The 115,343-nt window shown below is 40.9% G+C and carries 100 protein-coding genes, 1 other RNA gene and 5 pseudogenes (2 of these 106 cut by a window edge); 33 read left to right on the forward strand and 73 right to left on the reverse strand.

The window, feature by feature from the left end:
• From F957_RS00840 to soxR, 4 genes are all read right to left on the reverse strand, one after another.
• On the reverse strand, nt 1–31 hold the 5' end (the start) of the coding sequence (locus F957_RS00840; protein ID WP_016541872.1) for an RHS repeat-associated core domain-containing protein. 4,895 nt of this gene lie to the left of the window's left edge; the window shows 31 of its 4,926 coding nt (coding positions 1–31); the start codon lies at nt 29–31; its stop codon lies off the left edge, out of view.
• Between the two features lie 15 nt (nt 32–46).
• The gene (locus F957_RS00835; protein ID WP_016541873.1) at nt 47–3,217 is read right to left on the reverse strand and encodes a type VI secretion system Vgr family protein; all 3,171 of its coding nucleotides are present in this window, start codon (nt 3,215–3,217) and stop codon (nt 47–49) included.
• Nucleotides 3,218–3,528: 311 nt separating this feature from the next.
• A complete protein-coding gene (locus F957_RS00830; RefSeq protein ID WP_016541874.1) occupies nt 3,529–5,769 on the reverse strand; it encodes a TonB-dependent siderophore receptor in 2,241 nt (746 codons plus the stop codon).
• A gap of 278 nt (nt 5,770–6,047) precedes the next feature.
• Nucleotides 6,048–6,530, reverse strand: coding sequence for a redox-sensitive transcriptional activator SoxR (soxR, locus tag F957_RS00825; protein WP_005205283.1), 483 nt, complete (start codon nt 6,528–6,530; stop codon nt 6,048–6,050).
• 309 nt (nt 6,531–6,839) lie between these two features.
• Between soxR and F957_RS00820 the strand changes: the two genes are divergently transcribed.
• The 4 genes from F957_RS00820 to adeC are packed head-to-tail and all read left to right on the forward strand — an operon-like array spanning nt 6,840 to nt 12,897.
• Nucleotides 6,840–7,268: a DoxX family protein gene (locus F957_RS00820; protein WP_016541875.1), complete on the forward strand. Its 429-nt coding sequence runs from the start codon at nt 6,840–6,842 to the stop codon at nt 7,266–7,268.
• Nucleotides 7,265–8,368 carry an efflux RND transporter periplasmic adaptor subunit gene (locus F957_RS00815; protein WP_016541876.1) on the forward strand — a complete coding sequence of 368 codons (1,104 nt, stop codon included), beginning with the start codon at nt 7,265–7,267 and terminating at the stop codon, nt 8,366–8,368. Before F957_RS00820 ends, F957_RS00815 begins: the two co-directional genes overlap by 4 nt.
• Nucleotides 8,369–8,380: 12 nt before the next feature.
• Nucleotides 8,381–11,464 carry a MexW/MexI family multidrug efflux RND transporter permease subunit gene (locus tag F957_RS00810; protein WP_016541877.1) on the forward strand — a complete coding sequence of 1,028 codons (3,084 nt, stop codon included), beginning with the start codon at nt 8,381–8,383 and terminating at the stop codon, nt 11,462–11,464.
• Nucleotides 11,461–12,897 carry an AdeC/AdeK/OprM family multidrug efflux complex outer membrane factor gene (gene adeC, locus F957_RS00805; protein WP_016541878.1) on the forward strand — a complete coding sequence of 479 codons (1,437 nt, stop codon included), beginning with the start codon at nt 11,461–11,463 and terminating at the stop codon, nt 12,895–12,897. Before F957_RS00810 ends, adeC begins: the two co-directional genes overlap by 4 nt.
• A 242-nt stretch (nt 12,898–13,139) precedes the next feature.
• On the opposite strand, the gene F957_RS00800 is transcribed toward adeC, so the two are convergent.
• Genes F957_RS00800 through F957_RS00790 form a run of 3 tightly spaced genes read right to left on the reverse strand, consistent with a single transcriptional unit; the run spans nt 13,140 to nt 16,442 of the window.
• The gene (locus tag F957_RS00800) at nt 13,140–14,066 is read right to left on the reverse strand and encodes an alpha/beta hydrolase (protein WP_016541879.1); all 927 of its coding nucleotides are present in this window, start codon (nt 14,064–14,066) and stop codon (nt 13,140–13,142) included.
• Nucleotides 14,067–14,102: 36 nt separating this feature from the next.
• Nucleotides 14,103–15,590, reverse strand: coding sequence for a flavin-containing monooxygenase (locus tag F957_RS00795; protein ID WP_016541880.1), 1,488 nt, complete (start codon nt 15,588–15,590; stop codon nt 14,103–14,105).
• A gap of 12 nt (nt 15,591–15,602) precedes the next feature.
• Entirely contained in the window at nt 15,603–16,442 is an 840-nt protein-coding gene (locus tag F957_RS00790; protein WP_016541881.1) for an SDR family oxidoreductase, read from the reverse strand.
• A 127-nt stretch (nt 16,443–16,569) separates the two neighbouring features.
• Here F957_RS00790 and F957_RS00785 point away from each other — a divergent pair, with 127 nt between their 5' ends.
• Entirely contained in the window at nt 16,570–17,196 is a 627-nt protein-coding gene (locus F957_RS00785; RefSeq protein ID WP_016541882.1) for a TetR/AcrR family transcriptional regulator, read from the forward strand.
• Between the two features lie 20 nt (nt 17,197–17,216).
• On the opposite strand, the gene F957_RS00780 is transcribed toward F957_RS00785, so the two are convergent.
• The 5 genes from F957_RS00780 to F957_RS00760 form a co-directional block, all read right to left on the reverse strand.
• On the reverse strand, nt 17,217–18,092 hold the full coding sequence (locus F957_RS00780; RefSeq protein ID WP_016541883.1) for a metal-dependent hydrolase: 876 nt from the start codon (nt 18,090–18,092) through the stop codon (nt 17,217–17,219).
• A gap of 32 nt (nt 18,093–18,124) precedes the next feature.
• On the reverse strand, nt 18,125–19,354 hold the full coding sequence (locus F957_RS00775; RefSeq protein WP_016541884.1) for an NADH:flavin oxidoreductase/NADH oxidase family protein: 1,230 nt from the start codon (nt 19,352–19,354) through the stop codon (nt 18,125–18,127).
• Between the two features lie 74 nt (nt 19,355–19,428).
• On the reverse strand, nt 19,429–20,289 hold the full coding sequence (locus tag F957_RS00770; RefSeq protein ID WP_016541886.1) for a metal-dependent hydrolase: 861 nt from the start codon (nt 20,287–20,289) through the stop codon (nt 19,429–19,431).
• A 14-nt stretch (nt 20,290–20,303) separates the two neighbouring features.
• Nucleotides 20,304–21,050 (reverse strand): acetoacetate decarboxylase family protein, encoded by a 747-nt coding sequence (locus F957_RS00765; RefSeq protein WP_016541887.1) that lies wholly within the window; start codon nt 21,048–21,050, stop codon nt 20,304–20,306.
• Nucleotides 21,047–21,850 carry an SDR family NAD(P)-dependent oxidoreductase gene (locus F957_RS00760; RefSeq protein ID WP_016660703.1) on the reverse strand — a complete coding sequence of 268 codons (804 nt, stop codon included), beginning with the start codon at nt 21,848–21,850 and terminating at the stop codon, nt 21,047–21,049. The genes F957_RS00765 and F957_RS00760 overlap by 4 nt, the downstream gene beginning before the upstream one ends.
• Before the next feature lie 110 nt (nt 21,851–21,960).
• Here F957_RS00760 and F957_RS00755 point away from each other — a divergent pair, with 110 nt between their 5' ends.
• The gene (locus tag F957_RS00755; RefSeq protein WP_016541889.1) at nt 21,961–23,010 is read left to right on the forward strand and encodes a helix-turn-helix transcriptional regulator; all 1,050 of its coding nucleotides are present in this window, start codon (nt 21,961–21,963) and stop codon (nt 23,008–23,010) included.
• Between the two features lie 52 nt (nt 23,011–23,062).
• Here F957_RS00755 and F957_RS00750 read toward each other — a convergent pair whose 3' ends face one another.
• Nucleotides 23,063–23,944, reverse strand: coding sequence for a dihydrodipicolinate synthase family protein (locus tag F957_RS00750; protein ID WP_016541890.1), 882 nt, complete (start codon nt 23,942–23,944; stop codon nt 23,063–23,065).
• Nucleotides 23,945–23,949: 5 nt separating this feature from the next.
• On the reverse strand, nt 23,950–24,729 hold the full coding sequence (locus tag F957_RS00745; protein WP_005273522.1) for an aldolase: 780 nt from the start codon (nt 24,727–24,729) through the stop codon (nt 23,950–23,952).
• Nucleotides 24,730–24,767: 38 nt separating this feature from the next.
• Between F957_RS00745 and pdxR the strand changes: the two genes are divergently transcribed.
• Complete coding sequence (gene pdxR / locus F957_RS00740; protein ID WP_016541891.1) at nt 24,768–26,273, forward strand: MocR-like pyridoxine biosynthesis transcription factor PdxR; 1,506 nt, start codon at nt 24,768–24,770, stop codon at nt 26,271–26,273.
• A gap of 12 nt (nt 26,274–26,285) precedes the next feature.
• Here pdxR and F957_RS00735 read toward each other — a convergent pair whose 3' ends face one another.
• From F957_RS00735 to F957_RS00720, 4 genes are all read right to left on the reverse strand, one after another.
• A complete protein-coding gene (locus tag F957_RS00735; RefSeq protein ID WP_016541892.1) occupies nt 26,286–26,960 on the reverse strand; it encodes an SDR family NAD(P)-dependent oxidoreductase in 675 nt (224 codons plus the stop codon).
• A 1-nt stretch (nt 26,961) separates the two neighbouring features.
• Entirely contained in the window at nt 26,962–27,729 is a 768-nt protein-coding gene (locus F957_RS00730; RefSeq protein ID WP_016541893.1) for an SDR family NAD(P)-dependent oxidoreductase, read from the reverse strand.
• Nucleotides 27,726–28,406, reverse strand: coding sequence for a glutathione S-transferase family protein (locus F957_RS00725; RefSeq protein ID WP_016541894.1), 681 nt, complete (start codon nt 28,404–28,406; stop codon nt 27,726–27,728). Before F957_RS00725 ends, F957_RS00730 begins: the two co-directional genes overlap by 4 nt.
• A gap of 128 nt (nt 28,407–28,534) precedes the next feature.
• Nucleotides 28,535–29,401: a metal-dependent hydrolase gene (locus F957_RS00720; RefSeq protein ID WP_016541895.1), complete on the reverse strand. Its 867-nt coding sequence runs from the start codon at nt 29,399–29,401 to the stop codon at nt 28,535–28,537.
• Between the two features lie 163 nt (nt 29,402–29,564).
• Here F957_RS00720 and F957_RS00715 point away from each other — a divergent pair, with 163 nt between their 5' ends.
• Nucleotides 29,565–30,029: a winged helix-turn-helix transcriptional regulator gene (locus F957_RS00715; protein ID WP_016541896.1), complete on the forward strand. Its 465-nt coding sequence runs from the start codon at nt 29,565–29,567 to the stop codon at nt 30,027–30,029.
• A gap of 12 nt (nt 30,030–30,041) precedes the next feature.
• Here the strand turns inward: F957_RS00715 and F957_RS21405 are convergent.
• The 10 genes and pseudogenes from F957_RS21405 to F957_RS00675 all read right to left on the reverse strand — a co-directional run.
• Nucleotides 30,042–30,374: pseudogene (locus F957_RS21405) on the reverse strand (5-methylcytosine restriction system specificity protein McrC); the annotation flags it as partial.
• A gap of 77 nt (nt 30,375–30,451) precedes the next feature.
• The gene (locus F957_RS22155) at nt 30,452–30,817 is read right to left on the reverse strand and encodes a phosphotransferase (protein WP_081401632.1); all 366 of its coding nucleotides are present in this window, start codon (nt 30,815–30,817) and stop codon (nt 30,452–30,454) included.
• On the reverse strand, nt 30,745–31,137 hold the full coding sequence (locus tag F957_RS00705) for an aminoglycoside phosphotransferase APH(3') (protein ID WP_016541899.1): 393 nt from the start codon (nt 31,135–31,137) through the stop codon (nt 30,745–30,747). Before F957_RS00705 ends, F957_RS22155 begins: the two co-directional genes overlap by 73 nt.
• A 428-nt stretch (nt 31,138–31,565) precedes the next feature.
• Nucleotides 31,566–31,724, reverse strand: a complete 159-nt coding sequence (locus tag F957_RS21745) for a hypothetical protein (protein WP_016541901.1) — start codon at nt 31,722–31,724, stop codon at nt 31,566–31,568.
• The gene (locus tag F957_RS00700) at nt 31,724–34,006 is read right to left on the reverse strand and encodes a GmrSD restriction endonuclease domain-containing protein (protein WP_016541902.1); all 2,283 of its coding nucleotides are present in this window, start codon (nt 34,004–34,006) and stop codon (nt 31,724–31,726) included. The genes F957_RS21745 and F957_RS00700 overlap by 1 nt, the downstream gene beginning before the upstream one ends.
• A 5-nt stretch (nt 34,007–34,011) precedes the next feature.
• On the reverse strand, nt 34,012–35,940 hold the full coding sequence (locus F957_RS00695) for a DUF262 domain-containing protein (protein WP_016541903.1): 1,929 nt from the start codon (nt 35,938–35,940) through the stop codon (nt 34,012–34,014).
• Nucleotides 35,941–35,970: 30 nt separating this feature from the next.
• Nucleotides 35,971–37,146 (reverse strand): DUF4268 domain-containing protein, encoded by a 1,176-nt coding sequence (locus F957_RS00690; protein ID WP_016541904.1) that lies wholly within the window; start codon nt 37,144–37,146, stop codon nt 35,971–35,973.
• A 345-nt stretch (nt 37,147–37,491) separates the two neighbouring features.
• A pseudogene (locus F957_RS00685) lies at nt 37,492–37,761 on the reverse strand (Arm DNA-binding domain-containing protein); the annotation flags it as partial.
• Nucleotides 37,762–38,071: 310 nt separating this feature from the next.
• Complete coding sequence (locus F957_RS00680; protein WP_016660706.1) at nt 38,072–39,424, reverse strand: hypothetical protein; 1,353 nt, start codon at nt 39,422–39,424, stop codon at nt 38,072–38,074.
• A 247-nt stretch (nt 39,425–39,671) separates the two neighbouring features.
• Nucleotides 39,672–40,277, reverse strand: a complete 606-nt coding sequence (locus tag F957_RS00675) for a TetR/AcrR family transcriptional regulator (RefSeq protein WP_016541907.1) — start codon at nt 40,275–40,277, stop codon at nt 39,672–39,674.
• A gap of 413 nt (nt 40,278–40,690) precedes the next feature.
• On the opposite strand from F957_RS00675, the gene F957_RS00670 reads away from it, so the two are divergent.
• From F957_RS00670 to F957_RS00655, 4 genes are all read left to right on the forward strand, one after another.
• The gene (locus F957_RS00670; RefSeq protein WP_016541908.1) at nt 40,691–42,226 is read left to right on the forward strand and encodes a flavin-containing monooxygenase; all 1,536 of its coding nucleotides are present in this window, start codon (nt 40,691–40,693) and stop codon (nt 42,224–42,226) included.
• A gap of 69 nt (nt 42,227–42,295) precedes the next feature.
• Nucleotides 42,296–43,222: an alpha/beta hydrolase gene (locus F957_RS00665; RefSeq protein ID WP_016541909.1), complete on the forward strand. Its 927-nt coding sequence runs from the start codon at nt 42,296–42,298 to the stop codon at nt 43,220–43,222.
• A 195-nt stretch (nt 43,223–43,417) separates the two neighbouring features.
• Nucleotides 43,418–44,293, forward strand: coding sequence for a phytanoyl-CoA dioxygenase family protein (locus tag F957_RS00660; protein ID WP_016541910.1), 876 nt, complete (start codon nt 43,418–43,420; stop codon nt 44,291–44,293).
• A gap of 418 nt (nt 44,294–44,711) precedes the next feature.
• Nucleotides 44,712–46,721 (forward strand): esterase/lipase family protein, encoded by a 2,010-nt coding sequence (locus tag F957_RS00655; protein WP_016660707.1) that lies wholly within the window; start codon nt 44,712–44,714, stop codon nt 46,719–46,721.
• Between the two features lie 222 nt (nt 46,722–46,943).
• Here F957_RS00655 and F957_RS00650 read toward each other — a convergent pair whose 3' ends face one another.
• A complete protein-coding gene (locus F957_RS00650) occupies nt 46,944–47,540 on the reverse strand; it encodes a TetR/AcrR family transcriptional regulator (RefSeq protein WP_016660708.1) in 597 nt (198 codons plus the stop codon).
• A gap of 81 nt (nt 47,541–47,621) precedes the next feature.
• Here F957_RS00650 and F957_RS00645 point away from each other — a divergent pair, with 81 nt between their 5' ends.
• Entirely contained in the window at nt 47,622–48,374 is a 753-nt protein-coding gene (locus F957_RS00645; RefSeq protein ID WP_016541913.1) for a hypothetical protein, read from the forward strand.
• Nucleotides 48,375–48,448: 74 nt separating this feature from the next.
• Complete coding sequence (locus F957_RS00640) at nt 48,449–49,822, forward strand: NAD(P)/FAD-dependent oxidoreductase (RefSeq protein WP_016541914.1); 1,374 nt, start codon at nt 48,449–48,451, stop codon at nt 49,820–49,822.
• A gap of 128 nt (nt 49,823–49,950) precedes the next feature.
• On the opposite strand, the pseudogene F957_RS22025 reads toward F957_RS00640, so the two are convergent.
• Nucleotides 49,951–50,250 (reverse strand): annotated as a pseudogene (locus F957_RS22025) (hypothetical protein).
• Nucleotides 50,251–50,437: 187 nt separating this feature from the next.
• Here F957_RS22025 and F957_RS00635 point away from each other — a divergent pair.
• The 3 genes from F957_RS00635 to F957_RS00625 all read left to right on the forward strand — a co-directional run bounded on the left by F957_RS00635 (nt 50,438) and on the right by F957_RS00625 (nt 52,286).
• Nucleotides 50,438–51,004, forward strand: a complete 567-nt coding sequence (locus F957_RS00635) for a nuclear transport factor 2-like protein (protein ID WP_016541915.1) — start codon at nt 50,438–50,440, stop codon at nt 51,002–51,004.
• A 76-nt stretch (nt 51,005–51,080) separates the two neighbouring features.
• Nucleotides 51,081–51,575 carry a chalcone isomerase family protein gene (locus tag F957_RS00630; protein WP_016541916.1) on the forward strand — a complete coding sequence of 165 codons (495 nt, stop codon included), beginning with the start codon at nt 51,081–51,083 and terminating at the stop codon, nt 51,573–51,575.
• A gap of 15 nt (nt 51,576–51,590) precedes the next feature.
• The gene (locus F957_RS00625) at nt 51,591–52,286 is read left to right on the forward strand and encodes a response regulator transcription factor (protein ID WP_005294193.1); all 696 of its coding nucleotides are present in this window, start codon (nt 51,591–51,593) and stop codon (nt 52,284–52,286) included.
• Here the strand turns inward: F957_RS00625 and F957_RS00620 are convergent.
• From F957_RS00620 to F957_RS00550, 17 genes and pseudogenes are all read right to left on the reverse strand, one after another.
• Nucleotides 52,283–53,608, reverse strand: a complete 1,326-nt coding sequence (locus F957_RS00620; RefSeq protein WP_016541917.1) for a sensor histidine kinase — start codon at nt 53,606–53,608, stop codon at nt 52,283–52,285. The genes F957_RS00625 and F957_RS00620 overlap by 4 nt on opposite strands.
• A 31-nt stretch (nt 53,609–53,639) precedes the next feature.
• Nucleotides 53,640–54,689: an SAM-dependent methyltransferase gene (locus F957_RS00615; protein WP_016541918.1), complete on the reverse strand. Its 1,050-nt coding sequence runs from the start codon at nt 54,687–54,689 to the stop codon at nt 53,640–53,642.
• A 4-nt stretch (nt 54,690–54,693) separates the two neighbouring features.
• Nucleotides 54,694–55,476, reverse strand: a complete 783-nt coding sequence (locus tag F957_RS00610; RefSeq protein ID WP_016541919.1) for a DUF1295 domain-containing protein — start codon at nt 55,474–55,476, stop codon at nt 54,694–54,696.
• A 34-nt stretch (nt 55,477–55,510) separates the two neighbouring features.
• A complete protein-coding gene (locus F957_RS00605; protein ID WP_016541920.1) occupies nt 55,511–56,710 on the reverse strand; it encodes an SAM-dependent methyltransferase in 1,200 nt (399 codons plus the stop codon).
• Nucleotides 56,685–57,500, reverse strand: a complete 816-nt coding sequence (locus F957_RS00600; RefSeq protein WP_016541921.1) for a DUF1365 domain-containing protein — start codon at nt 57,498–57,500, stop codon at nt 56,685–56,687. Before F957_RS00600 ends, F957_RS00605 begins: the two co-directional genes overlap by 26 nt.
• Nucleotides 57,501–57,510: 10 nt before the next feature.
• A complete protein-coding gene (locus tag F957_RS00595) occupies nt 57,511–58,788 on the reverse strand; it encodes an NAD(P)/FAD-dependent oxidoreductase (RefSeq protein WP_016541922.1) in 1,278 nt (425 codons plus the stop codon).
• Nucleotides 58,785–59,774: an acyl-CoA desaturase gene (locus tag F957_RS00590; protein WP_016541923.1), complete on the reverse strand. Its 990-nt coding sequence runs from the start codon at nt 59,772–59,774 to the stop codon at nt 58,785–58,787. The genes F957_RS00595 and F957_RS00590 overlap by 4 nt, the downstream gene beginning before the upstream one ends.
• Before the next feature lie 482 nt (nt 59,775–60,256).
• On the reverse strand, nt 60,257–60,796 hold the full coding sequence (locus F957_RS00585; RefSeq protein WP_378319684.1) for a lipocalin family protein: 540 nt from the start codon (nt 60,794–60,796) through the stop codon (nt 60,257–60,259).
• A gap of 844 nt (nt 60,797–61,640) precedes the next feature.
• A complete protein-coding gene (cpaB, locus tag F957_RS00580; protein WP_016541925.1) occupies nt 61,641–62,270 on the reverse strand; it encodes a metalloprotease secretion chaperone CpaB in 630 nt (209 codons plus the stop codon).
• A 15-nt stretch (nt 62,271–62,285) separates the two neighbouring features.
• Nucleotides 62,286–64,064: a metalloendopeptidase CpaA gene (gene cpaA / locus F957_RS00575; protein WP_016541926.1), complete on the reverse strand. Its 1,779-nt coding sequence runs from the start codon at nt 64,062–64,064 to the stop codon at nt 62,286–62,288.
• An 810-nt stretch (nt 64,065–64,874) separates the two neighbouring features.
• Complete coding sequence (locus F957_RS21750; protein WP_016541927.1) at nt 64,875–65,024, reverse strand: hypothetical protein; 150 nt, start codon at nt 65,022–65,024, stop codon at nt 64,875–64,877.
• Between the two features lie 117 nt (nt 65,025–65,141).
• Nucleotides 65,142–65,571: pseudogene (locus tag F957_RS00570) on the reverse strand (NAD(P)H-dependent oxidoreductase); the annotation flags it as partial.
• Nucleotides 65,558–66,406: pseudogene (locus F957_RS00565) on the reverse strand (tyrosine-type recombinase/integrase); the annotation flags it as partial. The pseudogenes F957_RS00565 and F957_RS00570, both read right to left, overlap by 14 nt.
• 181 nt (nt 66,407–66,587) lie before the next feature.
• Nucleotides 66,588–66,946, reverse strand: a transfer-messenger RNA (tmRNA) gene (gene ssrA, locus F957_RS21420).
• A gap of 160 nt (nt 66,947–67,106) precedes the next feature.
• Nucleotides 67,107–69,101, reverse strand: coding sequence for a gamma-glutamyltransferase (gene ggt / locus F957_RS00560; protein WP_016541930.1), 1,995 nt, complete (start codon nt 69,099–69,101; stop codon nt 67,107–67,109).
• 307 nt (nt 69,102–69,408) lie between these two features.
• Nucleotides 69,409–70,935: a DHA2 family efflux MFS transporter permease subunit gene (locus F957_RS00555; protein ID WP_016541931.1), complete on the reverse strand. Its 1,527-nt coding sequence runs from the start codon at nt 70,933–70,935 to the stop codon at nt 69,409–69,411.
• A 6-nt stretch (nt 70,936–70,941) separates the two neighbouring features.
• On the reverse strand, nt 70,942–72,090 hold the full coding sequence (locus tag F957_RS00550; protein WP_016541932.1) for an HlyD family efflux transporter periplasmic adaptor subunit: 1,149 nt from the start codon (nt 72,088–72,090) through the stop codon (nt 70,942–70,944).
• 473 nt (nt 72,091–72,563) lie between these two features.
• Between F957_RS00550 and F957_RS00545 the strand changes: the two genes are divergently transcribed.
• Nucleotides 72,564–73,550, forward strand: coding sequence for an AraC family transcriptional regulator (locus F957_RS00545; RefSeq protein WP_016541933.1), 987 nt, complete (start codon nt 72,564–72,566; stop codon nt 73,548–73,550).
• A gap of 48 nt (nt 73,551–73,598) precedes the next feature.
• Here F957_RS00545 and F957_RS00540 read toward each other — a convergent pair whose 3' ends face one another.
• The 6 genes from F957_RS00540 to F957_RS00515 all read right to left on the reverse strand — a co-directional run bounded on the left by F957_RS00540 (nt 73,599) and on the right by F957_RS00515 (nt 79,704).
• Nucleotides 73,599–74,933 carry an MFS transporter gene (locus F957_RS00540; protein WP_016541934.1) on the reverse strand — a complete coding sequence of 445 codons (1,335 nt, stop codon included), beginning with the start codon at nt 74,931–74,933 and terminating at the stop codon, nt 73,599–73,601.
• Between the two features lie 181 nt (nt 74,934–75,114).
• Nucleotides 75,115–76,164 carry an anthranilate 1,2-dioxygenase electron transfer component AntC gene (antC, locus tag F957_RS00535; RefSeq protein WP_155762628.1) on the reverse strand — a complete coding sequence of 350 codons (1,050 nt, stop codon included), beginning with the start codon at nt 76,162–76,164 and terminating at the stop codon, nt 75,115–75,117.
• Nucleotides 76,165–76,170: 6 nt separating this feature from the next.
• Complete coding sequence (gene antB / locus F957_RS00530) at nt 76,171–76,662, reverse strand: anthranilate 1,2-dioxygenase small subunit (RefSeq protein WP_016541936.1); 492 nt, start codon at nt 76,660–76,662, stop codon at nt 76,171–76,173.
• 3 nt (nt 76,663–76,665) lie between these two features.
• Entirely contained in the window at nt 76,666–78,081 is a 1,416-nt protein-coding gene (antA, locus tag F957_RS00525) for an anthranilate 1,2-dioxygenase large subunit (protein WP_016541937.1), read from the reverse strand.
• A 201-nt stretch (nt 78,082–78,282) separates the two neighbouring features.
• Nucleotides 78,283–79,080 (reverse strand): class I SAM-dependent methyltransferase, encoded by a 798-nt coding sequence (locus F957_RS00520; RefSeq protein ID WP_016541938.1) that lies wholly within the window; start codon nt 79,078–79,080, stop codon nt 78,283–78,285.
• Nucleotides 79,081–79,206: 126 nt separating this feature from the next.
• Nucleotides 79,207–79,704, reverse strand: coding sequence for a thioesterase family protein (locus tag F957_RS00515; protein ID WP_016541939.1), 498 nt, complete (start codon nt 79,702–79,704; stop codon nt 79,207–79,209).
• Nucleotides 79,705–79,874: 170 nt separating this feature from the next.
• Between F957_RS00515 and hemB the strand changes: the two genes are divergently transcribed.
• Both hemB and thiO read left to right on the forward strand, forming a co-directional pair.
• Entirely contained in the window at nt 79,875–80,888 is a 1,014-nt protein-coding gene (hemB, locus tag F957_RS00510) for a porphobilinogen synthase (protein ID WP_016541940.1), read from the forward strand.
• Between the two features lie 59 nt (nt 80,889–80,947).
• Nucleotides 80,948–82,069, forward strand: coding sequence for a glycine oxidase ThiO (thiO, locus tag F957_RS00505; protein WP_016541941.1), 1,122 nt, complete (start codon nt 80,948–80,950; stop codon nt 82,067–82,069).
• Here thiO and F957_RS00500 read toward each other — a convergent pair.
• The 5 genes from F957_RS00500 to F957_RS00480 form a co-directional block, all read right to left on the reverse strand.
• Nucleotides 82,055–82,960 carry a TIGR01777 family oxidoreductase gene (locus tag F957_RS00500; protein WP_016541942.1) on the reverse strand — a complete coding sequence of 302 codons (906 nt, stop codon included), beginning with the start codon at nt 82,958–82,960 and terminating at the stop codon, nt 82,055–82,057. The two genes, thiO and F957_RS00500, sit on opposite strands and share 15 nt — an antisense overlap.
• A gap of 85 nt (nt 82,961–83,045) precedes the next feature.
• On the reverse strand, nt 83,046–83,492 hold the full coding sequence (locus F957_RS00495; RefSeq protein ID WP_016541943.1) for an ABZJ_00895 family protein: 447 nt from the start codon (nt 83,490–83,492) through the stop codon (nt 83,046–83,048).
• A gap of 289 nt (nt 83,493–83,781) precedes the next feature.
• On the reverse strand, nt 83,782–84,231 hold the full coding sequence (locus F957_RS00490) for a GNAT family N-acetyltransferase (protein WP_016541944.1): 450 nt from the start codon (nt 84,229–84,231) through the stop codon (nt 83,782–83,784).
• 400 nt (nt 84,232–84,631) lie between these two features.
• Nucleotides 84,632–85,978, reverse strand: a complete 1,347-nt coding sequence (locus F957_RS00485) for a WG repeat-containing protein (RefSeq protein WP_016541945.1) — start codon at nt 85,976–85,978, stop codon at nt 84,632–84,634.
• Between the two features lie 113 nt (nt 85,979–86,091).
• The gene (locus tag F957_RS00480) at nt 86,092–86,874 is read right to left on the reverse strand and encodes a crotonase/enoyl-CoA hydratase family protein (protein ID WP_016541946.1); all 783 of its coding nucleotides are present in this window, start codon (nt 86,872–86,874) and stop codon (nt 86,092–86,094) included.
• A 164-nt stretch (nt 86,875–87,038) separates the two neighbouring features.
• Here F957_RS00480 and F957_RS00475 point away from each other — a divergent pair, with 164 nt between their 5' ends.
• The 4 genes from F957_RS00475 (at nt 87,039) to F957_RS00460 (ending at nt 92,935) form a co-directional block, all read left to right on the forward strand.
• Complete coding sequence (locus tag F957_RS00475; protein WP_016541947.1) at nt 87,039–88,289, forward strand: exonuclease SbcCD subunit D; 1,251 nt, start codon at nt 87,039–87,041, stop codon at nt 88,287–88,289.
• A gap of 9 nt (nt 88,290–88,298) precedes the next feature.
• Entirely contained in the window at nt 88,299–91,895 is a 3,597-nt protein-coding gene (locus tag F957_RS00470) for an AAA family ATPase (protein ID WP_016541948.1), read from the forward strand.
• A 27-nt stretch (nt 91,896–91,922) separates the two neighbouring features.
• Nucleotides 91,923–92,195, forward strand: a complete 273-nt coding sequence (locus tag F957_RS00465; RefSeq protein ID WP_016660710.1) for a hypothetical protein — start codon at nt 91,923–91,925, stop codon at nt 92,193–92,195.
• A gap of 71 nt (nt 92,196–92,266) precedes the next feature.
• On the forward strand, nt 92,267–92,935 hold the full coding sequence (locus F957_RS00460) for an HAD family hydrolase (protein ID WP_016541949.1): 669 nt from the start codon (nt 92,267–92,269) through the stop codon (nt 92,933–92,935).
• Nucleotides 92,936–93,069: 134 nt separating this feature from the next.
• Here the strand turns inward: F957_RS00460 and F957_RS00455 are convergent, their stop codons facing one another.
• From F957_RS00455 to F957_RS00445, 3 genes are all read right to left on the reverse strand, one after another.
• Nucleotides 93,070–93,465: a hypothetical protein gene (locus tag F957_RS00455; RefSeq protein ID WP_016541950.1), complete on the reverse strand. Its 396-nt coding sequence runs from the start codon at nt 93,463–93,465 to the stop codon at nt 93,070–93,072.
• Between the two features lie 163 nt (nt 93,466–93,628).
• Entirely contained in the window at nt 93,629–94,384 is a 756-nt protein-coding gene (locus F957_RS00450) for a hypothetical protein (protein ID WP_016541951.1), read from the reverse strand.
• 172 nt (nt 94,385–94,556) lie between these two features.
• Nucleotides 94,557–95,258, reverse strand: coding sequence for a YggS family pyridoxal phosphate-dependent enzyme (locus tag F957_RS00445; RefSeq protein WP_016541952.1), 702 nt, complete (start codon nt 95,256–95,258; stop codon nt 94,557–94,559).
• A 125-nt stretch (nt 95,259–95,383) separates the two neighbouring features.
• Between F957_RS00445 and F957_RS00440 the strand changes: the two genes are divergently transcribed.
• The gene (locus tag F957_RS00440; protein WP_004655144.1) at nt 95,384–96,421 is read left to right on the forward strand and encodes a type IV pilus twitching motility protein PilT; all 1,038 of its coding nucleotides are present in this window, start codon (nt 95,384–95,386) and stop codon (nt 96,419–96,421) included.
• A gap of 24 nt (nt 96,422–96,445) precedes the next feature.
• Nucleotides 96,446–97,564 carry a PilT/PilU family type 4a pilus ATPase gene (locus F957_RS00435; RefSeq protein WP_004805191.1) on the forward strand — a complete coding sequence of 373 codons (1,119 nt, stop codon included), beginning with the start codon at nt 96,446–96,448 and terminating at the stop codon, nt 97,562–97,564.
• A gap of 96 nt (nt 97,565–97,660) precedes the next feature.
• Here F957_RS00435 and fur read toward each other — a convergent pair whose 3' ends face one another.
• Nucleotides 97,661–98,098: a ferric iron uptake transcriptional regulator gene (gene fur, locus F957_RS00430; RefSeq protein ID WP_004655147.1), complete on the reverse strand. Its 438-nt coding sequence runs from the start codon at nt 98,096–98,098 to the stop codon at nt 97,661–97,663.
• Between the two features lie 111 nt (nt 98,099–98,209).
• Here fur and F957_RS00425 point away from each other — a divergent pair, with 111 nt between their 5' ends.
• Nucleotides 98,210–98,608, forward strand: coding sequence for an outer membrane protein assembly factor BamE (locus F957_RS00425; RefSeq protein ID WP_004655148.1), 399 nt, complete (start codon nt 98,210–98,212; stop codon nt 98,606–98,608).
• A gap of 53 nt (nt 98,609–98,661) precedes the next feature.
• Here the strand turns inward: F957_RS00425 and F957_RS00420 are convergent, their stop codons facing one another.
• The 10 genes from F957_RS00420 to F957_RS00375 form a co-directional block, all read right to left on the reverse strand.
• Nucleotides 98,662–98,985: an RnfH family protein gene (locus tag F957_RS00420; RefSeq protein WP_016541953.1), complete on the reverse strand. Its 324-nt coding sequence runs from the start codon at nt 98,983–98,985 to the stop codon at nt 98,662–98,664.
• Complete coding sequence (locus tag F957_RS00415; protein WP_016541954.1) at nt 98,985–100,067, reverse strand: SLC5/6 family protein; 1,083 nt, start codon at nt 100,065–100,067, stop codon at nt 98,985–98,987. Before F957_RS00415 ends, F957_RS00420 begins: the two co-directional genes overlap by 1 nt.
• Before the next feature lie 244 nt (nt 100,068–100,311).
• Nucleotides 100,312–100,767: a bacteriohemerythrin gene (locus tag F957_RS00410; protein ID WP_004655155.1), complete on the reverse strand. Its 456-nt coding sequence runs from the start codon at nt 100,765–100,767 to the stop codon at nt 100,312–100,314.
• Nucleotides 100,768–101,052: 285 nt separating this feature from the next.
• Nucleotides 101,053–101,901, reverse strand: a complete 849-nt coding sequence (locus tag F957_RS00405; protein WP_032860846.1) for a class II glutamine amidotransferase — start codon at nt 101,899–101,901, stop codon at nt 101,053–101,055.
• A 99-nt stretch (nt 101,902–102,000) separates the two neighbouring features.
• Complete coding sequence (locus F957_RS00400) at nt 102,001–102,777, reverse strand: GNAT family N-acetyltransferase (RefSeq protein WP_016541957.1); 777 nt, start codon at nt 102,775–102,777, stop codon at nt 102,001–102,003.
• Nucleotides 102,778–102,903: 126 nt separating this feature from the next.
• Nucleotides 102,904–103,803, reverse strand: a complete 900-nt coding sequence (gene argB, locus F957_RS00395; RefSeq protein ID WP_004655163.1) for an acetylglutamate kinase — start codon at nt 103,801–103,803, stop codon at nt 102,904–102,906.
• Nucleotides 103,804–103,816: 13 nt separating this feature from the next.
• Nucleotides 103,817–105,238, reverse strand: coding sequence for a phosphomannomutase/phosphoglucomutase (locus F957_RS00390; RefSeq protein WP_016541958.1), 1,422 nt, complete (start codon nt 105,236–105,238; stop codon nt 103,817–103,819).
• A gap of 194 nt (nt 105,239–105,432) precedes the next feature.
• The gene (gene dut, locus F957_RS00385; RefSeq protein WP_005205429.1) at nt 105,433–105,885 is read right to left on the reverse strand and encodes a dUTP diphosphatase; all 453 of its coding nucleotides are present in this window, start codon (nt 105,883–105,885) and stop codon (nt 105,433–105,435) included.
• A gap of 23 nt (nt 105,886–105,908) precedes the next feature.
• Nucleotides 105,909–107,948, reverse strand: a complete 2,040-nt coding sequence (rep, locus tag F957_RS00380; RefSeq protein WP_016541959.1) for a DNA helicase Rep — start codon at nt 107,946–107,948, stop codon at nt 105,909–105,911.
• A 197-nt stretch (nt 107,949–108,145) separates the two neighbouring features.
• Nucleotides 108,146–108,799, reverse strand: a complete 654-nt coding sequence (locus F957_RS00375; protein WP_016541960.1) for an OmpA family protein — start codon at nt 108,797–108,799, stop codon at nt 108,146–108,148.
• 390 nt (nt 108,800–109,189) lie between these two features.
• On the opposite strand from F957_RS00375, the gene F957_RS00370 reads away from it, so the two are divergent.
• The 6 genes from F957_RS00370 to F957_RS00345 all read left to right on the forward strand — a co-directional run bounded on the left by F957_RS00370 (nt 109,190) and on the right by F957_RS00345 (nt 113,599).
• Nucleotides 109,190–110,104: an acyltransferase gene (locus F957_RS00370; RefSeq protein ID WP_016541961.1), complete on the forward strand. Its 915-nt coding sequence runs from the start codon at nt 109,190–109,192 to the stop codon at nt 110,102–110,104.
• Between the two features lie 27 nt (nt 110,105–110,131).
• On the forward strand, nt 110,132–111,190 hold the full coding sequence (locus F957_RS00365) for a hypothetical protein (RefSeq protein ID WP_016541962.1): 1,059 nt from the start codon (nt 110,132–110,134) through the stop codon (nt 111,188–111,190).
• Between the two features lie 117 nt (nt 111,191–111,307).
• On the forward strand, nt 111,308–112,027 hold the full coding sequence (minC, locus tag F957_RS00360; protein WP_004655177.1) for a septum site-determining protein MinC: 720 nt from the start codon (nt 111,308–111,310) through the stop codon (nt 112,025–112,027).
• A gap of 73 nt (nt 112,028–112,100) precedes the next feature.
• A complete protein-coding gene (gene minD, locus F957_RS00355) occupies nt 112,101–112,913 on the forward strand; it encodes a septum site-determining protein MinD (RefSeq protein WP_016541963.1) in 813 nt (270 codons plus the stop codon).
• A gap of 2 nt (nt 112,914–112,915) precedes the next feature.
• Nucleotides 112,916–113,188: a cell division topological specificity factor MinE gene (minE, locus tag F957_RS00350; protein WP_004655180.1), complete on the forward strand. Its 273-nt coding sequence runs from the start codon at nt 112,916–112,918 to the stop codon at nt 113,186–113,188.
• A gap of 123 nt (nt 113,189–113,311) precedes the next feature.
• Nucleotides 113,312–113,599 (forward strand): PA4642 family protein, encoded by a 288-nt coding sequence (locus tag F957_RS00345; protein WP_005150979.1) that lies wholly within the window; start codon nt 113,312–113,314, stop codon nt 113,597–113,599.
• Nucleotides 113,600–113,674: 75 nt separating this feature from the next.
• On the opposite strand, the gene F957_RS00340 is transcribed toward F957_RS00345, so the two are convergent.
• A protein-coding gene (locus F957_RS00340; protein WP_016541964.1) for a DNA translocase FtsK crosses the window boundary here: on the reverse strand, nt 113,675–115,343 show its 3' portion. The gene runs 1,415 nt beyond the window's last position; 1,669 of the gene's 3,084 nt are visible here — the last part of the coding sequence; its start codon lies off the right edge, out of view; the stop codon is at nt 113,675–113,677.

Here is a 115,343-nt window from a genome sequence, read left to right on the forward strand (position 1 = left end):
GTTTTACAACTTCTGTTTTTGGTTGAGCCATTGTATTTTTTCTCTATTAGTTCTTATCAAATGGGCTTTTTAAATATTGCGGTAAAACATTTGTTGTTATGCCGCTGATATTTGAAGGATTAACTTCACTTTTTTGCGAAGCAACAAATCCCCCACCTAAACTAGCTAGGCTACCATTTGATTTTGTATTCGGTAATAAACTTGAAATTTTCTCTGATACCACACCCTGTAATTGATTATTGAGCATTGGTAGCAAAGTTTTAGCACCATCAGATTTAATTTTTTGTGCTAATTGAATATTCTTCATTAAGGTTTTGGGGTCAGTAAGTTGCTTGGTAAAACCACCTAATGCAGTTTGAGCTTTTTTACTCACACTGGCTAAAAGTGATTCAGATTGTTCTAAATCTTCATCATTTTTATTAGGCCATTCAACTTCACGTTTAAAATCACTCGACTTATCCCAAGGATCACGTTGATCATCTTCAAATACAACTTTTACTGCACCTGTTGCCAAGCCTGAAACTCGAGCAAAGCCTTTATCATCCAGATTACCTTTAACGACTTTCCCTAAAGTATCTGTCACGGTGTAGCCTGCACCTTTTACAAATTCGCCATGTGCATAATCATGGATAAGTTCCAAAACACCTTGAGCACGTTTTGGTGGTGGTGGCAAACTGGATTGAGTACTGACACTTGAGCCACTCATAAACAAATGCTGCCCCGCCTTCACCTCAAACTTGCCACCCGTCACAGGAAAAATACCTGAGCCATTCAGTTTGATTTGAGAACCACCCGCGGTAATTACAATTTCTTTCGGACTGCTAATCTGAATCTGACTTTCAGTGGAAATGATCTGGATGCCTTGTTTGGCGAGCAAATCCAGTCCATCTGACTGAGCCTGAACCTCAAACTTGCCTTTGGCAGCCACCTGCTTAATTCCATTCTGAGCAGCAAACAGGCTAATTCGATTTTGAGCATGGCCAATCAGATTCTTCTGCGTACTCAGGTTAATACTATCGCCTGCAATCTGATTGATTTGCCCATCTGCAGACACATGAATATCTTCATTGCTGCTTAAACCAATGCCTGCTGGCGAATGAAGCAACAACAACGCTTTATTAAATTTGGCAATCTTTGCTTCAATCTGTTCTGCAAACTCTTTTAACTGTTCTAAAGACTCAATTTCATCGGTCTGTTGATTCTTGGCGACTTCACTTAAAGCCTTGGCATTGTTCTGATTGCCTTCTAGCTGTTGCTTGGCGGGTTCGGCATCGAGATGCTCTCCTTGCGCCTGATCCTGCTTTTGGGTACTGAGCAGTAAACCATTGCCTGCACGCACTGCACCCCATTGATCGGTCCGTAGCTCAAAACCCTCACCCCGATCTTCACTTTCAGCCTTATCTTTTGGATGGCTGAGTTTACCCAGATTCAGTTGGCTGGCGGCATGGCTGCTTTGCAGTTGCGCACTGATTTGTCCTGTGGTGTCATCAAAGCGTAACTGGTTAAAGCCTTCACCTTGATACTCTTTGGATTTGATCCCTGCCAGTTTTTTGGTATCAGGTAGTTTACCGGCATGGTCAAACTTGGTCGGGCTACGCTGTGCTTCATGAATCCGCCCAACCACAAAGGGCCGATCAATATCGCCATCAAAGAAATCAATCACTACGATTTCACCAATCCTAGGCAAGAATCGTGCACCGTAGCCTTCACCAGCCCACGGCGTTAATACATCGACCCATGCAGAGTCAGTATCGTTGTCATTGGCACCGGCACCGCTATCATGACTGTGGTCATCTGCTCGGGTAAACAGGAAGCGAACTTTAATCCGTCCCCATTCATCCACATAAATTTCGTCACCGCTTGGCCCCACCACTTTGGCACGTTGTGGGTGTGTCGCAGGTCGATGTTGTAACGGGTTATATTCAGGAACTAGACCAATATTGCGTCGTTGTAATATCAATTGATTGGCTTGGCGTTCATCCGAAACCGCATGCTGAAAAGGGCTGCTTTGCCAATTGCTTTGTTGAAGCAAAGCTGCGACTTGATCCGTTAAATCTTTAGGCAGGTTATTTTGGTTATAGAACGTTTTTGAACTGATCAGAAACTCTTTATCTGCACCCTGATGCTGATCAATTTCAGGATGTTCATTGAGTTCAAACCAATAACCCACTGGAGTATCGCGAACGGTTGATGTCGCAACAAACTGCTTGGCCTGTGAGTCATAATACTGACTTAAGTTCTGATTCAGTTTTTCAATTTGAGCATTACCCGCTTTGGTCGCGCCATCCTCACCTTTTAAATCCTGAATCCAAGCAGGTGAAAAATGCCATGCCTGTTCTAAAGCAAGCTGCTGATTATCGTGTTGATCACTCTGATAATGTTTACTCTGAACACTGCCTGCCCCTTCTTCTTGTTCTAAGGCATCCGCTTGCCAACGCTGTACATGTACCGCACTTGGTTGCAGGGAACGCTGTGCCACAAATGCAGTGATGCTATCTTGTATTTCAGTCGCACTACTACGATGAAAACGAATATTACGGCGCTCTAGGGCCTTATATTGATTATTGTCATCAATGAGTCTGAGTTTCTGCGGCTGAATCTGTTCACTTGAACTAGATACTTTCAGCTGTGCTTCATCAATTAAAGTACTAATGCCTTCCGAAGCCAAAAGCCTTTGAATAAAGTCAAAATCTCGTTCATTATGTTGCATGATGAACGGTCTGACATCGTAGTCCTTAGTGAGTCCGCTTTTATCAAGAGTCAGGCTGGAAGCAAATAAGGGACTGCGTTGCTGCCATTCAGAAAAAATGGTCTGCACAACATCCACGACAGATTTCGCCATAAAAACACGGCTGTTACGACGATGCTTCCACAAGGCGGTCGGGTCTTGTACACCTAAACGATAAATGGTCAGCGAACCATCACTGGCCCCAATATCAGCTTGGGTAATAATGCCTGAGATACGCGCCAGTTCCGCTTTATCGGTCACGATATCAATGGCCACCTGACTGCCAATAAAACTTTTTAAAGGAATAACCGCATTGGTTGAAAGACAGAGTAATTGTAGATCAATGCCATGATTGAGCTGATGCAGACCATCAATACGTTGTAAGAAAACTTGATTATTTAAAGATGTGTTGGAAAATTGGGCGTGAATCGCACGTTTTTGTGCTGTCAGGCCCAAGCTTTCTAAAGCTTGAAAGATATTATTCGCCATCTTTTTTTATAGATTATCTACTTAAATTTAGCGCATTTTACTCAAAATATCGTTTTAATGTCCATACAGAACCGTCTATTTATGACAATTTGCGTCACTTTTTTGTTCGCTTTATATTACTGAATCAGGGCGATTAAATTTATACTTTTGAGTTAGATTGTTTTTTACTTAAAATACTTTGATTCACTTTAACTATTTTTATAATAAGCGTTGCTGCAACTTGCACCTATAGCATCTCAAAAATCTTTTGAATAAAAGCCTATTCTGATGGTTAGGCCTTTATTCACGATTAAAAGTTTATTTTCTGTTGCTTAAAATTTGGCACGTAGCGATAAAGTTACATTCCGTGGTTCACCCCAATAAACACCATTGTAGAAACCGACCTGTTGATAATATTTTTCATCAAATAAGTTATTCACTTGTAGGTTTGTACTGAATGATTCGTTAAAGGTATAGCCCATATTGGCACTCGCCAAGAAGTAAGCATCTTGTCGCACATAACCATCAGAGTTTTTAGGTGCACTGCTCGACTTACTTACGACCTCACTTTGCCAATTCACACCAAAGCCAATATTGAACTTATTTGCGCCGTCCCAGAGCTGTTCAGGGAGTTTGAAATTGGTGTAGATTTTGACTTGATTCTGAGGAAGGGTTGTTGAAGCCTTCACAGTTTCTGAACTAATACTGTTCACATAGGTATAACCCGCCGTAATATTCCATGTCGGTGTAATCCGTCCAATCGCTTCCAGCTCAAAGCCTTCAATTTTTAGGCCTTCACCCGAAGCTTTCATTGGATCACCGCCATCATCGGTTTTGATACCCGCTGCAATCGCCTCTTCATCACGAACTGCAACATTCTCCTTTTTCGACCAGAATGCAGCAGCGGTTGCCAAAAGTTGGTCATCCAATAAACTGGCTTTTAAACCCGCCTCATAGCTTTTACCTGTTTCAGGATCTAGGAAACTGTTATTGCGGTCTTTCTGGCTGCTTGGATTAAACATATCGGTATAACTGGCATAAGCAGTGACAATATCGTTAATCGCGTAAGTGGTACCAAAGTAAGGTGTGAAAGCATCGGTTTTCACATCACTCTTGGTACCATTCGTTGCCGAATAATCACTATAACGTCCCCCGACAATCAATTTTAGATCATCTGTTAGGTTTAGCTTTAAGGTACTGTATGCACCATAATTACGTTGTTTCGCATCTTTAGTCGAAGGAATAACCGTGTAGCCTGGTTTAGGTGTTGTATTACCATCCCATGTCCGCCAATCATTGATCACACAGGTATCACCAATATTATTAGAAGGTAGCGTTACCCCATCCACTTTCTTGGTACAGGTCAATTGATTACTGGCAATACCATCAATGAATCCACCCGGACTATCTGTAGAACGATCAAAGCCATTTCCACCAATCACCAATTCATGCTCACGATTAAATAATTTAAACGGCCCACTGGCGAACAACTCTAAGCTGGTCTTTTTAGATTCAGATGTTGGATATACTGTTGACCAAACCCCAACGCCTGTTCCATCATTTTGGTTAGGAAAACCAGAACCGCCATAAGACATCAACCAGAAACTTTTGGACAATGAATGTGAGGCTGCCGCCTTGATCATCCAGTCATTTTCAAATTTATAGGTCAAATCAGCAAATACGGTTTTGTCACTTTGGCTAATGGTATTCCAGCGATTGGCCAAGCTGAAATTGCGCGGTAAATTGGCCAGCGAGCCATCTTGATTCCAGTATGGTACAGTTCCCCACGTTGAACCACGTGGTTGGTTGTCTTGATATTGAAAACCAATACTGCCTGTTAATTTGTCCGTGATATCAGCTTCAACCATTGCCATCGCCGCCAAGGTTTCCAGAGAGTAATAATCCATATAGGATTCTCCCTCTCGACGTGCGGCCATCACACGGCTGCGCACACTGCCATCAGCCGTCAAAGGAATTGAAACATCAGCCTCATTGCGAATGGTATTCCAGCGACTAAATGAGGTGGCAACCGAGCCAGTCAGATCTTTTGCAGGCCGTTTACGAATCATATTGATGGTAGCAGATGGATTTCCCGTAGATCCTGTTAAACCTGTTGCCCCCTTCACGACTTCAATACGGTCAAAGAAAAAACTATCAACACGCGGGCTATTCTCTCCAATTGGCATGCCATCAATTTGACGGTTGCTAATCGCATACCCCCGCGCAGAATAGTTTGAGCGTTCACTATCATTTTTAGTAACTGTGACCCCTGGCGTGGCCGCAAGCACATCATCAATAATATTGAGATTACGTTGCTCAATCTGTTCCCGCGTAATGACACTGACGGATTGTGGTGTTTCTTTTAAGGAAAGTTTTAGCTTGGAGGATGTGCGAGATGATTTCGCTTGAAAGCTTTCGCTACCTTCCGTTTTTTCATCCTCGGCTGCAACTTTAATGGTTGGGAGTACGCTTGCGCCCTGTTCTTGCGCCCAAGTGTTATGTGAAAATGCCCCGAAAATCAGAATCGATTTTATCGCAATATTTAAAGCAGATTGTTTAAGCTGATTGTTCATAATGCTGCAATTAATTAAATAAGAATCATTATTATTATCAATATCAATACAAAAATAAATACAGAATTCACAATTGCTTAATATTTATTTGATTTCAGGTAAAAATTGGCTCAAGCCTCGATGGCTGTCATTAATCATTTGATTGATAGATCAAGAAATATACATAAATAGCGTACTTGCATTTTTTCAAGCACGACAACGCGCAACACAAAAGTAGCTTGAAAGTCTTAAATGGAGCCAAGCTTAAATTCTATTTATAATTATTATTTTTCAATCACTTAAAATTCTATTATTGAATCATCCTCGCGCTCTAAAATACGCGGACCTGAGCCCTGCTCTGCCAGAATATCTTCTGGATTACGCAAACGGCATTGTTCCAAAGATAAACACCCACAGCCAATACACCAGTCCATTTCATCCCTTAAACGAGTCAGCTTCTGGATTCGCTCATCCAAGTCCTTACGCCAACAGGTGGATAATTCTGCCCACTGCTCAGCCGTTAACTTGCTGCCTATCGGGTAAACACTCAACGCCTTTTTAATCTCCTCCAATGAAATCCCAACTTTTTGCGCGACTTTAATAATTCCGATATAGCGCAGCACAGCCAAAGGATAACGACGTTGATTGCCATTGGTGCGAATACTTTTAATCAGTCCTTTAGACTCATAAAAATGTAGGGTGGAAACGGCGACGCCACTTCGTTTAGCCACCTCTCCAACGGTTAGCATTCGATTGATATCAATTTTTCGTTCGAGTGTCATGACTCAATATCTCAAGATTACTTTAGGTTTTATAGTTCACAGCAACGTGATTTGTCAATTTGATCCCGAACATTATGCTAAAACAGTAAGAATAAACATTAAAAAACAAATGCATAAATCCACATCAATTACGCGTTATCTCATTTTCAACATCCCCTTTTCCACGTTTTAATTTTACAGCACAACCCATTGACCTCAATATAACTTGAGGTTTTAGACTGCTGAACACTGCATCCCCCAAATGCAATTAAGCAATTCATTTTTAATGTTTTTCAGCAGTCTGTCTGAATCTACTCAGGAAATACGCCTATGCCGTACTTCATTAAATCAAGTTTAGAAAGCCAATGGTTATGGATCATTAGCCGATGCTTTTTGGCACTGTTATTTTTTAGCTCAGGTCTCAGCAAAGTGCTGGATGTCGATGCAGGCTTTCAAGAAATGCAAGCGGCAGGTTTAGAACCCGCTTGGCTGTTTAATTATGCCTCGGCACTGATTTTACTGGTGGGCAGTTACAGTGTTTTATTTGATCGCTACCTCTGGTTAGGTGCTGCACTGCTGTCTGTTTTTCTAGTGATTACGATTGTACTGGTACATCGCTTTTGGAATATGTCAGGGGTACAAGCACAAATCTCGCTGTATTTTGCACTTGAACATATTTCAGTGATTGGAGGTTTAATCGGCATTGCGATTGCCAGCCATTTTCGTCAACAGCTTCAAGATGTTGGAGTGATCGCATGAGAACCAAACTGCGTATTGTGCTGATCATCAGCATGTTAATCATCATTGCTGTAGCTGCTTATTTTTATTTTAAATCCCGCACAGCCGAGCATGTTTCCAGCTATCGTTATCCACCGGTCAAGGTCGCGCTGACCACCGTCAAGCAACAAGTCACGCCCCGTATTCTGTCCAGTATTGGCGAGTTAGAAGCAGTACGGCAAGTGCAAGTGTCTGCGGAAACCACAGGCGTGATTGAACAGATTTATTTTCAGTCTGGACAATACGTCAAAAAAGGACAATTACTGGTTCAACTAAAAACCAATGTCGAGCAAGGCAATTTAGGGCGGCTACAAGCCAAACTCAAACAGGCCGAAATGGCCTATCACCGTACCAAACAACTGATTGATAGCAATGCCATTTCACGCGCTGAAATGGATACGGCATTGGCGGATCGAGATATGACCCGTGCTGAAATCCAGCAACTACAAGCCCTGATTGAACAGAAATCCATCCGTGCGCCCTTCTCTGGTGTAATCGGGATTCGCCAAGTGCATCAAGGGCAATATCTGGAAGCAGGCAGCAGTATTGCCAATCTGGTCGATACACAGCAACTGCTTGCCAATTTCACACTGGATGAACAACTGGCTGCACGCTTAAAAACCGGCCAAGCCGTTCAACTGAAAATAGATGCCTTTCCTGAACAAAGTTTTTCTGCGGTGGTGAGTGCGATTGATCCGATGGTGAGTAAATCCAGAACCATGATGGGACAGGCACTGCTCAATAATCAGCATCAACAGTTAAAACCTGGCATGTATGCAAAACTGGACATACAAGAGACCAATTTACCGAGTCTGGTAATCCCTGAAACAGCGATCACCTATACCGCCTATGGCAATACCGTGTTTCTGGTCAAAAAAGACCACAACACTTTGACAGTTCAACGTGTTGCGGTCGAGCTCGGTGAACGCTATCAAGGTTGGGTTGAAGTGCAATCTGGTGTGAAAGCAGGTGACCAAGTGGTGGTTTCAGGTCAAGTTCGACTTAGTGATGGTATGCAAGTTGAACCCACAGAAAATACCTTGCAGCAGTCGCCCTCCTCCCCAAGCAAAGCCAAAGTGTAAGGGGAAGCACAGATGAAATTTACCGATCTTTTTGTAAAACGCCCTGTATTGGCTCTGGTGGTCAGTACCCTGATTTTATTGGCGGGTCTATTCTCACTGAATAAACTGCCGATTCGCCAATATCCCTTATTAGAAAGTTCAACCATCAGCATCAGCACCGAATATCCAGGCGCTTCGGCTGAGCTAATGCAAGGTTTTGTCACACAACCGATTGCCCAAGCAGTCTCTTCAGTTGAAGGCATTGATTACCTCAGTTCATCCTCGGTGCAAGGTCGCAGTGTAATTACCCTGCGTATGCAACTCAACCGAGATTCCACCCAGGCCCTGACCGAAGTCATGGCCAAGGTCAATCAAGTTCGCTACAAATTGCCCGAACAGGCATTCGACCCCGTGATTGAACGCTCCTCTGGTGAATCAACCGATGTGGCCTATATCGGCTTTTCCAGTGAACAACTTTCTATGCCTGAGCTAACCGACTATCTGTCCCGAGTGGTTGAACCGATGCTATCCACCATTGAAGGTGTGGCAAAAGTACAAACCTACGGCAGCCAGCGTCTGGCAATGCGGATCTGGCTGGATGCAGACCGCTTGGCCAGTCGGGGTGTCACCGCCGCCGATGTCGCCAATGCCATTCGTCAAAATAACTACCAAGCCGCGCCGGGCCAAATCAAAGGTGAATTGGTGGTTTCCAATGTCAATGTGTCAACCGAGCTAACCAGTATTCAAGACTTCAAAAATCTGGTGATTCGTAATGATGGGCAGAACCTGATTCGTTTGCAGGATGTCGCTACGGTTGAACTTGGTGCAGCATCCACCGAAACCAGTGCCTCGATGGATGGTCAGGCTGCAATTTTCATTGGTCTGCAAGCCACCCCAACAGGCAATCCACTGGTGATTGTACAAGGCATCAAAGATAAATTACCTGAGATCCAGAAAACCTTACCACCCAGTGTCAAAGCCAATCTGGCTTATGAAACCGCACGTTTTATTGATGCTTCGATTGATGAAGTGCTACATACCTTTATCGAAGCGCTGATTATTGTCATTGCCGTGATCTATCTCTGTCTTGGTTCGCTGCGTAGTGTCTTGATTCCTGTGGTGACAATTCCACTGTCAATGCTTGGCGCTTTAGGCTTGATGCTGATTTTTGGTTTTAGTATTAACTTACTGACCTTATTGGCGATGGTACTGGCAATTGGACTGGTGGTGGATGATGCGATTGTGGTGGTGGAGAATGTACACCGTCATATTGAAGAAGGCTTGTCACCTATTGCTGCCGCACTGGTGGGTGCACGCGAAGTGGCAGGTCCCGTGATCGCCATGACCATTACCCTAGCTGCGGTCTATGCACCGATTGGTCTGATGGGCGGATTAACGGGCTCATTATTTAAGGAGTTTGCCTTAACACTCGCAGGTGCTGTTCTGGTTTCTGGACTTATTGCCCTGACGCTCTCCCCTGTAATGAGTTCCTATCTGCTGCAATCCAAGCAGGATGAAGGCCGCATGGCCAAAGCTGCTGAATGGTTTTTTGAACGTTTAACCCACGCGTACCATAAGCTATTGCAATTTTCATTACAGCATCGCTGGATTACCGTGGTCTTTGCAGTTGCTGTTTTTGCCAGCCTGCCTCTGCTCTATCAACTACCACAGAAAGAGTTGGCGCCACTGGAAGATCAAGCCAGTGTCCTCACTGCAATTAAAGCACCTCAGCATGCCAACCTGAACTACGCCGAACATTTCAATGCCGAATTGGATAAAGTGTTCTGGACGCTACCTGAAACCAGTACCACTTGGATTATTAATGGAACCGATGGCCCAGCAGCCAGTTTTGGCGGTACCACCTTATCCACTTGGGCTGAACGTAGCCGTTCTGCAGATGAGATTCAACAGGAACTACAAAGCAAAGTGGGCGCTGTAGAAGGAAGCAGTATTTTTGTCTTCCAAAATCCAGCCTTGCCTGGTTCAACAGGTGGACTGCCTATTCAGATGGTGCTGCGTAGTGCGCAAGACTATGCCACCATTTATCAAACCATGGAAAATATCAAACAAAAAGCCCGTGAAAGTGGTTTGTTTGTGGTGGTAGACAGTGATCTTGATTTCAATAATCCGATGCTGAAAATTGAAGTCGATCGTGCCAAGGCCAATAGCTTGGGCATTCGGATGCAAGATATTGGCGAGGCGCTCGCCACGCTCGTGGGTGAAAACTATGTCAATCGTTTCAGTATGCTGGGCCGTGCTTATGATGTCATTCCGCAAAGCATCAAAAACCAGCGTCTGACTGCGCAAGCATTGACCCAGCAATTTGTACGCACCGATCAAGGAACACTGATTCCCCTGTCTACTGTTGTGCATTTAAACGAAACCGTTGAACCGAATAAGCTGACCCAGTTCAACCAACAAAATGCAGCAACCTTCCAAGCCATTCCTGCACCTGGGGTTTCACTTGGTCAAGCCTTGGCCTTCCTAGAACAAGTCACTGCTGAGTTGCCCACAGGGTTTAGCCATGACTGGCAAGCCGATGCCCGCCAATATATGCAAGAAGGCAATACCTTGTTATTTGCATTTTTGGCTGCCTTGGTGGTGATTTATCTGGTCTTGGCCGCGCAATATGAAAGTCTGGTCGACCCGTTCATTATCTTAATTACCGTGCCCCTGTCGATTTGCGGTGCTTTGATTCCTTTGGCTTTAGGTTATGCCACTGTCAATATCTACACCCAAATTGGACTGGTGACCCTGATTGGTCTGATTAGTAAACATGGCATTCTCATGGTTGAATTTGCCAATGAATTGCAACTGCATGAAGGGTTGGATAAACGGGCCGCCATTCTCAAAGCAGCACAAATTCGCTTACGCCCGATTCTGATGACCACGGCAGCAATGGTATTTGGTCTTATTCCACTGCTGTTTGCGACAGGTGCGGGCGCACATAGCCGTTTTGGTCTTGGTGTCGTGATCGTGTGCGGCATGTTGATTGGTACCTTCTTTACCCTGTTTGTATTGCCCACCATTTATAGTCTGCTGGCACGTCAACATAACCAAAGTTCGGCTCGTGTACAGGAACTACAGAAAATTAATGCGATGGAGTACGAAGCATGAATAACGATCTAGTCTTTGCCAAAAGCTCCCAGCATCATTCATACAAGCAGGTGATAAGTACTGGACTCATCCTGGCAGCATTGGCTCTGTCACTCAGTGGCTGCCAAAATCTTCAACCACAACCACCCATTGTCAGTGCCGATATTCCGATCAGTTATGATCATTCGATTCAAGGCAACTCCATTGCTAGTCAAGGCTATCAACAGTTTCTTGCCGATCCACGTTTAGTGCAGGTGATTGAACTAGCCCTCAGTCATAATCGTGATTTACGCAGCGCAAGTCTGAATATTCAGCGCGCACAGCAATATTATCAGATCAGAAAAAATGATCAGTTTCCAATGATTGCTGGTCGTGCCGATCTGCTTCGCCAAGTCTCTCCAACCCTTGATCCCCATAATCCAAGTTCAAGCTTGCAAGTCGGCTTAGGCCTTACCGCTTATGAGCTGGATTTTTGGGGACGGGTTCGCAATCTGAAAGAAGCAGCATTGGATCGTTATCTGGCGACCCAAAGTGCGCGTGATGCCATGCAAATCAGTTTAGTCAGTCAAGTCAGCCAAGCATGGTTAGATTATGCCTTTAGCAATGCGCAGCTCAAACTTGCTCAACAAACACTGGCGGCACAATTGAATGCTTATCAGCTCAATCAAAAGCGTTTCAATGCGGGCACTGACAGTGAAATTCCCTTGCGTCAGGCACAGATCTCGGTCGAAACTGCACGTCATGATGCGGCCAACTCTCAAACTCAGCTGGCACAGGCGCAGAATTTACTTAACCTGTTGGTCGGTCAGCCGCTTCCAGTGCATCTCTTGCCACAACAACCGGTTCAAAACATCAGCACCACCACAGTATTAAGCACCGGTTTAAGCAGTGATTTACTGAATAATCGCCCTGACCTCAAACTGGCTGAATATCAATTGCACGAAGCAGGTGCCAATATTTCGATTGCTAAAGCGGCACTATTTCCCAGCATTCGTTTAACGGGTTCAGCAGGCTATGCATCGACTCAACTCAGTGATCTATTTAAATCAGGCAATGGCATCTGGTCGATTGGTCCTAGTCTGGATCTGCCAATCTTTGACTGGGGCACCCGTCAGGCCAATCTCAAAATTTCAAAAATCGAGCAGCAAATTGCGCTGTCGAATTATGAAAAATCCATTCAATCAGCCTTTAGAGAAGTCAACGACAGCCTTGCTACGCGTGCCTATATGGACGAACGAATTTCAGCACAACGGCGTTTGGTCAATGCGACACAAACCACCTATCGGCTCTCAAACACCCGTTTTCGTGCAGGGATTGATAGCTATTTAACTGTCTTGGATGCACAACGCGCTCATTATGCTGCTGAGCAAAGTTTACTAGTGCTAGAACAGGCACGACTGAATAATCAGATTGAACTCTATAAAGTCTTGGGTGGAGGTCTCGCACAACAATAACGATAGGATGTTTCAAGGGTAGCTTAGGCTATTCTTGAAACACTATATATGTTCTCAAATAAGCAACATGTTTAAGCGTTGGCCTGAATAAAAAGGTGCAGCAAAGTGATGCGTTTTAAATCTGTTCGAGTGACATACTTGTTTTTATTTTTAAAATGATGATGGCTTTAATCTCAATCAAAAATATAGGCTTTAAAATTAAAATGAACCGTTGTTAAAAATTTAAGTTAAAAGCGAAACCATTATTTCTCCTTGATTAAGACCTTCTGCATAAAGCTCCCAATTTCATCTAGGGCCTGTTCAGACTTGTGAATAAAGCGATTAAACATCTGAAAGTTATGCCACATATTTTCATAAATATGCAGATGAACCTGCACACCCGATTGCTGGGCACGTTCAGCTAAATGGGCCGCATCATCCACGAGAATCTCTTCACTGCCTGCTTGAATCAACATCGGTGGAAGACCGCTTAAATCAGCAAAAATAGGTGAAATGCGTGGATCATTGGATTGGAGTTGCCCACGATATCCATCGCCACCACGTTTCAAGACATAGCTTTTAATCATTGGATCTCGTTTGGCATTGTTATAAACAGAAGCCGAACTTAAGCTGATATCGACATAAGGCGAGATCATCACCATTCCAGCAGGTAAAGCATCTCCTGCCGATCTCAGTTCAACGGCTAAAGCTAAGGCCAAAGCACAACCACCGGAATCTCCGCCTAAAATAATCTGTTCAGGCTTCCAACCATCATTCAATAAATGTTGATAGACCGACTTCACATCATTCAATGCCGCTGGGTAAGGATGTTCAGGCGCACGTCGATAATCCAGCATATATACGATGAGCTTGCCCCGTGCAGCGAACTCGGTCGATAAAGCGCGATGCGTCCGAGACGAACCTGCAAAGAATGCCCCACCATGACAGTGTAATAACACTCCTTGAGTTTCATCTTCAGGCGTTGCCACTTCGGCGAAAACAATACGTTGATCCCGTGCATCTCTCAATTTAATCTGTTTGACCCAAACATCGGCTCTAGGTTTAAAAATAGTTGAGCCGACTTCCATTGCAGTACGCAACACTGGAAATGGTAAAGCCAGACCACTGGCCAGTTTAAAACTCAGTCGCAAACTCATTTTTACGCCTGTTTCAATCATCTTTTGCTGCATCATGTGCTCCTATTCATGACATCACCGAGTCATCCTTTAACTGGCTTTTTTATCAGTTTCAGACTTAGTAAAACCAAGAACATAGTCGTTAAGATCACAATGTGCTAAGCGAGATCGCATTTCAAAAGTCGTCCACGGCCATAAGGTACTATTACGTCCATTGCGATCGATAAAATAGCTGCTGCATCCGCCGGTATTCCAGACTGTATTTTTTAATGCGGCTTGGATTTCATCATTGTACTGTTCCAATACCTCAGCACGAATTTCAACAGTTTCAATCTGTTGTGCCTGTACTTTTTTCAGCATATCCAAGATATACGTCAATTGTGCCTCAATGATGATCAGTGCGGATGAACTCACGGCAATATTAGGACCAAACATCACAAAAGCATTCGGACAACCTTCAACCACGGTACCGAGATAACCTTTAGCACTGCCCTGCCAGACTTCGTCCATACTTTTGCCATGCTTATTGCGAATCTGCTTGGCAATCGGTGGATTACTCACTTCAAAGCCTGTGCCAAAAATAATCGCATCGACCTCATGTTCTGATCCATCACTGGCAATCAAAGTATTGCCACGCACTTCTTCTACTCCACAGCGCAACACCTCGACATTCGGCTTTGCCAATGCGGGATACCATTGATTGGACTGTAACACCCGTTTGCAACCAATGGTAAAGTCAGGCAGCAGCTTTGCTCGTAACTCGGGATCTTTCACCCCTAAACGAATATTCAATTTGGCTAAGCGTTCAATCTGGCTGACCAATTTTGGATGATGCATACTAGAATTTAACGATTCGAATACGCCATAAACACCATAACGGGTCAAACGCTGAGTGACTGGAAGCACTTTAAACAGCGCCTGAGCAAGTTTTGGTAGGCTTTGATCCATTTTTGGCAATACCCATTGTGGGGTACGCTGTAGCAAAGTGAGTTTCTCCACTTGAGCTTGAATCTCAGGTACAAATTGAATTGCCGAAGCGCCTGCCCCAACAACAGCAACCTTTTTACCGTTTAAGTCAAAAGCATGGTTCCATTCTGCCGAGTGGAACTGGGCCCCTTTAAAGGTCTCCAAACCTTTAATTTTCGGCAATACAGGTTGATGCATTGGTCCACCTGCCATAATCGCAAAACGGGCATGGATGAGACCTTGATTGGTTTTCACCACCCAATGCTTGGCCTGATCATCCCAAGCACTTTCCAGCATTTCATAGCCAAAGCGGACATACTTTTTCACATCGAATTGCTGTGCAACATGTTGTATATAGGTCTTAATTTCTTGCTGCTGTGCAAACACCCGACTCCATTGTGGATTTGGTGCAAAAGAATAGGAATACAACGCTGATGGGACATCGCAAGCACAACCTGGGTAGGTGTTGGCACGCCAGACACCACCAATTTCATCAGCTTTTTCCAAGATTACGATATCTGTAAAACCCGCTTGCTGTAATTTAATCGCGGCGCCAATCCCTGCAAAGCCAGCCCCAATAATCACCACATGAAATTTTTCGATCTTCGCCATGAGTTGTAATCCTTATTTTGTCTGTGCCAGTTGGCTTAAACGTTGGCTATATGCTTTACGATCATTCTGATCGAGACCTTTTAAAATTCGATCATCCCCGATGAATTTACGAAACCCTGTATTCAACCAGTGCGGTACCAATCCATACGCTTTCGGGGTATGGGTTAAATAATTCGGCACCGCAATTTCAGCCAGATTATGCGCTACGGCTTGGATAATCGCATTCGCTACATCTTGCGGTTCTACGGTCGGAATCGGCAAACTGTCTCCTGTTCCAGAGGACAATTCAGTTAAGACCTTAGAAGGTAAAACAGCGGATACACCAATCGGCGTATCTCTGAGCTCCTGTTGCATAGAAGCGGTCAGCCCTACCACTGCAAATTTAGTTGCACAATAAATACTAGCACCCGGAATCGGATATTTACCTGCCAGAGAGGCAACATTGACGATATGGCCTGTTTGGCGTTGCAGCATTTTGGGCAGTACTGCTTTCATGCCATGAATCACCCCACGTAAATTAATATCAATTTGCGCATCGGTGATGGCTTGGCTTTCCTCGACCATCGCCCCCATTGGCATAATGCCTGCGTTGTTGACCAAGATATCTACTGGCCCAAGTGCTTTTTCAATCTGCACAATCAAGTCATGAAATGAGTTCTGTGACCGCACATCCAAATAGCCACCAAAACCTTGCACTTTAGTGGCGGCTTGCTGAGCCAATTCTAGATCAATATCGCCAATTGCCACTTTGGCGCCGAGTTTTCTAAAGGCAACGGCGGTGGCTAAACCAATCCCTCGCCCTCCACCTGTAATCAGCACTACTTTGTTTAAAAAACTGTATTTTTTTCCCATGTGCAGTTCCTTTTATTAGTCAAAAAATCACCAACTCGGAACATGATGTCATTTACGGAATGATGTGTCAATTTTCTTAAATTTTGTTTTATCGTATTTCCGATAAAGTTCTGATAAAATTTTTAGCATGAATGATCAAACAACTCTCTCGCGTGCTGAACGCCAACGTATTCAATTACAAGCAGAAATTATTGAAGCTGCTTTTTTGGAATTTTCTGAACGCGGTTATCATCAAACTGCGATCTCTGACATTGCCAAAAGACTGGGGATTGGTCATGGCACTTTCTATCGTCATTTTGAGAATAAAAGAGACATTCTAGATAAAGTCATTGTCGATACCATGTTTAAAATTACCGCCTTACTGGCCGATGAAAATGCACCCGATGCGGTATCCACGCTCGAGGCTTATCGGATTCAATGCGAAAGGATTTCCAGTAAATTTCAGGAATTTGCCAAAGATAATCCACGCGCTGTGCGCTTAATTCTGCTCGAAGCCACTTCAATTGATAAAGAAATGACAGCACAGGTACATAACCTGTTACACCTCGGTGGCTTACTTACCGCAGACTATTTAAAAAATGGCGTTAAGTGCGGTTATTTAAAAGCGGATCTGGATACCGAAATGACTGGGCATGCCATCGTCGGCATGATTATCGCGGGTGCATTTAAGTTCTTATCCGCGCCTGCTGATTCTGATGTGCTCAAAAAATATAGCGATGCCGCGATTCAAATGATGATGGCAGGCATCGCCTAAAGTGAAGGAAGATTTATCGGCTAAGTCAGCTTAAACTCAGGCATATTGTTTAAATAAGCCAGTGCTTGTGCTGTTGAGCCTTCATGTAATGGACTATGCTTCGGGTTAAAGTAACGTAAACAGGCACGCGCAATATAGCTTGCTCGAGGTACACGATCCTGTCTCGCCGCACGGAAATAATCTTTATAGCGAAAACGCTGCGGTAATTGAGGATCTTTTGCGACGAGGGTTTCCACAGCAATATAGGCCAAGACAATAAATAAAGGAAACGTAAAAACTGCCGCGCCTGTTCTTAATACAAGATTATTACTCAAATGCCGAAACATCGCATCGGCCACTTCACGATGTTCGACTTCTTCTGCACCATGCCATTGCAATAAACGCAACATTTGTTGATCAACAGGTGCTTGCTGTAGTCCCTCTGCATTGAGTACCCAATGCCCCAGCACACCGGTTAAATGCTCTGCCGCTGCGACCATGGCAAGGCGTGTGTTTAGCCACATGGATTTTAATCGAGCATGCTTTAATTCATAACCCAAGGGTTTAGAGCCAAGTAGGTCATTAAAGATCCAGCTCATCATTTCGCTATACTGACTTAAATCAATCCCTAATGCTTCGATATGCCGCGTGCCCAAGGTATGTCCATAACTATGCGCCCCTTCCTGTTTAATGAAAGCCATCACAGCTGCTTTTAATTGTTGATCTTGAACGAAAGGCAGCGCATCTCGAAAAGTCTGACAAAACCAGCGTTCTGGTGCAGGGGTAATCGGATTAATCACATTGAGCATCTGCGATGCCATTGGATCATCATAGATCCAGTGGCTCGGTGTTGCTGCAAAATCAAATATGGGGCGTCGAGGAATAATTGAATGGGTTTCTTTCATTAATCCACGCATAAGACAACTCCTTATCTAAATAACCGTGACGACTATTCCTGCGTCAAAATGTTAAAACCCATCCGTGGTCCAAATGCCAGCAAAGTACGGACGAGACCCTTAATCGCCTTTGGTTTCTGGCCACTGCTGATACGGCGGAATTGAGCGGCATGCCAAGCCAGTTGTAGATAGGCATCGACGGGCTTATAGCCAATAGCTGGAATTTTTGCAGCTTCTGTAACTGATTTTCCTGCCAAGAGCTGCTTGGCTAGATCAGGATGTAAAGCAAATGGTCGAGCAAGTCCCACCAAATCTACAGTGCCATCAGCCACAATACGATTCATCAGCTCGACATTGCGTAGCCCACCCGTGAGCATCAAGGGTAATCTGCTGTGTTGGCGCAAAGCGCTGGCATAATCCAGAAAATAGGCATCACGCTGAGCCTGACGCTCAGGTGCATATCCCAGTTGAGCGGGTGACTCATAATTTCCACCTGACACTTCCAGTAAATCAATCCCTTCAGCTTCTAAGGCCAAGGCAATCTGCACCGATTCTTCCTGACTCAAGCCCCCTTTTTGGAAATCGGCTGAATTCAGTTTGACACTGAGGATTTTATTTTTGCCAACAGCCTGACGCACAGCCCGAACCGTTTCAATCAAGATACGACGACGATTTTCTGGGCTTCCACCCCATTGATCGCTACGGGTATTGGCCAAGGGGGATAAGAATTGCGACAACAAATAGCCATGGGCGGCATGGACTTGCACCCCATCAAAACCTGCTTTCACAGCAAGTGCTGCCGTCGTTGCAAAACGCTGGATTTGTTCGAATATTTCTGTTTCTGACATGGCACGTGGCACACGAATCAGATTCATCGCAGGCAAATCCAGCCCCACCGCTGAGGGTGCAATCGGCTTTTTTAATAAGGGTAAGACCGCAACACGACCGGGGTGGTTGATTTGCATAATAATCTTGCTGCCATTGGCCTGTGCTGCTTGGGCCCAGAGTTTATGCGCTTGTAAGAATTGCTGGTCTTCCAACACCACATTTCTTGGCTCAACAAAGGCACGATGATCAATCATCACATTGCCGGTGATTAACAGACCTGTTCCACCTCTGGCCCATGCGGCATAAAGCTGCTGTATATCCGTGGTGGGCGAGCCATGTCGATCTGCCAATTGTTCACTCATGGCTGACTTTGCAATTCGGTTTGGGATGCTGATGCCACATGCCAATCGTAGTGGTTGTTGTAAAGTAGAATTTGAGGATAGTGATGCTGTCATTTTCATTCTTCCTAAAATATTAATCTATAGCTAAGCAGCGCGATGCTGATCTGAGCCAATGCGCTGCCAGAAGCTCATGCTAAATATTGCTGTTTAAGCCGATTCACTTGATTACGGTTGTCATGCTGCCAAGGATGAAAATCTGCTGAGAAAAAGTCGAGGTATTGCCTGCTTATCCTTCTGATTAAACCTTTACGTCCAAACAGATAATGAAGCCCTTGGTATACCCCCTTTAAATCACCTTGTTGGCCTGAGTGCTGTAAAAGCTCGATGGTTCCACGGGTGGTGATCATTACAAAAGAAAGTGTTGTTTCCAGCATCACCAACCTTAGGAAATAGGGTCGATTGACCAAACTTTGATATACATCAAAGGCCACCGCTTTGTGTTCAGTTTCTTCAATGGCATGCCATGCCCAGATTTTTCTCACCTGCGCATGAAATAAAGCCAAATCTTCAGGTGCAGTCGCGATAAAGTAATCTGCAAGAATTGCGGTTAGATGCTCCATGCATACCGTACACGCCAACTGATGCGCAGGAGAAAATTGTGTCTGCATCAAACGATTCATCTTTTTAAATCGCTTATAAATTCGATCGACTGGATAACCTTTTTTCAACATCATGGCATTCAATCCATCATGTTCTTTACCGTGATGTGCTTCTTGACCAATAAAGGCACGCACCTGTTTCAGTAAAACAGGATCTTTGATCTGTGATTGATAAAGGCGCACGCTATGAATAAACTGCCGCTCTCCATCAGGAAATGCACTGGATAAGGCGGTCAGCAACATGCTCAGTAAAGGATTCTGGTGAAACCAAAATTCTGAAATGTCATCTGGAAAAGCAAAATCCATGTTACGTACTTGGATCTCAATCGAAGCAGAAACTTGACGATAGTCAGCAACCGTCGGCTTTGAAGAAACAGCAACAAGATTCATCACGTCGCCCTCAGCTATAAAACACGCGGATTAAATTGGCGCAGTAAAAATAATGGGGTGCGTAACCGTGGAATCTGAATCGGTGGAATAAGACCACCTGATAAGTCCACCCGATGCAAACGCGCATCCATCACCTTGCCTAAGCCCATTTCATGTAAAGGATCATTCACCGTCCCCCTAAAGCGTAATTTCATTTCGACACGGCGCACTTCAACAACATGCTCTTTCGGCGTGAATCGCACTTCTCGGGGTAAACCTAAGCCTAAACCGCCTGTAATATTGCGATGCGGCAAACCTAAAATGGGGGGTGCATCCTTTATTAGCTCACTCAATTTGGCTTCCATTTCAATCAAGACCGTTCCACGGCGCGATGCCTGACTGATAATCCGTGAACCATCATTGTCCCAACTGATTTCCCCGATTTTTTTCGGATAGCCCAGCAATTCCCGCCCAATAATCATGGCACGGTCATCATCCAAGATCATCCACGGGCAAAAGATGCCTGTTTTATTGCCGACCTGAATATGTACAAATAAGCCTGCCTCGTGATAGGCCCCCGTATAGACATTTTCGGGGAAATAGGCACAAAACAAATCCGCTCTGGCAGGTTTGGCCAACTTCATGCCAGCAGGTAACCAACGGGCCATCGCCTTCTCATTCACCTCGACTACCGCAGTTAAATATTGCGCATTGTGATAGAGCTTATTGCCTAAATTGGCGAGACCAATAGGTGTGCGTAGGTCATTTATCAACTGTCTCATGCTTTTAACCTCGAAAAGACCTGCTTTAATATCGGTAACAGGATGATGCGCGGGATATAACGTCCTCCAAGAGTCTGGGCTTGGGCAAGCCATCCAGGAATTACAATTCGACGATTGCAAGCCATGCCTTGAATCGCTTCTTTGGCAACACGTTCTGCCGACACCCAGACTAGATTGCCCCCAATGCCGTCAATTTTGCTGATGCCTGCCACTTCATTGAAACCGGTTTTGGTTGGACCCGGTGCCAATAAGGTACAGCTCACGCCCGTGCCGCTCAGCTCACTATGCAGTGATTCGGCAAAAGAGTTGGCAAAGGCTTTGCTTGCGGCATAGGTTGCGTTGGCTGGTGTCGGTTGATGCCCCGAGGTCGAACCCACAATCAGAATCGCACCTGTTCGGCGCTGCATCATGTTCGGCAATACCGCTAAAGTCAGATCCTGCACGGCCACCGTATTCACTTCGGTCTGTTCACGCTCCCGATCCGCATCCAACTCATGCAAACGTCCGAAAGTGGCAAAGCCTGCGTTATTGCATAACACCGCCACATTGATCTGTTCTAGCTCTTTACGGAAAGTGGTTCTATCTTGACGATCCGCAAGATCACAAGGACGTAAAGTCACCTCGACTTGGTATTTTTCACGTAGTTGACTGGCAAGTGCTTCTAATTTATCGACACGTCGGGCAACCAAAATAAGTGAATAGCCTCGGGCTGCAAATTGTTGTGCCAATGCTTCTCCAATACCCGAAGAAGCACCAGTAATTACAACGGGGGAATCTTTAATAGGAAGAGGTAAACTCATCATCCATACTCAGTTCAATACAATGTCCTCAGTATTGAGCAGCGAGAACTTGAGCGTGAGCGGTAATTCAGCCATACTGCTAATCATTTTCGGCCAAATTAAAACAAGAAATGAAAGATCCCTATGGCTTATCCAAAGCCAGTATTCCGATTTCTTATGTGCATTTACTCTTGGAAATTATGGTTGAAAAAGGCTTCTCTGCTTCCGAGATTCTGCAGCAAAGTAAAATAGCTTCGGCACTTCTGCATCAATTAGATGCGCGTATCAGTCCCAAACAATGGTCAAAATTGGCTTGGATCTGTTTAAGCTTGGCCAAAGATGCTGGTTTAGGCTACGAATATGGGCTAAAACTGCGTCTCACTGCCCATGGTCCAATGGGCTATGCGCTAATGAGTAGCCCTTCTTTGCGACAGTCAATTGAACTTGCAACACAATTTTTCAATATGCGGCTCAAAGATTACCGAATTGATTTTTTTGAACACCATCAACATTCCATTATTGAAATCAAGCAAACCCACCCCGTCGTCAGTCAGCATGCTGAACAGGCGGAAATTTTAAGACGCTTTTTCTATGAATGCCTGATGATTGGCATTGTACAAACGGGACGCTCATTAACCGAGCGTGATTTTGCTGAGGTCCAACTTCAGGTGGATTGGTCTGAACCACCTTACCATCAACAGTTTCAAGCTCAACTTCCTCAGATCCATTTTGAACAGGCCCAAAACCAAATTTGCTACCCAGCATCTATCCTCAACCATGCCACCAAAATGGCAGATCCCACTGCTTTTCAACAGGCTTTAGCGCAATGTGAAGCTGAACAAATTCGTTTTTCTGAAACCATTCAAGATATTGGCTTACGTGTTAAAACAGAATTAGTTCTCACGCCGCAAAAAGGTTATCCAAGTCTAGATCATGTTGCGGAACGTCTGCATATGTCGAGTCGCACCTTACGACGACATCTGGATGAAGCTGGTTATTCTTATCTGGGTCTATTAGATGAAATGAGATATCAAGAAGCACAAAAGCTTCTGCATAACAATCATATCGAAATACAGGATATTGCACTGTACTTAGGCTATCTACAACCTGCCAACTTTGCCCGTGCCTTTAAAAAATGGAGTGGCGTAACACCGAGCCAATTTCGTCAAACCCAACTATAGAACACCAACAAGTGACGTCAGGCCGATCAATCTCGACCTGACTTGAACATGTTTATTTTACAGCCGCTTGTATCAAGCCTTTTAACTGCTCAATTTCAGCCCCTGTTGCACTTTGCAAAGGCGGTCTTGGCACCCCGACTGAAAAGCCCAATAGATTGAGCCCTGATTTCACTGTTTTCGGTAAGCCACCTTTGACAATGAAGCTCAGCACAGGGAGTTGCTGATAAAATATCGCCTGCGCCTTTGACAGATCACCTTGTTGAATCGCTTGATATAATTGCTTTGGCAAGTCACCGAGCAAATTGGGTGCTGCCGTACACCATCCTGTCGCCCCAGCACAAAAGGCTTCTAGCGCCAATGGATTAGAACCATTATAAAATGGCAACTGCCCCTGCGTTAAAGCATGAAATTTATGCATACGCTGAATATCACCGGTGCTGTCTTTGACCATGCAAATATTGTCGATCTCATTAAACATTTTCACGATCAATTCAGGTGACATATCAATTCCACTGGTGGCAGGATTGTTATAGACCATAATTGGCAATTTTACCGATGCGGCAATCTGTTGATAATAATCATAAATTTCCTGATCGGTGAGTTTCCAATACGACACTGGAATCACCATAATTACATCTGCACCTAATTCTTCTGCTTTCTTGGCTTTTTGAATCGCCATCGCAGTGGTCAGTTCAGAAATTCCAACAATCACAGGAACACGTTGATTCACCACCTCAATGGTGGTTTGTGCCACCTGCTGCCATTCTTGCCAAGTTAAATAAGCACTTTCCCCTGCACTGCCTAAAGGTGCAATCGCATCACATTGTGATTCAAGCAATGCATTTAGACTGATCGTTAGGGCCTCAAGATCAAGTTGTTGCCCGCCCGCTTTAAATGGCGTGACGGGATAAGCAATAATGCCTTCAATTTTCATGTGATTTACTCCTCAATACAATCTTGATGGTTTTTCAACGCCTTACGTGCGTAGTAGGCAAAATTGACTTTGTTGCGCTTATCAGTAGACAACCAGTCATGTGCTTCTTTTGCCAGTTCATGTGGAATCGGCTGGATTTGACCTGCTGACATCGCTAATAGTTGCAAACGTGCAGCACGCTCAATCAACAACGCTAAATTACAAGCTTCTTCAATGCTCTTGCCGGCCACCAACTGACCGTGATGAGACAACAACACCGCCCGATTTTTTCCTAGCGCTTCAGAAATAAAAATGCCTTCTTCATTGCCGACAGGCACCCCCGGCCATTCACCGACAAAAGAGCAATCTTCATACAAGGCACAGGTATCCATTTGCGAAATGGCCAATGGCACACGTAGCATCGACAAGGCTGCAATATGAGTGGGATGGGTATGGATAATGCAATTCACTTCAGGATGTTGCTGATAAATCCAAGTATGAAAACGGTTGGCTGGGTTGGCCATGCCTTGCTGATCTAAAGGTTTAAGGTCTTGATCGACCACCAATAAATTGGCTGCGGTAATTTCGTCAAAACCCAGACCAAAACGCTGTGTGATAAAGGTATTTTCTTGTTCGGCACGACAGGTAATTTGTCCGGCCAAGCCTGCATCATGGCCATGATCAAATAAAATACGACAAGTTAAAGCTAACTTCTGTCGATCCGTATAACTGACCTCTTGGATCAAATTCATATTCTGCTGTGCAGTTTGCATCAATTGCTGTTTGCTGAGTAATGCGGTTTGCATAAGACCACCTCGCTACGGTTGATTTGTGGATGGGACAGATGCAGAATACGAAGTCAGTGGATGAGTTAAAATATCCAGTTTATAAAACTTATATGGTCCAGATCAGCATGCAGCAACCGTGGAAGATTCGTCTTCATCTTGAAGAGCGAGAAGAAAAAACCATCTTTCTCAAGTTGGCCAATCAGATTATTGAAGAGATTCTGTCTGGCCGGCTCAGCTCAGGCTCACGTCTGTCTGGCTCCCGCTCGCTTGCGGATGAATTAAAGATTAATCGTAAAACCGTACAGTCGGTTTATGAAGATTTAGAAGCACAAGGCTGGTTGATCTCCAAGCCAAGACAAGGCACCTTTGTGGCAGAGAATTTGCCTGAGTTAAAACATAAAAAGAGCAATGCTGCGCTAGAACTTAATCCGTCACCGAATACAGCAAGCCCAACAGCCGTTAAAAATGATGGCATTCCAGATACCCGTCTAATTCCTTATGAATTATTTTCACGAGCCTATCGACATGCCTTGATTCAAGTGACCCGCTCTCAAATCATGGGCTATGGCGACCCACAAGGCAGTATTGAGTTACGTCAGGCATTGCTGCAAATGCTGTCAATGGAACGCTTTATTAAAACCAGCATCGACAATATTGGTGTGGTTCGCGGCAGCCAAATGGGGATTTTTTTAGCGGCTCGTGTACTGGCTGGGCGTTCTGCTCAACGCAAAGTGATTGTGGTGGAGCAATGGTCTTATCCCCCCGCGATTGAAACCTTTCTGTCTCATCATTATCACATCGTTCGGGTTCGGCTGGATCAACATGGTCTTGATATTAAGCATCTTGAAGAACTACTAGAAAAATATGATGTGGCTGCAATCTATACCACCCCGCATCATCAATATCCAACCACCGTGACCATGGCAATGGATCGGCGCTTAAAATTATTGGAACTCTCAAAAAGCTTTGATTTTTATATTATTGAAGATGACTACGATCATGAGTTTCATTATGACAGCCGCCCGATTCCACCGCTGATCAGTTTGCCGCATGCAGAAAAAGTCATTCATATTGGTTCACTGTCCAAAGTGTTTGCGCCGAGTTTAAGGATTGGCTATGTGGTCGCCAATCGAGACATCATCCAAGCCATGAATCAGGAGATTCTGTTGATTGATAAACAAGGTAATATCATCACTGAATTGGCGATGGCAGAACTGATGCAACAGGGAGAAATTAAGCGCCATATCCGCAAGATGCGCAAAATTTACCAACAACGGCGTGACTTTGCAGTGAACCGCTTCCAAGCGGTATTTAAAGATCGAGTAGACATTAACCCTCCGTTGGGAGGCATGGCGCTATGGGTCAAATTCAAATTTCCCTATCGCGCTGAATATAATGAGCTTCTGAATCAGTTGCATATTGATGCTGAAGCGCATTTTGCGGCTGAAAGCCAAGCATCAAATCAGCATTTTCATATCCGTTTTGGCTATGCCGCCATCAATGAAACTGAAATTTCAAACATCATCAGCCTGCTCTATACTGCATTTCAGTCCAAAGATTGAATACGCGTGATTTTATAATCCTAAGCGTAACTCCTGACTCCACGTCGATTTGGGTTGTTGATACAGATGCCAACAGGTCTGTTGCAGCGATTGCATCAACGCATGGTTAGCACTTTGCCAATGTGCCAGCGCACAATAGACCACGTGAATTCCCTTCGGCTGAAACTCTCGCGCCAATGACTGAGCCAAGGCTCGAATACTGGCAGACAGGCTTTGACTGAATAAATCTTGCTCAGATTGAATAGCCTGCTGTGGCCCTAAAAAAATCAAAGTCCCTTGTTGTTTGGACAGCATCTGTCGAATCACAGCTTGAGCAATACTCACTGCGGTTAAACCCGTGTTTTGCCAACAGGACTCAAGCTGTGCAGCGGACAATGCATGGCTATTTTCAGGCAGCACAAAGTCAGGTTGAAAGATGCATAAATCGACAAAATACCCTGCTGTTTGAATCTGTTGCATGCATTTTTTTAGCGCACTCGCATCCAGTAAATTCAGTCGTACACGGATCCACCTCTGTGCTTGAACCTCAAGCTGTGGCTGTGTTTGGGTCACATCATGTTGAAGTTGATAAACAGGTATCTCAGGGCTAAAAAGCGGGCTTAACGCCTGCACATCATTGCCCACGATCACCGCACAGCCCTGCATTTTTTGTTGGGCTTTCAACCAGTGTGGCAGCAACTTACTCATCTTAGAATTTCTCCTGATAAGGACGTAAATCCAGTTCATGCGTCCATAAATCAACATTTTGCTGATAGAGCATCCAGTAATTTTCAGCAATTGCCTCAATATTTAAACCACCCGTACCACGAGTTAACCGTGCCAGCCGTCCCAAGCCCCATAAGGCTTTATTGACACGATCACCATCAACCATACCATCTACCACCACATGCGCCACATGGATATTTTGCGGGCGATAGAGTTCAGCCAAATTTAAGGCGTAGCTTCTCAGCGCAGATTTGCCCATGGTAAATGCTGCAAAAAAAGGTTTACCTCGCAAAGAAGCACTGGCACCGGTAAAAATCAGCGTGCCCTGCTGCTGTTTTTGAAAAATGCTTAAACTACGCTGCGCCACCAACACCGCAGATAAAAAGGTGGAACGCCACATTTGGCTAAAAAACTTCAGAGTGCTTTGTAAAAAGATCGAAGGAATATTACCACCCACATTATGAATCACTGCTGCCAATGATTCTGGCTGATCGTTTAAATGATCAAATAAGGTCTGCAGCTGCTGCTCGTTTTCAGCATCCAGCGCATAAGCCACCGCCTGCCCACCTTGACGATGAATTGCCGCTGCCACTTTTTCAACCTTATTTAAGCTTCGTCCCACCACATAAACTTTGAATTTTTCCTGAGCAAAACGGCGACAGACTGCTGCACCAATGCCTTGCTCAGCACCCACACCAACCACCGCAACAATCGCGGTTGGCTGCGTTATCTCTTGCTTCGACCGATTCATAATTGTTGTATCCAATGCTGAATATGCGGATAACTGTTAATTTTAGGTCCCCAGATTTTACTGGTGCGAACCACTTCTAACAGTTGTGAACCCACTGCAATATCGGCAATGGTTTTGCTCTCACCGACGAGCCAGCCCGTTTGACCCAATACCAACTCGATGCGTTCTAAATGCCGAGTAAATTCTGCCTCGATATCCGCCTTCGCCATTCGTCCTGTACCTTGCATCTTTACTTGCAGATTCAACGCGGCTTTAAGCAAAGGTTTCATCAATACAATCTCATGCTTAGGACGACCTTCCGCACTAATCGCGACCGCATGATTCAAGGCATCGGCATCACTGACCCGAAAATATACTTCATAGAAATATAACAATTCGTCAGACCAGTCTTCCCACAATTCCACATAGGCTTTTTGCAGCGGATCCGTAGGATATAAACGGGGCAACTCTGGATAAGCATCATCTAGATAACGGGCAATTTTAGTACTGTCCTGAATGCGTTGTCCGTTGATATCCAGCACAGGGACTTTGCCGACTTTGCTGAGTCCTGGGACTTTAGCCCCCAATACGCCGTTATAATTTACAGTTTCAAATGCAATGCCTTTAAACTGCAACATCCGCGCAACTTTCTTGCAGAACGGTGAAATTTCCCATTGATGTAAGACCACTGTACTCATTGTTATATTTCCATCTTTTATTGAATTGATCTGGATGATAAGCCCGCAATGCAAAGCGAGCTCAACTTATCTTACAGATATTTATCCCTTTGGTGATGTGTAAGCGCGGGTGATTTTTTTCGCGCCGATTAATGAATAAAAGTCGATTGTTCTGGCGATAAACCAATTTTGATTTTGGTTTTTGCCACAATATCCGATTCATCGGTATCATTAGGATGGAAATCACGACGATAATAAGAGAAAAATTGTGGCACCAGTTTTCGATAGGCCTGCACGGTAAAGCCTGCAAATTTAGCCCACGATTTCAGATTGAGTAATTGCTTATCTCTGGACATCAATACCACTTGGTAGACGTTCGAGAAGGTTGTGATGAGGACCAAACTCAGGCTAAAAATCGCTACGCGTGGGATATAGGCATCTAGTCCTTTGCCATAGAGATATTCATACATGTCATAGGCAACCGCTTTATGTTCGGTTTCTTCGACACTGTGCCACAGCCATAAATTACGGATCGTGGTATCAGTCATTAATTCATTGACGTTTTTCATCATCTCCACCACCAATACTGCGGTGTAATGCTCCAACCCAACTGTGACCAAGAGATTCCACTTTTTCGGAAAGGTACGTTCAATGGCTTTAAGGATAATGCCTGTGACTTTTTCCAGTGATTCAGGGTCTAGGCCATATTGTTGCGCACTGACATGGAAGGCATGATGTTCTTTGGAATGCATCGCCTCCTGACCAATAAAAGCGCCAATATCACGATCCAGTTGCGGGTTGCTTTTGACTTGATCACGTAAAGCCCTGACCGAACGGACAAAGTAAGACTCTCCTTCTGGAAATAGGGTGGAAAGACCTGTGAAATAATGGGTAAAGGTTGGTTCATTATTACACCAGTATTTGGGCATATCCTGAAACTCATAATCCATACGGCGGACTGGAAATGATGCAGGTATCTTTTGCTTTGATTTTTCTTTTAACGCTGACGCAGACATAACTCACCTCAAGAATAGATCTCAAAATATTAAGTTCCAAAAAAGAACTTAATTGAAAAATATAGCTGCTATGATAAGTTGTCAATAAAGCGGATATCTTAATCGTTCAAGTTGTCCTAAAATGACAGCCTGCTTCCTATAAAGACATATAGATGGTATTACGATGAAATGGCATGAACTCGGTGAAATGAATTGTCCAATTGCACGGACTTTGTCGATTTTTGGCGACCGTTGGACCCTGCTGATTATTCGTAATGCTTTTATGAAAACCCGTCGTTTTGATGATTTTCAAAAGCAGTTGGGCATCACCCGTCATTTGCTAACTGAGCGGATTAACCGTTTGGTCGAACACAAGATTTTTGAGAAAGTGCTTTATCATGAAGCACCAAAACGCTATGAGTATAAGCTGACGGAAAAAGGCTTAGCACTGTACCCGATTATTGTCACCATGAGTACATGGGGCAATATTTGGCAAAATGAAAATAAACAATTTCCTGAGTTACGTTATCTACATAAAAGCTGTGGGCATGTGACCAGCCCAAGTCTAACTTGTGATTGCTGCAAGCAGCCTCTTGATGCCAGACAGATGTCGCCGGTTTATGTGGCGGGTGAGGACGGGGAAAACTAAGCCCTTGCTACTCTACTTTGACATTAAATCATAAGTAGCAATCGCGTTTACGATATTGTCAGGATTTTCCACATCAAAAGGGATCGCCTTTAAAATACCTTTACCTTGTACATTAAAATTGAAACATAACTCTTTATCAAACTTCTGATTTTGATAGGGGTAAATTAATATCACCTCACTCTGATGGTCTAGATAAAAGTGACTATAGGCAAACATTTGTTGTACATCACTATCCTTTAAACCAAATCTTCCTGCTCGATTATTCTGATCTAATAACTTCCACTTAGTATCTAGAACTATTTTCTTTTGCGTTTTCTTATGTTGAATATGAATATCGGGACGTAACTACCTAGCTGTTGTTAATATAAATTTAGGAAAACTTAGTATGCAAAAATAAGAACTAGCCAATTACTAGATTCAATTTAGAATAACTCATCCAACAGCATGTAATATCGAATTTTGTCATAGTCCGGTGTCATTTCTAACTCATTAAATAACATGTCAGTATCAAAGTTAGGGTATGCAATGCCTGAATAAACACCTGAAAAATTATACTTTAAGCTACGATAACACTGAGCAATATCTTGATAACGATCAGCGATACCGCTTCGACCTAAATCAATCAATGCACTTATATTATCTTGATCAATAAAAATATTGGGTAAACAAAAATCTCCATGTGAAAAAACTAAATCTTCGTTCAGACGATGCGCATTTAGCCAAGATAAAAGTACCTCAGGTGATTGAAACGCTGAATCCCCATAAGTGCCTTCTTTTGCATCCTCAATACTATATTTTTCATTATGTACATTTTCTCAGCAATTTTTAATTTATGGTTCAATGAAAGGTCATAAGGGCAATTTTGAATGGGTACATCCCACAACATCTTTAAAGATTTGGCTAAAATTTTAACCAACTGCTGAGGACGACTAAGCCAATAATCTGAGCATGCGAACTCACCTTTTGCACGGCTCATCAATAAATAACTTAATTCTTGTTCTTGGATGTGCAGAAGCACTTCAGGTACAGGTAATTTATCAGCTAACCAGCTTAGCATTGTATATTCATGATTAGATTCTGCTTGCTGTACTTCAATTTTTAACACCATATCTTCATATAACAGATATTGGCACTGGACATTCCAACTTCATCAATCCTAGCTTGTTTTTGTCCTAATCGCTGTTGAATACTTTGAGGTAGTTTTTTATATTCCATTGGCATACTTCCCTATTACTTTCAATCAGTTAACCATACAACCTAAACAAAAATGTGAATTTCAATCAGATTATAGTTCGTATGTAAATGCTTGATTAAATGCCACTCATATTTTAAACACGCGCTGCATTAAAATTCTATTCAGCATGATTAAGTACAGTTGCCAAAAGCCATGTGCTCTCTGTTCACCACATTCCCCCCAAGTAACACAGTATAAAACATGTAGAATCAGACATATAAAACCTATGCATTACGGCATAAATCTATGCCTCTTAATAATGGTCATTCTTCATCATAGGCTGAAGGCTGATTTTCTGCTTTTCATTTCGCTTCAACTTTTGTAGTTGATAAAGGTGATTTAAACCCATGATGAGGTAGAGAAATATCGGTTAAACCTGCTTTAATATTTTCACGGCATGTTCCAGTCAGTGCTTTTTCAATCGCCATTTCTAAAGCACGTTCATTGGTTAAACTGACCATTAGGCAATCTCTTCTCTTTCTGGATGTTTAATTTCATCTAGTACTTGCTGTTGTGCTTTGATGATATTTTTAAACTCGTACATCTCTTCACTGGTTATTAGTCTAAAAAACTCACCATCTTCAAAATTTTGCTCAATGATTTCATTGACAAATACACCATTTTTAAACGTGATTCGAAGCCTATTTTGAACTTTTAAACTTGGCATGATCTCTCTACTAGAAACAGATAAATAATCAAGGTCTGTCTCTGTTAAACCGTATTCTGCTGTCTGCAAGGTGTGATATAAAACATAACTTCTTAACTCAGCATGTGTTCCGCTAAGCTTTGACTTTTTGAGCAAAAAGATAAGATCTTCACTTTCCTTTCTAATCTGCGCACCAGAACAATACTTAAAAATATTTGCATCAAGAACAAAATATTTTCTCCAATCATAGATTTGAGCTAAATTTTGATTCCTAATAGCATTCAGTTTTTCAAAGCTGACATCACCCTCTAACATATCTAATAAGATTTTAAGCTGTGGGGATTTATTATTGTCAGAGACTTTATTGTGATCAAATACAGCTCGCCAATTTTCTGCTCTATCACGATAAGAATTATAGGTAGCCGAACAAAAACTTAAATTTCTTCCGCGTTTAACGAAATAGTTGTTTAAGCTGTTACCTAAACTTAATAATGACTGATGTAGTCGATATTTCTTGTCTTTGATAAATTCATCGTCAAATATTTTTTTTGCAGTTTCAGCATAATAAGTAAACTTATCCATACAGATAATCTGATCATCTGTCTTTGCATAATCAAGTAAAAAATCAACGCGCCCATAGAAATATTCATGTTCTTCATATTTATTTAATAATTCTTTCCAAGCTGTATCTTGAAGTATGAGTTGGGTTTTTTCAACCTCATGTTCAATATGTGATTTTTCAAAAGCAGTTTTACTACAAAATTCTATAATGTCTTGCTGTTGGTGCAAAGTGCTAATTTTTTGTAGAACGTTTTCATGACCAATATAGATTGCTAATTGTTCAATCGCTTCGAGCACTGAGAACATCAATTTTTCAGAGTTATAGTAACCCTTAGCATTTTTTACTAACCACCCACTAATTCTGCTCCAATCCTCGAATTGATCAATATTTTGAATATACTTAGTAAAATAATAAGTAGTTGCTAAGTTTGCTTGCTCTTCATAGGAAGGCTTATCTTTACTTAAGATTTCAAGAATATTTTTCTGGCTTTGTTGCTTTACAACAGCAAAATCTAAAAGTGCTGTTAAGTTATCAATCGTATTGTTGACATCATTTGAGAATAAATCCGTATATTCATTTTGCGAAATAAATAAATTCAGTCTCAAACGGCTCACTAAACTATCACTATCTTTTTCATCAGTGTAATCAGATTTTTGATTTTTGGATAAATATGCTCTGTACTCACATAACAGACAAATTTTAAATAAGTGAATAAAACTCACATCAAAAGACTTATTCCAATCTTTATTATTACTAGCAGTCCAGATTAAATCAGTCCATTCTGAGTCAATACTCTGAAAAAAAGCATTTGCTTTGCTTGTATCTATTTTATTTTCAAGAAAACCCTGGAGCCATGCTTTAAAATTTTCGAATTCTGTTAGTTGAACCCCCCTGGCATTCATTTTAATATATAGCTCATCGGTTAATGAAAACTCATTCATTGGTAGCAGATAAAAATTCAGAACTGAATGACTACTCAAACTCACCCATAATTTCTCAAGCTCATCCGCCGTCTTTGACCCTAGTAATGAATCCAACTCATCTAACATCGTTAAGATTGAAATAATGGTTGGATCTTTACGCCATACTGCTAAAAACCACGCTTCGTTTTCAATCGCCACGGAAGGCTTACCGATCCATTCCATTTCGACTAACCTCTCAACCAACTGAGAAATAAATAGCTTAGAACTCGTTCGCGTTTGATAACTGAATTTCTGTAATTGTTCTTTGATTAAATCAATTTCATTTATATTTACTTTATTTTTATTCACAAGATAACAATGTAAAAGGAACAAAGTCGTTAGACGTTGTTGCCCATCTAACAATTCAAGTGTTTTTTGATTTAAAGCCCCATAGACAAAATCAAGTTCAAGCTCTTGATTTTCAGTCAAACTTTGTACTAAGGCTTGCAAAAATGCTTTACGGATTTGAGTAATCTTTGGATCATTCTTTCGACCCTGTGCGTAATCACGCTGAATTGTAGGAATAACAATATGATACTGTTCCAATGCTTTCCACAATGTCAATTTAGCCATTTTGATCACCCCTCATTTTCATCGTGAAATTCAATACCATATTGTTTAAAGCAGTCTAACAATGCTTTTTTATAGTTTTTTCTGTCCGCTATATCCCACTTCAGCATGTGGTTTACATCGTCACTAAAATATTTAGAGAAGACCTGTTGTGATGCCAAAGGAATAAAGTTCGCTGTGTTAGTTTTAGCTAATTCATACAACTCTTTTTCTGCTTGTAAAACCTTCTTTCTTTTAATAAAAAACGGATCATTCCCTATAGAGCGATTATCGCTTTCTGGTAAAAGGCATAAATTATCAAGTGTCTGAATATTTTCTGAAAAACTACCAATCAAGAGTTCTAAAATTTCATTATATTCACTAAACAAAAGCTCTCTTTGTGTAGGATCAGAGACTGTCTCATATTGGCTTAGTATCGCTCTAAGCTTTTGTTTTGAAAAAATGTCTGCTATTTCTCCTAATAGTGCCTTTTGCTCAGAGACCCAAACCTTGATTTGATCATCCTTGTTGGATAGTTCCTCACTTTGCTGGGCATGGATATGCTCAATATCCCACTTTACTTGGTTATAGCGTTTAAAAGAAAAACGTGTGTTGTGTCGCTCATATCTAAAAATATTAAATAATATGAGAATAGATTTAATTTTTGGTCGACATGAGGTGTCATCTACATCATAGAAGACATGATCAAAATCTAATTCTTTAGCATTTTTGTCTTTCTTAAAAAGATTACTTAATTCAAGTTGGATAAATTTTTTTAGCTTCGCTTCAAATTCATCTCGTTTACAGCCCTGTGCAACTAACCAAATCTCTTGGATTGTTTTATATTTCTGACCGATTAGGTATCCAATCAAATGATATAAACGATCATTTTCATACCACTCATTTAAATACTGAAATCCTGTGAGAACCTTTAGCCACTCTGTTTCAATTAAATCTTTCACATCTCGGGCTGATTTAAACTTATTTGCGTAATGTATAAAAGTTTGATGATCCACTTTCAGTTTTAACACTTTTTTATCAGTCGATTTATCCGCAATAAGATCAAAAATGAGTTCAATACGTGTGTGTTTATTGGTATGTTGTGATGGACTTAAGAATACCCAAAATTCATCATTTTGTAGGGCTTGCTCAATCGCATCCCATTGATTCGCCATTTCAGTTTGTTTCTGAACTGCAAGATGATCATTCTCATAAGCTTTCGCAATTTTTTGTAAGAATAATGCCTTGATCAACTCTGCATCGGTGAGTGGAATCTTACCCTGATTGAGTCGGCTAAAGATTTCAATAGATTGCTTTTTTGAATCTTGATCCCGATCTACACGTACAGCATACCAAATGATTTTTGTATGATGTAGAAGCTTATTTTTCCAATGTTGTCTGTTAAATTCTGATCCCTTTTCCTCAAACCATTTTTTCACAGCTTTATAAGCTGTATAGAAGTAATGTGCATCAATCGTGGGCAGGTTATTTTCAGTGAGTACATCTAAGTTATTTAAATGCTCTGTACTAGATTCTCTAGTTTCATAACGAAGAGAGAAATATTGCTCATTGGTTAAGTAAGTCAAAATAATAAAAATTGTGGTCATACGTTGTTGACCATCAATGAGTTCCCAATAGTATTTTGTGCCCTCAGTTTTTCTTTTAACGACTACAGGTTGCAAGCAATAGAAATCGCTTTCCTGCTTTGGTTCAAACTCATCAATGTCATCTAGCAGTTCCGTAACTTGTTGCTGTTTCCATTTATAGCCTCGTTGATAACTATCTACGAAAAAATTAGCCTTCTGTAGTTCACTGATGGTTTTCAGTTCCAATGAATTTTCTTTTTGCTCTAAATAAGAAATAAGTTTCTCTAATCGATCATCTACAATTTCAGACAAATCTGGCTTGTCTTCTAGAAGCTGGCTAATCTGTGCCAATAAATGTGCTGTATTCACCATATACCCCAATTTCTTAAATCTTTATTGTTCTTACTTAATGATTTGATACACATCTTTCATATACGGCTTAAACACTTGCTCAAACTTTTGCACGTGTTCAAAATGCCATTGAATATATTCAGGCCAGAGTGCTTTGTTATAACCCTCTACGGCGTTAGCAACGGCAATCTTAGAGAGCTTTTGGTTATCTGATCTGAGCCAAATCAACTGTAAACCGCAACTTTGCTCAATTTCTGCTTTACGTTCATAAAAGAAATCAAAGAGTTTTTTATTATGTTCGGTATTACTTGTTGCAAACTCAAGTTCGACACGGAGTTCTTTTTGGGCAAAAATCAAATTGTAGTTACACTTTGCAATTGTTGATCCTGCACTGCGCCACCCAACACTGACTGGATTTACGTTGCGGAAAAGATCAAAGCTCCAATTTTGAAAATCCTCTAACAACTGTGTCCAATAAGCTATTCTCAATTTACCCAGTGAATTTTCTTTTTCTTTAATGACTCTAATTTCTGCATCTTTACGGCTTAAACGCACCATATATTCCGATGCTTCAGGCACAGGAATTATTTGCTGAATATCGACCAGTAACTGACCATTCAATATATAAGGTGACACCTTTACACATTTCACATCAATATCACGTTCAATTAACCAAAGCGCAGTATTGGTTACTTCTTTTCTAAATTCACCTGCAACTAGAATGATGCGTTGAGTTGCTTTAGGATTCAGTTTACTCATCCAATCTATATCAGAGTTTTCACCTAAGAATTTTTCAATCAATACACTTGCTGTGTGATCAACATGTTCAAGCTCATAAGCATCGACATCCAGATCAGGTTCAATTGGTCGATACTTACTTAGGTAATTTGCATAAACATTAATGATATCTTCTGAGGTAAACGGCGCGATATAAGATGCATATTTTAATGCTTGCCACACAGCGTCTCGCCCACTGTCATCTCGCTTATTTTCAATCAGTACTAATTGGCCTTTGGTGTCTAATGCCAAAAGGTCTAAGCGTTCCCCAGTCCCATCAAAGCCATCAAATTCTTTTTGGATAATCAGCAGTTCTTCGCCCAATGCTTCAGGATGGCTCACCAACCATTCTTGCAGGTCATAACGCTCTGTCAGCTGTTGCTCACTGAGTTTTGTACCGTCTAATGGTTTCAGTTTTTTATTAGCCGTATCTACTGTATATAAGCTCATATTCCTCCGAAATATTAAAAACCTAGCCAACCAAAGTTCGCTAGTTTAAAATTTTTATGCTACTTTAATTTTGCCTGTTAAGGCATCATTAATGATTGTGCTTTTAATGCAATTTTATTTCTCTATTTTGACTAAGTTTGATCGCCAACTCAGTTAAAATTTAGACAAAGCGGAAAAAAAGCAAGTCAGATTAAGGATAAATTTAAACTACCCGATTAAAAAAACATGCTCTGTGAAGCAATAGGGTCTAATGAATTAGATAGCATACCAAGTCAAGCTATTCTATTGATCAAGCATAAGATATCAAGATCACTTTTGCTTATGTTTTAAAATGCTTATCCCTTTATCCTTAAAAAATGGCTTAATTTCTTCGCGTAAAACTGACTTGGAATATTTGTATTTCAGTTCAAGTGCAAGCTCTCTTGCTTTCTTTAAACTCATATCAGTATATGGACCAAGAGACTCAGACTTACGCTCACCAAAAACAGTAAAGCCTATGTTCCAGTATTTTTGCCCAGATGGTGTCACAAGAAGAGATAGCCAATTCTCATCCGAAAGACGATATCGTTTATCTTTTGGCTGTGCTTTTCTGCATTCTGTATCGGTAAGCTTCATCTGTATCTAGACTAAAAATAATTGGGTAAATTTTCCCCACAGAAGGCAAAATAAAGTCAAATCATATCAGATGATATCGGACAAACAGGCAAATAAAAAAGCTTTAAGCATTGAACTTAAAGACTTTTTTATATCGGATCGAACAATCCCGAATAATATTTTGGTGGAGATGGCGTCAGTTGAATTTAACAAACAACCCACTGTTTTATTTAATTTTTATTTTTATAAAAATCAAATTTACCCAAACTTGACCCTATGCGTTTTTGTATTTTTAGGAAGTGGCTGAACTCAACCACTCCTCCTCTTACTTCTAGAATCGGTAACCAATTTTTAAACCATAAGCGATAGCATGATTATTTTTGAACTCAGCCTGTTCTGCCATTTCTTTAATCCCTTCGATAGGTAAATAGTAAGCACCATCTTCAGACTTGGCATCTCCTAACCAATAGTATTTAACACCAGCGGCGATAAAATAATTCTGAGCAGGATTGAATTGTGCACCGAGTCCCATGGACCATGATCCCTTCATTGGCCCCAGCGTAGAAGCAGGATTACCCGTCCCTGAATCCCAACCAACATCGGTAGCAAAACTCCATTTTTCTGTAAATTGATGGCCAATTCCTATCGTTGCATTATATTGATCCTTTTGATAAGAATCTAAATCAACACCTTCCGTGTATGCGCCTCCCGTAAGTTCATCCAGATAACTTGCTGTAAGTGCATTATATTGCGTTGGGCGGATATTAAAATCTTTCCAATTCACCCATCTTAAATTCATATAAGCAATTGTGTTTTCGGCAACCCCGGTTTGAAAATCGATATTCACGGATTGAGGGGTTTCGATTGTCGTTTTTGCGGCTTTGACATAGTGCAAAGGTTCACCAAATATACTTTCCTCGACCTGAAATTTATATTTGATTTTAGAGCGATAAGTAACAGCCGCTTTCAATGCAATCTCTGGAATTTGATAGCTCGCCCCAGCAAGCCAGCCCAACTCTCCTTTTTCTTTAAAATTCGCCTCGTAACCATTAAAAGCCTCGGTATACGCCATGCCTCGAAAAGAAGCTTTTCCTTTAACCTCTTGATAAACAGGCCCGCCATAAATCTGGAAGTTCTTAAAAGGTGAATATCCAAATATAAAACTTAAATCCTGACTTTCCACATTTACGAATGTACCTTCTTGACTAAAATCATTATCTGAATAGCTATTGTTGGGGCGAAGTGGATATGCGGTTTTTGCGGCAAATGGTTGGTCGTAAAGCAGGCCGAAACTAAACTGATCGGTTAATTGTAGCTTCAATGCAGCCGTATAAAATTGCACATTTTGCCCAATATCTCCTGTATCACGGCTTTGATTTTCACGCACAAGATTTGGACGATCATGCACGACACCAGAAACTGAAGCGTCAACAGCAAAGGCATTGACTTCAAAATAATGGCCATTTTCTAAAAATGGCAGTATAGACTGACCAGACTGATCAAGTGCGGAGGCTTGGGTATAATTACTGATCAACACACCTATTATGCCAAACATAATAGGAGCTAAGCGGAACCGATGGATCTTAGAAAATGAGCTATTCAAGCCGTTATGTCTATTCACTTCTCTGGTTTTCGATAATAACCAAGATAAGCCCACACTTTCCTTGCATATAGATTTTTCCATTATTAAATTCATCCTGAAATTATAATTTTTTGTTCAATCACACTAATGATGAGATATGTCCTCATCCATTTATTCACAAAAAAATAAGATTAAATGGACAAATAACATACTGATAAATAAATTACACAGTGTCAATGACAATGTGTAATTTATCGCAAAAATTTATCTTGCGATTTTTTATATTCAACATAATCAACTGATAAATAAAATTTTTAAATATAAAACAATTAAATTTATAGATGAAATTTTATTTGCTTATGTAAAGTGTTGAAGTCCAAATATTTCGAAGTACACTGATAACAACCTCGGGTTCTACATGAGATGAACGCCCAAATGCTTCCGAAAGATAACGTTCTTCTAACCAAATCAGCGCTTTTGCTGTTTCGTCGATATCCAAATTTTTTTTAATATTTCCTGCCAGTTGTTCTGCTCTTATGTGTTGAGCAGCCGCCTTGATAAAGTCTTGAATTATAGTTCGATAGACACTATCAACACGTTCATCTCCACTTGCTGCTTCGACAAAGGCCCTTAATAAACGACCATGTTGCACATAGACATTTATAGAGTCGACCAAGGCTCGCTCTAAATCGTCCTGAAGATTATTTCCTGCCAACCACCGTTCCGTGATATTAAACAATTCTCTGGCAATGTTCTCAACAAGACGAAGCGTAAGATCGTGTTTATCACGGAAATGAACATAAAATGCTGGTCGTTTTAAACCCGTGCGTCGCATGACTTCATCAATATTTAGGTCACGAAAATGGTGTTCATTTAAAAACTGTTCGGCAGCTTTTAATATTTCTCGCTCAGATTCTTTTGGATCATGTTTAGGTCTACGGCGAGAAGTTGTCATATGGTCCCATTTCCTATTGGTATGAAGTCATTGTAGGTATTAATAAATCTTTCGACAAGTCTTTGTGCCATTACTCGCGCTCTCTACCCACTCAAAACCAGAAAAAACGGCTCAATAAAGAGAAAAATATAAACCATAAAATTCAGTAATTTAATTCGACCACACCCTAAAACATTCTCTTTTTCTCCCGAACCAGATAGACAATATTGCAATAATTACACAGAGTCATTGACAATGTGTAATTATTGGCTTAATAATATTCACATGCCTAAACGTCATTCGATACAAATCGAAGTGAAAGTGGACGGGATCAAGGACTTTGTTCATCAGGGAAAATGAAGATTATAAAAATCATCATCTTAGAAATCTAACTGATGCTCAATTTATTAAAATCGTGTGAAGAGGAAAAATATATGAGTACATCAGATCAAATTACTATTACTGATGTTTTAATTATCGGCGCAGGGATCTCAGGTATTAGCGCAGCCTACCATTTAAAAAAATATAGACCGAATACAACATTCACACTGCTAGAAGGTCGTGACGAAATTGGAGGCACATGGAGCCTGTTCCGTTACCCAGGCATTCGTTCAGATTCAGACATGCAGTCATTTGCATTTGGCTTTAAACCGTGGACCAATAAAAGGGTTTTTGGCAGTGCTCAAATGATCTGTAATTATTTAAAAGAAACGATCACTGAGAACGACATCGAATCTCACATTCGCTTTGGCCATTATATGAGCAGCGCCGAATTCTCATCTTCTGAAGGTCTATGGACAGTAAAAGTGAAGCGTCAAGACCAGAAAGTTTTAACCACTTTCCGCTCCCGCTTCTTACTGATGAGTACCGGTTATTATGACTATGATAACGGTTATACACCTGAATTTAAAGGAGCTGAGGAATTTCAAGGACTCATTATTCATCCCCAACACTGGCCAGAAAACCTCGATTATTCTGGTAAAAAGGTGGTAGTGATTGGTAGTGGCGCAACAGCCGTGACCTTAATTCCTGCAATGGCTGAAAAGGTTAGGCATATTACCATGCTCCAGAGATCACCAAGCTATGTCATGGCAGCGCCAAGTACAGATGCAATCGCGAATACTCTCAATCGTGTTTTCTCACCACAACGTGCTTTCGATCTGATCCGCCATAAAAATATTGCCTTGACTCGGGGCGTCTACAATTTAAGTCGTCGCTTTCCGAAGCTGATGCGTCGTTTTCTAATCTCGGATGTAGAACGAAATCTACCAAAAGACTTTGATGTAGCGACTCATTTTTCACCGAAATACAATCCGTGGGATGAACGTTTATGTGTTGTACCCGATGGAGATATGTTCAAAGCAATTTCTGTAGGTAAAGCGTCTGTGGTCACCGATCATATTGAACGTTTTAGCAAAGAAGGCATTTTACTTAAATCAGGTAAAACATTAGCAGCCGATATTATTGTGACCGCTACAGGCCTCAATGCTGTCGCATTTAGCAAGACGCAATTGATTGTGGACGGGAAAAAAATAGTTTATCCAGAGACCACTATTTTCAAATCAATGATGTTATCCGATATTCCCAACTTTGCTTTCGCATTCGGCTACACCAATCTGGCATGGACCTTAAAAGTTGATCTGGTCTGGAAACACTTCTGTAGATTACTGGATTACATGGATGAAAATAAGTACGCAACATTCACACCGGTCATCAGTGATAAAAGCATGAAACGCATTCCATTTGTAGATCTGAACTCAGGCTACATTCAACGAAGCATCGCACAATTTCCAATGGCAGGTACTCAAGGTCCATGGATTGTAAAACAAGATTATAAATTCGATGTTGAACGACTCCGTAAAGGTCCCATTTTTGATAAAGAACTATGTTTTACAGATGTTGGGCTTAAGAAAAAGCCAAGTGTTGTTCCCGCAGAAACAATGCCAGAACAGATCAAAATTCAGGCTTAACACAACGATTTACATTGATATCTCTTATTGCCAATAGCAATCAAAGAGAAATCGATCAAGGAAAATATAATGGAAAATATTAAATTTACAAGTAAAGGAATTACCTGTTCTGCGTGGTATCTCCCTGCAACCTCAGAAGAGTTTATGACAGCTCAAGGACGGCCTTGCATTGTGATGGCCACAGGTTTTGGCGGTACCAAAGATACAGGATTACTCGATTTTGCCGAGCCGTTCAGCCAAGCAGGTTTTGATACATTGGTATTTGACTATCGCGGATTTGGCGAGTCAGCAGGCTCTCCTAGACAACATGTCTCTTACCTTCAACAGCGTGAGGATTATCATGCTGCAATTGAAGCTGCAAGGAGTTTGCCCCATGTAGATGGAAGTCGTATTGCGCTGTGGGGCACGTCTTATTCGGGTGGTCATGTGGTGGTGGTTGCTGCCCAAGATCCAAAAATATCGGCTGTCGTCTCCATGAATCCAGCAACTGATGGTTTAGCCGCGCTAAAACAAGTATTCCAGTATGGTGGAATAAAGCAGATAACAACTGCGATCGGTCATGGCATTAAAGATTTAATGCATGCCATCACTCAACGCCCTCCTCATCTGATTCCAATTGTTGGACAACCCGGTACGGCTGCCATGATCAGTACACCCGGTGCTGAAGAAAGCTATACCGCAATGGCGGGTCCAACTTGGCGGAATGAGGTCTGTGCTCGCGCAGCGCTCGAAGTTTCATACAACCGGCCCGTTACTTTCGCAAAAAAAGTGAAGTGCCCTGCTTTGATCCAAGTTGGTTCCAATGACCAGATCGCACCACCAAATCCAGCCCGAAAAACGGCACGTCTGATTCAAGGCCCTGCTGAACTGCTGGAATATCCGATTGATCATTTTGATTTTTATACCGAATCATGGCATGGCGCGGTACTCAATGATCAGATCGGTTTCTTGAAAAAGGCACTTGCTCCACAGACCAAGCGAAATGAAAATTTATAAATTTTCACTGTAGAAAATAATTTAATTCAAATACATACATAAGCTCATAGCATTCTGTGACAGCCTCAAAAATTTAATCAGCTATCGCGATGAAGACTAAAAACTGAAGCGTTATGTATGCAAACCAATCGCACAACAAAGCAGTTCATTTAAATGCTTTGAAATATCATCAATCAGGATGGATAAGGAATTCTTATGTCACTCGTCAAATTAAGCAAAGATACACAAGTCAATGAAATTGTTTCGATTATTAAAAGAGATGGTGGTGTCATCATTGAAAATTTTTTAAATGATGAAATGACCCACGATATTTATCAAACATTATCTGAGCAATTAGAGTTGATTCCAGATGGAGAAGATGAATATTTTGCGGGTACGAAAACCCGCCGAATGAGCCGTTTATTTGCGCGCTTGCCACAAATGCCATTGGTCGCAATGAATCCAGTATTTTTAGATACCGCAAAAGCGATTCTCCAAACTCCACTACAGGCATGGAGCGGTGAAAATAGAATTGAACTTTATCCAGACATTCAGGTTGGTGTGACTCAAGCGATTCAGATCTGGCCAGGTCAAAAAGCACAACCCCTACATCGTGACGATACGGTATGGATGTGGCAACATCCGGGTTATGGTCGTGAAGCCAGAGTACAAATCATGTTTGCTGTGACTGATTTTACAGAAGAAAATGGTGCGACTCGCGTCATTCCAGCCAGCCATTTGTGGGATGATCAAAGAGTACCTAAAGAAGATGAAACCATCGCGGCCGAAATGAAAGCTGGAGATGCTTTAATCTGGATTGGCTCAACCTATCATGGTGGAGGTGCCAATGTCAGCCACGCACCTCGTATTGGATTGACTATGTCTTATGATCTGGGCTTTCTCAGACAGGAAGAAAACCATTATTTATCTCTCTCCACCGAAACAATTAAAAGCTTCCCTGATGAGTTAAGAGGATTACTAGGTTGGAATATGAGCACCACTTTTGTTGGATTTGTCGAACATGAAGGTAAGATGATGAGTCCGATCGATATGTTAAATGTTCAGGAGTTTAAAACCACTGGGATTATCTGAGCCTTGGTATCTGGAAATTGGAAAGTAAGAAAACGTCGATCAAGTCGACTTTTTCTTACGCTTTTTATCGCAAATCACTGCCTGAAGATTTAAAAACTTCTGGATGCTTTAAATATTTTCATCACATTCTTATCAGTTCATTTAGACCATAAAATCAATCACTGGTATGCAAAAGCCTATATGCAACTGTGCTGTGCATGTTTGAAATCACCTTCAATGCAATTCTAGATATACTTTTCCTCACATCAACGCGAGTCAGTGGTTTCGGTAATAGGGCTAAAATGCTCAATCGACACTGATTAATGCTCTCATCTCCACACTGTTTCCACACTTTAATAATCGGCATTACACAAATATTCAAAATAATAGCAGCATCAAAAACTACCCTCATCTAGACAGTATGCCGAAGGGCCAATTTATGAAAAGACTTATATTTCCTCTATATCAGCCACTGTGTATTCTGACTGTATTTAGCGTTCTAGTAACAAGTGGCTGTCAGGTGGTTAGCCTAAAAAAACAGACGTTGCATACTACGATTGCCAATGAACGTAACAGTATTCTCACTCAAGGAAAGTTGAGTAGCGCCAGCCTGAATCTGCTCTATATGTCCGATATGGACATGAAATTGTGCATGAAAAACCCAAATGTATGTATTGTCGATCTGGAAAAAATTCCTCAGGTACAAACAGAACAATTATTATCAGCCGCGAGCGAGTTGTATCTGTCCAGAGCTTTGACTCTTGCAGACTCACATGATTGTAAAATCAATAAAAGTACTAAACTAGAATCTAAACCAGCCCAACAGGTGAATGAATGTTTAGACCAACAACTGCAAGCCTTAGATAAAAGTATTCGTTACAGCTATGCCTATCTGTTTAAGACTTCTCGTCAGCCTCAAGAGCGTATTTTTGATAACCGTCAGGTGCAAATTCGGGACTTTTATAATCAGGCACTGAACCAGTTAGTAAATGTGTACAGTGCTAAGAATTCATCAGCGACGATTCCAGACAGTATTCAAATTGGTGAAAGTACTTATAAGATTGATATTGATTCATATCCCAATCTACAAGGTAAAAAGCTTGAGAAATTTACCTCAAGCTACAACATGAACTTCTCTGGATTAAGAACCATTAACCGTCGTGATGGTTTCGGTGCAGATTTCGTCGCGGTTTTGCACACTAAAGAAAATGATCCCAAAAATGGAAATCCATATATTCTTGATCCACTGAGCTATGCTTACCCAAAGGGCGTTAATCCCAATATCCACCAAGCCCATTATCTTGCATCGACGCTGATTGCCCAGCCAGTCGATGAGCAAGCCACACTCAGCGAGATACTCAATCGGCCTGATTTCAAAATAAAAATCTACGATCCTTACAATGTAGAAAAGATCAAAATTGAAGATAAAGAATATTCCCTTGCTGCGAACTTCTCTGCACCCTATGGTTTATGGTTAGCGGAGAATAACTTGGGCTCTGCTGCCTACCTAACCTTGATTGACCGTAATCAACGTTTGACCATGCCTCATCTATATATGCTGGAACCTTATAATCCGAATAAAAAAGTGATTGTATTGATCCATGGACTCGCCAGTAGCCCAGAAGCGTGGATTGCGGTGACCAATGAAATTATGGGCGATAAGACGCTACGTGAGCATTACCAAGTCTGGCAAGTATTTTACTCAACTAATATGCCCATTCTGGAAAGCCGCTTTCAGATTTCTGCTTTATTGAAACAAACATTTGCTTCTCTTAATCCCCAAGACCCTGCATCTCAAAATGCTGTTTTGATTGGTCATAGCATGGGAGGAATTATTAGCCGCCTTTTAGTCAGTCATGCAGATATTTCAAAAGAAGCCTTACCAATGATGAGTAACCACGTTCAAGCACGTATGAGAAAACACCCTGTTATAGGCGAACGCTTAAAGATGGAACCGATTCCAAATTTTGATCGCGTCATTTTCCTCGCTGCGCCTCATCGTGGAACAAGCTATGCGGACCGCTGGTTCACTGTAACTGCACGAAAGATTATTGGACTGCCCTCAGCATTTTTAAAAACATTAACCGATACACTCACGAGCTATGACGATGATCTGAAAGACTTTGTAAGAACCATCAACAATAGGCTACAAAATGGCCCTAGCGATCTAAGTAATAAATCGGAATTTATGGAACTCACCTCGGATATACAGCCTAAAGAAGGTCTAGTTTTTCATTCCATCATGGGCAATATCAGCAAAAGTAATGATACTGATACGATTACCGATGGCATTGTTCCTTATAAAAGTGCTCATTTAGAAGGTGCGATTTCAGAGAAAATCATTAAAGGTGGGCACTCTATTCAAATAAAGCCTGAAACGGTATTGGAACTTCGCCGTATCTTAAGTCAACATTTAACCGAGCATGGTTTAAACAAAATGAAAAACTAAACTTCCAAAGCTAAAGTGGGAACACTTTAGCTTTTTTCTTTTTATTTCTCGCTTTCCTGTATTCTATTCCGAATCTCTTCTTGCACTTTTAGCGCATTGTCTAATAGTTTACTGAGCAAGATACCCACTCGGTATATAAGCTAAATAAAGCATCTTGAGGGCTGGTTTAATTCAGCGCATCTTTTCCCAAGCAATCTTTCGCAATTTTTTCTGCTGACCAAATTACATCAAGCGATTCAACAGCATTAATACTGTTTGTTCCATTTGCTTTTGTTTTTGTGTATCCGTAACACCTTGAACACTGAATCCCCAATATGCTTCAAATAAACAAGCAAGAACATATGCTGTCGAACTAATCGCATCTTGAGTTGCCTTGGGATACTCCTGTGCCAACTGACTTTCAAAATCAGGTAACCAGTGCTGTATCCAAAGATCATACAACATCTGCTTGATCAAGGGATTTCTGGCACTTTGCGCAACCAGTTCTAACCAAACAATCAAATCATCCTGAGTCCGATAAACTTCGGGCGTGAATAACATGATGATTCTATCGCTCAATGGTTTTCCACTAAAACGATGAATAATTTCAGTCCCCATTTCTCCAATATAGTGTTCAATGAAAGCATTGATTAAATCTGCACGTGAAGAAAAATAATGATGTACCAACGTACGTTGCATACCTGATGCTTCCGCTACTTTGGCAAAAGTAATTCCTTCTAGTCCTTCCTTTGCAACTACAGAAACAGCAGCTTGAAGAATTTCATACGACCTTTCATGCGCTTTACTCGGTCTTCCTATCTTGTTTTCCATCATCGTCATAAATAAAAAAAATGTTTACTAATTAATCATACCATATTATTTTACTGACATGACAGTCAATTAATTAAAGGAAGTCATATCATGAAAATTCTTGGACTTGCTGCTGGTAGCGAAATGGACGCTACAACAGCAAAAATCTTAACTGATAGTGAAATGCTACATGCCTCTATTCTAGAAATTATCAATATCTGTGGGCTGGTTGCCTGTATTGTATTGGCGCTTTCGGGCTGGATTTACGGCGCAAAATTTCTCAAGAAAAACAATTATCTGCTTGGACTAGAATGGTGGATTGTTGCTTTTTCTGCGACAAACTTTGTTTTGTATATGCTGACGGGTGGGCATGTTCATTATTCAATTACAATGTTTCTAGATTCATTCTCACGCAGCTTTGGTATGCCCGTCATTGCCGTACTAGGCTTAATGGCATTGACCCATAATTATAAACCTACAGCGTTGAAGGAAGTGCTGCTGTTCGTCGCTGCATTCGCGGGTACTTTTGTTATCTTCCTAGCCGATTTCTTTGACGGGATACGCCCGTATTTTTACGTCATCATGTGGGTGATTCTTTCCATTTATCTCTGCTACTTCATTCTTTGCTTAGCGCGTGCTGGGGAAACTCTGCATGCCGTGGCGACAACATTCACTTTAATCGTCAGCCTCGCCGTCGCGATCGTCTATGACTTCTTCCCGATTCCTGGCGATGATACGCATATGATTTTTATGACCTGGGCATTCATCACTTGGGCTTATGCGGTCATCCAGTTGTATTACGCCTATAACGCACTAGCACGTTCCCAGACACTTTCCAGAGAATCTCTGATTCCAGCCCACTAACCAACAAAACATCAAATAATTACTTTTAAAATCAAACCCTGTACGCAAGTACAGTGAAGATAAAAGGATAGCAAATGAATCATTTCAATGAAGAAATGGAGAACTACAATCCAAGCACATTGCCATTTCGATCTCTTGGTGGCTGGGTAGAAGAACCAAGTGATCTTCAGCCTGAACTGGAAGTCTCTGTCAATGCTGATGTCATTGTAGTTGGAGCTGGATTTGCGGGGCTTTCCACTGCCCTTGAGCTGACCGCCCGTGGTGCAAAGGTGATTGTGCTTGAACAGGAGTTTGGTGGTTTCGGTGCCAGTGGGCGTAATGCTGGTTATCTGCTTGGCAGTATGGGCATTGAGTTTGAAATGTTCGCAAAACGGGTCGGTGTTGAGCACGCACGAAAATTTGTGAATTTTTATGACGAAGCCGTGTGCTACGTCGAAAAGCGTCTAGCCGAGTTGGAAATTCAATGTGATTACAATCCTTCTGGCATCATACGTGCTGTGATTGATCCTTCTCAGGAAAAATGGCTACGTCGTAGTATGGAGGTTGGTCGTGAACTGGGTTCAATCACTCGCTTTGTAGATCAAGCCGAGATGCGCGATCGCGGTATTCCACCAGCGTTTCTATTTGGTAGTGAGCAACGTGGCGGCACGCTCAATCCTGGTAAATATGTCGGCGGTTTACGTCGTGCGGCAATTCAGGCAGGCGTTAAGCTCTATGAAAAAACGCCCTTGCTGTCTTACAGTGAAGGCGCGGAGATAACCTGCAAGACTCCACGGGGTCGTGCAACTGCCCCAATCGTAGTATTGGCGACAAATGCATTCACACCTCAGTTAGGGTTACTACGTGATAAGGTTGCGCCGATACGCGTATCAGCAATTGAAACCCAACAGTTGTCTCGAAAGCAATTGGCATCTTTGGGTTGGCAGAATAGAGAAGGAATTATTACACCGCATCTCATGATGGAGAGCCATCGTCTCACAGCACACAATACGATGGTGTTGACGGTGAAGAAGTTAAATTATGTTTATGGTTCAAAGACTCCGAATGTGCCAGATCAAGATGCCTATGCTGCACTGGCACAGACCTTGCGTGAACGTCATCCTACCTTGCAAGGTCTTGGTATTAAGCATTGCTGGAGTGGTTACGTTAGCGTGGCATATGATTTTCTGCCTGTGGTAGGTACTACAGGAACACATCAAAATATTATCTATGTTGCTGGCTGTACTGGGCATGGGCTTGCTACTCAGTCCTTTATGGGGCAGTTACTTGCCGAGAAAATCAAAGGCGTTGAGAATCCTATTTTAACAGCCCTGTATCATAAAACACCTTCGACCCTCCCTGAACCATTGCAGTGGTGTGCTTTTAAAACCGCTTTCTCAGCGGCTGCTTTTTATGATCGTCTAACTGACCGTAAAGCACGTTCTATGAGTACAGATTTGGAGATATAAAAACTTTAAATAAACAAGCCCTTGAAAGATCAAGGGCTTGTTTAAATGTTTATGAAAACGGTGACTGTCAAATTAAAGAAATAAACGATTTATTAAATAAATCAAGTACTAGACATTCCATGATCACATCACTGTACTTTGATGTTTGCTTCAGTTAATAAGCTTTCTTAGATGTCTTGTTCCATAAACAGAGCTCTTGATCCGTTTTGTTTTTCATATGTGCTTATGGATATTTTCCTTGAATCAGAAGTGAAGAATATCCAACACGATCATCAAACAGCAAGAGATTACTTACTGGCTTGGCATTTTTAATGCTGTGTGGCTTTTATACAAGCTACTTTTATATCTTGGTCATATTTGCTCCACACCTGCTCCGAAATTGCGAAAGTTACACTAGTCATCGCAGAACTAGCCACAAGCTCCAAAATAGAGAAACATTAGCGCCTATTTACCCTATGAACAAATGAACCCTTCTGATAAAAAACCTACTATTTTGTTCTTTTCATCGACTTTCTTGAGGTGAAAAACTTCAGCTAAAACTATCTATATTGCATTTCACATCCTATTCACACTTTCTGTTTTAAGCTAATTTTAAAATGGTGTGAGTTTAGCAATATGACATTTCTAAGAAGTGTAACAGTTTCAACACTGGCATTACTTTCATTGGTTAGCTGTAAAAGTATACCAAGTTATAGCACTGACTTTGATAAAGCAAATAAGCAGATCTCAGGAATTATATTGAATGATCAACAAGCTCAGCTTGTCGGACAGCGCTTTGTAGCTGCATTTAATACAATGGGAACTATTGATTTTGTTCAAAACACAAGCCGGCTCTATGCAGATCATTTATACATCAATGATACCCTTTCTCAATTTTCTACTAAAAATGAGCTCATTAAACATTTTGAAGGAATGAACAAGCGTGTCAGCAATGTCACTGTAAAATTAATGAGCGCAACGCACACAGATGATTCTGCCTATATTCATTGGCATATGGTGTATGACTTCAAAATGTTTGGCCGTATAAAAACGATGTCCTCATATGGAATTAGCCAAATCAAAATTAACAACAAGGGTTTGATCATTTTTCAGCAAGATTATTGGGACCCTGCTAATGGTTTATATCGTTCTCTACCCTATGTAGGAAATGCTTATTCCTTGCTTTTACCATTTAAAAAATAGTTTAAATTCAGCCTAGTAAATAAGATTCATGAACAGCTATAGATTGTTGAATTAAATATAAAAGTAGAGGTGCGAAATGCTTAATTATTTAAGAAAAATTGGACTGAGCGTCACATGTCTTATCACACCTTTAAGCTTAGTACATGCAAATACACAACTATGTAAAACAGCTCCCCTTGTCGTCACGACAAAAAATGTAGGATCAGTAAGCTATTATGCCAATAATTGCAGTCAAAACTGGGAAAATCAAAATATTAGATTAGATTTTTCTTATAACCAAAATATTCCAGAATGGGCATTTAAAAAAGCGGCGACTTACTATCTTAAGAAGAATGTGACTAATTTTTCAGACCAATCTGTTTTAAATAAAATTACTGCATTATATCACCCTGTAAAAAAGGGCGATCTCTACACTCTAAATTATGACCAAATGAGCAAACAGTTAAGCTTGTCTCTGAACCAAAAACGCTTAGGTGCAATTACTGATTCTCAAGCGAATCAATACTTTAAAATATGGTTTGGGGACTCACCATTTAATGCTAAATTAAAGCAACAATTACTAAATCTATAACTTGATCAAATTATTATGAACAATCAATTTATTCTTATGGTCGAAGATCACTTCGAGCTTGCTGCAACAGTCTGTGAATTTCTAGAACAACATGGCTTTGTCATTGATCATGCACGTAATTTAGATGCTGCACGCAATTTTTTAAAAACAAACCCTTACCATTTACTTTTACTCGACATTAATTTACCCGATGGTTCAGGCTATGATTTATGTGAATGGCTGAGGACTGATCAAGGCAAAGATATTCCAATTCTGATGTTAACGGCAAGAGACACATTGGATGATAAACTAAAGGGCTTCACCGCAGGAACAGATGATTATTTAATCAAACCTTTTGATTTTAATGAATTGGTGATGCGTATTCGGGCACTTATTAAGCGTTCTCTTGGCGAAGTGTCGACAAGTAAAATACAAATTCATGACCTGATTTTAGACAGTTCGACCCAAACTGTAACACGTGCAGGTCAGTCGATTGAGCTGCCCCGTATTCAATTCAAACTATTGAAGATATTGATGAGAAACTCTCCCAAAGTCATTACTAAACAAGAGATTGTGATCGAACTATGGGGTGATGAAGAACCTGAAAGTGATGCTTTACGCAGTCATATCTACAACTTAAGAAAAATGATTGATAAGCCTTTTCAAGAGAAGTTGATCCATACCATTTCAGGCGTTGGCTTAAAAGTTGCGTTTGATTTGAGTACTCATTAATTCATATACACCACAACAATTAAACCGGTTGTATTTTCTAATTGGAGATGAGGATGAGTGCTTAAATAATATTGGCGGTCAAATAACTCAACTCTCCATCCCAACTGAGTGCATAGCTTCCTAACCAGTTGTAAACCAATCCCATGCCCTTTGGCTGTAAGTTGAAATTGTGAGCTTAACTCCTGAACTTTACGATCATTGGGCATTTCAATGCCAATCCCATTATCGGCAATCACAATACTGTTTTGACGTTGAATAATATGGATATTAGATCCTTGAGAATAATTCAGTGCATTGCGCAGAATGTTACTCATCACCATTTTAGTCATTGAGGGATAAATCAGTCGAGATAACTCTTGAGGGTCATAGTGAACAAAAATTTGAACGCCTTTGCTTTGGCTAACAGGCTCAAGATCCTTTAGCAAATCACTAATTATATTGGATAATCGTGTTTGTTCAGCAGTTAAGGTATTGGTAGTATTGCGTGCGATCGCCAATAGTGTTTCGACAAGCAATTGCATATCCTCAATGGTATTGGAAATACGATGCAGTGCTTTATCTTCCCCATATTTAACCTGACAAAGCTGTACACTACCTTTTAAAATTGTGAGTGGAGTGCGTAATTCATGACTAACATCCCCTGTAAACTCACGTTCTCGGTTGATGAAATCGTTTAAAACTTGATGATACTTTTCTAAAGCCTGCTTTAAATATTCAGCTTCCAGATTGCCATTGGTATTGATGCCTTGAAAGGGAGAAGCTTCTTTATTTTGATGCGCCCAATCAATATGATCTAAAGCGTTTGCTAGCCGTGTAATTGGTGAAAAATAACGTTTAGCTCTCCGATTTGAAAACCATAAGATGCTATACAGTACAATTAGGCTGAACATTAACGGTGCTAAACCAAACATCCACACAATTTTGTTGACATTACTTTCACCAAAAACAAGAAGGACATGTTGTCCATTTCTTTCACCATAAACAGTCATTCGATCTTTACCATCGACGAAGACCCGATGAACGCCCTGCTTTAAAGTTTGATTTTTAAACACTAAAGGTGGATCTTTACTTAGCCAGCGATAGCCATATAAATTTTTTGTATCGGGTAAATCAGCATTGGGATTACGATCAACTCGCATCCAATAATGTTCCATTTCTTGCTCAAGCGCTGTTTTGAGCAGTGAGCCTTTAATGACCCAGGCACTACATGCAATACCGATAATAATCGACAGCGCGATTAACCCGATTTGCAACCAATAATGACGATTAAACATCTCACTCAGTGGATGAATATTTTCACCGCTTTTATTGGATTTAAACATAAACATATCTACTGATAGATTCTCATTTTAATTATACGGTTTTCTTTTTGAACAGGAAGTGACCGATGACCCATTCTTGTCCTTGTTCAAATCCAAACAATTCCGCGCAAGCCATAAAAAAGATACGCCAACGTTGCCACCAAGCATCGGCATGCTGTGCATATACTTGCTCGAACAGTGGTTTTAATTGTCCAGCGTTACGATCCATGTTTTCCAGCCAGACATTTGCTGTTTTTTCGTAGTGCGTACCTGACCATTGCCAATGCTGTGATAACTCCAAATCTGTTTGAAAATGCAAAAATGTAGAGGTTGCTGGCATTAATCCCCCTGTAAAGAAGTAGCGAGACATCCAGTCGTATTCACTTTTTATTTCAAATGGATAGTGTAAGAAGCGATGGCAAAAAATATGACACCATAACAATCCATTAGGCTTGAGCCATAATTGAATTTTCTGAAATAATTTTTGATAGTTTCTAACGTGCTCAAACATTTCTACAGACACAACACGATCAAACGAATTTTCTTTTAATTCGAGTATGTTGACATCACAGGTGATGATTTTAATATTTTCCAGACCACGTTTTTCCGCTTCAGCTAAAATATGTTGACGTTGCGTTGCGGAATTAGATACAGCAGTAATTCTAGCGTTCGGATAATGCTCCGCCATCCATAAGGTAAAAGAACCCCAACCACAGCCGAGTTCCAAGATATTTTGACCATCATGCAATTGCGCTCGTTCACTGTAAACTTGCAGTGCGAACTCTTCTGCCTCATCTAATTGGGTTGTATCATCAGCAAAAAAACAGGCACTGTATTTTAATCTTTTGCCTAAAACTGCCTGAAAGAAAGCGGTTGGCAACTCATAATGTTGTTCATTGGCTTTGTCAGTTTCAATCGCAATTTCACTCTGCTTCAACATGTTCAACACATCCATATAGCGTTGAGCACCTTGTTCTGGATCATAGCGACCCTCTTGAATCAAACGCTTTTTGCTTAATGTACGAATTACTGCACGAATCGCTTGATCAGGCACTAGGCCACTCTCAACGAGTTTCAATGATTGCTGAATAATAAAGTCCATACGCTCACCTATTTTTGGGTTTCCATGGAATAAATATAGAAGTTCGTTTTTGATAATCGAGATAATTTTGACCTCGATTTTTTAATGCCTGCTGTTCACTAAATGGAATCCCCGTGATGTAATACAAAAAGAACCACATCAAAACAGGATAAATCCATAGGCTATATAACCCAGCCGCCAACCCAATTACTGGATAAGCAAACCAATGTATCCATTCAAAAAAGTAGTTTGGATGACGTGAATATTTCCATAGCCCCTGATCCATCGTCTTTCCATGATTCTGTGGATTTTGCTTGAAACGGTATAATTGCTGATCTGCTATTACTTCACCCATAAATGCAATCACCATAATCACGCCTGCAACAATAAGAAGATCATTGCTTTGGTTATTCCAAACTGTATTTGGCACATTCAGTAAACTCCACATTGGAATACTAAATAAAATTGCTAAACCCGCTTGAAACATAAAAAAGGCAAAAAAGCCAAGGTGTTGATATTTTCCCATCGCTAACCGCATATTGGCATATCGACGATCTTCTTCGTGCTCTGCCATATAACGGCGAAATAAATGCACACTCAATCGTAAAAACCAGACAGAACTCAGAATGCCGATAAACCATGTGACATTCTCTGGTGCAACATCTATACACCAAGCAGTAATGACAATATTCAGGAAAATACAAAAACTCCATGCCACATCAACAATGCCTGCACGATGGTTGTATGTGGCCCATAGCCAACAAATTGTCATCACGACAGTATCAAGTACAAACAATTGCCACAACATACGTGCCTCCTTGATGCATCACATAAGTTGATTATTAATAAGGGCTTGCTCCGAATAAGAGTTGTACATTGCTAATTACACCTTCTTTAAAGCCACCTTCGCAGTAACAAAGATAGAAATCCCACATTCGAATGAAGTTTTCATCAAAACCCAGTGCCAATACTTGTGGTTTGGCATTCAAAAAACGTTCACGCCATTGATGAATCGTTTCAGCATAGCTAAGCCCAATATCTTCAAGATGTTTTAAACGCAGTTTCTGTTCAGATGCAACTTGGGTCAGCACACTAATACATGGAATAAAACTACCCGGGAAAATATAGCGTTTAATATAATCCACTGTACTTAATGCTTTTTTATAACGTGCATCTTCAATAGTAATGGCTTGGATCAATCCCAAACCGGATGGCTTAAGCAGAGATCTGCATTTATTGAAGTAAGTTGATAAATATTGTTCACCCACAGCTTCGATCATTTCGATGGAAACCAATTTGTCGAACTTACCTTCTAATAAACGGTAATCTTTGAGTTCAACCTGTACACGATGGCTTAAACCTGCTGCTGCAATACGTTTATTTGCCTCATCGTACTGAGCCTGTGAAATCGTAATTGTGGTCACTTTACAGCCATAATGCTGGGCCGCATAGATCGCAAAACCGCCCCAACCGCTTCCGATTTCAACGAGATGATCCATCGGTTTCAATTGCAATTTTTGGCAGATCAATTCTTTTTTATAATCAGATGCTTGCTCTAATGTCATGTGCGTTTGCTTATAGACTGCACTGGAGTACATCATGGAAGAGTCTAGAAAGAGCTTAAAAAAATCATTGCTGAGATCATAGTGCTCTGCAATATTTTTGCGACTGCCTGATAATGAATTTTTACGTGTTTTGTACCACGCTTTTAAAATCAGTTGGCTTGCTTGTGATAGCATATTTTGATTAATTTTATCGAGAACATGACGGTTTCTCGATAAAATTTGGATCAGTTCGACTAAGTTTTCACTGCTCCAATATCCCTGAATATAACCCTCTGCCGCCCCAAGTACACCATTTTTAAAAATTAGATCAATGAGGGCTTTATTATGCACATCCACCGTTGCTTCTAAATCAGAAATTTCTCCTACCGTACCATTCCACGCACCACGGAAATGAATTTGACCATGACGAAGTTTGAGTAAGCTGCGTAAAACCAATGGCAGTGAATCGTTTTCACCGAAAATAAGCGTTTTGATCATCTTGTTTTAAATCCTTATCTTTTTTAGGGTGCCGATAAAATGGAACTTTCTTTCGCCATAAATAAAATGCTTGTAAATAAATCGAAGCGAGCATTTTGAAAGGTTCAAAAACATAATGAACAGCATAACGATTGAGCTGTGAAGGAACTGTGATATTTTCTAATTCGAACAACATCGTTGCATCAAAAATTAATTTTTGTGTTTGATATAGCTGCATATGAATGACGTTTTGAGCATCAGAAAAGTTAAAGCGCCATTTGTACTGAATATCCATCGGCATAAATGGAGAAACATGAAAACTTTTTTGAAATTCGAATTCTGCACCATGATACTCAGAATGGTGTATTAACTTATCTCGACAATTATGCACATAAACTTTGCGTTCTTTCCAAGGCGTATTGGTGATCTCAGTTAAGATAAAAAGAAGCTGTTTTTGACTATTAAAAATAAAATAAAACACCACTGAATTAAAACTGAAACCAAGCATTCGTGGTAAAGCCAATACACGAATTTCTGATTGTATCGGCAAGACCGCATCTACTTGCTGCAATAAGATTTTTTTTATCCTTTGCCTTAAATTCCCTGTATAACCCTGTAAAAAATCATTTTCATCTACCTTTAAAAGATTCCAGTGTGCTGTTGAACATAACCATGAATCACTGAGTTTCGTTGTTATCTGATCAGGATCAAAATATAAATAGCTTAATGTTGCTTTAAATTCATGTGACTTAGGGGTAAATCGGCGATGTCTGATTTTTGCTTTCGCGATAGCAAGTGGAGTTTCTAACATACTCAGCCCCCTATTGATCAGCTATAGTCATTAAATGTTCTACAACACGTTCAGCACTTCTTGCCCCATCTTCATGAAATCCCCAACCCCAATACGCACCACAAAATGAACTACGGTTTTTGCCATCTAATTCATGCCAACGGGATTGGGCCTCAAGTGCAGTTTTATTAAATACGGGATGCCGATAATGTCTTTCAATATAAATCTTATCTTTGGCGATCGGTGTATTGGGATTAAGTGTAGAAAAAACCTGCGTTTTACAGTTCAAATTTTGCAAACTGTTCATCCAGTAGGTAAAACCAAAGTGAACATTGTCAGTCAAGGTCGATTGTTCAGTTTGAGCTTGTGGAGTCACATGAACATGCCAGCTTGCCCACTGTGATTTAGATTTCGGCATAATCGATGTATCATGGTGTACTACCATACGATTATCTTGGTAATCAAAACTGCCTAAGACTTCACGCTCTATGATTGAAGGCTCATCTAATAGTTTTAAAGTGTCGTCGGCATGACTTGCAAAAATGACCCAATCAAATTGCTCTTGCCCATTTGCTGTCACAATGGAAATATGATCTTTGCTTCTGATCACTTCCTTTACTTGATTTTTTTTCCAAATAATCGTTGGGCAATGATGTTTAATTGCATAAAAGTAGGATATTGAGCCACCTTTAACAGTTTGCCACTGCGGTCGATCTTTTAATTGCAGCATACGGTGATGCTGAAAAAAACTTACCACGAACTTGTAGGGAATATTGCCTACTTGATCGACAGGGCTTGACCAAAGCGCCCCGCACATTGGATATAGATGTTCATCTCTAAACACCTGAGAATATCTATGATGATTTAAATACTCGTCAATGGTTAATTCAGGATGGCTTTCTTCAACAGAAACATCTTTATTTTCTTTATAAAAGCGAAGTAAATCAGACAGCATCACCCGAAAGTTTTTATTTAAAAAGTTTTGTGGTCGAACCAATAATGACCATTTTTTTGAAGGATTATATTGCAGTCCTGTCACTTGGTTATTCACTGAAAAACTCATGTCACTGCTTTGCGCTTGCACACCTAATTCAGCAAGCATTGCGCTAAAGAGTGGATAGTTATACGTATTGAAGACAATAAATCCACTGTCTACACTTACATTTTTCTGATCAATACTAAGTTCATGGGTATCGGTATGCCCACCAAAATAGTCCTGCTTTTCAAAAATAGTGACATGATGCATTTTTGAGAGTTTCCAAGCAGCATACATTCCAGAGATACCAGAGCCAACAATTGCAATTTTCATGAAGACTCCTTGGTTTGAGTTTTGGTTAGGTTCATTTTAAGATTTTGTTTTTGGCTATTATAAGCAGCATAAATACGTTGTGGCACAGGTTTTATTCCCCAGATTAAACCCAGCCAAGACATTGCTTTTAAAACATAATAGGTGATATCAATTTGCCACCAGAAAAACCCTTGACGCGTACTACCTGCATAATAATGATGATTGTTATGCCATCCCTCACCTAACGTTATAATTGAAAGAAGAAGATTGTTACGACTATTATCCGTAGTATCGAAATCTCTGCTTCCGTATAAATGGGCCAGTGAGTTAATACATAAAGTCGCATGAATCAATAGCACGGTTGAAACAACAAAACCCCAAACCAATAGTTGCAGCCCCGAAGTGCCTAAACTCGGGTGAGCAACAGCGAGCCATTCTCCAAATACGTATATAGAAAAGGCGGTCATTAGGACAATGGGTAAACTAAAGCGATCTAACCAGATGATTTCAGGAAATTTTAACCAGTCTTTGATGGCATGTTTGCGCGTCGAAAAGTTCTGTTCATTCAAAAACCACCCAATATGGCTGTACCAAAAACCATGGGTAGATGAATGAGGGTCTTGTTCTGTATCGGTAAAATGATGGTGATACCGATGATGCGCAGCCCACCAGAGCGGGCCTCGTTGTGCACTCATTGTTCCTATAAGCAGAAAAATAAATTGTACTGGCCGTGAAGTTTGAAATGTTTTATGGGATAAGTAACGATGGAAAAAGGCGGTAATTGCAAACATTCTGATCACATAAAACATGATCATAAAAATAATTGCAACCCATGAAATGCCTACCCAGAAGACAGCTAAACAAGCAATGTGCAGTAAAATAAATGGAACAATTCTCAACCATTGGACTTGAGTATCTTTAATGCTTTTTGGGCCATCAACTGGATTTGATCCAAGCGTATTTGTATTTGACCAACTATCTATCCATCCCAGAAAAAATTTAAACATTGATTCTTCCTGACTACCTCATTTTTATAATTATCATTTTAGTAAATTCGATATGAATTTTATGTGAAGCTTGGCCGACCACTCCCATTTTAATACAAAATCATTAAAAAACATAGATTTATATTTGATTAATGCGCACTATTCTTAAGATATTCAACTCCGCTAAAGCTTTTACCTGAATAGTTTTTGGTAATCGCTCGAATGATTAATATTTGTGAGCTAGACATACAATCCTATAAAAGAATTATATGTCTCGATAGCAATTCAACTAAAACCTTAAATGAATTGTGATTGATAGGTTGTTAAACGCAAATTTATCAAAAGTGCATAACTCTCCTAAAAACTCTCAATTAATTCCAGAAAATCATTCCAAGCTTACGAAAGTCTTTACAACCTATGCAATCAATAGATTTCAAAAGTCTAATAAATAACATTGAAAATTAAGTTGAATTAAAAACTAGTCCAGTTCAACTATTTACCACTTATTGTTTCTGTGGAGTGCGAACCAGCTTAGAAACATCATATCCATAATCGCGTGCAGTTTGCACATACGATTGGTACGTTGCTGCATCCAGATTCGGATCTCTTGATAAGATCCATAGGTACTTATGAGATGGCCCCCCTACCAATGCAACACGGTAGTTAGAATCAACTCTTAGAATCCAATAATCTCCTTTGGTGAACGGAATCCATCGTAATCCAGAAGGCAAGAAGCTAACTTTTAGCATACTATTCCCTTCATTTTGGGGATAACCGACACCTTCAGAACTAATGGTTTCTCCTTTTTTTGTACGACAACTATTAATTACAGCAATCGTTTTATCAGTGTTGAGCGAATAGTTAGCTGTAGTATTACTCACACATTTTCGCTGAAAATACATCGGAAAATGTGCTATTTCATACCACTTGCCGATATACTTATCGACCTCAATCTTATCCACTGCTCTAGGAGTATTGGTTTCTGCATGCGTTGCAAAAGAGCCTAAAAATCCTAAAGAAGCAATCAAACCAGAAAAAATCATTGTTCGTTTAATAAGTTGCATACATATCACCTTTAACTTTTATAATTTTTTAAGTTAATAGATACTGATGTGAATAAACTGTGAAATTAATATCTTCCAAACATTAAAGCCTAAATATAGACACTTTCCACTGACTTGAATTCGTAAAAAAATAATATATAGGATCTGTTAAGAGTTTGCTCTATCATATTAAGATTCCTCAACCTTCCCTAGCCCATCTTCACTACATACTCCAAAACGGACATTACTATAGACTTGCCTTGCTACAAGATCTAATTCCTCTTGATAAAACCTTGTGGATTAGTTTTGTTCATCAATTTTTTGGTAAATGTTGAGAGGCTATGTAAAATGGATACATATCAATAAAATTGAGTAAACTATAAACAGGTCAGGTCTATTAAAACCTTTTCAATAAAAATATCTTTATAAAAGCAACTGATTAATCTAAATAATTTTATTTAAGATAGCGTCAATTGAATTTCTATTTAAAAATATCTAGAACATGTTTTCATGCGATTATCTGTTCTCAAATAAAAGAAGGTGGAAAAAACACCTCATCCATTGTTAAAAAAAAATGGTTTAATAAACACACCATCACGCTCTAATGTTCAGTTTAATAAAATAAATTTAGGCCTTAGATAGGATCTTTTCATATCTATATTTAAATATATTTCAAGCGATCTTAAAAACTACTTTTATATAACTTTAAACCACTTTATTTTCAAGATTTTTTAAAATTATCTTTGATCTTATTTCACTAATTTAAAGCCAGAATTAATTTCTGTAACATGACTTAGGTCATACGCTTATAGCTACTAATGCATGAATTTCAAAATTTTCTATGCTAATGATCATGTGTTTGCAATTCTTTATCTTCAACACCCTGATCCATCACTTGTACAATACCCTGTCCCTTCTTGATTTCGGCCGTATAGTTTCCTTTATCACTATAAATTTGAATAATCGTATATTGATCTTTTTGACTTTGAGTAATCGTAAAATAGTTCCGTTCTGGTATACCTTGTTCAAATTCTCCACGCCAACGTAAGATATCATCATCTACTTTTTCTACTTCAACAATTTTCCCACTACGATTGAGTCCATACTCAAGGATCTGGAACTTAATAAGATCACCTATGTTTTTGGTTTCAATAATATTTTGATTATAGTGAATCGCCATTCCTTTATTGCTCTTGGAGAGCGGTAAGGCTTCACTATTTTTCAAATCGTTGTCTTGTATTTCATGGAACAAAACTGTTTCATTCTTTACACTTTCTAATTCCTGTTTTGAAATATTTAAGTTGTTTCGCGGAAAGTTAGATGCAGATTGACTTGAAGAACTGAAACTATTCGATTTTTGAGTTGAGCCATTCTGTCTAGAGGCCCCAGCTTGATCTGGCTTAAAAAAAACAAATAAACCCACAGTCACGATAAGCGTGACTGCAAGTAAAGTTAAAATTTTATAATGCTTCATAAGTTTGAAAACAACTTAATTGTATTGTGAGATTCGGATAACGTTAGCATTAATGACACTAACAGCATCTTTCTTACCTTCTTCACCTAAACGTACACCATACTTAGGGTTATAAAGATATGGGCTCGAATAAAAGTTTAAGTTATTTCCGCCCAAAGCTGTGCTTCCCAATGGATGAGAAAAACCTGAACCGATATTGGTTGAGTCGCCATGATATAAACCTAAGTTATGACCGACTTCATGGCGCATCGCGGCAACTGAACAGCCAGCAATATCATTAGCACCGATCATGTTATATGAACTCGCATTGATCCAAGCCCAACCACAACCTCCAGCACCGGGCTCATTCCCTTGGTAATAAACACCATCTGCTAATACGCGATTACGCTCTGCTTGAACAGTTGTATCTGAACGTCCAACATTTATCGCATCAAGTAATGTTGAAGCAGGAATTTTATAAGTCAAATACCCTGTTTGTCTTAAATAAAATTTAGCTGAAGAATTTTCAGCAGTTAAATTGGTTAAATTCAATCCTTCAATCATACGAAGTTTTGATGCACTTTCACCCAAAATCATAGAAACTTCTGGACTATTGACTAGCAACATATCGATGGTATAGCTATCAGCTACCCAACCTTGAGCGGTGAAAATAAATCGACGATTTTCACCCGTTTTAATAGTTGTAGATAAGCCATTGGCAGCTGTAATAAAAGTATCTGTGCCAGCTGTGGATGACAAAATGACCTTATCGCCAACCTGTGCAGTTGTCGGCAAATTGATGCTTTGTTTCCAATTAGCATCAGAAATATTCACTTTGAGCGTCGGCTGAGTCATATTTGGTAAAGATGACGCAATAGCACTATTTGAGCTAATTGTTTTTGTTGGAGCAGACATCAAAACCCAATGAGCCTTATCTGTTACATACATAAACTCATATTGATCACCTGTTTTAAGACTCAATGTAGCGCTACTGTTGGTATTCGTATTATTAATTTTTGCTGCCCAAGTTGCTGTCGATTTAATGATGATACGATCTCGATCATTTGCTGTAGCCGGCAGAGTGAAATTTGAAACCCAATTTGCATCTGCAAAATTAACTTCAGTTACTGGTGTCGTTACAGCATTTAAACTTGTTCCAATATCCTTAACGTTAATTTTCAAGGGTTTAATAAACTCAGGAACCCATTTCTGTAAAGCAGCATTATATTTGAGCCAGTATTCACTGCCATTATTTAGATTATAACTACTCGCAAAAAGTAAATTATCTTTCGAAATTTCAGAAGCATAAGCAGCCGTCGAAACAATTTGGACCAAAGCCCCATCCATTACATTCGTTGGCAGAACAATTGTTTTTGCCCACTTTCCATCAGCAAGTGAAACCTGCTGTAATTTAACATTATTCAATGCGATTTGTTCAACTTGCGAATTATTACTTGGGCTTACAGTAGCAAGTTGAGCAACCCATTTCTTTGATGAGGCATTGTAGACAAATTGAAAAGTGTCTCCACTTTGTATTTCAAGCACTTCAATAGGTAAGTTTGTGTTTGAAGTATCTAAATAGCTCTTATAGCCCGCAGTTGATTGAATGGTTACCTTGTCTAAGTTATTCGCATTATTTGGTAAATAAATATTCTTTACCCAGTTGCCATTTGCTAAAACAAATTTTAGATCAGCATAACCAGTTGGTATATTGCCACTATTCGTATTCTGATTTGGGGATAAAGTAGTAGAAGCATAAACTGCTGAAGCAGTTACTAGCCCAGCGATGCAAATCACTCTAAGACTTAAATTCATTTATTTTTCCTATTTTGTGCTTTTTTTACACATACACAATACCAAAAAGTGCAATCCAGCTCAACCTTGAATTTTTAAAAATACAATTAATAATCAATATCTTATTCAAATCACGTTTTAATAAAAATCTGATTATTCATTCAAAACAAATAATTAGATATCCAAAAAGGTTTTATAAAATTCATTAAACTTGTCGCCGATTTGGATTTATTCTCAAAATGAGTATTAGGCGACAAAAATGTCCCCGCAGCGTTGCGAGTTTTATTGAAATTTATATTTTATATTTCAGAATTTACATCTGTGCCCTTTTGCCATCGAGAGAAAGTTAAGATAAATGATAAAAAGTCTTTTGGTACTGCACTGTAATTAGCCAACCGTGCTGTCAAGATACTGATAGTATTAAAACCACTAACTCAAAAGCAAAAAACTGACCCATGAGATTCATGTAAATTCATATATGGTCTTCCATAAAGCTATATCTATTTGATGGCAGAATGCATCTATTAGAGTGATATGCAATAGACCTTATTAATTTAGATATTTCAAGTCTATGATTTAATTAAACGCTTTTTACATTGACTATAATAGTCCTTGTTATTATTTTGGTGGGATGGCGTCAGTTGAACTAGATCAACAACATACTGTTTTATTTTAAGACTACTTTGATTTACTCAATTTTTCCTATTACCCTTCTATAGATCTAAAAAAGGGAGAAAAATTTAGCTCAAATTTAATCTCACAGCACATTAATAAATAGGTAACTGTCAGGTCAGATTTGAGCAATTACATACTAACAAGTTCAATAAACTACTAACAATTTCCTTTCTTCGCCTGCCCTGGTGGACAGAAACGCCCATTCCCATGACCATCATTCAGTCGACCTTCTGGATCAACGACGATGCTCCCTTCACGTGTATGTACAGCACAAGCAGTAAGACTTAAGCTGCCAAACAACGCCATAACAAATAAAAAAATATTTCATAACTAACTCCTGTCTAATAAAAATATAGATTTATTTTTCATTTATTTCTACCTACATTTTATTGCTCATTACCATTTAAAATCCTTCGTATCTCTTTACAGATTACGCTGATTAACACGGTTTGTTAACTCCTCAGTAGATTTTTTTCTCTCAGAATAACGATCAGTTAGGTATTGACTCTGTCCACGTGTAAGCAAAGTAAATTTATAGAGTTCTTTCATCACATCAACGATACGATACGATACGATACGATACGATACGATACGATACGATACGATCATAGTAAGAAGATTCTTTCATTCGACCATTTTTTTCAAACTCTAAAAATGCTTTTGGAATTGAGGATTGATTTGGGATGGTGATCATCCGCATCCAACGCCCTAAAATACGCATTTGATTCACGCTGTTAAAAGACTGTGAACTACCACTGACTTGCATCAATGCCAACGTTTTTCCTTGAGTTGCTCGAATCGCACCGCCAGCCAATGGTATCCAGTCAATTTGAGATTTAAAAATAGAGCTCATCGGTCAAACGCAATGCCTGAAGTTCATCGATCATCATGTCTGTTAAGGGTACACGATGGGGTAAACCGTTCTTCATACGCTCAGCAGGGATATCCCATTTACGCTCATCTAGATCAAATTCATCCCAACTCGCTTGCAGTAACTCACTTACTCGAACACCAGTAAGCATGATCAGAATAATTGCGTGGTGGGTTTGAGCATCTGCTGGATAGGCTTTGATGCGTCTAAGAAATTCTGGCATTTCACTTTCTGATAATGAAGCTAAGTTCTTCACTTTTTTATTCTTGAGTGCATAGACCAAATCATTTGCTGGATTATCGTATCTATATCCATGAGCTATGGCATATTTCATGACCATACCACAACGTGACAAGGTACGCTTAGCCATTTCTAATGAGCCCCTAGCTTCGATCTTTTTGATTATCTGCAATATCTCTGGTGCTTGAATTTGATTAATACGTTTATTGGCTAGAGCATTATAAAGCTCATCTAAAGATGCTCGCACATTACTGATATGTTTAGATGACCAAGTCTCTCTTTGGTTCTCAAACCAGTCTTCAGTCACCTCTTTAAAAAGTGGTTTTAACTCATCAACCACCTCTACACGAGAAAACTTATATTTTATATCTAAAGCAATTTCACGAGCTTTTTTTAAACTTAGATCAGGATACTGCCCTAGTGCTTTAGATTTTCTTTGCCCATCAACCATAAGTCGAAGCGCCCAATATTTACCCCCTTTGGGATCAATGATGAGTGACAACCCATTAAAATCTGATAATCGATATTGCTTTTCTTTAGGTAATGCCTTTTTGCACTCCACATCAGTTAGTGCCATTTTTCCTGCCCCACTCATTTTGAATCTTGTGGGTCAAATTGTCCCAATTTTGCCCCTTAAAAGGCAAAAATAAGGTCAAATCAAGTCGGATGATATCGGACAAACAGGCAAATAAAAAAGCCTTTAAGTATTGAACTTAAAGGCTTTTTTATATCGGATCGAACAATCCCGAATAATATTTTGGTGGAGATGGCGGGAGTTGAACCCGCGTCCGCCAGCACTACGCCCGAGAATACTACATGCTTAGATATCGTCTACTATTTTAACTCTTTGTGACCCGACGAACAGGGTACAAATCGCGATCCTCTAAATTTAGTACAAAGCCCCGAGGCTTGGCTTTATACGGACTTGTGTGCGTGCGCTTCAGTCGGGTTCACTGACCACAAGTATTCAGTGAAGCGGACAAGCTGCCCTTAGGCAGCTAGAGCGTATGATTCGTCGTTTGCGACTAAAAAATGCAAATTTGATTTACGAGAGGAAATGCGCTCTCGGCATGCATCTATGAGTTTCATTACCAGCGTCGAAGCCAGAAACATCCCCAAAGTACAGCGCAATCATAGCATAGATGACTAGAATTTAAATGTTAATTTCTAAGCATCGAGCAAAATATGCACTTATAAACCTATATTGTTGCGAAACTTACGTTTTCAAGGACTCTTTTTAGAAAGAGCTGCCACTAGGACAGCTTCTAAATTTGAGCTTATAATGCACCATTACCTAACACAATGCCCTCACGGCGTGGGTCGACTCCACCAGCATATTTGCTTTGCTTATCAATTTTGACTTTCATAATCGTGGCAATACCACTGGTTTGTGCTGTATTGGAAATGCCATGGCCTTTGGCTTTTAAGCCATCAATCAATTCAAGCAAGGATAATTGGTCATTTGAGCTATCAATATTGGTGTTTGGGCTATTGGTTGCGCCGAAGTTCACCAACGATGTCGCCTGCTGTGCATTCAGGTTCCAGTCCAATGCCCCAACCAAGGTTTTGACCACATATTGAATAATGGTTCCGCCACCCGGTGAACCTGTAGCCATATAAAACTCATCAGCTGTGGTGCCTTTAAATACTAAAGTGGGCGCCATAGTACTGCGTGGACGTTTACCACCTTCGACCCGATTCGCCAACAAAGCACCTGTTTGATCGACAGGGTTGGCACTGAAGTCGGTTAGCTGATTGGATAACAAGAAGCCATCCACCATATGGAATGACCCCATACTGGATTCAACCGTCGATGTCATCGAAACCACATTGCCATAGGCATCGACGATAGTAAACTGAGTGGTGCCATGCTCTACTGTCGTATCAACACCTGAATTTGAGTCGAATTGACCTGCTTGCGCAACGCCCATACTTTGGTTCGGATTAATCAGTGCAGCACGTTGTTTTAAATAGTTTTTATCAATCAGACTAGTAATACCTTTTGCTGGTAATGGCACAAAATCAGTATCTGCAACATATTTGTCACGGTCTGCATAGGCCAAGCGTTCCGTTTCAGAAACCAAATGCACGCCCATAACATCAGGGATCCCACCCTCATTTTCTGGATTTTGGGGTGGATATTTACTCATATCAAAATTTTCTAAAATGCCCAGCGTTTGTGCAACTGCAATTCCACCTGATGATGGTGGTGGCATGGTACAGACATAGTAACGATCACGGTAAGTGCTACAGATTGGCGTTCGCTTTTTAACTTGATAATTAGATAAGTCCTGTAAAGTCATCAAGCTTGGGGTAATCGGTGTACGGGCGGCATCATCTCCGATTGTTTGTCCAGCCTTTGCCACGATATTCTCTGCCATCGCCCCACTGTACATGGCTTTCGCACCTTGACTTGCCAGTGCTTCCAACGTTTTGGCATAGGCTTTATTGGTCATGGTTTCACCGACTTTACGAGGCGTACCATCTGGGTAGAAATAAGTCGCTACCGCATTGGCATCCAGTGCCAAATGGTCGGCATTACTTGCAATAGCATCGGCCAGACGCCCCGGAATGCGAAAACCATGATCGGCCAGATCAATGGCTTGATTAAAAAGCTGATCCCATTTCAGTTTGCCATGTTCCTGTTGTGCCTGTTCCAATAAACGCATTACCCCAGGTACCCCAATCGAACGTCCACTACGGCGAGTACTTGGCACTGGTGCAGGAGATGCTGGATCATGTATGTCCTGTCGGATCAGATAGTATTCATTGGCCGCAGCAGGTGCAGTCTCTCGCCCATCATAGGCAGTGACAGTTTTACTTTTCGCATCGTAATACATCATAAAGCCGCTACCTGCGATGGTACTGGACTGCGGTTCTACTAAACCCAAAACTGCTTGAACAGCAACTGCAGCATCCACCGCACTTCCACCTGCTTTTAAAATTTCACAGCCTGCCTTTACTGCCAACGGCGTATTCGCGACCACCATATATTTATCAGCATATTTCACCGTATTATTTAATCGATAACCAGATGCACCTTCGGGTGCTGCTGGATCACCATTCTGATTGGAACCTACCACCACACTAGAGCCATCCTGTGCCAATTTGCTGCAACTGCTAGGGTCTTGATCAATGATCAGATTGGAATTTGAAGGCTGATCTGTATTTGAATCTTTGCTTGCTTGATCTGATGAGGTGTCATTTCCGCATCCCTGTAATATACCAACAGCCAATAAACTGCTGAAAAAAAATGAATATCTATGATTCACGTGATAACTCCATTATATATACCTGCCTATCCATGCAATTTTCATGCTAGTTTATTTGTTTTCAGGTATAGAGGTTTTAATCTTTGATAAAAATAAACTTTTAATAATATTCAATGATTCTAGTCTTTATCTGCTATGCCCAGTAATATCCTTCCTTGTCATTACAATATAATCCTTATCACTTTCAACTGGATTCTGGCATGCTTTCTTTAGAAAAAAATAGGCAAAATCTATCAATTTCAGTTTAAACACTATTTTTATACATAAAAAAAGCATCTTCTAAGAGATGCTTTTTTCTTCAAAATATCTAGTGCGTTGGCATGCCACCCGTATTGCCTTTCGGCTTTGGACTCATCCAGATCAGAGCACTGGCAAACACAAACACAATCGCTAACAGCATAAATACATGATTGGCAGACATGGTAATCGCCTCTTTATCCACCAGATTGGCAATCGTGGCGAGTGTCGCATCAGAAGAGAATCCATTCTGCAATAAGGTATTTTGTACTTCTTGCGGATGCAAGTTATTCACCATTTCACTGCGCGCCACTTTGGCATGATCATCCCAGATCGTCACAGCAATTGAAGCCCCAATCGCCCCTGCCATGGTTCTCAAGAAATTCATCAAACCTGCAGCCGATGCCATTTCCTGTGGCAAGACTGAGCCCATTGCAATATTTGACAGTGGGATGAAGAAGAATGGCACTGCAAAGCCCTGCAAGATTTGTGGCCATGCCAAAGACATAAAGTCGGCATCTGTGACCCAAAAAGCACGCATTAAAGTTACCACACCTAAGAGCGCCAAACCGAAACTTGCTAATGCACGCGGGTCATATTTGGTCGACAACTTGGCCACAATTGGCGACATGGTCAGACTGCCAAAGCCCATGGTGGCGGTGAGATAGCCAGCCCAGGTAGCGGTATAACCCAAATTAATCTGTAGCCACTGTGGAATCAGTACAATACTGCCAAAAAAGGAACCGAAACCAAAGGCCAACGCCAGTACCGACACGGCGAAGCCCCGATGTCGGAACACATACAGATTGACCACGGGATGCTTCTCGGTCAGCTCCCAAATCATAAACACGATAAAGCCAACCACTGCGATCAAAGCCAGCATGATAATACTGCTGCTATTAAACCAATCACGTTCATGCCCGAGATCGAGCATCAATTGCAATGCGCCAATCCAGAGTACTAGCAGGCCTAGACCAATCGCATCAATTCGCAGTTTTTCAGTCTTGGTTTCAGCCACCGACAACAAACGTATCGCGGCTAAAACACAGAAGATCCCGACAGGAATATTGATAAAGAAAATCCAATGCCAAGACAGATTGTCACTGATGAGTCCACCAAGGATCGGCCCTAAAATCGGCCCAATGACTGTAGTCATCGCCCAGAGACCCATCGCTTGTGCATGCTTTTCAGGTGGGAAAATCCGCATCAATAGTGTTTGGCTCAGTGGCATCAATGGTCCACCACACAGACCTTGTCCTATACGGAAAAACACCAGCATTTCCAATGAAGTCGCCAAACCACACAGGAATGAAAAAAAGGTAAAGCCAATCAACCCGAACACAAATACACGAACCGTACCAAAGCGCCCTGCGAGCCAACCCGTTAACGGTACACAAATCGCTTCTGCAACAGCATAGGAGGTAATCACCCATGTGCCTTGGGAACTGGAAACTGCAAGATTTCCAGTAATATGTGGGACTGAGACATTGGCAATGGTGGTATCTAGGACCACCATAAAATTTGATAGGGCGATCACAAACGCTGCTAGCAGTAAGCGCCCGCCACTGAGTTCTGCAAATGGATTTTGCGTTTTCATGGCTGATTACTTCGATGCAAGATCAATATCTGCTTGCATCGACAAACCAACGCGCAATGGATGCTCTGCAAGTTCTTTTGGATCAAGGCTGATACGTACAGGTAAACGCTGGACCACTTTAATCCAGTTACCTGTGGCATTTTGTGCAGGAATCAAGGCAAATGCCGCTCCTGTACCGCCAGAAAAACCTTGTACAACGCCGTGATACACCACGTCATCGCCATACAAATCAGAGCGTAAAGTCACTTGCTGTCCGGCTTTGACTTTCGCCAATTGACTTTCTTTGTAGTTGGCATCGACATACAGTGCAGAGACAGGTACCACCGACATCATTACTGTACCCGGCGCAACCCGTTGTCCAATCTGAATATTACGGCGTGCGATGACACCATCGACAGGCGCACGAATCACCGTCCGTTCTAAATCCAATGCCGCTTGTTCCACATGTGCTTTTGCAACTAAAACATCAGGTGTAGAGGCTTCATTCACCCCTTGAATCAAAGCTTCATTGGCAGCATAGGTACTTTCAGCCGCTTTACGGCTTGAGGTCGCTTGTGCCAAGCCTGCTTGAGCTAAATCCAGACTGGCTTTTGCCGTCGAAACCGCACTTTGTGCCTTGCTTAATTCTTCTTTAGAAATTGCACCCGATGCAGCCAGTTCATTACGACGATTCAACTCCAGTGCAGCACGATCATAATCGGCTTGTGCCTTGGTCACTTGCGCCTGCGCACTGGTGATTTCATCATTACGCACCACCACTTGTGAGTTTAATGAGCTGCTATTGGCTTGGCTTTGTTTATATTGGCGTTGTGCTTTAGCAAGTTCTGCCTGCGCCTGTGCCAATTGAATCTTGGCATCACGTTCATCAATACGCACCAACACATCGCCTTGTTTGACCTGTTGGGTCTCTTTAACCAATACCTCAGCCACTTGCCCACTGACCATTGAGGTGATTTGTGCAGTTTCTGCACCCACATAAGCATTGTCTGTACTAACCGAATGATTAAAGAATAACGCCCAAATACCATACAGAATTGCAGCGAGAATGAGAATGAGTGCGAAAAATCCAAGGAATTTTTTACGTTTTGCTTTCATTGCATCATCTGATGCCGAATCTGAAGCAGCATCCTGCTGGTTGGCTTGAGCGTCAGTCATAAGTTATTCCTGAAAATTAAAGAGATTTTTAACTTTTGGTTTAATCAGCCGATCAGTTTAATTTTGAAAACTTAACTGAATGTTAAAAAACCCAAAATGAAAAATAAGAACAAAAACCATTTCGCATTTTAACGATAAAAAATCATATGACGAGATTAAAAAAAATAACTGATGCGTTCAATTCTTATAAATTGATATTTTAATGATAATAAGAAACTTAAATTTTGGGTTCTAAGCAAGTGATCTTCGTCGTCTCCTCAGACACCACAATGCTTAACATACCTATAAAGCATGAAGATATATGTGGAATAGGCTTGTGTATTTGGCTGGATTTGTTCTAATGAACTCAGGTGGAATATTGATTTTTGCACATCAATTCATTTTTCCACGCGAGAAAAACGCGGTCATTTATGGATCAGAATGGCATTTTTCTTGCTGCTAAAACAACAAACACTTCGCTAGGTGAAAGGACGATGACATCACTCAGCCAAAACATGGATCTTATCCATCATTCCCATCAAGCCGACTTTGCTCAAGACCTGATGTCAATGATCTGTGGTGAACACCGCTTGGATACCCTTTGTCGAGAAACACTCGATTTTCATTATGACGGGATTCGTTTACCGCATAAAAAAATGGCGATCGGGACCATCAGCTATGGAGCCAATGTCGCCATCAATATTGCCAACCTAAAGGCCTATAGCATCAGCCTGCCCTTTCACGGCAAACAAACGCTCAGTATCCGTGGTGCAAAATACCAATCCGATGCACAAACTGGTTTGATTGTCTCCAATCAGGACTTACAGGATTTGGTCATCAATCAGGACTGTCAAAAATTTCAGGTGGTCATTCCTGAAAATAGCTTGCAACTGGTGCTGTCCGAACTTCTCAATCAACCAATTGAAGAAGCCATCGTATTTAACCCTGAAATTTCCTTGTCGATGACTGGCTTGATGCAAGCATGGTGGCACAATATTGAAAATTTCTTGCAGTTAAAATCGCATTATGCTGACTTCTCAGGCCTACCCATGTTTTCCGAGGACTATGAAAATTTTGTGATTAAAGCCCTGCTACTGTCTCAGGAGAATAATTATTCTGCGGCGCTACATGAACGCTGCAACCGAGCTGAGCCTGCCTATCTGCGTAAAGTAAAAAACTTTATCATTCAGCATGCCCATGAAGCCCTCAATGCTGAAAGCTTACACACGTTGGCAGGTGTGTCTAAATCCAAACTCTATGAAGAATTTCAGCAGCATTATGGCCTGAGTCCAATGGCCTATCTACGTAAATATCGCCTACAGCAAATCTATAAAATATTGAGCAATGCCGCTAAGCATCAAAAAATTTCCATCTCTAAACTGGCTTATGATTGGGGCTTTAACCACCTCAGCCGTTTTGCTCAGGAATATAAGGATGAATTTGGGGAAAAACCAAGTGAAACCCGAAATAAACATGAGTGAACACTCTTAAATATAAAAAAGCCCAGTCAACATACTGGGCTTTTTCCATTAACTGGTGCTTAACACTGGATTGGCTTTATTGTTCTGATGCATGGCTTTTAAACTCAAGGCAATGAAAGCAATCAAGGTCGGCAAAGCCAACAGATAGAAAATTCCGCCAAGGCTGATTTCATAAGTAAAAATATAAGAACCGAAGAATGCCCCAAAGATGGCGCCGACACGGCCAATACCATGCATCCATGACACCCCAACCGCACGACATTGCGATGGATAAAATAATGCCGCCAAAGGTAATAGAGACGATTGCGCCCCTGTCAGCAATGCCCCGATCAGGAAAATACTGATGCCAAGCAGTAAGATACTGGAACTAACGAAGCCCGCAACGATAAACATGATAAATGCAGTCAGGTAAGCATATTTAATCACCAGAGTTGGATTCAGTTTATCCATATACCAGCCCATGATAATGGCCCCGATCACCCCACCAAAAGGGAATATTGCAGCAATTAAACTAAACTGTTGTGTGCTAAAGCCTGCGGTTTTTAAAATAGTCGGCATCCAGCTGGTTAGCAAATAGAACACCAAGAGACTCATAAAACAGCACAGCCATAACATCACTGAACCCCATAGATATTTACCTAAAACTGTTTTGACCGGGCTTTCACTGTGGTCTACATCAAGGTGCGGCAACTCGATTTTGACCGTATCAGCAAAAGCATGACCTTGAATCTTTGCCAGAATCTGTTGTGCTTTGGCTTGCTGCTCTCGTTTGATCAGATAAGGCACTGATTCAGGTAATTTCAGCAATAAAGCCACCACGAGGAACAAGGGAATAATGCCACCCAAAATCACCACTTTGGCCCAACCCAGATTTTCCAGTAAATAAGCAGACAACAGACCGCCACAGGAAATTCCCAACATAAATCCACAACCCGCCAAACCAGTCAGAAAGGCTTTACGTTTCGTAGGCATATATTCTGAAACAATCGTACTGATATTTGGCATCGCCGCACCCAAACCCACGCCGGTAATAAAGCGGTAAATCATCAAGTCCTGCGTGGAAGAAGCAAAACCACATAAGATGGTAAATATGGAAAATAATAAAGTGGTGAACACGATCACCCCTTTACGCCCAAACCGATCTGCCAATGGTCCTGAAATAATTGCACCGATCGACATCCCCACCAGCGCTGCACTGAGTACGGGTGCCAATTCAGGTTTACTGATGCCCCAATCATCCAGTAAGGCAGGTGCGATAAAACCAATAATTCCAGTATCTAAACCATCACAAAAAAACACCAAGAAACCTAGTGCAAAGACCAGCCATTGTAGTGGCGATAAGCGGTCACGATTGATTACGGTATTAACATCAACTGTCTTCATCTTTATTCCCTTAAAAGCAAATTCTGTTAAAACTTCTGTTGGTTAGATAAATAAAAAAGCTTGAATAAATCTCTCCTTCAGAGTCGTCTGATTGCATACATCCGATATTTTTAATGTTGAGGATGATGTTTTTGATGAATGAAAAAAGGGATGGTCATTACGATGTTCCACCCCTCTTCGATTAAGCATCGAGTGCAATACATGCACTGTTGCTTTGTAAAAACTTCTCGCTATAGAGACGGTAATTACTTAATGCTTGCTCATCCAGCCAGCATTTGACCGCTTCGATCATCGGCGGTGGCCCGCATAAATACATATCAAAAGCTTGTTCCGCGAGTTGATCACGATTTAAGTGCTGATGGATATAACCTGTTTTGCCTGTCCACGTCTCTGAAGATTGGGTGACGATAGGTTGATAGTTAAAATGCGGCATCCGTTCTGCATAGGCCTGTAACCGCGATTGCTCGCATAAGTCGGCTGCCTGATTGACCCCGTAATACAACTGAATTGCGGGTGCATCGACTTGCTCGGCAATATTGTCCAGCATACCTAAAAAAGCAGATAGACCTGTGCCGCCTGCAATAAACACTAGCGGTCGCTCTACTTCACGTAAATAGAAACTGCCCAAAGGTGCTTCCATCATGATGGTTTGCCCCACTTGGCAACGTTCACGTAAATAATTACTCATGATCCCATCAGGCAATAAGCGAATTAAAAATTGCAGTTGATTGTCTGGATTGGGTCGATTGGCAAAGGAATAAGAACGCCAATCTTCTGTCTCAGGGATTTGCAAACGGGCATATTGACCGGGTAGAAACTCAAGTTGCTTGGCAGATGAACTGGCATCGACATGCAGGATGGCGGTGGTCTCTGACACCAGTTCAAGCTTGGTCACTTTGCTGGCAATTTTCAGTGTCTCACCAGCGTTGCAGATTTCAGAACTATGATCAAAATAAAAGGCCGCATTGGATTTGACCCGCGTTTGGCAAGCCAGCATTTTACGCTCAGCCAAATCACGCTCACTCAACGCATCTTCATCGACATATTCCTGTTCATAAATACCAGTTTCGCATTGGCCCTGACAGGTTCCGCACACGCCCTCACGACAATCCAAGGGTAAATTGATGCCTTGACGAATTGCTGCATTCAACAGTAACTCATCCTCTTGAACTGAAATAAAAAAGGTTTTCCCATCGGCAAAATTAAGTGCAACTGAATGTCCCATCATGATGCTCCCTTAAACATGATAAAAATCTAAGACCGAATCAATTTTGTCATTCAGCAAAATCGTATGCTGTCGGCGAATACGAAATCCTTCTGTAGTAGGTCTTAACAGATAAGTGGCATGTCCATAGAAACAACCTTCCAGACCTTGACGGTTATATAAAGTGCTCCAACCGACTTTGGCTTCAATCAAACCCTCTGGCAGGGTTTTAACCTGTACATTTTGAATGCTGTGCTGCGTGCGGGGTAAGGGCGTGGCTGATGCCGCTTTGCCGGTACGGATACGAAACACGCGATCCTCAAGTCCTGAGCGATCAGCATAATAGATATAAGACAAGCCCTGATTCGGATCTTCGACATAACGATGGTCATCAATCCATTGCGGAATGTGATATTCACTATCTTCATCATACAATTCCAGATAGGCATCCCAATCATAACGGTCGCATAGCTCTGATTTCTGATAAAGGAATTGTGAAACAGCAAAATGTAATTCAGCAGTCATGGCTTAGACCTCCTCTGTCACAGTATCTAACTGGTAGGTGATATCCTGCATTTTTAAGGCTTTCCGATTTAAGCCATCCAACATTAAACGTTGCCATTGACCATGCTGATTGACATAGAGGCCTTCATGCGTCAGTTCACAGCCCGTGATCACAGGTTGAATCCCCAAATCCTGTGCATTTTGCGTCAACTCATAGCACCATTTATGCTGTCCACGGGAAATATCACTCCAACGTTCCAAACGTGCTTGGAAACCTTTTTGCTGTTCACGGAATTCCACCAGATCATCAGGCGTACCTAAGCCAGAGACATTGAAAAAGTCTTCAAACTGGCGAATGCGGTTACGACGTGCCTCGGTCGACTCGCCTTTTACTGCCAGACATTGGCTAATCACTTCAGTTTTATTCCACGCCACAGGACGCACAATCCGTAGTTGAGAACTGATCTGATCCATAAAGAACAAGCTTGGATAGAGGTTTAGGTTTCTGAGGCGATGCATCGCCCATTCCGCACGCTTAGCACCATATTTTTCCAGCAGATAAGGCATCACCGTGTCATAGCCAGGACGCACGGCTGGATTTGGCATCTCACTGAATAGAACACTGTGACCGTTTTTAAAACTGAACCAGCCATCATCGGTTTGGTTATCACCCGCACCTAATTTGCTGTAATCCAAGGTATCCAGATCATCGCCTTTGGCCGCATTGACCTGTTGGCGATGTTGTACGGTTGAGACATAGTTATAGTGCACGGTACTGACGTGATAGCCATCCAGACCATTTTCATTTTGCAGCTTCCAGTTTCCTGCAAAGGTATAAGCAGACTTGCCTTGCAGGACTTCCAACTCACCAGTTGGCGACTGTTCCACCATTAAATCGAGGAATACTTTGGCATCCCCCAAAAAGTCTTCAAGGGTATCTGTTGCTTGTGTGTCCAGACTGACAAAAACAAAGCCACGATAACTGGCAATGCGTCCTTGTTTGAGACCACGACTCGATTTATCAAAATCTTCACAATATTCCGTAGGCGCTTTGACCTTGACCAGACGACCATCTGATTTATAGCACCACGCATGGAACGGACAGGTAAAGGTAGATTGATTGCCTTTGGCCACACGGGTTAAGGTCGCACCACGATGTTCACAGGCATTGACCATGGCATGTAATTGACCTTGACCATCACGGCTAATAATCAGCGGTTGGCGTCCAATCTGAACCGTTAAAAAATCATGATTGTTGCGAATTTCACTTTCGTGACAGGCGTAGATCCAAACTTTTTCAAAGATCAATTCCATTTCCAAATCGAAAAGTTCAGCCTCTGTGAACATCTCGCGTGCAATACGGAATACGCCATCGTTCGGGCGAAAATCCAAACATCCTGTGATGAAATCTTGCCATTCTGCAATATTACGTGGAGCCATTTTCATCTCCTCCAATCCATAAAAACCTTTTCATGATTGAAGCCTGATTTATGGCGCAGCTCTATCCACTTTTTCCAGATCTCTATCCAGTGTGTGAATTATTTTTAGATCGTTTTATAGAAAGATGATGCAGCCAATTGAGGTAGCAATATTCGCACCCCAACCCGACTCATCGAATCATACTTTAGGGAAGATAGGCCGTTAATTTTTAATCGCCCGTGTTGCCAAAAAGGTTGGCATGAATTGATCCACTAAAAAACGTGGTTGTGGTTGATCATCTTCATAAAAGCTTTGAATAAGAAAACCTGCGGCCAGTTGCCCCTGAATTAAATCCGTGAGGTTATGTCCAAACACCACCGCCTCACCTGCTTGCAGTTTGGCATTGAGCGCCTCTGCACTCAGATCTTGAAGATCGGAATAAGGTAATTTATAAATCGGGTGAATCAGCCCCTGTTTGGCATATTCAGGATTACGATCTGCAATAAAAACCACAGGATTATAAAAACTGGCGATCAAAACCCCTTGCGGTTTCAGTACCCGATAGCATTCCCGCCATACCGCTTCAACATCGGCAACATACAGGTTTGAAATCGGTTGAATGATCAAATCAAATTCAGCCTCCTGAAAGGCCTGCAAATCACACATATCTCCCTGAACAGTTTTTAAATGAAGTCCTTCCCGTTCAGCAACCATTCGGTCTTGCTGCAATTGTTGATCAGAAAGATCAAAGACCGTGACATTCGCGCCTGCAGCCGCCAACACAGGTGCTTGTTGACCACCTGCAGAGGCTAAGCACAGGATGTTTTTTCCGACAATATCACCGAGCCATGCTTTGGATAATGGTCTTGGCGTGATATGTAGCTCCCAATCACCATGACGAGCTGCGCGAATCAGTTCATGACTGACAGGACGTGACCAAGCTTGCTGCTCTCTCGCCTGCTGATCCCAAGCTGCACGATTATGGCTGAGAAAATCGAAATGATGGATTGGCTTTGCCACAATGACGCTCCCTTTTTTGACGATCAAACCGTTCAAGATAGAAATACGATATCAACACAAAAAAAGGAAGCGGTGTTCAGGACAGAAGCTGCTGCCTAAAAGACAGTTGAGCTTGTGCCATCTAAATTAATAGGCATATGAGGCAATTGCGGTTGCAATCGCTTTCTCTTCATCATTAACCATGGTCATACGCATGGTGCAACCTTTACGACCTAGACGTAAGGTTTCCGCACGGGCAATAAAGAATTTTCCCCGCCCAGGTGCCAGATAATCAACCCGCATATCCACCGTCGCTAAACGCGATACTTTTTTGATGGTATCAGGTAAATCTTCTGGTGTGGCACGGCGATAAAGCTGTTCCATCGCAACGACACCACCAATACTGTCCAGAATCGTGGCAGCAACGCCACCATGTAAAATCTGAAATGCCACATTCCCCACCAGTTCTGGCTGCATCTCAACATAGGCTTCAATTTGATCATCGACCACTCGCATGACCATGCCACTGTAGTTAAAAAATGGACAGGCATTGAATGCCTTGCACAGCTGTTTCAACACCACTTGGTGGTCTGCCTTGGCACCTAGCTGAATATTCCCAGTCCAGTTTCTCTTTACATCATTCATACGCGGCCTACACTCAATGGAAAGAATAACTTTCCATTATTTTGCACAAATCTAAAAATATGGGGCTACAATAGCGGGGTTCTGTAATTGGGCAACAACGCTAAGCTCTCCCTAGCGTGACGAAATACCCCAATTATTCCTATAGTGTAATACTGAACATCGAGATTGTTATGACTTATACGTTCAATCGTCCAGCTTTTCCTGCGACTCGCATGCGCCGTATCCGTAAAAATGACCAACTTCGTGCCATGGTCAGCGAAACTCATTTAACGGCAGATCACTTGATTTATCCAGTGTTTGTACTACCAGGACAACAACAAACCCAAGACATTCCAAGCATGCCCAATGTGCAACGTTTGTCGGCTGATTTATTACTAAAAAAAGCAGAAACCTTGCTTGAACTCGGGGTTTCAAAACTTGCCTTATTCCCTGTCACACCACAACAAGATAAAAGCTTAACCGCAGAAGCGGCTTGGGACGACAATGGCTTGGTTCAAACGACCTGTCGCCTACTTAAAAAAGAATTGCCAGAAATGGTTCTGATTACCGATGGTGCATTGGACCCTTATACCACACATGGTCAAGACGGTATTATTGATGATACGGGTTATGTACTGAATGATGAAACCGTTGAATGCTTAGTGAAACAAGCACTCAGTCATGCTGCCGCTGGTGCCGATGTAATTGCACCAAGTGACATGATGGATGGTCGTATCGGTGCGATTCGCCAAGCACTTGAGCGAAACGATTTTATCTACACCAACATCATGGCCTATTCAGCCAAATATGCCTCAAGCTTCTACGGTCCTTTCCGTGATGCGGTGGGTTCTGCCAGTAACCTGAAAGGTGGCAATAAATACAATTACCAGATGGATATTGGCAACCGTGCTGAAGCCCTGCATGAAATTGCGCTGGATCTGCAAGAAGGTGCGGATATGGTGATTGTTAAACCGGGTATGCCTTATCTGGATGTGGTGCGTGAAGTTAAAGATACCTTCGGTGTCCCAACCTTTATCTATCAAGTGAGTGGTGAATACGCCATGCTTGCAGGTGCGATTCAAAACGGTTGGCTCTCTGACAACGTGATTCTAGAATCATTGATGTGTTGCCGTCGTGCAGGTGCAGATGGGATCTGGACCTATTTTGCTGAAGATGCAGCACGTAAATTAAAAGAGATGAAATAAAATCTCCCCAAACCCCTCTTTGATAAAGAGGGGAATCTTTAACTTGGCTTAACTTTATTATGCATATTGCCATCATTGGTGCGGGTATTAGTGGCTTAATGTCAGCATTGGAACTTGCTGAACAAGGCTGCTCTGTCGATATTTTTGACCAACAGCTTGCAGGTCAAGCTGCCTCATGGGCGGGTGGAGGTATTCTCTCACCCATGTATCCTTGGCGTTATGCGCCCGAAGTGAATCAACTGGCCCAATACGGCAAGGCACTCTACCAAACATGGAATGGAAAACTGCTGCCTGTTACGGGTATTGATTTTCAAATCCACGATACGGGCATGCTGATCTTTGATCAGGAAGATTTTGAAATTGGTTTGAATTATGCCATGCGACATCAAGAGCCGATGCAACACAGTGAACTGCTCGATCGCCCCAAACTCGAAAAGATTAATCCCTATATTTCCCAACAATTCCAACAAGCTATTTATTTCCCACACCTGTCCAATGTCCGTAATCCACGTTTATTACAATCATTAATTTGCTATTTAAAACAACATCCCGCTGTTCGTTTCTTTGAGCATTGCCCTGTAGAAAAGTTAATGATTCAAAATAAGAAAGTACTCGGAATTGAAACTGCAGAGGGTCAGAAATTTAGCGCAGATCATGTCGTGATTACGTCTGGGGCATGGAGTCAGCAATGGCAGCAACAGATTCAACGCCATATCCCCGTACATCCCGTGCAAGGGCAAATGCTGTTATTTAAAGCCCCTGAAAACTGGCTACCGACCATGTGTATGAATCGGGTGATGTATCTGATTCCACGTCAAGATGGTCATATCGTCTGTGGTTCAAGCATGGCAGAGACTGGTTTTAGCACCGCGGTGGATGCAGACACGCAACAGGATATTCTCACTGCCTGCTTGGAAATGGTGCCTGAATTAGCGCAATTTCCAATTGTAAAACGCTGGGCAGGCCTACGTCCGAGTTCTCCACAAGGCATTCCCTATATCGGCGCAATGCCTGAGTTAGAAAACCTCTGGGCCAATTTTGGACATTTCCGCAATGGCCTATGCATGGGCTCAGGTTCAGCACGTCTGCTACGTCAACTCATTTTAGGACAAGAGACATTGGTTGATCCGAATGCTTATTCTCCTCTGCGCTTAAAGCGACAGGATTTAATTTCTTGCTAGAATCGCAGTTAAAGCCACATTTAAATCAGGATATTGGAATTGAAAGCCCTGTTCCAGCAGAGCCTTCGGAATCACATATTGACCATTTAAAATAAGCTGTGCTTGCTCGCCAAGCATCGTTGTAAATACACACTTAGGCATTCGCATAAAAGGTTTGCGCTTTAAAACATGAGCAGCCGTTTGAGCAAATTGTTGTTGATTGATTTGTTCAGGTGCAACTAGGTTATATATCTGTTGAGGATGAGTAGATTGCAGCAAAAAAACCATGGCATTCAGTACATCTTGGATATGTATCCACACCACAGGTTGTTGTCCCGAACCAATTTTTGCAACCGCATTCAATCGAATCGGCAACAGCATTTGTGGCAAAATCCCACCCTGCCCAAAAACCACACCCAAACGAATGATCTTGGTATTTTGTTGGCTAAATTTTAAAGCGGCTTGCTCCCACTTCTGGCAAAGTTCAGACATAAAAATCGCTTGCGGTGCTGTATTTTCATCACAAACAAGCTTCCATTGTTCTTGTGGATCAATACCGTAATAACCAATCGCAGACCCAGAAATAATGCATTTCGGAAAAATTTGCCGTTGTTCCAGCCATTGATACAGTTGTTCTGTCAGCGCAACACGGCTGTGTATTAATTGCTGCTTACGCTGTTCAGTCCAGCGTTTTGCGCCAATATTTTCACCCGCCAGATTAATCACATAATCAATCTGTTGCGTTTCTATTTGATCAAGATCATTCACCCAACGCAGGTCTGAATGCTGAGAAACTAAATTCTGTTGTCGGGTCAACGCAATGATTTGATATTGTCGTTCCAATAAAAAAGGCAACAAATGAGAGCCAATAAAGCCACTTGCGCCTGTGATTAAAACTGTCTGTTTTTGCATCCCACTCTCATCCCGTATGATATTGATCAGCTCCATATCTAAGTCTTAGCAGAATAAAAGTGGATTACAAGTGAACTTTGTGCAACTAGTTAAACATTTTATTGGCCATTCTCTGTGCTTGCGGCCCATAGAACCAATAGGTAATTAAGAAGAGCGGCACGGCGATCACAAACCACATTGCTAAAATACTAAGTAGAAATGCAGGTTGTTTTAGATATAACAAGAAGTTTTGCCAAACTTCGGGATCTTTACGTGCAAAAATAAACAGCCCTAACAATAAGCCACAGACATTGTATCCCCAAAAGATCAGACTAAATCCAATGCTTAAACGTTTCCTTTCCTGTGGCGTCGGTGCACGGCGCTGTTTCTTTAAAAATTTGAATAAAATAACAATGATCGCAATTAAATAAGGAATCGCAGTCAACACGCCCCCAATACTATTGGGTAAAATAGCCGCCAGCACACCGACCAGCAAGGTCGCAGTAAAACAAATTATAAAAAACCAGATATAGTACAAACGCAATGAAATCATAAAGATAAACCTAATTAGACTGGCTTTAGAAAATAATTATAAATTTTTTTCACTTTTTTTTCATTTTTATGTCAACCAATCCTCAACCAGTGTCGTTATATAAGGTATAAGGTCGCAGCAACCGATTGGACATTGCACGGCATCCGCGATGTTTTCGGTGACCTTTCATTATGACTCTCCATCTTTAACAGTGGTTGTGTTAGCAGCCAGAACCATTGAAAAAGATTTTGACCGACGATTTATCATCACTCGAATCGTCGGTTTTTATTTGCCTGCAATTTGGGGTTGGTCAGGTATTGGCTACATACATTTTAATCAACTCACCCTCATCCTCTTTGACCCTTGTTAAAAATGTCCAACCACACTTTTCGTAGAAATCATCTAAGTCACTCACCAGATAGAGCTTTTCAATGCCTAATGTTTTCATCTCCATTCGGGCAAAATCCAGCAACTGTCTGGCAATATTTTGCTTCCTATAAATCTTTTCTACGAATAAAGCACATAGGTTTGGGCTCAGGTCTTTGCGCTCATGGAAGTCATTATCGATCACCCCAGTGCCAGCAATAATGTGCTGTTGTTCATTCAGAATCACATACCATTGCGGAATTCCTTCTGGCTGCTCAATCGAGCTTTGTATGCTGTCTCGATAGGCCTCAACAGGAATCCCCCATTGATTCGAAAACCATATGGCAGCCTGTTCTTGCAATTCAGGATGATTCGCTAATTTAATAATCTTCATCAAGGTTTAATCAATCGCATGTATCCTGATTAAGCTAATTAAATTTTCTATTATAATCAAGTGATCACTGAAAACCCTGCTATGCTCAATCACAATAGAATCAATGTCTTTATCTGGATCAATAGCGTCACAAACTTTGCCAGAACTACAACTAAACTTTTAAGCACTGGCAATATGATTAGCATAAATAATTTTGCAATTCTCATCTACTATAATTAAGGCTATTTCTTTGACTTAAATCATAATATTTTTGATTTTTGCTCTGTTAATAAAAATATGAAAAAACCAATTTAGCTGAGCTATAAAAGTCTCACAAATATCAAAATAAATCAAATACCTACCAACACCTAAAATTTCTGTACATTCATACTAGCCATTAAATTTAAAAGCTTAATAATTCTTAATTTTCCTTATTTATATTACAATTAATTCCTCGTGATCTATATTCAGCTTTAGACTTAGAGTTTTCAATCGAAATATTATTACATTCATTACTTACCCTACTAAAAATTTTATTTAGATGACGATCAAAAACTTCAAAATCATCCTCATGATTAAGATATGCTATATATACGACATTCTTTTTATCTAAGTCGAGCACACGCTCCTCAATGTATTTATATCTAGGCTCGACCAACCATGTCAAATCTTTGTTAGATAAAAATCCATATTTATTATTCTGCTTTAAAAAGATTATACCATTTGCACCCGAACCAATTAAAGAGAATTCAGTGTAATCATGAATATTATTTAAATCTATTATCCCCCCTTTTCTATTAACAGCCTTTAATTCATCATTTATCTTAACCAAAGTATGAGGATTGTCTTGATAAAATGGAATAGCATCTTGAAAATACACAGAATTAATCAAGTTACCATTCAAATCAATAAACATTTTTAATCCATCTTTTCTAGCAACCCCAATATCACTATTATAACTAAAATCAATATAGTCAAAATCCTTTAAGAATTTAACATTGTTATCAATATCTATTAACCCCCTTTTTTCATCTTTCTTAACACCAATTTTATTAAACCCGCTACCGTAAAAATCCAACTTATCATATACAGGCGGAATTACAAAAATCCCTTTGGAATCAACAACACCATATTTAAAATTTTCTTGTACTATCGATAAATAATCTACTTTATTTGGCGAGAGGAAAAAGTTAGACATCGATGTAAATTTTGGAGGAACAACTTCCTTGCCTTCAGGATCAATAAAACCGAATTTCCCATCAAGTTCAATTCGAACATAATTATCATCCAGATAGTTAAATTTATATGAATATTTTTTTATTTCCACCCCATTGATATCCATCAAACCGAACTTACCATTCAACTCAAATAAAACAAGGTTATTATCATTAACTTTAAGTGAATCATATTTTCCTTCAATCTTTACAGCACCAGACCCATCTAAAACACCAAACTTATCCTTAATTCTAAAAACCATAAAACCATTTTTATTGGGATTTGATATATAGTTATATTTAAATGGAACAACAAAATTTTTATTCAATAAAACTGCATTTAAATTATTTTTCTCCACGACCACTTTATCTTTATCAACATACCTGACATTACTATATTCAGGGTTTACAACCCACTCTCCCTTTAGATTAAGCAATCCACATTGATCTTTAGATAAGCAAAGTAAAAAATTATTTTCTGCTTCCTCAGCATAGCAATTCACCCCTAAAGAAGATAATAAAAAACTTAAAAATAAAAATTTTAAATTAAGCATAAGACACCCTTAGACCCAGTCTACAAACACTATTTTAGCTAAAGTTATTTTCCAGAAGTGACTAGATTCTTTATTGAAAACAATAAATTAAATGCATCAATATCCACAAAAATTTACCGCCCCTTAAACTGCGGTGGACGTTTTTCTAACATGGCTCGAACGCCTTCTTGAGCATCTTCAGATACAAACAGCGGCATTAAATAATTGTTCATTTTTTCAAATGCAACTGTTTGCCCTTCCACAACTGCATCAGTTGCAGATGCCAATAAAGCTTGCACTGCCAACGGTGCGGCACTACAAATCTCTTTGGCAATTTCCAAGGCACGTTCAAGTTGCTGCCCTGACACCACCACCTCCGAGACGAGATTCAGCTCATATGCCGTTTTGCTATTAAAGGTCTTCCCCGTCAATAAATAAGGCATTGCTTTTTGCCAACCAGCAGCTTGTACAAAGCGCACTGTTGCACCACCAAATGGCATGATGCCGCGTAATACTTCCAACTGACCAAATACTGTATTTTCGCTGGCAATCACCACATCGGCATTCAGCATTAACTCTACCCCAGCGGTATAGCAGATCCCTTGTACAGCCACCACCACCGGTTTAGTCCGATGTCGACCGCCTGTTCCCCACGGATTCACTTGATCCGCTGCAAAATTAAAAATGCCTTGTGAAATTTTAGACTGTAATTCAACCAAATCTAAACCCGCAGTAAAATGATCACCATGCGCAAATATCACAGCACAGCGTAATTCAGCATTGTTTTCATATTCGGTTAAAGCAAGGGATAAATCCTGAATCATATGACTATCAAAGGCATTACGCTTTGCGACTCGATCCAAGCCAATCAACATGATGTGATCAATAATTTCGCGGCTTACTTGACCTAAGCTCATTTTATATTCCTCATTGTTAAAATAATGGCATTGAGATCAAACTAGAGCATCGCTTAAAAATGATCAAGCGGCATCTTGTAGTGCTTTTCTGCTGAGTAAGACTCTCCCTTCCCTCTGAATACGTGCTACCTTATTCTGGTTTATTTTTATTTTTAGATTCATTTATGACTGTGCGTTTTTTTCATACGTCTGACTGGCATTTGGGGCAGTTTTTTTATAATCATTCCCGCCACTACGAACATGAACAATTTCTGGCATGGTTACTTGAGCAAATCAAAGCAAAACAACCGCATGCCTTATTGATTGCAGGCGATATTTTTGATGTGATCAACCCCAGCTCACAGGCACAAAAACAACTGTATCAATTCCTTGCCGATGCACATGAGCTTGCCCCACAGATGCAAACCTTGATGATTGCAGGCAATCACGACTCAGGTTATCGGATTGAACAAGTAGAGCCATTATTAGAAAAATATAATGCCAAAACCGTTGGGGTGATTCGTTGGAATCAAGATAAAAGCCTCGATTTAGAACGTTTAATTTTGCCGATTTATGATCAACAAAAACAGATTGTGGCGTGGTGTATTGCCCTGCCATTTCTACGTTCAGCTGAAATTACAGGCTTTAATGAACACACTACCAATAGCCAAAATGCGATTGCTTATCTACACCAACAGTTAATCGAAGAAGCCAAGCGCCGTAAAACTGATGATCAAGCCTTAATTCTAATGTCACATGCGCATATGCAAGGTGGTGAAACGTCTGATTCAGAACGACCGATTATTATTGGCAATGAAGAAGCACTGTCTACGGCGCTGTTCGATGACAGCATTGATTATGTGGCGCTGGGTCATTTGCATAAACCACAAAAAGTACAGCATCCACATATTCGTTATAGCGGTTCACCTATTCCACTCTCATTTAGTGAAATCAACTATAAACATCAAGTGGTTGAAGTCAGCATTGATCCTAAAAAAAATGAAGACGCGTTTAGCTTTGAAGCGTTGCCAATACCCCGAAGTATTCAACTGCATAAAATTAAAGATGAACTCAGTGTAGTTATGCAACGTCTGCGCAATCTACCAAATGAACCGATCGAAAATATCGAGCACCGTGAATATGTCGATATCGAATATCACACCACGACGCCCCCACAACCCAATTTACGACAACAATTTGAAGAGGCCTTGCCCAAAGATCGTTATCGACTGGTGCGCATTTCCAGACAATATCTCTCCAATGAAAGCAATGCAGAGTGCAAGCAAAGTATTAGTTTAGAACCACCGACACCCGAAAAACTATTTCAGCAAATTTGGGAGAAAAAAGGCTATCACGCCGATGATGAAGTCACTCAAGACTTTATGAGTTTGGTCGCAGAAGCACAAAAGCAACTTGAAGATGATCAGACTGTTTAAGGACCTGCCATGAAAATTTTATCAATTCGACTGAAAAATTTGGCATCTCTGGCAGATGAGCATTTTATTGATTTTGAAACTGAGCCTTTGGCCAGTGCTGGACTAATTGCCATTGTTGGAAAAACCGGCGCAGGTAAATCCACCATTTTAGATGCCATGTGTCTGGCCTTATTTAATAAAATTCCCCGTCTCAAAGAAAGTGATGGCAAACTGTTAGATGTCGATGGTTCTGAACTGCTGACCAACTCCCCTTTAACGGTTCTACGTCGCGGCACAGGCCATGGTTTTGCCGAACTGTGTTTTGTGGCGCAAGACCAGAAACATTACCTCGCACGTTGGGAAATTAAACGTGCCCGTGAAAATGCCAGTGGCAAACTACAAAGTGTACAACGTTCACTCAAATGTCTGACCGATGGCGTGGTGATTGCAGATAAAACCAAAGCGGTTGAAGCGCATATTCAACAGATTACCCAACTCAGTTTTGAGCAATTTACTCGTGCGGTACTGTTGGCGCAGTCCGAAGTGACCGCATTTTTAAAGGCACGCGATAATGAACGTGGAGAATTACTTGAATATCTGACCAACTCCAGTATTTTTGCCAAAATTGGACAACTGGCTTTTGAAAAGACCCGTGAAATCAGTAACCAGCGCAAGCAACTCGAAAATGTGCTCGGTCATATCGAAATTCGCTCAGATGAAGAAATAGCTGAATTACAGGCTCAATTCCAGCAGGTACAGCGACAGGTTCAGCAGTTGGAAGCCGACAAAGTTCAGCTCAATCAACAGCAACAATGGTTTGAACAGCGACAGAAACTTCAAACTGAAATCACACTGAAACAGCAACAGCATGACATTCAAATTCAAGCACATCAGGCTTTAGCAGCAGATCGCAGTCGGCTCAGCCAACTCGAAACCTTCTCAGGCATTCGTCCTGTTGTGTTCCAACAGCAACAACTGGAAAAAGCACTGCAACAGCTTGAACCGCAGATTCAACACAAGCAGCAGCGATTTACAGCTGTAAGCACCCAATTTGAGCAAGAAAAAGCAGCTTATACGCAGGCTGAAACGGCCTTACAGCAATTTCAAAGCTTTGAACAAAACCATCAGCATGAACTCACTCAAGTGCGTAAATATGTACAGGAACGTGAATATATTGCTGATGAATATAAGAAAACCAAAGTCCGCTTAAACCAAAACGAAGCGCAACAGCAACCATTGCTTGAGCAACAGCAGCAATTTGAACAAAGTCGCCACAGCCTATCTATACAACAACAAAGTTGCTCTGAACAGCTGCAACAGAGCGCACAATTCTCCGCTTTAGATAAAGGCTTGAATGCACATCTGCAGCAGCTACAGCAATTTATTCAGCAATACCAAAAAGTCGAACAGAATTTAGGTTCGATTCAACACGCACAGTCCAAGCTTGAACAAGATCAGATCGTGTTGAATGAGCTCATTCAAAAATTTGGTCCACCACAACAGATTGAAAACCAACTTGAGCAGAAACAAAAACTCAGAGAGCAACAACAGGCTCGACTGAATCAACTGGATTTGATTCAACAAAAATTACAGCATTATTTTGAACTTAAAAAAGAACTTGATGAACTAAGTCATCAGCTCAGTAGCACACAGCTACAACACCAGCAGCTTGAACAACAACTACAAACCAGCCAAGGTGAATTCCAGTCTGCCAAAACTGAACGGGAAAAATTGCAGCAAATATTGCAACAACAACGCTTATTGCATGCTGAAAATATCGAACATCTGCGTGCTGAACTCAAACACGGCGAAGCTTGTCTGGTCTGTGGCAGTACTGAACATCCCTATCGAGATGATGCCAGTCAGCTCTCCAAAGCCTTGTATGAACTTCAACAACAGCAAGAGCAACAGGCCATTCAACAAGAACAACACTGCTTTCAGCATTGGCAAAACACACAGCAGCAATTTACCCAGATTCGTACCGAACAGAACCAATTACAGTCTGCCCTGCAACAATCGGATGATAAATTCAAACTGCAACATCAGGAGTTAGTCAAACATGCAGCACAGTTCGACGTCCCCTTAGATTTAACTCAGCCGCATGTGGAAATGGCTAAAGCTCAACAGCAATGCATCAATGAGACAGCACAGTTCAAACAGCAAATCGAACTTGAGTTACAGCAATTGCATCAGGCCAATAAAGACCACTATCACCTGAATCAAACCATTCAAAATATCCGCTATCAACTGGAAAGCGTACAGCAGTCACAGCAACAGATTCAGCATATTATAGATTGCCTGAGTAGCGATGAACAAAACCTATGGCAGCAACAAACCTTAGCCTACGCACAACAGCTCGCGCAGCGTTTGCAACAACGTGCCCAACAGCTTGAACAAGCTGAAACACTCAGCAAACAACAAGACCAACTCGAACAGCAACTAAATTTATTAAAGTCCAATTTAGTTGGTTTACTGACTCAACATACCGAGTTTAACCAACAACTCAAAGACATCGAGATTAAAGGCAAACACAATACCGAGTCAGCACATCAATTGATTGTGGCGATGACAGGTTTAACCGAACTTAAAGCCAATGAATGGTTAAATCAGCATGATCAACAGCGTCAGCAACTCCAAAATCAATATCAGCAGATCAAGCAAGGTTTTGAACAGGCTCGTCAAAGCTTTGAACAGCAAAAAAATGAACTGCAACAGCTCAAGGCTCAACAACAGCAGCAGCAAGCTAGCCTTGCCCAATCCAAAACCGAAACTCGAACATGGCTCAGCCAGCATCCTGAGTTTGAAGAACATCTATTCGCAGATTTACTTGCCATTCGTGCTGAGCAAGAACAGCAGATTCGAACATCACTACACAATGCAGAGCGCTCACTTAATGAAGCCGCCTCCGCACTAAAAACACTGCAACAGCAATTAGATACTCATCAGCAACAACAGCCGCCAATTGAACAGACACAGTTGCTTGAGCACATCCATCTCAATCATGAGAACTTACAACAGCAAGCTGAACAACGCGATCAGTTCAAACTAAAATTGGAACTCCATCAACAAAATGTTGCCAAGCAAAAACAATTTGCAGATCAAATCCAGCAGATTCAGCAACAGGAACATCGCTGGAATAAAATTTCCAGTTTGATTGGTGATTCTAAAGGTAAAGATTTCCGTGATTTGGCCCAGCAATATAATTTGGATATTCTGCTTGAATATGCCAATCAACAACTCAGCATGTTGTCACAGCGTTATACCTTAAAACGTTTAGAGAACTCCCTCAGTCTTGCCATTATTGACCATGATATGGATGGAGAAACCCGTTCAGTGGCTTCACTGTCTGGTGGTGAGTCTTTCCTGACTGCCCTTGCGATTTCCTTGGCAATTGCCAATATGGCTTCAGGTTCTATGAAAATCGAATCACTGTTTATTGATGAAGGCTTTGGGACGCTGGATGCCTCCTCTTTACATATGGTGATGAATGCCTTAGATCAGCTGCAAAGTCAGGGTCGTAAAGTGGTGTTAATTTCACACATTCAGGAAATGCATGAGCGTATTCCTGTACAAATTCAAGTACAACCGATTGGGCCAGGTTCGAGTCGGATTGAAGTGATCGGATAAATATAATTATGCTTATGGAAATAAAAAATGGAACAAAATGATCTCTTTCAACTTATACCAATATTCAAACGTATTTCCGATCAGCAACTTGCGGAATACGTTTGTATATATAACTTAGACACAAAACAATATGCTGTTCTATGCACTAATTTTTATAATTCTACTTCTTCAAATGATGATCATGCTTATTTTAAAAAACTAATCATTGAGTTATTACTTGAGGAATCGCCTCTGTCTCGTTGTAAATGGTTTTCTTCGATTGAACAAGCAATTAATCAACACGATTTAGAATTTAGTTAGTTACACTTTCTGATTGAACTCATGTATGAGCAAATTCTATCATGATTAAATAATCACCACGCTTAAATCACATGAATCAGAAAAAAGCGGTTATTTTCGACCTCGATCAAACCTTACTTGATCGGACGGCGTCATTAATCAAATTCCTCACTTGGCAGGTTAATTTCTTTCAATTGGTTGCTGCCAATGATAGAGAGCGATTTATCCAACGCTTTCTTGAATTAGATGATAATGGCAAAGTTTGGAAAGATCGTGTTTATGGGAATCTGATTCAAGAATTTTTAATTCAACATCATTCTAAAGAAATTCTTTTAACCAGTTATATCAATGATTTTAATAAATTTTCATGCTGCTTTGAACATGTAGAAAACGCCATCATCCAATTAAAACAACAAGGCTATTTAATTGGATTAATCTCTAATGGCAGAACACCCTTTCAAGAACATAATTTTTATGCGCTAGGTCTGACTGAATTCTTTTCGAGCATCATTGTTTCCGAGGCAGTCGGACTGAGAAAACCAGATCCCGCAATTTTTCTATTATCTTGTCAGCAGCTTGGTGTTTGCCCACAAGATTGTATCTTTGTCGGAGATAATGAACTGGCAGACATACAAGGTGCGAAAGCTGTTGGGATGAAAAGCATTTTCTTTCACCCCAATCCAACAATTTCCTCAGCAATAGCCGATCAAAATCTTCATGATTTTAAAAACTTCGTCGACACATTAAAATACATAGAATAAATGGCTGCCATAAAATGAATGACTTTAAAAATACAATATGCACCAAGCCTTTTAAAACTTCAGGTATCACCATTTGAGCAAGTTCGAAGTCATTTAAGGGATGAATTAGAAGTTAACCCATCCCAATTCGAAATTTAAATTTTGTCGTAGGCTGCTTTCATCTCAGCACAAACAGATTGGGTTTCGAGCACAGACTTTTGAAAGCCCTTTAAAGTATCATCAAATGTTGTATATTCTTTGGCAAACTCCTGATCAAACTGTTTTCTATATTTTTGATTATTATTAAACATCTTAACAATTTGGTTCTGATGTACACAGGCCCAATGTACTTCCATGACTTCATCTTCTTGCGAGCTAGCACCTCCCTCTTCAGCTAATTTTGCAATTAAAAACATAAAGGTTTCTTTAAAATCCTGATAGCTTTTGTGCTCAGAAATAACTGCTTTTTCAATTTCAGGGGTTGGGGTTGCCTTGCTAGAAGTACATATAACAACAATTAAAACAGTCAGTATGCATTTTGCGATATTCATTTATATACCTACATTTTAAATAACAGAGACTAGATTGCCTTCTATTCATTGATTATTGGCTGATCAAAATCTATATGATTTTAAACGTCTTATAGAAATTCTTATTTCTTTAAGTAGGAACACCCCTTCAAAATCATTAATCTTGAAGGAATGTTGTCATTTCTTATTCATTCTTATCAGCAGGGAAAGCTTTTGGTGGAGGAGCATATTTAGACGGCTTTTCTTCTGCGGCTGCATCAGCAGATTTCAATGATTCAACTTGATAAATCGCTGTTCCAATAATGCCCGTATTCTGAATTGAGCCGTGATCCGAATTTGCCGCATAAGCATCCTCAGGCTTACTAAAGGTAAAAGAAGCAACAGCAGAGTCACTCTTACGGAAACCATCTATTGTAAGCTTACGATGTGGATAGAGCACATAACCAGCATTATTTCGGGAAGCTGCCCTACCATTTAAAACATCAATTCCATCAACACTTGCGACGATTTCATAGGTATTATCGGTATGGTTTTCATATTTTAATTGATAGCTTTGACCATCTTTTGCCGAGAGATAATAGTTTTCACCATCCCGAGATAAAGCAAAGGGTTGATCAGTATCATCAACAATAGAAAAACTAATTTTCCCTGCTGCCAAAGAAATACTGTTTACGGTCTTGCCTCGGTATTGTTTATTGGCATAACGGACTTGTGATTCAGCAATCGGTTGCTCTGTTAAACGATTTAAATCCACCTCAGTCACATGCGAGCTAATCTCATCGCCCCATTTGGTACCCAGTTTCTCATCGACATCCACTTGGACATTCGCACTACTATCGGCAGCGTCTGCAGCTTCTGCTGCCACATCACTCTGTTTTTTACTGCACGCTGCTAAAAATAAACATAAAATAAAAGAGATTAAAAAATACAATTTTTTCATTTTAAACGTGATCCTAAATACAATTTTTATCTTTGTAAAAATAATGGTGATTCATTTATATTGAGCTTCAATATAAATGAATCACCATGTCATTCTAATTTATGCCGTTTTTTTCAGCAGTATAGATATTTTATATAATTGTAATTTGTTCTTTATTTCTACACCTTATTATTCAATTCACTTTAGATGAATTTGAATAATCCCTTGCTCCGAATAATGCAGTTCCCACCCGGACCATAGTTGAACCCGCCGCAATTGCAACGTCCAGATCAGCAGACATGCCCATACTCAAGGTATCCCAGTCTTGCGGTTGCGCATGTTGAGCTTTCACTTGCTCAAATAGCACTTTAGCATCAGTAAATGCAGCATGATTTTCAGGTGTAGGAATCACCATCAAACCACGTAAACGGATATTTGGAAGTTGGCTGATGTGCTGAACCAACTCAACCACCTCAGTAGGTTGGCAACCATCTTTAGAATCTTGACCATCTATATTCACTTGCAGACAAATATTCAACGGTGGTAGAGCATCTAAACGTTGACTAGATAAACGCTCAGCGATAATCAAACGATCAACCCCATGCACCCAATCAAATTTTTCCGCCAGATGTTTGGTTTTATTACGTTGTACATGACCAATAAAATGCCATTCAATTTCTAAGTCTTGTAGTTGTTCAATTTTTTCTAGCGCTTCTTGCAAATAATTTTCACCAAAACAACGTTGTCCGACTGCATACATTTCGCGAAGACTAGCACTAGGATGTGTCTTGGAAACAGCCAACAATTGCACCGTTGCAGGATCGCGTTGTACACGCTGACAAGCTTGTTCTATTTGATGTAAAACAGATTGGCGGGATTGTAACGATTGATTCATTGACACAGTTCTCATTTACGAAATCTTTTTTTGCTTTCCATTCTTTAAGGTGTTGGTAAGCCCGAATGAAAGCCTTATATTATTCTACAAAATAATGAGACATTTTAGTTTGTTTCGGGGAAATTATGGATATTACAGAATTACTCGCCTTTTCAGTTAAAAATGGTGCTTCCGATTTACACCTTTCAGCGGGTATGCCTCCTATGATTCGTGTGGATGGTGAAGTTCGTCGTATTAACTTACCAGCACTTGAACATAAAGATGTACATCGCTTGGTGTACGACATTATGAATGATAAACAACGCCGTGATTTTGAAGAAGATCTAGAAACTGACTTCTCATTTGAAGTACCGAATATTGCCCGTTTCCGTGTTAACGCATTTAACCAGAATCGTGGTGCAGGTGCGGTGTTCCGTACCATTCCATCTAAAGTTTTAACCATGGAAGATTTGGGCTTAGGTTCAATTTTCAAAGAAATTTGTGATTATCCTCGTGGAATTGTACTCGTCACAGGCCCAACGGGTTCGGGTAAATCGACGACCCTTGCAGCGATGATCGACTATATTAACGAAAACCGTTATGACCATATTTTAACTGTCGAAGATCCAATCGAATTTGTCCATCAATCGAAAAAGTGTTTGATCAACCAACGTGAAGTGCATCGTGATACACACGGATTTAATGCAGCACTACGCTCAGCACTGCGTGAAGACCCTGACATTATTCTGGTCGGTGAGATGCGTGACTTAGAAACCATCCGCTTGGCGTTGACCGCTGCGGAAACGGGTCACTTGGTGTTTGGTACACTGCATACCACTTCTGCAGCAAAAACCATTGACCGTGTCATCGACGTATTCCCTGCAGAAGAAAAAGACATGGTACGTGCCATGCTCTCTGAATCTCTACAGGCCGTCATTTCTCAAACACTATTGAAAAAGAATGGTGGTGGTCGTGTGGCTGCACATGAAATCATGATCGGTATTCCAGCGATTCGTAACCTTGTGCGTGAAAACAAAGTTGCACAAATGTATTCTGCCATTCAGACGGGTGCTAACTACGGGATGACCACACTGGACCAAAGCCTCAAAACATTGGTATCTAAAGGTTTAATTAGCCCACAAACTGCACGTACTGTTGCCAAACAACCTGAATCATTCCTATAAAAATAAATGGATTAGAGAAATATCATGGACTTTAATGATTTACTCAATTTGATGATTCAACAAAATGCATCGGACTTATTTGTCACTGCGGATGTTGAACCTTCAATGAAAATTAACGGGCAGATCGTGCCTGTCTCTAAATCGAAACTTTCAGGGGAAATTGTAGGTCAACTGGTTCAATCCATCATGACCGACAAGCAGCGTAAAGAGTTTGCAGAGACGCGTGAATGTAACTTCGCGATCATGAACCGTGAAAAGACGGCGCGTTTCCGTGTCAGTGCTTTTCAGCAACGTGATATGCCAGGCATGGTACTGCGTAAGATCGAAACGCATATTCCAAGCATGGACGATTTGAAGCTACCTGAAGTCCTCAAAGAATTGGCAATGACCAAACGTGGCATTATCATTTTTGTTGGTGCAACAGGGACAGGTAAATCAACCTCCTTGGCTTCCATGATTGGTTTCCGTAACCAAAACTCGAAAGGTCATATCATCACCATTGAAGACCCGATCGAATTTGTACATCAACATGCAGGCTGTATCGTGACACAGCGTGAAGTTGGGATTGATACCGACTCATTTGAAATTGCACTGAAAAATACACTACGTCAGGCACCTGATGTGATCTTGATTGGTGAGATTCGTTCACGAGAAACCATGGACTATGCCATCGCTTTCGCTGAAACAGGTCACTTGGTACTTGCCACCCTACATGCCAACAACGCCAACCAAGCTCTCGATCGTATCATTCACTTCTTTGAAGCCGATCGTCATAGTCAATTATATATGGACTTGTCGCTGAACTTAAAAGCACTCGTCGCACAGCAATTGATTCCTACACCAGATGGGAATTCACGTCGCGCTGCAATTGAGATTTTGATTAATACGCCGCTTTTGGCTGACTATATCCGTAAAGGTGAAATTCATGAGATTAAAGATCTGATGAAACGTTCACGCGAATTGGGTATGCAAACCTTTGACCAAGCCTTATTTGATCTTTATAAAGCTGGGCAAATTACCTACAAAGATGCCTTAAAGCATGCGGATTCACCAAACGACCTACGCCTGACCATCAAACTGTCAGAAGAAGGCGCAGACCAGTTATTGAGTGCTAGCCGCAATATCACCTTTGATGGTCAGTAATTCAAATTAAGCCATTAAAAAAGGGAAGGTTTTTGTAACCTTCCCTTTTTTATTTGTTCAATTTTCGTGAACTTTTAAATTTTAACGCAATCACGCTTATTTTTTACGATAAGCCTCTTGGCATTCTGCATCACTACAGTAACCGTATAGGTTTAAAGAGTGTCCAGTTAGAGCAAAACCATGTTGGTCTGCAACTGAATGTTGCTCTTTCTCGATAATATCATTTGTAAATTCAATAACTTTATTACAATTTAAGCAAACAAGGTGATCATGATGATCTTCCTGCATGATTTCAAAAACAGAGTGATTGTTTTCAAAATGGTGACGCTGAATAATACCTGCAGCTTCGAATTGTGTTAACACACGGTAAACCGTCGCTAAGCCAACATCTTCACCTTGTTCAAGCAAGGTTTTATAAATATCTTCAGCACTTAAATGATGTTGTTTTGAATTTTCTAATAATTCCAAAATCTTAATACGAGGAAGGGTAACTTTAAGTCCAGCTTTGCGTAAGTCTTGATTGGAAATCGGCATAAAAAAAGGTCTCTCAACAAATCTTAAGTTGGAATAGGCAATAGAGTTTAGATGCAGTATGATCTATCCTTGAACCAAATGCATCATCATTTATCAGGATAGTGTAGCAAAATGCAAAAAATCATGCTGGCGTTGTTCGTCACTTCAGTACTTAGCGGTTGTTCAGTCTTTGGTGTTTATAAAGTTGATATTCCACAGGGAACACCATTAACCAAAGCACAAGCTTCTCAAGTACAAGTGGGCATGAGCTTTCAGCAAGTCCGTTTCTTGCTTGGTAGTCCAACAGTGACAGATCCACTGAATCCACAACGTTGGGACTACATCTACAACTATATCCCAGGTACTTATGCGAAAAAAGCAAAAATACCTGCGGCTCACGGTCAACATCTAAAAGTTTATTTTGATGCGAATGGTAATGTCGAACGCCTGGAAGGTTTAGATACGATTCCAGAGTCACAACCTGGTTTACCGGCATCAAAAGAAGCGATTTTGACTGCGCCACCACTATAACGGCTTTCCCGTAAAAAGAAACCCCTCATCGAATCAATCGTGAGGGGTTTTCTTTATGAGCTTGATGGTCTAAAACGATTACCTTTAATAAATCGCCCAACTGGATTCTTCGCCGCCCGCTTACGCCGAATATCTTTCGGGTTAATGGTAAGCGCGCGATAGATCTCAACACGATCACCCGCATGCAACACGGTATCTGCTTCAATCTTGCTACCAAATATTCCCAAATGCAAAAGCTCTGGCAAGCTTACCTGCTCAGCTAAGCCACTGGCATCAATCGCGTGTTGCGCCGTCATACCTTCATGAAAACGAACTGCGAGATGAAATTGCTGCTCAGGTGATGCATAAGCCACCCAAACCTGTTGAACCTGCTCCATTACAGCACTTGCCCAATCACCGCAATCATTGCCACCACAATTGAAAGTGGTAACACGATACGGATGGCAATACGCCAGAGGTTATAAAACAGCTCATTGCTAAAGCCCATCGCTTTGCGCAAATGGCTAATCTTCATAATCCAGCCAGCAAACAATGCATAAACTAGGCAAATCACTAGTCCCCATAACATTAACAAGGTATTAAAAATTTGCTCGACTTGTGGCACAGCCCAAATAGCAATTGCCGCTAGTAAAATGAGCCATTGCATCACAATCGCAAGTTGACGCTGCGCCAATTGCTCTTTGGCAAATTGAATTAATAAGGCAGCAGACATTGTTGCCGCAAAAACCCATACTAACGCTGGAAGCTGTGTTTGAACTGAGAAAAAGCCAAATGCAATCACCGCAAGCAGTTGTGCCACCCAAATCGGCAATACCGCAGTTGTAGCGGCATCTTGCTGCTTCACTGCTGCTAAACTACTCTGCCAATATAAACCGAGGCCTAAACCACTTGCGACCAAAGCAAGTACTGTCGCATTGCCCCACTCCTTAAACTCGACACCCGTCCAATGCCATGCTTGTAAATGGGTTCCCATCACATTGGCAAGTACGAGTGCAGCGAGTACCCCGAGCAGGGTTAAAACGATTAAAAACTGACGAGGAATAAAAGACAGTGCCAATGCCACAACCGCAAAAATCGCAAAAACCACTTGGCTTGAGAGATCTAATCCAAGTTGTTGGCTGGTCACCTGTGTTGCTGTCATCAGCATACTGCCAGCAAAAAATGGGACAAAAACAACCGCCAACCATCCCACAATACGCCATTTTGGTGACGCATCTGCATCACGTGTTAAGCTAGAAAGTGCCTGTAATGCAGTCGTTTGCGAACGTTTAGCTAAAGCAATTTCAAGATAACCGATAGGTAATGCCAATAAAATCATGGTGCCTAACCACAGTAGCCAGAAATCGAATTGACGATCGATCTGGATTCCAACAGTAGGCGCCAATGTGGTAATCATGACAAAAGATAGGCAAAACGCCATCACTGGTGCAAGCCAGCGTGACAGAGTTGTGTCCTGCATAATGCATTCCTTGAAAAATCTTTGAACTCATTGCGCTTTATGGAGTTTGCAATGAAATATTCAATCTATTTTGCCTTTCTCACGCCTGAAAATCAAAACAAAAGATATCGAAAGAAAGAAGCAAATCACCTTACGATGATTTGCTGCGCACGAATTATTATATTATTAAGTAAACCCCTTATGTTCACTCATACCACTCCTTATTATTATTTATCATAAGGGGTCTTTTATTATTGTCTTATTATTATGAGAAGAATCGAGAAAACCAGTTTTTCCCTTTTTTCTTTTCATTTTCCTTAATGATTCCAATCATATTTTCCTTTACAGCGCCCACATAATCTGCATCATCATGGCGGATATGGTTGATTAACCATTTTGATAGTGCTTCATGCAGCTCACTATCAATTTCTTGCCCCAACTCAAAACGTTGACGATAAGTCTCTATCTTTTTGATAAATAAGTCATGTACACGCTTATGTGGTACGCGATATTTATAGTTTGCTTCTTCTTGTAAGCTTTCTTCAAAGGTAAAATGAGACTGGGTATAATCAATGATATTATCCAAAATACCTTTTAATTTTGCCCGATCATCGCCCTCATTTAATTCATCAATTTCATTAATATAATCGAGAATGCGACGATGCTGATCATCAATCACCTCGATTCCTGTATTATATTCGACAGACCATTTCATACCCAGATCGAACCCCAAACCATATTTGATTTATTGAATAAGAATATAATATCGGCAAAGCAATTAAATAAAAACACAGCATTTTTGTCAGATTTTAACTATTTATAAGAAAAATAAATTAAACCCTTGTTTTATATTTATTTTAATATTTTAACCAATCAAAACGCTCAAGTATTTTTTAACCAGTTAGAAAAAATATCTATCTAATTTTATTAGAATAACTAAAAAATAAGAAGGTTTTACTCATAAAAGGTATATCTAATATATATATTATTAATACCTTTTTAAATATTAATACTGGTCTGCTTTAGTTACTCGTTTTAAGGCTGGGTTTTCTGCCTCACGGATTAAACGCTCCACTCGAGTCAAGGCATGCAGAATCGGCTTACCGTGCTGAAATAAAATCATTTCCCCGGCTTGGTATGCTGTCCATGCTTCATTATGCGTTAAAGGCTCCGTTGTAATCACGGCAACCCGATCCTCAGGCGTGGTTACTTGACTAAAGTCGACTTCAACATCGAGATCAATTAAATGGGCTGGTTGAAATGGATATTCGCGGACTAACCAATGCAGTTTGGTTGTGGCATAACTAAATAGCGCCTTGCCATTTGATAAACAGAAATTAAATGTGCCGTGCTCTGCAATCTGCGGAGCAATCCGCTGTAATAGTACAAAGATTTCTTCTAGGCTGGGTTCGGTGTAGCCAAAGGCTTCAACAAATTGATCCAGTAAATAACAAAATGCCAGTTCACTATCAGTATTACCTACTGGCTCGAAACGGCCACTTAACTCAGGTTTAAAATCATGTAAATCGCCATTATGGGCAAAAATCCAATGTCTGCCCCATAACTCACGCAAAAAAGGATGTGAGTTTTCTAAATTGATTTTACCTTGCGTGGCTTTACGAATATGCGCAATCACATTACGAGACTTGATTGGATAGTTGCGGATTAAATCAGCAATAGGAGATTCAACTGCAGATTGATTATCCACAAATAATCGGCAGGCTTTATCTTCAAAAAAAGCGATCCCAAAACCATCACAGTGGTCAGAGGTCACCCCTGCGCGTTGTGAAAACCCACGAAAAGAAAATGTAATATCTGTCGGGGTGGCGCAATTCATTCCTAATAGCTGGCACATATCTTTTAACTATCTAACATCTATGCCTATTGTGCATGAGGGAGAGATACCTTGTAAATCTCAATATGTGCTCACTATTAGATTAAGAATGATAAGGTACTAACGTTGCACCATTTTGTTCATCACAAAAGAAGTGGCAATCTTATTTACTTCAAGGAAAACAAAATAATCCAAACATTTAAAATCTTCATCATAAAATGCTTGTTTTGACAATTTCGACTGCATGCCTAAATAAGTTTGGAAAAGCTTTGGCATACGCTCATCTTGCGGGAAACTATAATCAGGACGCTCGGGCTCAAAGCTACGTTTTGAACGAATATCAATCGTCTGATGCTCACCCAATTGTTGAATCTGACGATGGGTGTAATAAGCACGCGCCAAATTATCTTCTAAATGAATACTAACGCAGCCCATCAAATACTTGGCACGCATCGACCACAGGACTTTAGGGGTCAGGTTCAGCCAGAGCATTGACAGGGCTTTACCTGAACGGAACTTTGGATGAACACAAGTACGTCCAATTTCGAGAATACTGGGTAAATGAGAGAATTGTGGAACGATTTCAAATTCTTGAGCACTATAACTCTGCCCGATTTCATGACCTTGGAACAATTTAAGCCGTGTATAGGCCACAATTTCGCCTGTCCATTTTTCACGTAATACCGCGTGCTCGCAACCGAAATCATATAAATCTTGGTCTAAACCGTCTTCAAAGCGCATCCCAAATTGATGGCTGAATTGTGTCGCTCTAAAGCGTTGTACTTCTTGTAATTCTTTTAAATTATCCACCCATTCAAAACGGAATTGATTTTGAGCTGGTTTGTGGCGTAAAGGTAAAGTCAATGTCTGGCGATATTGATTTAATTTTTCTAGCATAATGAAAGCTCCTTATGACTAGACCTACCTTAAAGCGCTTAAATGACATTGCAATGACTAAAACATGAACAACTCATGACGAAAAAAGAGACCTCTCAAGGTCTCTTTTAAAATCAATAGAGTGAATTAATGTTTGGCGCGGTTGGTAATCAATGTACCGACACCATGATCGGTAAAAATCTCTAATAGGCTTGCATGTGGTACACGGCCATCTACAATATGCGCACTCACTACACCACCTTTAACGGCATCTAATGCACAACCTACTTTAGGAATCATACCGCCATAAATCACACCTGTTTCGATCAGGCGATCAACTTCTTGTGTGCTTAGACCAGTCAATAGATTTTTATTTTCGTCCAATACCCCTGTGATATTGGTCAGCAAAATCAACTTCTCTGCACCTAATGCTTCTGCAACTTTACCCGCCACAAGATCCGCATTGATGTTATAAGTATTGCCTTCTTCATCCACACCCAATGGTGCAATCACGGGGATAAAATCGCTTTGGGTAAACATTTCCAGCACATCAGTTTTTACGCCAGTGACTTCACCGACCATACCCAAATCAATTTGTGAAATCGAACCGTCTGCTTCCTGTTTTTCCATCAGCAATTTGCGTGCACGCAGTAAATTGCCATCTTTACCCGTTAAACCAATGGCGCGGCCACCATGCTTATTGATTAGATTTACGATCGATTTATTGACGCTACCACCCAACACCATCTCAACCACCTCCATGGTGGCTTGATCAGTCACCCGCATCCCATCAATACGATCAGATTCTTGTCCAAGGCGTTTCAACAGTGAATCCACTTGTGGACCACCACCATGCACCACAATCGGGTTTAAACCAACGGTTTTTAACAACACAATGTCACGGGCAAATGAACTTTCCAACTCTGGATCCGTCATCGCATTACCACCATATTTTACAACCAGCGTTTTTCCTGCAAAACGTTGGATATACGGCAAAGCTTCGATCAAAATTTTTGCTTTATCAATGCCGATATGCTCATGTGGCATGCGTCTCTCCTTATTAAGCCAGTGCGAGTTCTTGTGCAATCTGCGGATATTGCGTTTGCAACATAGAAACAAAGGTCTGACGAATTTCAATTAATCGGGTTTGATTATCTGCATCAAACCGCACGGTAAAATATTCGCCAGTATTTGATGCTCGAATAATGCCAAATCCATCGTCAAAATCAAGTCTTACACCATCAATTTTACTTAAACGCGCGCCCAAACGGTGACTTAAAATTTCAATATCATTTAAAACCTGTTGTGGATTGACATCATGGGTACTGATATAGGTGTCTTCAGTACAGTAGCGTTCTGGGTAAGCCTCCAATAATTCAGATAGGTTGGCTGCGCTAGATTGGGTCAGGTACTCCATCACTCTCAATGCGGCATATAGCCCATCGTCATAGCCAAAACCACGACCATCATTAAACACATAATGGCCAGCATACTCACCACCAAAGACCGCTGTCCCTTGAGATTGAGACAGATAAGCACGTAAGAAACTACTGCCTGTACGAATCATTTTGGCTTGCCCAGCTAATCGCTGTACCGTATCTGCCACCATACTTGAGCATTTCACATCAAATACAATTTCTTTGTGTGGATGCTGTTGCAAACAAATCTGGGCAAATAACGACAATAAGCGATCAGGGCTGATGATATGTGCATTCTCGTCCAGTAAAACCACACGATCACCATCACCATCTAAAGCAATCCCAAGATCGGCTTTTTCAGCCACGATAGCAGCTTGTAACTTGCTTAAATGCTCAGCATGGGAGGGATCTGGGGCATGGTCTGGAAAATGACCATTGGCATCACAACGTAAAGCAATCACCGTACAACCTAATTTTTCTAAAACCAATTTGGCACACCGCCCTGCCGAACCATTTAATCCATCTAGAACCACTTTTAAAGGACGTGCTAACTGAATATCGGTCAATAATGATTGCTGATATTGCAAACAGTATTTAGAAATAATCTGATGTGTCAAATTTTCTGAAAGCAGTGAATCATTTCGATGTATTAACGAAATCTGTGCAAATTGCCCAACTTGCTGAATAACTTCAGGTGTAGGTGGTTCTCCTTTTAGAATCCATTTAATTCCATTATCAGACTTTGGATTATGGCTTGCGGTCACCATAATCCCATTGCCACCAAAATCACGAGCAATGTAATACATCATTGGCGATGAACAACAGCCAATATTAATGACCTTTAATCCTTGCTGTTCAAAGATTTGTTGAATGATATGAGCATAAGCTGGGCTGGTTAAACGTGCGTCATAACCAATCACCACATGTGTCTGTTCAGCATTTTTATATTGTGCAGCTAAAGCATAGGCAATCGAGCTAATAATATTTGGTGTTAAATTACTTAGCTTTCCGCGAATATCATAAGCACGGAAAATACTCAGCGGAAATGTATGTTGTATATTCACTATAAGCCCCTATTTTTATAATCTTATGATCCATAAAAAAAGCAGAAACTATTAAGAAATTAATTAACCCTTATTCAGCAAAATTAAAATAATGAATCAGCTGCTTTGTAATATATATCGAGGCAACAATCAATATGAAAAATGCAACGTTTTTCAGCAAAACATTGCATTTAAAGTGATAATTACTGAAAAGTTTATTGTTTTCCAGTGTGTCCAAAGCCACCCGCACCACGCTCAGTCGCAACAAATTCGCTCACTTGTTCGAACTCTGCCTGTACCACTGGAACCAAGACATATTGCGCTAAACGCTCACCTGGTTCTAAACGGAAGCTATTTTGTCCACGGTTCCAAACTGACACCATGAGCTCTCCCTGATAATCAGAATCAATCAAACCCACCAAGTTACCTAACACAATCCCATGTTTATGACCGAGACCTGAGCGCGGTAAAATCAAACCCGCAAAGTTTGGATCTTCGATATAAATCGCCAAGCCAGTTTTCACTAAAACGGTTTCACCCGCAGCAATCTCAATTGCCTCATCGAGACAAGCACGTAAATCTAAACCTGCAGAACCTGTGGTTGCATAAGAAGGCAAAGCCCACTCTTGACCTAAACGGGCATCTAATACTTTAACTTGAACTTTCATTAAAATTTCCTACTCACAATTTCTTAACGTTTCAACAATGCTTTTAAATTGGCAAGGTATTGCTGAGCTTGTTCTTTTGGATCGACATTCGGCGCCAGTTTCTTTTTACGGCCATGCCACTCCAGATCATCTTGCGGCATTTCATCCAAGAAGCGGCTTGGCGTCATTTGACGCATTTGCCCGCCATTCTTACGTTGCTCTGCCAAAGTCAGGGTCAAACCTTGACGCGCACGAGTAATGCCTACATACATCAAACGGCGTTCTTCTTCGATGGTTTCCGATGCAATCGAATTCTTATGTGGCAAGAGCTCTTCTTCTAGGCCAATCATATACACATAAGGAAACTCCAAACCTTTGGCGGCATGCAAGGTTAGTAAATTCACTTTATCGGTGTCTTCTTCTTCCTGTTGCTGCTCAAGCATATCTAGCAGTACCAATTTGCGAATCACACTTTCAATATTTTTCTCATCGACATCATCGGTACGATTCAATAAATTTTGAATACTGCTATATAAACTTTCGACACTGTCGAGCTTGGTTTTCTCTTGCGCAGGAGTCGCTGCCTGCTCACGGATATAGTCGATATAACCAGCTTCGTTGATCATCTGACGCACTTTCGGCATCGGCTCATCATCATCAAGCAATTCACGGGTGAAGGTCGCGATAAAATCAGCGAACTCATGTAATTGTGTTGCTGCTTTTTTCGGTAACACCATACTTAAACGTTGGTCTGACGATGCCGTCAATAAAGACAAGGTGTTTTCTTGGGCAAATAAACCGAGTTTCTCTAACGTGACTGGGCCAATGGCACGCTTAGGCGTATTGATAATACGTAAGAAAGCACTGTCATCTTCTGGGTTAATGATGAGACGTAAATAGCTCATCACATCCTTAATTTCAGCACGTGCGAAGAAGGATTGACCACCTGACAACTTATACGGAATTTGCATCTGACGCAGTTGGGTTTCAATCACACGCGCTTGGAAATTACCACGGTACAACACCGCATAATCTTTCCAGTTTTTACCATTCATCAGCTTATGCGTGATCAAGTCTTTCACCACACGTTCCGCTTCATCATCATCATTCAAACAGGTAATGACACGAATGGTTTCACCGTGACCTTTATCACTCCACAATTTCTTATCGAAAATATGCGGATTATTTTCAATCACAGCATTCGCCGCTTTTAAGATACGACTGGTCGAGCGATAGTTCTGTTCCAGCTTAATCACTTTGAGATTATGAAAATCGTCTTTTAACAAAGCCATATTTTCAGGCTTTGCACCACGCCAAGCATAGATGGATTGGTCATCATCACCTACAGCGGTAAACTGCCCCATCACCCCAACCAACAGCTTCACTAAGGTATATTGTGCTGTGTTGGTATCTTGATATTCATCCACCAATAAATAACGAACACGGTTCTGCCATTTGTCACGCACTTCTGCATTTTCCTGAAGCAAACGCGTTGGCATCACGATCAAGTCATCAAAGTCTACGGCGTTATAGGCACGTAAGTTACGCTCATAGAGTTGATATAGGTGGGCAAACTGAACATCTTCAACCGTTTCACAAGTTGAGTGAGCTTGTTCGGGGACAATCAGATCATTTTTCCAGTCTGAAATTTTCTTCATCGCCTTGGCAAGAAGTTCTTTGCTCTCAGCACCCGATAAATTGTCACGCTGCATCAAATCCATCAAGATTCGTTTACAGTCATCAGCATCTAAAATCGAAAAATTGTTTTTAAGCGGTAAATGTTTTAATTCGAGGCGGAGTAAATTTAAACCAAAAGTATGGAAAGTAGAGACCGATAGCCCTTTTGCCTCTTCGCGTGACAGCAGTTTTCCGACACGCTCTTTCATTTCACGTGCCGCTTTATTGGTAAAGGTCATTGCTGTAATACGATAGGCAGGAATACCACACTGCTGCACTAAAAAGGCAACTTTTCGGGTAATTACAGAGGTTTTGCCTGAACCTGCACCTGCAAGCACCAACAATGGTCCCTGAACATATTTCATGGCCTCAAGTTGCTTGTCATTAAGTTGACTGGCAGATGACATGGTTTATACCTCTCTCGTTTCCGAGCCTAATTTTTCGAGCACAATTATAGACATCTCTGTTTTAGAATCCCAATAGTAAATCTAGGGATATGTATAAATTATGATGCCTTATCCAAATAACACGCCGTAGCTTGTCGCCTATTTTGATCTGCAATAAAAAAACCACCCGAAGGTGGCTTTTTTGAAATCAGTAAAAATTACTGTTTAGCATAAATGCTGATTTCTACACGGCGGTTTTGCTCTTTACCAGCAGCAGTCGCGTTTGAAGCGATTGGGTTCGCTGAACCTAAACCTTGTGCATCGATACGGCTACCAGAAATACCTTGACCAGCTAAGTAGTTCTTCACTGATTGAGCACGTGCTTGAGATAATGGGATATTGATTGAATCATTACCTGTGTTATCTGTATAACCTGTTACTAAGATCGCACTCTTGTTATCTTCACCTAAAGTTTGCGCTACTTTGTTTAAAGTACCGTAGAAGTTAGGTTTGATGTTTGATTTGTTAGTATCAAACGTAATGCTACCTGGCATGATTAATTGAACCGAACCATCTGGGTTACGACCAACTTCTACACCAGTACCTGCCATTTGTTCACGTAATTTTTTCTCTTTGTTATCGAGATATAAACCACCAGCTGCACCAAGTACCGCACCAATTGCTGCAGCACGGTTGTTTTGCTTACTTGTATTTGCGTTACCCTTAGATACACCGTAACCTGCTGCTGCACCAATTAACGCACCTAAAGCAGATTTATCGTATTCAACGCCACCGATGTTATTACCAGTCGTTTGGCAACCAGAAAGTACCAATCCAGCCCCTACGAGTGTTGAAATTACTAATGCACGCATTGCGTTGCTCCTGTCTATGTATTTTGTTGTCTGGACAAATGATGAATGAGAAAATGGCGCTAGACCATTGATTTTTTGTTAATAATAAACACTTTATTAGTAGTTTTGTAATATTTTGATGCATTTTACTTGATCACGCCAACACAATTTCTTCATTGTTATACTTCTCTCAGAATAAAACCATAGTGAGACTCACATCACAAAATAAAAGTGCGCAATTTACAAGCAAACTTGACAATATAGTCTCTATCTCTTACCAATAAAAACCAATCTACGCATTTGAATCTATAAAAAATGTCAATATCTGAAAATATACAGTTGTATTTCAACATCTGTTGTTTATAGTTGGAACATCTCTTTTTTCAAACATATGCACTCAAGGTTCGATTTATGGCTACCGCTAATAAAAAAGCATCCCTATTGCAAAAAGTCAGTAAAGGATTAACCGTTAGTTCAGTGATTACAGGCAGCACCTTTTTTCATGGTCCACCCGTACTGGCACTCGGTCTCACTAAATTATTTAAAAAATCAACCAAAGTAGATGAAACCAATATTCAAATTACTAACAGTTGGTTAGGGGTAAACAACTGGTTAATTGACAATGTCCTGCCAAATTTACAATGGGACATTAGTATTGATGAACAACTTGATCTGAATTTGCAGGGACGATACCTGATGATGTGTAATCATCAAAGTTGGGTCGATACGACGGTGAATCAATATTTTGGTTTAACCCGTATGCCCCTCACCCGTTTCTTTACCAAGTGGGAACTTATTTTTATTCCTTTTGTGGGGCAAGCCTTTAAAATTTTGGGCTTCCCAATGATGAAACGGCATAGCAAAGAACAAATTGCCAAAAATCCAGAGCTGAAATCACGTGATATGCTGGAAGCGCGTAAAGCCTGTGAACAGTTGCTGAGTCAACCGTTTACCTTATTAAATTATTTAGAAGGCACCCGCTTTACTGCTGAAAAACATGCTGCACAGCAATCCCCATTTCAGAATTTACTCAAACCTAAAGCAGGTGGCCTCGCTTTAGCACTCAATATTCTGGGGGATCAAATTGATGCCTTGGTGGATATGACCATTGTCTATCCTGATGGTGCACCTGGTTATGGTGAGTTTTGGTTGGGAGATGTCTCTCGTATCGCCGTCGATTTACGCAAAATAGAAATTCCAGACTGGGTACTCGGCGGTAATTATGAAGATGACCCTGCCTATCGTGAACGTTTCCAAAAATGGGTTGATCAAATCTGGACTGAAAAAGACCAGCTGATTTCACAAATGAAAGCAAAATATAATTAATATTCTCATTAGGAATTGAGTAAAGACATGACCCAACAGGACTCAGGACAAAACTCTAAATATAACTATGTCAATCCGAACAGTGTGTTTTTCAAGCTGTTCCTCGTCTATGACATTTTCATGGTGTTTATTATTGTTTTTAACTTGTTCTGCTTAGGTATGAACTTTTTCCTGATGAGTAATATCGGGGCATGGTTTTTCAACTTTATTCATCTCTCCAGTGTGCTGGATTTTTATCGCACCCATTTACACCCTTGGGTGATTACCACTGAAGCATGGTTCATTATCTTTTTGATTGTTGAACTGGTTGTGCGTTGGATTATTTCGATTGCACAAAAGCATCATGCCCGTTGGTGGTTTTTCCCCTTTATTCACTGGTATGAAATCTTAGCCATTATTCCACATTTACGTTTTTTACGTTTATTCCGTGCAGGAATCATCGCTTATCGACTCCATGAACTCGGTTATAAAGTTGTCCCCGATGGCATTCGTATCAAAGCTCTATTCTATTATCGTGTGGTGATGGAAGAGCTGTCTGATCGTGTGGTCATTACGGTGATTGATGGCATTCGACACGAATTACAAACCAGCTCTAGCCATAAAAAAATTATTCATGATCTGGTCGATCATCATCGACAACTCTTTACCGTGACACTGAGCTCAATGTTACAAGAGTCCTTGGCGACCGCATTACAACAACAGCAACCCGTGATCACTCAAAAAGTCGGTATTATTGTCAATCAAGCCATTGAAGATACCCCTGAGCTCACCCAATTGTTGCGCCTGATCCCGATTGTGGGTGGACGTATCGAACAACAAATACAAAGTATCGGACAACGCTTAGGTGAAAACATCAGTGCAGGTTTAATTGAACCATTTACTTCTGGTTCAGCACAAAGACCGAATGAAAATTATCAATATATTGCACAACAGGTCAGTGAGCTAAATATTGACAATCACTACCTAGAAGAATTGGTCGAATCCGTCGTATTTGAAAGCCTTGAAGCGATTCGTAAACAGGTCAAAGTCAAACAATGGCAGCAAACTTTGCAAGAATCTGATCAATTGGATAAAAAAGCAGAATGATTACAAGAAAAATTACCAATCAAGCTAGAGAATTCGTGTAATTTGTTCTAGCATTTGCTTTTATTTACAACACGCTTCAACACAATAGAGCGCTTAAAAAGCCCTGAAGGATAAATTATGGCTGATATACGGATTACGGGCAGAATGGTGAATTTTAGTCGTCTGACTTTTGACACTAATGACCATAATGCAATCCGACAGCAACTGAGTAGTACACTGAATGAAGGTTCTTATGTTGGTACACTCGTCATTATTGACAGTACCGTAGAACAAGAGCTGATTGCGTTAATTCAGCTTTTAATTGATTTAGGTTTACAACCGATGGCCGTCATTGATGGCATTTTGGGTGATGAAGCTCGGGCGATTCAATTCCCTGTTCTACCTGCCGATCAGCCCTTACAGCGCATCAAGGCATCTAAAGAACAAGTGGTTGATCATGCTCCTGTAAAAACAGCGGATAATGCTGCAATACAAACACCACAAAAAAACACATCGAATGCATATATCACCTCTTATCATGATGAGATTTTGCGGACAGGCCAATGTTTGGTCCAAGATCAAGGCGATATTATCCTAAATGCGGGCATGAATAGTGGATCAGAAGTGATTGCATCTGGAAATATTCACATTTATGGCAATGCTCGTGGTAGAGTCATTGCAGGTGCAGGTGGGCAAGCTGCAGCACGTATTTTCTGTCACTCTTTAGAAGCAGAATTAATCTCGATTGCAGGAACCTATTGTGTAGCAGATGATATTCCCAAAGATATGATCAAAAAGCCTGTACATATTTATTTAAATAACAAGCAAGAACTTGAATTTGAAGCCTTGCAGTTTTAATTTATTGAATTGAGTTTTAAAGCACCAAATAAGCCCTTTTAGGGGCGTATGACCATAAATAGGAGTGGATTCGGTGGCCAAAATTGTTGTCGTAACGTCAGGCAAAGGTGGTGTAGGTAAAACTACAACAAGCGCATCTTTTGCAACAGGTTTAGCCCTACGTGGTCATAAAACTGTTGTGATTGATTTCGATGTAGGTTTACGTAATCTAGATTTGATCATGGGCTGCGAACGCCGCGTTGTTTATGATTTCGTCAATGTCATTAATAATGAAGCACGCTTACAACAAGCGCTGATCCGTGATAAAGATATTGAAAACTTGTACATTCTCCCTGCATCACAAACCCGTGATAAAGATGCCTTGAGCGATGAAGGTGTTGCACGTGTGATTGATGAACTTTCTCAAGAGTTCGATTACATCATCTGTGACTCACCAGCCGGTATTGAGCGCGGTGCGATTTTAGCAATGTATCATGCTGATGAAGCCATCATTGTTACCAACCCTGAAATCTCATCGGTTCGTGACTCAGACCGTATTATTGGCATGCTTGATAGCAAGACCAAGAAAGTTGAACAAAACGAAGGTCGTATTCGTAAGCATCTATGTATCACGCGTTTCAACCCTGAACGTGCTGATCGTCAAGAAATGCTTACGATTGACGATATTTCGAAAGATATTTTACGAGTGCCGACATTGGGCGTCATTCCTGAGTGTCCAAGCGTGCTTCAAGCATCAAACGAAGGTAAGCCAGTGATTCTGTATGCAGAAGAAAAAGCGGGTCAAGCCTATGATGACTTAGTGGCTCGCTTCCTTGGTGAAGACCGTCCTTATCGACACATTGCAGTACAGCCAAAAGGTTGGTTAGCTAGACTATTTGGAGCGTAATTATGGCAGGATTCTGGAGTAAACTTTTTAGCAGTGATGAAAAACCATCAAGTGCACAAACTGCCAAAGATCGTTTAAAGGTGATTGTTGCCTCTGAACAAGGTTTAGGTCGTCGCCTAGGCCAAGACAAAATCGACCAAATGAAAAAAGAAATCATGCAGGTGGTGAGTCGTTATGTTCGTGGTGTGGATGAACAGCATATTCAAATGCAAGTTCGTTCAGAAGCAAATATCGAAATGTTAGAAATGAATATCAATTTACCTGAAGATCGATAGCAGTTTTTTCATTAGCGATTTTTCGCAAATAAAGGCAAAATACGCGAGTGGAATTGGAAAGCATGGCTTTCCCCCACTTCAAGGATTTTGCCTTTATTATTTTATAAGACTGAGGAGATTGTCATGGCATTATCACAGCCAGCAACTTTCAATGAAGAATGGTCAGATGAGCGTGTGTTTGCCTACCTTAACCAACTTCCTCCAACTGGCGTAAATGCTGACTTTCATGTGCTTTATCATGCATTCAAACATATGCGCCCAAATGACTATGAGCGCTTGATTACCCAGTTTTTGGCAGATGGTCGTGACTTGAATGCAACCAACCCTGAAGGACAGCGCATTCATGATGTGATTGCTCAATTCCCACGTCAAAAAGATGGCTTCTTAGAAGTTTTAGCAAAATTTGCTTAATCGCTTCTTCAATAAAGCCACTAAATACCCATAAAAAAGCCTCTATCAATAGAGGCTTTTTTTAGCAGATAATTTCTAAACCAGAATATCCCGCTTACCATTGGCACCCATTGAGCTGACAATGCCATTCTCTTCCATTTGGTCGATAATGCGCGCCGCACGGTTATAACCTAAGCTAAATTTACGTTGTAGCGATGAGGTCGATGCTTTACGTGTCTCTAAAACGAACGATACACATTGATCGTACAGCGCATCACGACTTGGATCACCATCCCCATCTTCAAAACCACGTGAGCTTGGCTCTTCATCAAATGGCGTCAGGATTTCATCAACATAATCCGGCTCACCACGTTCACGCCAAGCATCACAAATACGGTTCACTTCATCATCGCTAATAAAGGCACCATGCACACGCTCAGGCTCGATTTTACCAGGCCCTAAGAACAACATATCACCATGACCGAGCAAGTCTTCTGCGCCACCTGCATCAAGGATTGTACGTGAGTCAATTTTACTGTTTACGCGCAATGCAACACGGGTTGGAATATTGGCTTTAATCAAACCTGTAATCACGTCAACCGAAGGACGTTGTGTTGCAAGCAGTAAGTGAATCCCTGCGGCACGCGATTTCTGTGCCAAACGGGTAATCATTTCTTCCGCTTTTTTACCGACCTGCATGATCATGTCAGCAAACTCATCCGCAACAATCACAATCGACGGTAACGGCGTCAAACGCGGTGCACGCTCACCGACAACCGAATCACTGGCTTTCCATGTTGGATCAATAAGGTCTTCACCATTGGCAATCGCTTCTTCGACCTTACGGTTATAGTCGCTCAACTTACGAATTTTCAAGAAGGACATCAATTTATAACGGCGTTCCATCTCATTGACACACCAGTTTAAAGCACTGACCGCATCTTTCATGTCAGTGACCACAGGCGTTAATAAGTGTGGAATATCATTATAGTTGGCTAATTCAAGCTGCTTCGGATCGATCAGAATCAAACGTAACTGGTCGGGTGTGTACTTCAATAACATCGAAAGGATCATCGAGTTGACTGCAACCGACTTACCAGAACCTGTGGTCCCCGCAACCAGCATATGTGGCGCTTTACCGAGGTCAGTAATGACAGGATTACCTGAGATATCTTTACCCATCGCCATAGAGAGCAAACCCGCAGGGTCTTCAAAAGCTGGCGTTTTCAATAACTCAATCAAGCGTACCATTTCACGGCTACTATTCGGCACTTCAATTCCGATATATGGTTTTCCTGCAATCACTTCAACCACACGGACAGATGCCATCGACATTGAACGTGCTAGATCGCGTGAAATGTTGGTCACTTTAGAGGCTTTTACACCTGGTGCAAGATCCAGTTCAAAGCGTGTTACGACGGGTCCTGGCTGGGCTTCGACCACCTGAGCCTTCACATTAAACTCTTGTAGTTTAATCTCTAAAAGCTCAGAAAGACGTGCGAGTTGCTCAGCGGTAAAATTGACCTTTTTGTTTGGATCAACTTCATCCAGCAATTCCAGACCTGGTAAAGTCGGTAGATCACGGCGTTTTTGCGCAACTTGCATGGCACGTGACATCGGACGACCAAATGCATCTGTTAACGGCGCATCCAGATCAAAATCATCTTCAATATCTAAATCCACATCTGGATCAGCTTTACCTGCCGTTTCTTGCCATGCTTCGAGGAAGGCTTCTTTAGACAGGGTTTCTTTCGGCGCCGCTGAA

It is taken from the genome of Acinetobacter gyllenbergii CIP 110306 = MTCC 11365, from assembly GCF_000413855.1.
Taxonomy (GTDB): Bacteria; Pseudomonadota; Gammaproteobacteria; order Pseudomonadales; family Moraxellaceae; genus Acinetobacter; species Acinetobacter gyllenbergii.

Excerpts from the sequence above, each read along its gene's own strand:
- F957_RS00485 (WP_016541945.1), bottom strand. The coding sequence starts at position 85,978 with ATGCTTAATTTAAAATTTTTATTTTTAAGTTTTTTATTATCTTCTTTA.
- F957_RS00725 (WP_016541894.1), bottom strand. The coding sequence starts at position 28,406 with ATGAGTACAGTGGTCTTACATCAATGGGAAATTTCACCGTTCTGCAAG.
- F957_RS00455 (WP_016541950.1), bottom strand. The coding sequence starts at position 93,465 with ATGAATATCGCAAAATGCATACTGACTGTTTTAATTGTTGTTATATGT.
- F957_RS00640 (WP_016541914.1), top strand. The coding sequence starts at position 48,449 with ATGAATCATTTCAATGAAGAAATGGAGAACTACAATCCAAGCACATTG.
- F957_RS00515 (WP_016541939.1), bottom strand. The coding sequence starts at position 79,704 with ATGAATGATGTAAAGAGAAACTGGACTGGGAATATTCAGCTAGGTGCC.
- F957_RS21745 (WP_016541901.1), bottom strand. The coding sequence starts at position 31,724 with ATGGTCAGTTTAACCAATGAACGTGCTTTAGAAATGGCGATTGAAAAA.
- F957_RS00590 (WP_016541923.1), bottom strand. The coding sequence starts at position 59,774 with ATGTTTAAATTTTTTCTGGGATGGATAGATAGTTGGTCAAATACAAAT.
- F957_RS00375 (WP_016541960.1), bottom strand. The coding sequence starts at position 108,799 with ATGCGTGCATTAGTAATTTCAACACTCGTAGGGGCTGGATTGGTACTT.
- F957_RS00675 (WP_016541907.1), bottom strand. The coding sequence starts at position 40,277 with ATGACAACTTCTCGCCGTAGACCTAAACATGATCCAAAAGAATCTGAG.
- hemB (WP_016541940.1), top strand. The coding sequence starts at position 79,875 with ATGACTTATACGTTCAATCGTCCAGCTTTTCCTGCGACTCGCATGCGC.
- F957_RS00630 (WP_016541916.1), top strand. The coding sequence starts at position 51,081 with ATGCTTAATTATTTAAGAAAAATTGGACTGAGCGTCACATGTCTTATC.
- F957_RS00610 (WP_016541919.1), bottom strand. The coding sequence starts at position 55,476 with ATGTTGTGGCAATTGTTTGTACTTGATACTGTCGTGATGACAATTTGT.
- F957_RS00810 (WP_016541877.1), top strand. The coding sequence starts at position 8,381 with ATGAAATTTACCGATCTTTTTGTAAAACGCCCTGTATTGGCTCTGGTG.
- argB (WP_004655163.1), bottom strand. The coding sequence starts at position 103,803 with ATGCCACATGAGCATATCGGCATTGATAAAGCAAAAATTTTGATCGAA.
- F957_RS00480 (WP_016541946.1), bottom strand. The coding sequence starts at position 86,874 with ATGAGCTTAGGTCAAGTAAGCCGCGAAATTATTGATCACATCATGTTG.
- F957_RS00730 (WP_016541893.1), bottom strand. The coding sequence starts at position 27,729 with ATGAATCGGTCGAAGCAAGAGATAACGCAGCCAACCGCGATTGTTGCG.
- F957_RS00705 (WP_016541899.1), bottom strand. The coding sequence starts at position 31,137 with ATGGTGTTAAAAATTGAAGTACAGCAAGCAGAATCTAATCATGAATAT.
- F957_RS00440 (WP_004655144.1), top strand. The coding sequence starts at position 95,384 with ATGGATATTACAGAATTACTCGCCTTTTCAGTTAAAAATGGTGCTTCC.
- rep (WP_016541959.1), bottom strand. The coding sequence starts at position 107,948 with ATGTCATCTGCCAGTCAACTTAATGACAAGCAACTTGAGGCCATGAAA.
- F957_RS00795 (WP_016541880.1), bottom strand. The coding sequence starts at position 15,590 with ATGGCGAAGATCGAAAAATTTCATGTGGTGATTATTGGGGCTGGCTTT.
- F957_RS00500 (WP_016541942.1), bottom strand. The coding sequence starts at position 82,960 with ATGCAAAAACAGACAGTTTTAATCACAGGCGCAAGTGGCTTTATTGGC.
- adeC (WP_016541878.1), top strand. The coding sequence starts at position 11,461 with ATGAATAACGATCTAGTCTTTGCCAAAAGCTCCCAGCATCATTCATAC.
- F957_RS00670 (WP_016541908.1), top strand. The coding sequence starts at position 40,691 with ATGAGTACATCAGATCAAATTACTATTACTGATGTTTTAATTATCGGC.
- F957_RS00545 (WP_016541933.1), top strand. The coding sequence starts at position 72,564 with ATGACATCACTCAGCCAAAACATGGATCTTATCCATCATTCCCATCAA.
- F957_RS00820 (WP_016541875.1), top strand. The coding sequence starts at position 6,840 with ATGCCGTACTTCATTAAATCAAGTTTAGAAAGCCAATGGTTATGGATC.
- F957_RS00700 (WP_016541902.1), bottom strand. The coding sequence starts at position 34,006 with ATGGCTAAATTGACATTGTGGAAAGCATTGGAACAGTATCATATTGTT.
- fur (WP_004655147.1), bottom strand. The coding sequence starts at position 98,098 with ATGCCGATTTCCAATCAAGACTTACGCAAAGCTGGACTTAAAGTTACC.
- F957_RS00420 (WP_016541953.1), bottom strand. The coding sequence starts at position 98,985 with ATGGAGCAGGTTCAACAGGTTTGGGTGGCTTATGCATCACCTGAGCAG.
- F957_RS00655 (WP_016660707.1), top strand. The coding sequence starts at position 44,712 with ATGAAAAGACTTATATTTCCTCTATATCAGCCACTGTGTATTCTGACT.
- F957_RS00645 (WP_016541913.1), top strand. The coding sequence starts at position 47,622 with ATGAAAATTCTTGGACTTGCTGCTGGTAGCGAAATGGACGCTACAACA.
- F957_RS00585 (WP_378319684.1), bottom strand. The coding sequence starts at position 60,796 with ATGATTTTTTCTGGTTTGATTGCTTCTTTAGGATTTTTAGGCTCTTTT.
- F957_RS00695 (WP_016541903.1), bottom strand. The coding sequence starts at position 35,940 with ATGGTGAATACAGCACATTTATTGGCACAGATTAGCCAGCTTCTAGAA.
- soxR (WP_005205283.1), bottom strand. The coding sequence starts at position 6,530 with ATGACACTCGAACGAAAAATTGATATCAATCGAATGCTAACCGTTGGA.
- F957_RS00345 (WP_005150979.1), top strand. The coding sequence starts at position 113,312 with ATGGCATTATCACAGCCAGCAACTTTCAATGAAGAATGGTCAGATGAG.
- F957_RS00550 (WP_016541932.1), bottom strand. The coding sequence starts at position 72,090 with ATGACTGACGCTCAAGCCAACCAGCAGGATGCTGCTTCAGATTCGGCA.
- F957_RS00770 (WP_016541886.1), bottom strand. The coding sequence starts at position 20,289 with ATGAATCTTGTTGCTGTTTCTTCAAAGCCGACGGTTGCTGACTATCGT.
- antB (WP_016541936.1), bottom strand. The coding sequence starts at position 76,662 with ATGACTGCTGAATTACATTTTGCTGTTTCACAATTCCTTTATCAGAAA.
- F957_RS00715 (WP_016541896.1), top strand. The coding sequence starts at position 29,565 with ATGAAATGGCATGAACTCGGTGAAATGAATTGTCCAATTGCACGGACT.
- F957_RS00790 (WP_016541881.1), bottom strand. The coding sequence starts at position 16,442 with ATGGGAAAAAAATACAGTTTTTTAAACAAAGTAGTGCTGATTACAGGT.
- F957_RS00365 (WP_016541962.1), top strand. The coding sequence starts at position 110,132 with ATGACCCAACAGGACTCAGGACAAAACTCTAAATATAACTATGTCAAT.
- F957_RS00475 (WP_016541947.1), top strand. The coding sequence starts at position 87,039 with ATGACTGTGCGTTTTTTTCATACGTCTGACTGGCATTTGGGGCAGTTT.
- minC (WP_004655177.1), top strand. The coding sequence starts at position 111,308 with ATGGCTGATATACGGATTACGGGCAGAATGGTGAATTTTAGTCGTCTG.
- F957_RS00415 (WP_016541954.1), bottom strand. The coding sequence starts at position 100,067 with ATGCAGGACACAACTCTGTCACGCTGGCTTGCACCAGTGATGGCGTTT.
- F957_RS00445 (WP_016541952.1), bottom strand. The coding sequence starts at position 95,258 with ATGAATCAATCGTTACAATCCCGCCAATCTGTTTTACATCAAATAGAA.
- F957_RS00745 (WP_005273522.1), bottom strand. The coding sequence starts at position 24,729 with ATGCAAACCGCATTACTCAGCAAACAGCAATTGATGCAAACTGCACAG.
- F957_RS00450 (WP_016541951.1), bottom strand. The coding sequence starts at position 94,384 with ATGAAAAAATTGTATTTTTTAATCTCTTTTATTTTATGTTTATTTTTA.
- F957_RS00405 (WP_032860846.1), bottom strand. The coding sequence starts at position 101,901 with ATGTGCCAGCTATTAGGAATGAATTGCGCCACCCCGACAGATATTACA.
- antA (WP_016541937.1), bottom strand. The coding sequence starts at position 78,081 with ATGGCTCCACGTAATATTGCAGAATGGCAAGATTTCATCACAGGATGT.
- F957_RS00800 (WP_016541879.1), bottom strand. The coding sequence starts at position 14,066 with ATGCAGCAAAAGATGATTGAAACAGGCGTAAAAATGAGTTTGCGACTG.
- F957_RS21750 (WP_016541927.1), bottom strand. The coding sequence starts at position 65,024 with ATGGCGTTGTTTGGCAGCTTAAGTCTTACTGCTTGTGCTGTACATACA.
- F957_RS00735 (WP_016541892.1), bottom strand. The coding sequence starts at position 26,960 with ATGAGTAAGTTGCTGCCACACTGGTTGAAAGCCCAACAAAAAATGCAG.
- F957_RS00605 (WP_016541920.1), bottom strand. The coding sequence starts at position 56,710 with ATGATCAAAACGCTTATTTTCGGTGAAAACGATTCACTGCCATTGGTT.
- F957_RS00835 (WP_016541873.1), bottom strand. The coding sequence starts at position 3,217 with ATGGCGAATAATATCTTTCAAGCTTTAGAAAGCTTGGGCCTGACAGCA.
- minE (WP_004655180.1), top strand. The coding sequence starts at position 112,916 with ATGGCAGGATTCTGGAGTAAACTTTTTAGCAGTGATGAAAAACCATCA.
- F957_RS00425 (WP_004655148.1), top strand. The coding sequence starts at position 98,210 with ATGCAAAAAATCATGCTGGCGTTGTTCGTCACTTCAGTACTTAGCGGT.
- F957_RS00615 (WP_016541918.1), bottom strand. The coding sequence starts at position 54,689 with ATGGACTTTATTATTCAGCAATCATTGAAACTCGTTGAGAGTGGCCTA.
- F957_RS00690 (WP_016541904.1), bottom strand. The coding sequence starts at position 37,146 with ATGAGCTTATATACAGTAGATACGGCTAATAAAAAACTGAAACCATTA.
- thiO (WP_016541941.1), top strand. The coding sequence starts at position 80,948 with ATGCATATTGCCATCATTGGTGCGGGTATTAGTGGCTTAATGTCAGCA.
- cpaB (WP_016541925.1), bottom strand. The coding sequence starts at position 62,270 with ATGAAGCATTATAAAATTTTAACTTTACTTGCAGTCACGCTTATCGTG.
- F957_RS00620 (WP_016541917.1), bottom strand. The coding sequence starts at position 53,608 with ATGTTTAAATCCAATAAAAGCGGTGAAAATATTCATCCACTGAGTGAG.
- cpaA (WP_016541926.1), bottom strand. The coding sequence starts at position 64,064 with ATGAATTTAAGTCTTAGAGTGATTTGCATCGCTGGGCTAGTAACTGCT.
- F957_RS00765 (WP_016541887.1), bottom strand. The coding sequence starts at position 21,050 with ATGAGACAGTTGATAAATGACCTACGCACACCTATTGGTCTCGCCAAT.
- F957_RS00650 (WP_016660708.1), bottom strand. The coding sequence starts at position 47,540 with ATGACGATGATGGAAAACAAGATAGGAAGACCGAGTAAAGCGCATGAA.
- F957_RS00665 (WP_016541909.1), top strand. The coding sequence starts at position 42,296 with ATGGAAAATATTAAATTTACAAGTAAAGGAATTACCTGTTCTGCGTGG.
- F957_RS00460 (WP_016541949.1), top strand. The coding sequence starts at position 92,267 with ATGAATCAGAAAAAAGCGGTTATTTTCGACCTCGATCAAACCTTACTT.
- F957_RS00775 (WP_016541884.1), bottom strand. The coding sequence starts at position 19,354 with ATGACAGCATCACTATCCTCAAATTCTACTTTACAACAACCACTACGA.
- F957_RS00540 (WP_016541934.1), bottom strand. The coding sequence starts at position 74,933 with ATGAAGACAGTTGATGTTAATACCGTAATCAATCGTGACCGCTTATCG.
- F957_RS00400 (WP_016541957.1), bottom strand. The coding sequence starts at position 102,777 with ATGCTAGAAAAATTAAATCAATATCGCCAGACATTGACTTTACCTTTA.
- F957_RS00635 (WP_016541915.1), top strand. The coding sequence starts at position 50,438 with ATGACATTTCTAAGAAGTGTAACAGTTTCAACACTGGCATTACTTTCA.
- F957_RS00760 (WP_016660703.1), bottom strand. The coding sequence starts at position 21,850 with ATGAGTTTACCTCTTCCTATTAAAGATTCCCCCGTTGTAATTACTGGT.
- F957_RS00465 (WP_016660710.1), top strand. The coding sequence starts at position 91,923 with ATGGAACAAAATGATCTCTTTCAACTTATACCAATATTCAAACGTATT.
- F957_RS00370 (WP_016541961.1), top strand. The coding sequence starts at position 109,190 with ATGGCTACCGCTAATAAAAAAGCATCCCTATTGCAAAAAGTCAGTAAA.
- F957_RS00595 (WP_016541922.1), bottom strand. The coding sequence starts at position 58,788 with ATGAAAATTGCAATTGTTGGCTCTGGTATCTCTGGAATGTATGCTGCT.
- F957_RS00600 (WP_016541921.1), bottom strand. The coding sequence starts at position 57,500 with ATGTTAGAAACTCCACTTGCTATCGCGAAAGCAAAAATCAGACATCGC.
- F957_RS00830 (WP_016541874.1), bottom strand. The coding sequence starts at position 5,769 with ATGAACAATCAGCTTAAACAATCTGCTTTAAATATTGCGATAAAATCG.
- F957_RS00785 (WP_016541882.1), top strand. The coding sequence starts at position 16,570 with ATGAATGATCAAACAACTCTCTCGCGTGCTGAACGCCAACGTATTCAA.
- F957_RS00625 (WP_005294193.1), top strand. The coding sequence starts at position 51,591 with ATGAACAATCAATTTATTCTTATGGTCGAAGATCACTTCGAGCTTGCT.
- F957_RS00495 (WP_016541943.1), bottom strand. The coding sequence starts at position 83,492 with ATGATTTCATTGCGTTTGTACTATATCTGGTTTTTTATAATTTGTTTT.
- F957_RS00755 (WP_016541889.1), top strand. The coding sequence starts at position 21,961 with ATGAAAGATCCCTATGGCTTATCCAAAGCCAGTATTCCGATTTCTTAT.
- F957_RS00750 (WP_016541890.1), bottom strand. The coding sequence starts at position 23,944 with ATGAAAATTGAAGGCATTATTGCTTATCCCGTCACGCCATTTAAAGCG.
- F957_RS00490 (WP_016541944.1), bottom strand. The coding sequence starts at position 84,231 with ATGAAGATTATTAAATTAGCGAATCATCCTGAATTGCAAGAACAGGCT.
- F957_RS00815 (WP_016541876.1), top strand. The coding sequence starts at position 7,265 with ATGAGAACCAAACTGCGTATTGTGCTGATCATCAGCATGTTAATCATC.
- dut (WP_005205429.1), bottom strand. The coding sequence starts at position 105,885 with ATGAAAGTTCAAGTTAAAGTATTAGATGCCCGTTTAGGTCAAGAGTGG.
- F957_RS00680 (WP_016660706.1), bottom strand. The coding sequence starts at position 39,424 with ATGGAAAAATCTATATGCAAGGAAAGTGTGGGCTTATCTTGGTTATTA.
- F957_RS00720 (WP_016541895.1), bottom strand. The coding sequence starts at position 29,401 with ATGTCTGCGTCAGCGTTAAAAGAAAAATCAAAGCAAAAGATACCTGCA.
- F957_RS00660 (WP_016541910.1), top strand. The coding sequence starts at position 43,418 with ATGTCACTCGTCAAATTAAGCAAAGATACACAAGTCAATGAAATTGTT.
- F957_RS00435 (WP_004805191.1), top strand. The coding sequence starts at position 96,446 with ATGGACTTTAATGATTTACTCAATTTGATGATTCAACAAAATGCATCG.
- F957_RS00555 (WP_016541931.1), bottom strand. The coding sequence starts at position 70,935 with ATGAAAACGCAAAATCCATTTGCAGAACTCAGTGGCGGGCGCTTACTG.
- pdxR (WP_016541891.1), top strand. The coding sequence starts at position 24,768 with ATGCAGAATACGAAGTCAGTGGATGAGTTAAAATATCCAGTTTATAAA.
- F957_RS00470 (WP_016541948.1), top strand. The coding sequence starts at position 88,299 with ATGAAAATTTTATCAATTCGACTGAAAAATTTGGCATCTCTGGCAGAT.
- F957_RS00780 (WP_016541883.1), bottom strand. The coding sequence starts at position 18,092 with ATGCGTGGATTAATGAAAGAAACCCATTCAATTATTCCTCGACGCCCC.